Origin of the sequence: Legionella steelei, assembly GCF_001468005.1 — a bacterium.
Classification (GTDB): Bacteria; Pseudomonadota; Gammaproteobacteria; order Legionellales; family Legionellaceae; genus Legionella; species Legionella steelei.
Genome location: NZ_LNYY01000019.1, coordinates 746,144 through 839,109 on the forward strand (window position 1 = coordinate 746,144; position 92,966 = coordinate 839,109).

Sequence of the window (92,966 nt, forward strand, 5' to 3'; positions counted from 1 at the left end):
TTATTTAATACATAATCTGCTATATCAATCATAACCTGATCGTAATCAGGTTTAATATTATCTTCTACATAACTGTGCATAATAACCTCTTGTGTGCGTTGTTTATTAGACGATATTTTCTTATCGATTAAAAATCCCTGCGCTCACTCATTTGAGGGCGGGCTTATTAATTCTAATCAACACCTCATCCATCTAAGCTCCTGCTCCCACTGAAGGAGAAGGACTATAGATTAAGTATTACCCTCTCGTTTCAATAGCTGGGAATTTTTGAGGCTCAGGTCCAGTATATTCAGAAGTAGGTCTTATCAACTTATTATTTGCTCTTTGCTCAAACACATGAGCTGACCATCCTGTAATACGCGACATAACAAAAATCGGAGTGAATAAAAACGTAGGGATGCCACAATAGTGGTATGCTGAAGCACTATAAAAGTCCAGATTTGGGAATAGTTTTTTCTCATTCCACATCACTTCTTCAATACGTTCTGAAATGTGATATAACTGAAGGTCTCCTTTCTCCTCGCCTAAGCGAAATGACCATTTTTTTATAATGTCAGAACGGGGATCACTCGTTGTATACACACGATGGCCAAAACCCATGATGAGTGCTTTATTACTCAACATTTTTTTCAACTCAGTTTCTGCTTGGTCAGGGCTATTAAAACGTTCTATAAGCTCCATTGCTGCTTCATTAGCCCCTCCGTGTAAAGGACCACGTAATGTGCCGATTGCACTTGTAATTGCAGAATAGAAATCAGCAAGTGTTGCCGCAGTGACACGCGCAGCAAAGGTGGATGCATTGAACTCATGCTCCGCATATAAAATTAAGGATACATTCATCATCTGCGCTTCTAATTTACTAGGCTTACGGCCATGTAATAAAGCAAGAAAATGCGCGCCAGTGGTTTCTTCATCACTTAAACCAGATATCTCTTTATTATGGAAATGCCATGCATACCAGTAACACATCATTCCTGGAAATATAGCCAGCAAACGATCTGCAACATGCTTTTCCTGAGAAAAATTATCTTCAGGCTCAATGGTTCCCAAGAAAGAACACCCTGTTCGCAACACATCCATAGGATGAGTGTTTTTAGGAATTAGTTTAAGAACAGTCTTTAAACTTTCTGGTAATGCTCTCAAACCAGTCAATTTTTTTGTATATGCATCTAGTTCTTTTTGAGTGGGTAGTTTCCCATAGAGCAGTAAATAAGCTACTTCTTCAAACGTGGCATACTCTGCTAAATCATCAATTGAATAGCCTCTATAATTTAAACCCTTACCTGCTAGCCCAACTGTACAAATTGCGGACTGTCCCGCAACAACACCGGCTAAACCGCCGCTTTTAACACTCATTGTCTTCCTCCATCAATTGGTCTAGTTTTTGTTCGTATTGATAATAACCAAGTACCTCATATAATTCTTCGCGGGATTGCATTGTATCCAACAAGGATTTTTGTGTTCCATCCTGAAGAATTGTCCTATATGTATTTAAAGCAGCTTGTGACATTGCTCTGAATGCACTTAATGGGTATAAAATTAGTGATACGCCAACGTGTTTCAGCTCATCCCGGCTAAACAAAGGGGTTTTACCAAATTCAGTGATGTTCGCCAACACCGGCACCTTCACTGCTTGTGTAAACGTTTGATACTCATCAAGACGAGTCATCGCCTCAGGAAATATCATATCAGCCCCCAATTCAACACAAAGCAATGCTCTTTCGATCGCAGCGTCCATACCCTCAACAGCATAAGCATCTGTTCTCGCCATAATGACAAAATCAGGATCTCGGCGTGCATCCACTGCGGATTTAATTCGATCCCCCATTTCTTTCATAGAAACAATAGCTTTATTAGGCCTGTGCCCACAGCGTTTTGCCAATACTTGATCTTCAATATGTATGGCTGCAACCCCTGTTTTCTCCATGAGTTCCACTGTTCGGGCTATATTAAATGCATGGCCCCATCCAGTGTCCACATCAACAAGTAGTGGTAGAGAACAGGCTTCTGTAATTCTGCGTGCATCTTCAAGCACCTGCGATAGATTAGTCATTCCCAAATCAGGTAGGCCATAAGAGGCATTTGCAACCCCTGCTCCAGAAAGATATATTGCTTTAGCACCCGCAAATTGCGCAAGCATAGCGGAATAAGCGTTGATAGTACCCAATATGGGCAATGGTTTATTTTCTTTGATTATCTGTTTGAAGACTTTGCCCATGGAACTTGCCATTAGCTCTCACTCCTTGATCTTAATATGATAAGTAAACCAACGTAACTGGATCAGCGGAAACGCAACCCGAGTTTCTCATATGAACTCATGTCCTCTGCTTCGTCCCAGCCACAGGTTTAGTATTATGCTCCAATGAGAATTTCATCTCAATCGATTTTAATAGCACCACGAATTATATTTTTACGCAAGAAGCGCGCAGGTGATAAAGCCTGTTGTAAATTTCTTGGTAAGCAGCCTATTTCATTATTAATCATCGATGCGAGCCACTCTGCACATAAAGGAATGGTCGTAAGGCCTCGAGAACCAAAACCAGCACAAGCATAAAGCCCAGGATAATAAGGCCCTGCCTGGGCAATCCAACGTTTTGCATTCGTTTCCAATGATGCAAATTGCTGCATAAATTGTTCAGCCATAGCAATTTTACCTACTAAAGGAAGATAATCAGGTGTTGAAGCTCTCACTCCAGCCCAATGATTTTTTACCTCCTCAGACCATAGAATCTCAGGCGCTAGTTGCCTAAGCTTTGCTAAATTAATTTGATCATCATGTGATTTAATTTGTGACTCTGCTGTTTTTAACTCATATGTGGCACCTAATTGATGCATTCCGTTAAGAGACGGAAGAACATGACCATCACCACATAGGGGTAATTTTAAGCGAACACTTTGCTCTGTTGATAAAATCGCTGTCATTTGACCACGAATAGGCTTAACAGGTAGATGCTCCGTTTCTTTAAATGAATTAATTTTATAGCCATTAGCCAAAATGAGTACTTCAGCTTCTAAATTATTCACTATCCAGCGCTTATCAAAAACCAGGTGGTTTACTGAACTATTTGTTACTAAAGAAATACTTTCTCTATTTACTAAAAACTGACATAATTCTGGAGAATTAATCCATCCTGATAAAGGAATATATAATCCAGGCTTGTCTAGCAAAAATCCAGCCAAATCAGAGGCTTGTTGTGTATCGACGAGAGAGCCCAGCTCTGGATAATGGGCTAACCAGGAATGTAAACTAGACTGCGCTAACTTTTCCTTGTCAGAGTATGCAAGTAATAGAGAACCACACAACTCACCAATCTTTGTTTGCTTTAAAATGCGTTGATAAACTTGCGTGGCATACAAGAATGCTGCGAGCATAAATTGGGTTAATGGTGAATGATATGCAGAAAGCTTGGGGAATAAAACTGCTTGCTGATTTGCTGATCCACTCTTACCTACCTGCCCCAGTTCATCAATAAGAGTAACATTCCAGCCTCGTTTATTAAGTGCATATGCAGTAAAACAACCCGCCAAGCCAGCGCCTAAAATAACAGCAGACTTGCTGGAGTGTTTTTCAGGTATACTCACATGCCAAGGTGTATGTCGTTTTGCTGTTTTTTGTTTTGAGCCTTGTACAAAATACGCACAAATCATGTGGCGTTTTTGTCCAAACCCTTTTCTTTTTTCGACGGCAAATCCATTTTGGTTTAAGTTGGTTTTAACAGAACCAGCAGCTGTATAGGTTGCTAGAGTGGTATGCTCTTTAGACAGCATAGCAATTATTTTAATTAAAGCATCTGACCACATACTTTTATTTTTAGAAGGAGCAAAGCCATCTAGAAACCATGCATCGACAAAAGTTGTTCTGAGCTGCTTTTCAAGTGAGGGTTCACCACAAATTAATAGCTGTTCGTAGCACTCCAGCGCATCTCCTAACATTAATGTTAAAGTTACCCTGCCCTCGCAAAATGACAAGTGATGATATCCTGGAGTCAATACAGGGTAACTTGCTATAAGTTGCTGAGCTTGTATTGCTAATTGTGGCCAGAATGCAAGCCCTTTTGTTAAATCAGTAAGAGATAAAGGATGCTTTTCACATGAAATGAAATGTAATTGGCAGGATTTAGGAGCATATTGTTCCCATAAACTCCAACTTACAAGAAAATTTAAACCGATTCCAAAACCTGTCTCTGCAATAGTAAATGTTTGTGGTTTGTCATTAGAAAACAATTGCCAACGCTTAATAAGATCATTGCCATCAATAAACACATGAAGTGCTTGATTTATTCCTCCATCAGAAGAATGGTACACATCATCATATCGCTTAGAGAAAGGCAGAGCCCCATGCCAATCCAGCTCGGCCTTATTAATAGGTACAAAAAAATTACTCACATACAACCACTCGATTCGTAGCCATCCCTTTAGCCTGTTGTAATTCAGTTAGCTTTTTTTCCCGAATTAGCTCTCGTAACTTAGGCACTAGAATAAAAAGTACAATTGAAGAAGCAATTGCAAATAATCCTAGCATTAAAAACACATGGCTATAGCCACTATTAGTTACTAACGGTGAAACACTGTCTTGCCCTTCTATCATCAAGTTCGAGCTATAGCTCGACAAAGTTGCTCCAACACCTGAGTTGAGCATCCACATTCCCATCATCACACCCTGCAATGATGAAGGAGCCAAAAATCCTATCATAGCATAACCAATTGGAGATATTAAAAGCTCACCAATACTCTGTAGAATATAACTAATAATAATCCAGCTGGGATTCACTAATCCTTCATAATTAGCGTACGTTATGCCAATGGGCAGTATCACAAAAGCAATTCCAATAAAGAGTAATGCCAGTGCAAACTGAGTAGGAATATTAATTTGTACTCCATTTCTGCGCATTCTTTGCAACAGTATCCCTAATAATGGACCACCAATGACTATGGCTACCGTATTAATATTTTGGAACCATTGTGGTGGAATAATCCAACTCGCATACTCTCGTTGCACATTATGATCAATAAAGAAAGTAAGTCCCATAGGCGCTATTTGGTAGAGCATCCAAAAAACAGTCCCTACAATCATAAGCACGGCAAAAGCAACCATTTTATCTCTGGCTTCTTTAGCTGATTGTTGTTTTGCCAAATACAATATTAGTCCGAGCATGGCCACACCGGTCACTAGGACGAGTTTTTTAGCCCACTCAGCATATTGCAACAGTTCACTTAACAAGAAAGGGAGTACTATAATCAGCACACACCCTAAAAGAACAGCTCTTTTTTGAGAAGGCTTATCTTTTTTAGAAAAAAATGTTTCTTTATCTGCTAATTGATTCCAGCAATACAAACAAATGATCAAAGCAATTAAATTCCCTAAGCTGCTCAGTAAAAAAAGTCGCTCATAATTCTGGGTGAGTTGAAACACGCCACTCAAGCTAAAGCCAACAAAAAAGCCAATATTCATTCCCGCATAATTCATCAGAAAAGCGGTCTCTCGGCGCGTGTCCTCTGGGGCAAAACGTTGGGTTAGCATACAATTTAAACAGGTTACATTTAAACCCGATCCAGTTAAAAAAGCGGCCAAACCATAATAAAGAAACGAAATATCCCCAAACGATAATAAGACACAGCCTATAATTTGTGCCACCATTCCCGCACAAAATAACGCCCGATTAGAGAGCAAACGCCCACCCCAAAAACCGCCAAGTAAATGTAAGCCATAATTAAATGCAATAAAGACACCCATGATGTTGTTGGCAGTGCTAATTTGCAGTCCCAGCTTTCCTTTCATATACAAAACAAGCGTAGAATAAAGAACACTAAAACTTAAAGTAGAAACAATCTGAATAAAAAAAAGAGGAACAATTCCTTGTGGCATTGATTTAATGAATTCCTTTTTATTTGTCATTACCGACATCATATGACTTCCTTGTTAATTCAAGACCGTCTTTGAATATGACATGTGAAAAAATTACTGTCTAGTACCTTTAAATATTTATTTTTTTACCGTTTTATACGCCATAATTGTAGTTTAGATCGCATGACTGTAGCCTTGACGCAGCGCAGCGGATCGCAGTTTTTTGGGCTCTAAATTGCCACCTTAATATCGGTTTCCGCTATACTGTAGCCAGGCTACGAAATGCTCAGTCTATCCTTGTTCTTTTTTCAATTGTCTCAGAACTTCCTCTGCAGCGATTTGAGTTTTAGCAATTTCATTTGCCCCATGTGCGCTGGAAACAAATCCTGCCTCATACATAGAAGGAGCGAAATAAACGCCTTTTTCTAACATCCCATGATAGAATTTTTTAAATAAAACCTCATCGGATGCAGCAATATCAGCATAATCTGCAATGTGGGTTTTCTCTGTAAAACAAAAACCAAACATGCCACCTAATGAAGCGGTAAAAAATGGAATATTTAATGTTTCAGCAACAGAAGCTAAGGCTTGCGTTAACGCTTGTGTCGTTTGGCTTAGCTTGTCAAAAAATCCAGTTTTTTCAATTTCAGATAACGTTGCAAGACCAGCAGCCATAGCTAGAGGGTTTCCAGAAAGTGTTCCTGCTTGATAAACAGGGCCTTCAGGCGCTAAAAAGGACATTACGTCTGCTCTGCCACCTAAGGCACCTACAGGCATACCACCACCAATAACTTTACCAAGAGTCGTAATATCAGGAGTGATTCCGAATATACCTTGAGCTCCAGTTAATCCAACTCTAAAACCAGTCATTACTTCGTCAAAAATCAATAAGGCATTATATTGATCACATAATTGTCGTAACCCTTGCAAAAACTTTAGATCTGGCAAAACAAACCCCATATTCCCTGCAACTGGCTCTAATATTACCGCAGCAATATCATCAGGGAATTTTGCAAATAGTTGTGCAGTTTGCTCTAAATCATTGAAATTTGCAGTTAGAGTATGCTCTGTAATACTTTGTGGAATTCCTGGGGTTGAAGGGATACCTAAGGTAAGAAGACCTGAACCTGCCTTAACAAGTAAGCTATCACTATGTCCATGATAACAGCCATTAAATTTTATAAATTTATTTTTCTTAGTGACGCCACGGGCCAAACGAATAGCAGTCATTGTTGCTTCGGTCCCAGAATTCACCATTCGTACTTTTTCAATTGAAGGGATTAACGAGATAATTTTTTCGGCCAATTGCACCTCAAGCTCCGTAGGTGCACCAAAACTCATACCACTGTGAAGCACTTTATTTACAGCTTCAATCACAACAGGATGACAATGTCCAAGGATTAATGGCCCCCAAGACCCAACATAATCAATGTACTCTTTATCATCTACATCCAGAAGATAAGCACCCTTACCTTGCTTGAAAAAGATAGGATCACCACCAACACCTTTAAAAGCTCTAACGGGCGAATTAACCCCTCCAGGAATGAGTGTCTGGGCTTGATGAAATAAATCTGTTGAACGCGTCATAAAAATCTCCGTAATTTTGCGATATAATATCACAGACATTCCTAAAAATTGGCAAAATAAAGCGGTTTATCTTTACATCGAAGCTTACAATAGCTAAATTACGCCATTTTTATAACGAGTATTATTATGCAAGAATATAAAAAATTTATTTGTGTCATTTGTGGCTTTATTTATGATGAAGCTGAAGGATGGCCTGAGGATGGAATTGAACCAGGTACACGTTGGGAAGATGTCCCAGAGAATTGGTTTTGTCCAGATTGTGGTGCCGGTAAAGAAGATTTTGACATGGTAGAAATGGAATAAGATTCTACCTATTATCATGCATTGAGCATCGTAGCCTGGGTGCAACGCAGGCTACGCTTCTACAAAACCATCTACGGTTTTGCCACAACTAAGATCACAATCCCTATCAACAACACAGTGGGGATTTCATTATAAATGCGGAAAAAACGAGAGCTTTTTTGATTTTTATTCCGCGCAAACGCTTTTAAATACTGTCCGCACAATAAGTGATAAAACCATAAAACAACAACCAGACTCAATTTAGCGTGCATCCACCCAGCCTTGAGATAATAGGTTGGATTATAACTAAGAAGCCATAATCCCAATAAGGTTGTCAGTATTGCAGCAGGCCAGGTAATTCCATAGTACAATCTTTTTTCCATTATTTTAAAACGAATGATACTCGTCTCATCATGGGTATCCGCATGATAAACAAATAATCTCGGTAAATAAAATAATCCCGCAAACCATGCAACCATTGCAATAATGTGAAACGCTTTGACATATAACATAATTAATTTCCTGATTTACGCTTATTTTTTTTTCGTGAATGCTTCAATAAATTAAGTGATTCGACTGATAATGAAAAACCCATGGCGAAATAGATGTATCCTCGAGGAATATGAAAAGAAAGTCCATCGGCAACCAATACCATACCAATTAGAATTAAATAGCTCAGGGCAAGCATTTTTATCGTCGGATGTTCTTTAATAAATGCACTCACCACTTCACTAGCAAAAATCATAATTAAAATGGCACATGTAATTGCCAAAGCCATAACCCAAAATCGAGAGGTCAAGCCTACAGCAGTTAAAACACTGTCGAGCGAAAAAATAATATCCATTATCACAATTTGAAAAATAACCATCCCAAATGTTGCTTTAAATGATATTTTTTTCTTGTCATCCTCTAATATGCTTTCTGCAACATCCTGGTGAATTTCATCTGTAGCTTTCCAAATTAAAAATGCACCACCTAATATGAGAAAAAAATCACGTGCAGAAAACGACATTTGATTTATTGTAAGTAATGGCTTGGTTAATTTAATCAAATCCACCGCAACTGCAAGTAAAAGCAAGCGCATCACCCAAGAGAGAGTGAGTCCTAAACGTCGTGCTTTTTTTCTCTGCTCTAGCGGTAGTTTTTCAGATAAAATGGACAGAATAACCAGATTATCAATTCCTAAAACAATTTCTAGTATAAGTAAAACGACTAAGCTCGCAGTAATATCAATAAAATCCATCAAATCCTCAGATGTCAGACATTGAAAAAAATATATGATATACTCTTAATCTAATTTTTACCTAAGTTTTTCTGTAACATTTACAATCTAAATTTTACATTAAATTGAGGTTTATCAAGGCAAATATTCACTTTATCCTTTTACTTCGATATAATATTCGCGTTTCGTTAATCTTGTGAGATATAGAGATCATCAAATTTATCAAAAAGCTGTTAAAAAGAAACAGGGCTCATGTAGCGCCTGTTGCTTCAGCTTATATAATCCCAAGGAATAAACATTCCATATCTAAAGCGGACATTAGTAGCAATGCGCTCAAAGTACTGAACCGCCTAATTGGTGCTGGCTTTCAGGCATATATAGTTGGAGGAAGCGTCAGAGATTTATTAGTGCATAAAGCGCCTAAAGACTTTGATGTTGCAACTGACGCCACCCCGAATCAAGTCAAAAACTTGTTCAGAAATGGACGCATTATTGGTCGACGATTTAAACTGGTACATATACTTTTTCACCGAGAAATTATTGAAGTTGCTACATTCCGAGGACACGTGGCTGTTGATGAGAGTCAACAAACAAATGAACGCGGCATGCTGGTTCGTGATAATGCCTATGGCTCACTTGATGAAGATGCCTGGAGGCGCGATTTTACAATTAATTCGCTGTATTACAATATTAATGACTCTACCATCATTGATTTTACTGGTGGCGTAAAAGACGTTGAAGAGAAGCTTATTCGGATGATTGGTGACCCAGTCAAGCGTTACCAAGAAGATCCCGTGAGAATGTTACGCGCAATTCGATTTAGTGCGAAATTAAATTTTAAGCTTGCACCAGAAACAGAAGCCCCTTTTCCTGAAATTAGCCATCTTATCACTCATGTTTCCAATTCACGTTTGTTCGATGAAATAACCAAATTATACCAATGTGGGAATGCGGAAATGGTTCAAAAATTGCTTATGCAATATGGTTTATTTCAATATTTATGCCCACAAACCAATGCCTTATTAAACAGTACCTATCCAGTAAACGCATTATTAGCCATAGCACTAGAAAATACTGATACGCGTATACGTGAAGACAAACCAGTCACCCCAGCGTTTTTATTTGCAGTTCTTTTATGGTTCCCTATGATTGAATGTGCAAAGGAGTTACAACAAACTGGAATTGATCCATTGCCATCTATAGAAAAGGCGATGTCACTTGTCATTGCTGAACAAAACAAAATCATTTCTATTCCTAAACGCTATACGCAGATTATTCGTGAAATTTGGCTATTACAATATCGTTTTTCAAAAAGATTAGGTGGAAGAGCCTTTAATCTCTTACAACATCCACGCTTTAGAGCAGCATATGACTTTATGGCATTGCGTGCCCTTGCAAGTGATGAATCCATGGAGTTAGCACAATGGTGGACTGCTTTCCAGGATGCTGATGAAGCAGAGCAAGCTGATATGATTACACAATTGACACCTGATGCTCCAAAACGTAAACGTCGTCGCAAGCCTAAAAGTAAAAAAACAAGTGATGCACAATGAATGTTTGTTATTTAGGCTTGGGCTCAAATCAGCAAGTGCCCGAACGCCAACTCCGAAGAGCAATTAAATCAATAAAAAACTTACGTCATACAGTCGTTACTAAAGTGTCCTCATTTTATTGGACTAAAGCGTGGGGACTACACGGTCAACAAGATTTTTGTAATGCAGTGATTGCACTCTCTACGCTCTTATCCCCTTTACAGCTACTGGATGCATGTCAAAAAATTGAAAAAAAACAGGGACGAATTCGAAAAAAACGCTGGGGCCCTAGAATTATTGATATTGATCTTCTGTTTTATGAAAATCGAGTTATTCAATCGAAGAAACTCATAGTGCCCCATCCACATATAGAGTCTCGAGATTTTGTTTTGAATCCACTCGTAGAAATAAACCCTGACTACAAAAAAGCAAAGCATCACGTAGATGCTGTAGTAGTGTAATGTTGCAATCTGGGTACAAGGTTCGAAATATGAATACAACCTCTTAATCCCTGCTTACCGCTTAAGTCTTCGAGACTAGGTTTATTGAGCTATTTTTATCAATGAATTACCTAAAACATACAATCCCAAGCTCCAACAGAATTATTTTATATTTTGTGATGTGAAATAGGTACTTATATCAAAGAATCTACTATTATTTACAATAACAAACTCAATTGTGAGGCTACTATGTATAATAATATTTTATTTGCTACGGATTTGCTCAAAGAACATAATCATCTCACAGAAAAAGCCATCTCCATTGCACAACAATTTCATGCTAAATTATTTTTACTACATGTCATAGAACTTCCCGCGAGTTTTCAGCTTGCACAAGGTTTAGGATTTACTGAAATAGCAAATCCGGCCAAAGATGATGCACAAACCGTTTTAGCCTTGTTGGGTGATAACTTTAATATCCCACAAGAGCAACAATTTGTTGAAGTAGGCTCAGTTAAAGAACATATTTTTACTAAAGTCAAAGAGTTAAATTGTCAGCTTATTATCATTGGTAGCCACTCATCCGTTGGCTTGCATACATTTTTAGGAAGTACGGCGCATGCTACGGTTAATCATGCCCCATGTGATGTTTTAACGTTACGACTATAATAAGCCGAAACGTAGGCTGGGCTGATAAGTCCAGCATGTAATTAAGCTAATATATTCTTAACAAACACTGTAACTGAACATACGGTGCAGGGCTTCATGATAAACATTTTGGAGAGTACGAATTAATTCAGCAGATGCTGGCTTAACAGCCCAGCCTACACTTTATACGAAAAAAATTACTATTTTTTACTTCGTACTTTCTTTTTAACATGCTTCATTAATCTTCTTTTCTTATTCACTTGTCGCTGTGATAACTTAACTTTTTTATCTGCAAAAGGATTTGTACCGCCTTTAAACTCCAGTTTTAAAGGAGTACCAACCAATCCCAAATGCTTAATAAATTCATTACTAAGATAACGCCTATAGCTATCCGGTAAATCAGCCAATTGATTTCCATGAATTACAATCACGGGAGGATTGTGACCACCAATATGAGCATACCTCAATTTTATCCTGCGTCCGTTCACGCACGGAGGGGTATGTTTCGTGCTAATATCTTGAAGTAAACGCGTTAATCTCGGGGTTGAAAAAGATTGGGTAGCTGAAGCATACGCCTCATTAATGTCTTTAAATAAACTGCCTACCCCACTACCATGTAGCGCGGATATAAAACGAATTTTTGCAAAATTTGCAAAATGTAATCTACGGGATAATTCACTTTTTACTTTTTCTTTATGCTCTTCATCCTTGCCGTCCCATTTATTCACTGCAATAACTAAAGCTTTGCCTGATTCAATAATAAAACCAAGCAAATTCATATCTTGATCAGTAATTCCTTCATCCGCATCAAGAAGTTGTAAACAGACATTAGATTCTTCAATAGCCTGTAATGTCTTAATTACAGAAAATTTTTCTATCTTTTCACCAATCCGAGATTTTCTTCGCACACCGGCTGTATCTATCAGAATATATTTCTGCTCATCTCGAACAAACGGAATCGCGATACTGTCTCTAGTCGTACCAGGCATATCATATACAACGACCCTTTCTTCGCCTAAGATTCGGTTAATTAAAGTTGATTTTCCAACATTAGGACGACCAGCAAAGGCAATTTTAATCGCATTGTCTTCTTCGACTTCATCAACATGAGGCACAAATGGTGATAAAATCTCATCAAGCAACGTTCTAATACCAGTACCATGCGATGAAGAAATGGAATGAATATCAACAATACCTAAAGCATGGAAATCAGCACAAGCCACATCATCATCAAGTTCTTCTGTTTTATTAACAACAAGATGTACTTTTTTACTTAATTTGCGCAAATTATTGGCAATTTTCTCATCGATTCCAGTTAGTCCAGAACGGCCATCAACTATGAAAAGAACTATATCCGCTTCATTCAGTGCTATTTCTGATTGTTTAGACATTAAATTATCAACAGCCACATCATCGACACCGATACCTCCAGTATCAACAACGATATACTGTTTATCATTATGCTGAGCTTGGCCATACTGTCTATCTCGAGTTAAGCCAGGGAAATCAGCAACAAGAGCATCTTGTGTCTTGGTAAGTCTATTGAATAAAGTAGACTTACCCACATTAGGACGTCCAACAAGTGCAATCACAGGGATCATTTATTAACTCACAGATAATTGATTAAGCATTCCATTGTCTGTTAATACATATAACTTTCTTCCTACTACACTTGGAGAAATACTAACGCCACCTGAAACTTTTGAACGAGCTATAATTTCGCCTGTTTGAGCATCAACAAAATGTAGATAACCGGTTTTATCACCTACAACCAAATCATTTTTTATCAGTGCCGGTTCAGTTAATCCTCTTGCTTTCAAACCAGTTTGCTTCCAATTAACCTGGCCATTGCGCTTATCAATAGACCATAAAACATCATGGCTATCAGTTATATACAAAGTATTACCGCTTAATACCATATTTTTATAAACAGAGCCTGGTTTTCTCCAAATGAATTGTCCATCTGCTAAAGAAAGAGCACCAATATATCCTTGATAACTTGCAAGATAAACCACATTATTCTCTACAATTGGATCAGCATCGATATCAACTAATCGCTCTACATCACTGGATCCGGACGCATATGCGATGCTTCGCTGCCACATTACACGTCCCGTTTCTCGATCCAATGCATCCAATTTGCCATCTGAAAAACCGATCAATATCAAATGTCCCAAAGCAACGGGCGATGAACTTGCTTTCAGAACTAAACTAGGTGAACCATGCTCTGCCATCCATAGCTGTTTGCCATCTGCTGCATTAAATGCATAAACCCTACCATCGATTGTCTTTACGATTACTTTTTTAGCCATAATAGTTGGTGGCGACAAAATTTCTCCAGTAACCTTTTTTTGCCACAATTTTTTACCATTACTTTGATTCAGCACAACTAATGAAGAATTATTAGTGCCGACAGCAACATACCCACTAGCTACAGCCGGACCGCTAACTAAACCATGCTTTACTTCTGTAGTCCATTTCGCTTCACCATTGTGTTTATTAATTGCTTGGACCAAACCACTGGCATCAGCAGTATAAATAACCCCACGCTGAACCACAGGCTTCAATCTTAAATATTCTTTATTTTTAGAAGACTTGCCTGCAGCAGCGGTCCAGTTTTGTTCCACTTTAATTTTGTCTTTAACCTGCTTAAGCTCTTTAGGTTTTGGGGTGTTATCTTTACCTAACATGTAGTCATCAAGCTTTGAACATCCTTGACTCAAGGCACAGAGAATTAAAATAAATAATTTCATTTTCATGAAAGTTAAACCTCAATTTTTGCTATACAAATATATCAATAGTTTCATTATGTCTGCATTAGTTTGAAGCCTAGGAAAGCCTTAAGGTACAGGCTCTATACGGCTCCCAGGCTTATATTAAAATAGTTATGCAGACGCTACTTTTTTATTCTCGGAAATCATCGAATGCGATTTGCTTGCTATTGCATTAGTTTTCATTTCTAAAAATAAATTTCCCATACCATTATTTTTTACTTCATCTAAAGCTTGCTTGTAGGAGTTCATGGCTTCCTGGTATTGTCCCGTGGCGCCGTAAATGTCACCTTTCAACTCATTAATGACTGGCAAATAAGTATTATCATGAACACTGCTCAATTCTTTAAGAGCATTTGTGTAAGACTTTTCTGCAGCAAAAATTCGTGCGATGCGAATCTTAGCAATTTGCTTTAAAGTCGACATCTTACTGTCCGTAGCAACAGCTTGCAGCTCCTCTCTAGCTTGCTCTAGCTTGTTTTTTGACACGTAAATTTTCGCAAGAGTCATATGCGCTGCATCAGCATAGACGGTACGGTTATGTTCATGAATTAATTCATTCGCATAAGCTCGCACTGCTTTAATATTTTGGTTAGAAAGAGCAACCATCATTTGTTCATAGGCAACGGATGCTTGTTGTGTCAGCTTGTCCTGATGCCAGTTTAAATATCGATATCCAGCAATACCAAAGAGTATAAGCGATAATACTACGGTGACTAGATTACCGTATTGCTTCCACCATTTTTTTATCGATTCTAATTGTTCCTCTTCAGTCATATACACTGACATAATACTCTCCTGCACTCACTCAAAATAATCTTTTAAAACTTGATTAATCATATTTTGATCTACTGTAATTTGTTCCGCTTCATTACGTAAATCCTTAATACTAATTTGCTGATTCGCTAATTCATCTTCGCCCAAAATCAAAGCCAGGCGTGCATCACTTTTATCTGCTTTTTTAAATTGACTTTTAAAACTGCCCCCAGCAGTATTTACGGATACTTCAATTTCCGGATAAGTACTACGTATCATTTCAGAAATTATGAGTCCTCGTACCACCGCCTGCTCATTGACAGCAATAATATATAACGCATTTTTCTTTTTCTCTTTTTTCAAAAGATTCAGCGTTTCCATCAGCAAGTATATTCTCTCTATACCCAATGCAAAACCTACCGCAGGCGTTGGGTTACCACCTAATTGCTCTACCAATATATCATATCGGCCACCAGCGCAAACTGTTGCCTGACTGCCTAATTTATCGGTCACCCATTCAAAAACAGTATGCCCATAATAATCAAGCCCTCTAACCAAAACAGGATTGACTACATAAGGCACCTGTAATGCATCCAGACCATCACAGAAAGACTGAAAATGCGCACGACTTTTTTCATCAAGAACATCAATTAATTTTGGTGCATTAGCTAGTAGCTGCTGCATCTCAGGATTTTTACTGTCCAAAATGCGTAATGGATTGCGAGTTAATCTACGTTTGCTGTCCTCATCCAACTGATTTTCATGATCAGTTAAATACTCTACCAGAATTTCTTTATAACGTTGACGCTCAGCTAACTCACCTAAAGTATTTACTTGTAATTGTACAAAATCCGCAAAGCCTAAGTGCTCCCAAAACTTGCGAGACATGGAAATCAACTCTAATTCAGCCATGGCGCCAGGCATTCCAAATACCTCAACACCTAATTGATTGAATTGTCGATATCTTCCTTTTTGGGGTCTTTCATGACGAAACATCTGCCCTATATACCAGAGTTTTTGCTGTTGATTATGTAAGAGGCCATTTTGTAAACAAGCACGCACACAACCGGCAGTACCTTCTGGTCTTAAAGTAATACTGTCTCCATTTAAGTCATTGAAAGTATACATTTCTTTTTCAACTATATCAGTTACTTCACCTATAGTTCGTTTAAATAGTTGGGTACTTTCAATAAGTGGAAAACGTATTTCCTGATAACCATAACTGGACAGAACGCTTATAAAAACTTGTTCGATAGAACGCCATAATGCCGTCACCTCAGGCAAAACATCATTCATTCCTCGTATTGCTTGAATTCGTTCAGCCACCTATCTTCTCCAGAGGTGACATTTCTTGCTTAGGATTTAATAATGACTGCATTTTTGATATATCAGTGAGCTTTAGCTCTGTTGTTTCCGTTGTTGGTGTTTGATTCAACGATAAATCGGCAGGAGCACTTTTGGCAGGAAATACTTGTTGTGTATCACTGTTTTTTTGCCACCAAATACCTACAGCAACAATCACGCCTAAAGCAAACAAAATAGTAAACCAGCGAATAATATGTTCTGCCTTATGAGATTCACGTTTACTTTGCTGCCATAAAAGCGCGCGATCAGATTTTTTCTCAACGACAAACTGCTCATTAAATATTGCTAAATAAGGTTCAGGCGAAGTACCAAGTAATTTAGCATACGCACGTAAATATCCTTTAACGAAGACAGGCTCTGGCAACAAATGGAACTCATTGTTTTCAATTAGCTCAATAATACGTGCCCGCAAGTGCAATTTATTAGCAACATATTCAATTGTATATCCTTTTTGCTGGCGTATGCTGGCAAGTTGCTCGCCTGGATTTTTATCATGTTCTATTATATTTTCATCCAGTGTGGTTATTGTATTCATTATTTACTCCACTATTATCGATATTGGAATTCAAATTATTTATGCTTTGTTCATATTCTGCAGCTATAGCATGTTGCCCAACTTTATCAGAAGCCTCTTTGGCTAAAGATAATAAAACTCTATCATTCAAAACTAATTCTGGATGCTTCTGTACTAGAGCGTATGCCTCTGAGTCATGGCCAGCTTTAATTTCGATTTTCAGTAATTCATAAAAAGATACCTTTCGAGAAGGGTCTTGGTTTAATGCTTTTGCGAAATAAACCTTAGCCTTATCTTCATTAGGAACTGATAGCGCACAAAGACCTGCATTCTCATAAGCTCCCGCAGTATTTACATACTTTAAATCATTAACCGCTTTTAAAAAGTAAGCCTCGGCTTTTTTATAATCGCCTTGTCGACACAAAAATGCACCATAATTATTGGACTGGGCGCCGCCATTCCCTGCTAATGACAAGGCCTTGACATAATATTTCTCTGCTTGGTCTAATTCTTTTGTCTGCTCAAAATAATAAGCCATTGCCGAATTGACATCAGGGGATCTCGGCTCTTGTTCCAATGCGGTGATAAGCTTTTTTTTCGCTCTTGGTCTATCACCTTGTTTTAAATAACCTAAACCTAACTGAACATTATATGATGCAGCCCTACTGAGATTCGGTTTTTTTAAATTTTGTTTTTCACTTTCTTCATCATGTGCGCATGCCTGCAAAAACAAGCTGGCCACAATAAATAAGAGATAAAACTTTTTTAACACAATATTTCACACTAAGGTTAGAAATGATTGCGCATTATAACCGCTTACAAATAAATTAAAAATGATTTGTCACAAATAATGACTTTATTGTGGCACAAAAGTTTAGGCCAGGCGTAATCATTGCTCTGCTGGATGCTGCTCTTGATTTTTTTTAGGCATAAAATGTAATTTTTGCCACCTCTCAGAGCGGCTTGTTCTGTCCTTAACTTCGCCAGCCAACTGCCCACATGCAGCATCGATGTCATCGCCACGTGTTTTTCGGGTAATTGTGTTAATACCATGGGCAATTAATTTATCTCTAAATGCATCAATTGCTTCCTGAGATGAACGCTGATATTGCGTCATTGGAAAAGGATTAAATGGAATTAAATTGACCTTAGATGGAACATTGCGTAACAACTTTATTAATTGACTTGCATGTTCAGGTTGATCGTTAACGCCTTTGAGCATGACATACTCAAAAGTCACTTTTCTTCGTGGTTCATCTTTAAAATAATCTTTACATAAAGCCATTAACTGAGCCAGAGGATATTTTTTATTTATAGGCACCAGCTCATTTCTTAATTCATCATTGGGAGCATGCAAGGAAACAGCAAGGGCTACAGGACTAACTTCTCTTAAACGTTGCAGATCAGGTAATACCCCTGAGGTACTTAAAGTAACACGACGTTTTGATAATCCATAAGCAAAATCATCCATCATAATGTTCATTGCTGACACAACATTATCGAAATTAAGCAAGGGTTCCCCCATACCCATCATCACCACATTAGTGACTTTTTTGTCATGCGCTCCCTGCTGTTGCGATAGCTCACGGACAGCCAACCACACTTGTCCGATAATTTCACCTGTAGATAAATTACGATTAAAACCTTGCTTTGCAGTAGAACAAAACGAGCAGTTTAACGCACATCCTACTTGGGAAGAAACACAGAGAGTCCCACGATTTGCTTCTGGAATGTATACCGTCTCAATGCAATTACCACAATCAAGCTTTAAAAGCCATTTATGAGTGCCATCATTAGACTTCTGACAAGCAACTATTTCAGGTAACTTAATATTCGATAGTTCAGCCAGCTTTTCTCTTAATGACTTGCTTAAATTAGTCATTTTTGTGAAATCAGATAAACCTGCTTGATGAATCCATTGAATTATTTGTTGCGCACGATAAGATTGTTCGCCCCAACTATCCAATAGCTCACGCATTTGTTGGTAATTGTAATCCAGCAGATTTACTTTTTGTGCAGTCATTTTTGCTCCAAATTTAATGACTCAATGAATAGAGTTGCAGCCTGGGTGCAACGTAGCGGAACTCGGGAGTAGGATATGAAATGACTCATAAACCCCAGATTCCGCTACGCTGCACTCAGCCTACAATACAACACTACTCGTGCCATTAAATATCAAAAACTATTTCTTATCTTTCGCAAACTTCATGAGGTTCAAAGAAGAAAGCAATTTCACGAGCCGCATTTTCAAGACTATCAGAACCATGTACTGCATTCGCATCAATACTATCAGCAAAATCAGCGCGGATAGTTCCTGGAGCAGCTTCTTTAGGGTTTGTTGCACCCATAATGTCTCTGTTTTTCATGACCGCGTTTTCACCGTGTAATACTTGAATCATCACTGGACCAGAAATCATGAACTCAACCAAATCATTAAAGAAAGGGCGTGCACGGTGAATATCATAAAAATTTTCTGCTTGTTCGCGAGAAAGTTGCATCATTTTTGCAGCGATTATGTTTAAACCAGCACTTTCAAAACGAGTATAGATTTGGCCAATAACAGATTTAGCTACTGCATCAGGTTTAATAATTGACAATGTTGTTTCTTTTGCCATCGTGGACTCCATAGGGGTTTAGTTAAAGTGCAATATTATACACGAAATGCCGGCTATATGGCTAATATAAATTCATTTTTATATGAATATGCTCTTGATGGCAAAAGCAAAACTAATGTGCTACAACCTTGTTTTGCTTTTTTATATTGATTATTACTCAATTGCCCCAATACTTTTATCAAAATATAAAGGCTCACGATTAATCTCATCTTGCGCAGGATCAATTTTGTATTCAGGTAAGGATTTCATTAAATCAACAACACGAATAATCGTATCGAAAAATTGATTTCTGTACGCATTGGCTGTCCGATTTAACTCATCCGCTTGGTCCACATATTCCATTACCTGATCATCAAAATCTATGTCCAGTTGCAAAATTTCTGCTAACGCGGCTTGTATTTTTCTTTTTAAGTCTTCTGTCAATGAAATTTTAAGCATTTCATTCATTTTCTCTATAAAAAGAGATTCATTAGCTTGAACTTCTGCCATATTGCAATAAATCAAAGCGTGATTAACTGCCTTTCGTATTTGGCTCTTTTTCACTGAGAGAGCAGCAGTTTTAAATATACTATTAATTGACTTAATTGCTTTTTCCAATTCCGTGTTAAACATTTGAGTAATTTGAATCAAAATACGTTGGCTGGTCGCAATCAAGTAATCATGATTCCCCTGTACCTTTTGAAACTCCTCACCAAGCGCAACTAATTGTTGTCGCTCGTTTTCTATCACTTCACGTGTTGCAGCACCTTGTGCCTCCTCACCTTTGGAGTTTTCACCAGAAAGCAGATAATCAATGTATAATTTTTGCACATAAACATGATAATCGTTTGCTTGCTGTAAGACGATACCATTGAGAACACTTTTTAATGGAACTAGTAATATGCGATGATAAAAACTAAATGGACTTTTAATCGCTGCAACCAATTCTGTTTGCACCAAATTGATTTTGTATCTACCTAATATACGCTCAGCGGTTATTACTCCATAAGTTGAAAACCATTGGCTTAACTCAGTATCAATTTCTTGCTCGTTCATTTTTCATCCAATTTAATTTCTTTAAGGTATATGATATAAGACAGTTTATTTTAATTAAGTATAGTGTGTATCCCGCAGATGTTAAAACGATTAGATAATGATTTACAATTATTAAATAACTTTCTTCAGGTAAAAACACCCCAAGCATGGTTAGATTACGCAGCAAATCATATTCCTTTACTATTAATTGACCATGCCCATTGTGAGCGCAAAGCTGCAGCGACTGCAATTAACTTTATGAGCAAATATCCAGAAAAAAGAGAACTTGTTGACGTAATGTCTCCTTTAGCTCGTGAAGAGTTACTGCATTTTGAAAAAGTCATTCATTTTATGACCCAAAAAGGGATCGAATTTTGTCCGCTACAACCCTCAGGCTATGCGACACAAATGCATAAACTGGTTACGAATAAGGATGTACCTCAGCGTCTAAGTGATCAACTGATCATTGGTGCCATTATTGAAGCCCGTTCCTGTGAGCGTTTTTACGCAATCATTCCTTATCTAGAGGATCAAGATTTAATCAAATTTTACAGAACTTTAATTAAATCCGAGGCGCGTCATTTTGAGAATTATTTGAGACTTGCAAAATTATACGGTGGTGATATAGAACAGCGTTTAAAATTGTTTTTATCTTTAGAAAATGATTTTATTTTAGCAACTGACTCGGTATTTCGCTTTCATAGCGGAATACCGCAGCTTCAATGAGTCATTATGTAGGTGTGGGCGTACTATTTTGCTCTGGCTCTTGTTGCTCACCATATTTCAATTTGGCGTTTGCTTTTAAGAATGAAGAAAAGCTAGTATTAGGATCGTTGTTTAAATCATTAAACACATCTTCATCTAATAATGCACCAGTTGTCTTATTTTTATATGCTACTGGAGTCCCACGAGGAGTCCCTGGAGGATTGAGGATAGGTTCATAACCATTTTCTTCTAACCAAAGGTCAACAAATACCTTAAATGCTTTATTTGCTTCATTTTGTTCTTTTACAAGCCTTCCATCTGCAGTTTTCTTATCACCTAAGGAAGCCCCAGTATCAGCACGAGTTAAGTCAGCGATATGAACTTTTCCATCTTTAAACGTAACCTTATGATCTAAAACAGGGGAAGCAATATCACCGACACCTTTAATAAGCTTATGCATTATCGCTGCTTTAATCGACTGATAGATCCTTTCGTTAGGATGAAATATAGCGCCAATATAAGGAACATTTTTAGTTTTTGTTTTCACATAGTCCACTAGCTCGCCGCCAACTTGATCAACAGATATGTTTATTGCTTTATTAAGCTTTGTTAACATGTTCAGCAAGGACATCATGTTAGAACGCCAATCGTTGAAGGCATTTTGCTCTGAGTTAATCATACTGTCAGCCAATTGATCGACTTCTTGCCAATAAGTTTCTGGCCCGCCCTCTCTTCGATTTTTGAGTTTATGCTTGTTTCTCAAGTCGTCCATAAACTTGGCCCACTTTTGTCGCTGCGCCATTTGCGCAGTCTCAAGACCTGATTGCCAATCTTTATCGCGTTGATCTTTACGGAGTTTCTCCACTCCCTCTACGGAGCTTTTATTCGCTTCATCCCTTCGTTTATCAAATTCAGTCGACATATCAGATCACTCCAAAATCAAGGGCGGGCAAAATAGAACCCTTTTGTATTATGATAACACAACAGCTGGGGTTTGTCATCCCAGTCACTGAGGACATACCGTTTTAATTCTTGCGAATTATTTTGATAAGAAATTATGCCAGGTTTATGGGTATGGCCATGAATTAATTGGGTCACTTGATAATGCAACATGTGCTTAATTACCTCAGTTGCAACCACATCCATTTCATCCAAAGGTTTGTTTTGATTCATCTGGCTACGGTAACGTATTTGCTTCACTAAGCGCTCACGATATTTTCTTGTTAAACTTAAAAATAAGACAGGAAATATTCTGTTTCGAGTTATCAGTCGAAAACGTTGATGCGCCAAGTCTTTAGTACAATATCGATCCCCATGTACTAAGAGTATTTTTTCCTGGCCTAATTGGATTACAGTCGGTTCAGGCAAAATTGTCCATCCAGCTAGTTTTGCAAAAGCTTTCCCCAATAAAAAATCACGGTTTCCATGCATATAAAATATATTAATTCCTTGTTTTTTTAAAGAAAATAGCTGCTGTGCAATACCTCGGCTCCATTCATCAGTGGTATCATCTCCCGCCCAAGCATGAAAAAAGTCACCGAGAATATAAACATTTTTAACTGAAATCTTTGCCCATTCAAGAAATTGATTAAAACGTTCCTGAATGGCCTGCTCTTCTGGATGCAAATGAAGATCAGAAATAAAAACAGCTTCTATCATAAAGGCTCAATATGTATGTGATCATCCATTAAATAAATTTGGCACGGTCCATTATAAGGTTCAATGGCATCGCTTAAGCGATAATATCCAGCAATTGATACTAACTCAGCCTCAAGTGATTGACAAAAAATTCTCGCCTCTTTATCACCTGAGATCCCCGCTAAAGCTCTGCCTCTTAAAGCACCATAAACATGAATGCAACCATCAGCTAACAATTCAGCACCATGGCTGACTGAAGAGGCAATCACCAGATCGGAACCCTTTGCGACTACTTGCTGTCCTGAACGAACTGGCGTGGTAATTAATTTTGTTATTGTTTTTGTTGATTCATGATGATTATTTTCAATTGGTCGCTCAATAATAGGCTTATCTTGAGTCGACGATGCATGTAAGACTGCTAACCCATGGCATTGAGCTAATGTATTATGTACGACACTTCCTCCTTGAATGGCAACAGGAATCATCCCATGTGTGCGCGCGGTTTGGAGCAAAGACGGTAAATCAAATTCCAATTGTTGTACCGAAGACAAATCAAAAACAACAGGGGTATGTTCAAATAATTTGGGGGCTTTGGCAACAGTGTCAACCAGCTGCTGCGAAAAAATATTAGGGTCTGTATTTAATACATGCAATACAGTAAACGTATAAAGACGGCCCTTCAGTTTAAATGCTTGAGTTTGTGTTGTATGTTCACTCATGAGTATGATATCCATAACGAATATTTTTGTTTATACTAACATGTGAAAACCAATAACAGAAGGATATTAAGGTGGATAAACGGTGGTTTGAACAATATCAGAAAGGAGTTCCGCACGAAATTGACTCGAGTCAATATTCTTCCCTCGTAGATTTGTTTAAAGAATCATGCACGCGTTATGCTAAAAAAACCTCATATATCAATTTGGGGAGCGGTATTACTTTTAGTGAACTGGATGAGTTAAGCAGGGATTTGGCTGCGTACCTTCAACAACTTAAATTGGATAAAGGCGCACGCGTAGCAATCATGCTCCCTAACGTTCTTCAATATCCAGTAGCTTTGTTTGCTATCTTACGTGCAGGTTATGTAGTTGTTAATACCAACCCACTGTACACTACAGACGAACTGATTCACCAGATGAATGACTCAGGCGCTGAAGTAATCATTGTTCTTGCAAATTTTGCAAAAACCGTTGAAAAGGCACTAAGCGCCATTCCAGCATTAAAACATGTCATTGTCACTGAAATAGCCGATTTGTTTCCAACGCCGAAGCGTATTATTGTCAATGCAGTAGTTAAATACATTAAAAAAATGATACCTGCTTATGAGATTCCTCACGCAGTAGCATTTAATTATGCATTGCTTGAAGGAAAACAGGCGCCATTACATCACGTAGAGTTAGGTCATAATGACATTGCATTTTTGCAATATACCGGAGGAACAACCGGTGTGGCAAAAGGTGCGATTTTAACTCATGGCAATATGGTCTCTAATGTCCTGCAAGCCGAAGCATGGATTACACCTATAGGTTTAGATGGTGATGAAATCATTGTTACAGCGATTCCGCTGTATCACGTTTTCTCCCTTACGGCCAATTGTTTAACTTTTTTAAAACTGGGTGCAAAGAACATTCTTATTACAAATCCCCGTGATGTAGGACACTTTATTAAAGAAATCAAAAATGGGCATTTTTCAGCAATTACCGGTGTTAATACCTTATTTAATGCTTTATTAAACCATCCTAAATTTAAAGAAGTCGATTTCAGTAAACTAAAAATTTCACTTGCTGGCGGGATGGCATTACAAAAAAGTGTAGCACTTAAGTGGCTGGAAACAACCAAGACGCCTGTATTAGAAGCTTATGGTTTAACAGAAACCAGTCCTGCTGCCATTATGAATCCTATGAATCTTACTGAATATAATGGAAGCGTAGGATTACCAGTTCCTTCCACCGATGTGATTATCCTCGATGATGATGAGCATGAAGTGCCGGTAGGAACAAGCGGGGAAATATGTATTAAAGGTCCTCAGGTAACTCCGGGATATTGGAAACGACCCGATGAAACCGCTATGGTGTTTACTAAAAATGGCTATTTAAAAACAGGTGACATTGGCAAAATGGATGAAGAAGGTTTTATTTATTTGGTCGATCGCAAAAAAGATATGCTACTTGTCTCTGGTTTTAATGTTTATCCAAATGAAGTAGAACAAGTTATCTCAATGCATCCTGGTGTTTTAGAGGTTGGGGTTGTTGGTGTTGTTGATAAGGAGTCCGGTGAGCGTGTTAAAGCCTGTATCGTGAAAAAAGATCCTGATTTAACTGCAGAACAAATCATTGCTTATTGTCGAGAGCATTTAACTGCTTATAAAGTTCCCAAAATAGTTGAGTTTTACTCTGAGCTCCCCAAAACAAACGTAGGGAAGATTCTGCGTCGAGCCCTTAAAGATACTCATGCGGCCTCTCCGAGCCTCCCTGAGAAAAAACCTGCTGTTACCATATAAAATCTTTAGTGTAGCCCGGATTAGCACAGTGTAATCCAGGCTACTTTAATACTAACTGCTTCATTATGTGAGCCGTTGCCCCCCAAACCCAATCTTCATTTGCAGTAAATTCACAGGTGACATAACGACGTCCTTCTCGATCAAATATATAATCTTTATAATTTTTTGCATCTTGAACTAATGTCATTGGAATGGATATGAGGCGAACTACTTCCTGCTGATTTAACTGATAAGGTTGAACAGACTCAACACTCGCATACCAAGGATGAATAATACTTCCTAACAACGTTCTTTGTGCGTTTAATTCTTTGATCAACGTAACGCGGTCTGAGTCAATCCCTAACTCTTCTTGTAGCTCTCGGAGCGCAGTCGCATAATAATTCTCGTCCCCCTCTTCCCATGAACCACCTGGGAAACAAATTTCACCAGGATGCGCCCGCAATTGGTCACTGCGTTTTGTCAAAATTAACGAGTCAGATAATTGCTCATACAGAACAACCACTGCAGAATGCACAATTCTTTTCCCTTTAAGTTCATTTAAGTCCATTAATAACCGCTGCTATTTTGATGAAACATTCACGATATTCATCTTCACTGTCTGAGTCAATAACTATTCCACCACCAGCAGCTAAATGTAAAATATTTTCTTTGGCGGTGATTGTACGAATGGCAATATTAGTATCAAAACGGCCATGTCGTGAAAAATAGCCTATGGACCCGCAATAAATCCCTCGGGCGTAAGACTCTTGCTCTTGAATAATTCGCATGGCTTCAATTTTTGGCGCGCCTGTAATAGACCCCCCAGGAAAGCAAGATACAAATGCTTCAAAAGGCGAAATTTGGGGCATGCATTGCGCTTCAATCGTACTTACTAAATGATGTACTGAATTATAACTTTGTACTTCACATAAATTAGTAACATGCACCGAGCCGGGCTGAGCAATTTTACCTAGATCATTTCTTAATAAATCAACGATCATGACATTCTCGGCGCGATTTTTTTCACAAGAAATTAATTTATTTTTTAAATGACCATCTTCAACAAGATCATGAGATCGTCCTATTGTTCCTTTAATAGGAGACGTCACTACTTTACCCATTTCATGAAGCAGAAATCGTTCTGGTGAGAAACTTAAAATATCAGCATGTTCTGTTCTCAAAAAAGCAGCAAATGGAACAGGGTTTTTCAAACAAATTCTTTCATAAAAAGCCCAGCTGTCTCCCTCATAGGCGGCATGAAATGCTTGTGTCAGATTAACTTGATAGCTTCTTCCGTCTTTCAACGATTGATAAACAGAGGAGAATGCCTCAAGGTAATCCTCTTTAGTCATCAAAGGAGTAAAATTGCTTCTAATTGTTGCTACACCAGGTTGACGAATGGGGTTATTCCATAATTCAAGTACTTCATCAACTATTCTAGGCGTTGATTGATGTGTATTGGCAGCAAATAATGTGATGGCCTTTTTATAGTGGTCAACAATAATGGCCCAATCATATAAACCCAAATTTAATAAAGGCATATTCTCTAATGTGGGTTGTATATTAGCATTAATACCGAGCAACTTTGCTCCAAGATCATAGGCTACATATCCCAGGGCTCCTCCCTGAAAAGGGAGATCCGTCACCGAGGGTATAGGAGATAAAATTTGACTTATTTTTTTCAATGATTGTGATAAATCAGAAGCATTTTGATCGATTTGGATAAAATCATAAGGATAAGCACTAAGAATATCGTAGCGCCCATGAGTTCGGTCAGTACTTTCTAAAAGAGCAAAACCAGGTAAATGCCTTAATTTTTGGTAATAATCGTGTAGCGCATAATGATAGTCCAATGAATGTAGTACAAACTGACTCAAAATAAACCTCATAGGTAATTAATTATTAAGAACTTACTTTTATGTAACCTGATGCAACACTGCGAACCCAGGATATCAATATTTAATAATTTCCAGATTCGCAGTGTTGCATCCAGGCTAACTCTGATAACACGAAATCAACACTAATACTCTGGTTTTTGAATTAATTTGTGAGTATGCTATGCAAACGCTTTATTGACAAGGAGCCACATATGGCAACAGTTGCTCAATTTGATATTACTTATATTCAATTTTTAAATGAACATGGAAAATTAGTTGGCCAACTGCCCACTTTTGCCCATGATCATTCGGCGCTAAAAGAACTTTATAAAACCATGGTTCTGACCCGTACCTTTGATAAAAAAGCTATTGCTTTGCAAAGAACTGGTAAAATGGGAACTTATGCTCCTATTAACGGACAAGAAGCAATTTCTACGGCTATTGGACATGCGATGCGTACCGAAGATGTACTGATTCCTTATTACCGTGATTATGCAGCTCAGTTTCAACGCGGCGTGAAAATGTCTGAAATTTTAGCTTTCTGGGGTGGTGATGAACGTGGCAGTCAGTTCTCCTCTAATGCAGAAGACTTACCCATATGTGTTCCTATTGCCTCTCAATGTTTGCATGCAACAGGTATTGCATTTGCTTTCCAATATCGTAAACAACCACGTGTTGCCGTAGTTTGTCTTGGTGAGGGAGGAACCTCTGAAGGCGACTTCTATGAAGCAATGAATGTCGCAGGTACTTGGAATTTACCTGTTGTTTTTGTAGTGAATAATAATCAATGGGCAATTTCAGTACCTAGAAACCAACAGACGGGCTCAAAAACGATTGCACAAAAAGCAATAGCTGCTGGTTTTGAGGGCATACAAATCGATGGCAATGACATATTGGCAACAAGACAAGTTATCGGCGATGCGATTGAAAAAGCGCGACGTGGTGAAGGCCCTACTTTAATTGAGGCTTTATCTTATCGTTTATCTGATCACACAACGGCTGATGATGCCACTCGTTATCAACCTGGTTCGGAAGTTGAACAAGCCAAACCTAAGGAACCCATATCACGTTTTAAAGAGTTTCTCGTAGAACAAAAAATCTGGAGTGCACAAGACGAAGAACATTTAGTAATCCACTGTGCTGAGGAAGTAGAAAAAGCAGTCGATGAATACTTAAGTATGAAAACACAGCCTATCAGCAGTATTTTTGATTATCATTACGCTGAATTACCTGAGTATTTAGTAGAACAACGCGCAATAGCTATGGAGGAAGCATCTAATGCCTGATATTACGTTGATTGAGGCAGTAACTCAGGCTTTGGCTTATGAGTTAGCTCATGATGAAAATGTTGTTGTTTTTGGAGAAGATGTTGGCAAAAACGGCGGTGTATTCCGTGCCACAGTAGGATTGCAAGAGCGCTTTGGTGAAAAAAGAGTATTTGATACTCCTCTAGCAGAATCCATGATTGCTGGATTGGCGATTGGAATGTCAATTCAGGGGCTAAAACCTGTCGCTGAATTTCAGTTTATGGGATTTATTTATCCTGCTATGAACCAAATTATTTCTCATGCTGCTCGTATGCGCAATAGAACGCGTGGACGGTTACATTGTCCTCTCGTTTTTCGAGCTCCTTTTGGCGGAGGTATCCGCGCTCCTGAACATCATTCAGAAAGTACAGAAGCATTATTTGCTCATATTCCTGGATTACAAGTAGTAATCCCCTCTTCACCCAAACGAGCCTATGGCTTGCTTTTAGCCGCTATGCGTAATCCTGATCCCGTGATTTTTCTTGAACCCAAACGAATTTATCGTTTGGTCAAGCAACCCGTAGAGGATAATGGTGAAGCACTTCCTATCGGTAAATGCTTTACTTTACAGCAAGGTGATGACGTCACTTTAATAAGCTGGGGCGCTAGCATGCATGAGACCCAACAGGCAGCAAAACAATTAAGCAGCGAAGGAATTTCTTGTGAAATCATTGATGTTGCAACCATCAAACCACTGGATATAGAAACAATTCTAGCTTCGGTAGAAAAAACTGGACGTTGTGTTATCGTTCATGAGGGAGCAAAAACTTGTGGGGTTGGCGCTGAAATTTCAGCACAGATTATGGAACATTCTATGGCTGATTTAATGGCTCCGGTCCAACGAGTAACTGGATATGACACTGTAATGCCCTATTTCCAACTGGAAAAGCAATACATCCCCAGTGTTACACGTATTAAAAACAGCGTTATGAGCATAATGGAGTAATAATGAATATTTTCAATCTACCTGATTTGGGTGAAGGCCTACCAGATGCTGAGATACATGAATGGTTCGTCAAAGAAGGCGATACTGTGGTGGCAGATCAACCGTTAGCTTCTATGGAAACTGCAAAAGCTGTAGTGGATGTACCTTGTCCTCAGTCTGGAACGATTAGCAAATTATATGGGAAACCTGGTGATGTAATTAAAACAGGAGAACCTTTGGTAGCTTTTGAATCAACCAGTGCTAAACCAGCAGATAAAGGAACAGTAGTTGGTAACTTAGAAGAAAGTAACGAAATCTTTGAAGATAATTTTACTGTTGGTGTCCAACACTCTAAAAATCGAATTAAAGCAACTCCCGCAGTGAAAATGCTTGCTAAAAAGTTAGGCATTGATTTATCTACAGTTAAAGGAACTGGAGAGTTTGGTGTTATTACGCGGGATGATGTTCAGACACAAGCAGATAAAAACGCTGAAGTTCCTGCTGGTTTTGAGCCGCTACGCGGAGTTAGACGAGCAATGCTCAATAGTATGATTCAATCTCATACAGAAGTAGTTCCTGTAAGTATTTTTGATGAAGCAGATATTAGTGCGTGGAAACCAGGTACTGATATTACAGTTCGCTTAATTAGAGCAATCACCTATGCTGCTAAAAAAGAACCAGCACTCAATGCATGGTTCGATACCAAACATAGTGCACGTCAATGTTTTGAGCAGGTACATCTTGGATTGGCTATGGATAATGAAGAAGGATTGTTTGTGCCTGTAATTCATAATGCAGGAACACTTTCCGATGCTGATCTGCGGAAAATGATTAATGACTTTAAAAAATCGGTGAGCAATCGAGAGATTACTGCAGATAAATTGAAAGGTGCAACGATAACTCTTTCCAATTTTGGAAAATTCGCTGGCCGTTTTGCAAGCCCAATTATTGTTCCACCGATGGTTGCCATTCTAGCTGTAGGCCGACTCTATCAAGGTGCTGTTGTGAATAACTCAGGAGCCATAGAAGCGCATAATATGCTGCCTTTGTCATTGAGTTTTGATCATAGAGCAGTTACTGGAGGCGAGGCAACTCGTTTCTTAGGTGCAGTAATGGAGTCCCTGCAGAAGGAATAGTAAATTCTTTCTCTTGATGGATGCAACCTGGGTGACGTGTAGAGGACCAGGGATCCAAGCTTAAATCATAGTTCAATCCCGGGTTACGGCTATGCCTCACCCGGGCTACAATTAACAATGTCTATCAAAGAAAAAGCATATTATTGTTGCATTTTTTGTTGTATTTTACCTTTTACTTTTTCAGCCATTTTCATTTTACACTGTTGCAATTGCTCTGGACTAAAATTGGTATTAGGTAATTTTTTTTGTCCCATTGCTACAGGTAAAACACAGTCTTTGACTAATTCCTTACCCGCACCTTGTCCACCTTTAAAGTATCCGTTTTGCATACAGGAGATTGCAATAGCTTTACATGGTCCTGTCCAGCCAAATAACGAAACACTCATTAATAAGCTAAATATACCAATCTTTGCAAATAATTTGTTCATATTAATAATTCCTTTTAGATTGAGGATAAAAAAATCCTATTTTTGAGAACTGCCTCTAAAATATAGCACAATATTTACACATTGCTTTTATTGTAAATAAAGAAGAAAAAACGAATACTTTCATATCTTTTCAAGAGCTCTTAGCGGGAACAAGCCACTTACTATTGAGTCAAATAGCCTATCAGAAGCATCGTAAACCAGGTATGAGCTCCCTTTCTTGATTATGAAACAGAGCATTCAATTTTTCAGCGGAGTTAGCCCAAAATAGTGGCTGTTGGTTGATACTATAGCCACTATTATAACGTCCTCTTGCAGAGGTATGACAGTGCATAAAAAAAATCAGTCGTTCAAGACGCTGATTAATCCTTTTTAAATCCATTTTAGTGTAGATACCTTTTCTTTTTTCAACATTTTCTAATGCCGTAGTTAAGGGGGGCTTTTGTTCATAATTCTCTTTGAGTGTTTTTAACAACTCATTATAGCGTTGCTGTTCGCAAGGAGCTGTCAATAATTCGGATTTATCAGCAAATAATTTTTTTACACTATGATACCGACGCCCTGAAGGCTGAACTGCGGCTAAAACACCTATCTCCGATGATTCACATATTAGTTTATTAAATAAACGCACACTTCCTTTAGAGTGAGCAATACACATAAGCATGTTATATCGCTTGCTATATGGAAGACGCTCATAATTTGCAATCAGATCAGGAATTTTTTTATATAACTCAACACAGGAGCTTATAGGATGTTTTTCAACATCTTGATTCAATAAACCACATTCTTTCATTGTACATAGTAAAGAAGCCAACTGCTTGTTATTGATTATGTATTGCCCAATGGCTCGTTTACACAATAGCAAGAGTTCTGATAGAGTTTTTTTGTGGCGTGACATATCAAAAACTGCAAAGTGACATCTTCTTTGTCTAAGATCAGAGAGCAGATAAGTGCTTTGCTTTTGATTATTCCATGGATTGATTAGAGTAACTTCAAAATCGCCTTGTTGCAAAGGGATAATTTTTTCGACTCGCAATGCATGACGTCCATGCCTCTTACCAAACTCATCAATGCGCCCAAAATCCATTCCTATAAATATAGGAACATTGGGGTTTATTGTTTTTAACTTTACAAGCTTATCTGGATCACGAAAACCCGTTACATAAATCCCTAAAAGCTTACCTAAAAATTCGGTGTCTCTGTGTGTAACAGCGGGATTATTATGAAATTTATTGTGAATGTTATGCGCACGAATGCTTTCTCCTTCCCAGTCTATCTGGTAAAAATAAGCGCTGATGCGTTCTAAAATTTTGACTGCGAGAGAATTGGAAGAGACACCGATTTTACTCTCATCGATTTCTTTTAATTTTTTATTATCAATAAAAATAACATCTTCGTCAGTGACTGGATCGTAAATGCAAGTATATTTCCCACTCATTTTTTCCGAATGCAACTTCATACTGTCATCAGTACGTTTAATGTGGAGAGTAATACCAGCCTCTGTTTGTTTGAATTTCGTACGAACAGCATCTACCCCGTCTGTTTCATTATTAAAAATGCAATCTAAGCTACTTAAGAGAAAGCAATCTCCAGTCTTGCCCTGCTTGATGGTAATGGGTTGACCTTTTTTCGGAAATAATGGTGTCATTGATTACAAATAATCAGTTAGTGAGTACAAATTATTAGACATAATATATTAAAGGATAAATATTAGTACATAATTTATATGATGACACACGATATCTGTGTAATTTAATAGCAAATTAACGCTTTATCAATCTGATTGTTTGCAACGGCCATGTATCAAATACAGCTGTGGTGAATGCTTGTCAATCTATGTCCGTGCAATTTTATTCAGTAAAACAGCGAGTCGACATCCTGCATATGTAGCTTGTTTTTGCACTAATAGCTGGGCATTTTCTTGATATTTAGCACTGGGTGTTTCATTAGGGTTCATTTGATAAACATTTTTTAAAGCCAATTTATAGGACATATTTGCCCATTTAGCAGGCCTTGTTTGTTCTTCAATATGCGAACAAGGTAACTTTTGCTCCAATTGCTGGGCAGTATTCTTCACTCGTGCTACATCATATCGCCCAAGAAAGAAACCAGCCCCATTATCCCAATATTGGTGCAAATTTTTACCTACTGGATTTGTTCCTAAAAAGAATAAATTACCACCTAAATCTCCCTTAGGATGTTGAGCACTCACTCTAGTGATTGCATGTAATGGTTGATGGATATCACCTGTTATATGAATCAACATACGTAACGCAAGTTTTTTGTCCGATGCAGATGTCTTTTTAGAAGAAAGTACAGAAGTCGCCTGCTTAATTGTCCGTATCGCATTGGTACTTTCAACAGGAGGCACAGCGGTTCCGTCGCTGGAAAAAGGTTTATCAATATAATGCATTACATCATACCAATACACTTCCCTCCACCTGATTTCATCCATCCAAGTGGATGCACTAACAAAGCTTGAATTAGGCGTATTATGTGTGCGTGAACGTAGATATTTAAAGCACATTTCCTTGGCTTTTGGTGATAAGTTATCATAGGCAATTTGTGCCACTACCCTGTGGCCTGCAGCATTCCATGCATAGCTGTTTAAGGCGCCTAAGCAAAAAATAAGTCCATATATAATTCGTGACATAATTAACCTAAATAGGGAGACCACGCAGGCTCTTGTACATCTCCATCACGTGCAGGCAGTCTCATTCTTATTCTACCGTCAAGGGAAACGATACCTAATACACCTTTATCTTGATTGTGAGTCGCATAAAGAATTAAACGACCATTTGGTGCAACAGATGGAGACTCATCACGACCTGAGGAGGTTAGGCTGACAACAGGACCACCGCTTGCACTTTGTAATCCTATGTTAAATTGCCTGTCATCTCGATGCAACATAATAATATTTTTCATGTCTGGAGTATAAGATGCACGCGCATTGTAGTTGCCTTCAAAAGTTAGACGCGATACTTGGCCATTGGCTAAAGACAAACGATATATTTGTGGCGATCCACCTCTACCCGAAGTAAATAATATACTTTTACCATCTGGAGCATAACGTGGCTCCGTATCAATAGCATCACCAAAGGTTAATTGCTTCATAGTACCTGTATTGATGTCTATATTATAGATTTTAGGTGTTCCACTTTTAGATAATACTACAGCAAGTTCCCTTCCATCAGGCGACCATGCCGGAGCACCGTTGATTCCTGGGAAACTAGTAATTAAACGTCTTTGGCCCGTTTCAACTGAAACAGTAAATATTTGTGCTCTTTTTTTCTCAAATGAAACATAAGAAATGCTTTTACCATTTGGTGCCCAAGCTGGAGACATAATAGGCTCAGAAGAGACTAATAAACTTTGAGGATTATGTCCATCAGCATCAGCAACTTCCAGTGAGTAATGAGTACTGCTTGTAGTTCTTTGCACAGAAATATAAGCGATGCGCGTAGAGAATATCCCCTTCTCTCCAGTTAATTTTTGATATACCTCATCACTAATATGATGCGCCAAGGGCCTTATTTGATTCGCGCTAATTTGAAACGTTTTGGTTAATAAAGTTGCCCCATTAGCAACCGCATCAGATAGGGTAAAACTTACTTCGTAATGATTTCCTACCTGACTTACGCGACCAGTGACAACACTGTCTGCACCCAATTGTTTCAGCGTACTTACCGCCGATTGCGAATTAGCGCCTTGAGGACCTGAAACGATGCGAAACTGTCCTGATAAATTTAAATCGTTCTCAATAACTTGTCCGATTTCTTGTGCAGCACTATCTGAACCAAAAGAATTAATTGCAATCGGTAATGCTGAATTAATCCCTTGAGTTAATTCCAAATCTAGAGCAAAAACTTGCTGCGTCAAAAGTAATAAACATAGTGTAATAATTCGGTTAATCACGAGTTTTACCCCCTCACTTGTTCTGGTCGAACGGTTAAACTTATATCGCGAAACAGATTAAATGTTTCTGCATTCGCAGGTACAGGTAGCGGAGACGCCTTACGAATTGCTGTTTGTGCTGATCGGTCAAGTAATGGATCGCCACTACTACGGGTTAAAGTAACCTCCATTACCGTCCCATCAGGCGCAAGACGTATTCTGAATTGGCTCGATAAGCTGCTGTCAACGTTTTCAGGCAATATCCAATTTCTACCTATGGCATTTACAATAAGTGCTTTATATTTGTCGACTTCACCAGCTATACGTGCTTGTCTTTCAGCATTTTGCGCTGCTTGTGCTTGTTTGGCAGCTGCATCAGCCGCTGCTTGTTTTTTCTTTTCCATTTCTGCTTTTTTTGCCAGTTCGGCATTTTCCTTTTCAGCTTTTTCCTTCTCAGCTTGAGCTTTTTCTGCCATTTTTTTCTTATTCAAATCGGCAAGTTTTTGAGCTTCTAATTTCTGTTCTTTTACCAATTCTTCTTTTTGCTTTTTTAATTCCTCAACACGCTTCGCTTCTAATGCTTTTTGCTCAGCAAGTTTCTTGAGTCGCTTCTTTTCTTCCTCTGCTTGCTTTTTACGTGCAATCGCTATTTTATTGGCTTCTTCTTTAAGTCGTGCAATTTGTTGTTGTTCCTTTATTCTTTGTTGTTTAGCTGCTTCAGCTTGTCGCTTAAGTTCATTTTGTCGATTGATTTCGGCTCGTTTTTGTTGCTCACGTTCTTGCTTTAAGCGATTAACTGTTTCCATTACCTGCTTATTATCAACACTAACTGCCTTCACTACTTCAGGTTGTGGCGTTACAGCAATGGGCTGATCGACTCCTGGAGTATTCTTAGTTTCTGCTGTTAAAACAGGTCGTTGGCTTGAGTTGTCAGTTAATAACATCACGATTAAAAAAAGGTGTAAACCGAGCGCGGCAAAAAAGGCCTTACGATAACTAGGATTGCTTATCATGCTTGCCCCTCTGTTTTTTCTGCCCCTGAATCATCAGTCAACAATCCGACTTGCTCTGCGCCCGCTTGTTTAAGTAAGGCCATAGCCTGAACGACTTTTCCGTATGCTACCCCCTGATCTCCCTTTACTAGTACATTAAGCTTTTGATTTGATTGCTTTGCTAATTCCAATTCTGCAGCAACACGAACCACTAAAGCTTGAGACTCTATAGGTTCAGCAGGTGTACTACTGATGTTAAGGAAATAAGTGCCTTGCTGATTTACTGAAACAATAATAGGCTCTCTATCTGTAGGTGCCAAAGTCTGGCTTGCAGCTTTGGGCAGATCCACCGTAACTCCCTGACTCAGCATAGGTGCCGTGATCATAAAAATAACAAGTAAAACCAACATCACATCGATATATGGCACAACATTAATTTCTGATATGGGACGTTCGCGCTTGGTTTTTGCTCTGATCATTTCAAATTCTACCCTCTTACAGTATCACTGTTTTGTTGTTCTATAAGCGATATTAATTCTTCCTGAAATAAATCAAACCGATTTAATAAATCATTAGCACGTGTTGTATAGCGGTTGTATGCAATAACCGCTGGTATTGCTGTAAATAAGCCTAAAGCTGTAGCTACTAGTGCTTCTGAAATACCCGGAGCCACCATCGCAATAGTCGCTTGTTGTGCATGGCCTAATGCCTGAAAAGAGGTCATTATACCCCAAACCGTGCCAAATAATCCTACATAAGGTGCGATAGAACCTACTGAAGCGAAAAAGGGTAAATGCTTTTCTAGTTTTTCTGCTTCTTTTGCATGAGTAATTTGCATCACTCGCTGTATCGGCTCAATAATGACATTACCTTGTTTTCTGGTCCGTACAAATTCTTTAAAACCTGAATGGAAAATGGCTGCCATGCCATGACGCTCATTTAAATTACTATCAATATCAGCATAAAGTCTGCTTAAATCGCCACTATCCCAAAATCTTCGACTAAACGCTTCGGTAAGCTGTTTTTTTCGGTTAAAAAACCAGGCTCGTTGAAATATTAATGTCCAAGAAGTAATGGATGCAGCAGCTAGTAAAATCATGACTGATTTAACAACCAAACCTGCTTGCATAAAGTACATTAATACATTTGCTTGATTACTCATCTATATTATCTCCAGTACCAAGATCTTATCTATTTTTTCGTAGCCAATATTTGTAGCCTAGGTAAAGGCGTAAGCCGTAACCCAGAATTCTGGACTTGAATAAGGCTCATTTCCCGAGTTCCGCATCGCTGCACCGAAGCGACTCACCTATGCCACGATAATTTTTTTATTTAGTGTGGAAATCGTTTTGGTTTTAAATCACTATCCACACATACCACTTGAATTTTAGCCTCACAAATTATTTTGCCGTGTTGATTGCGCATGCTTTGTTCAAATAAAAAACTACAAGCCCCTAATTGCTGTAGTTGGGTGCTCACTGTCAATAAATCATCCAATCGAGCAGGTGCTTTATAACGAATATGTACATCGTATATTGCAAAAAGGGTATCTTCTTTCGTCAAATCAGAGAGAATTAAATTATTTTCTCTTAATATTTCAGTCCTTGCTCGTTCGAAATAACAAAGATAATTCGCATGATACACAATTCCCATATAATCTACGTCTTCAGCATACACTCGAAAAGAATGTTGATATGTGGTTTTGGCATCCATTAAATTAGTCCTGCTCTACTGTGTTTAAACCAAAATGCTGATAGGCCCTTTGAGTGGCTATTCTACCTCTTGGCGTGCGCATAAGGAATCCTTGTTGTATTAAAAATGGCTCTAAAACATCTTCAATTGTACCTTTTTCTTCTCCAATTGCTGCCGCGATGCTATCAATACCTACAGGACCACCATTAAATTGTTCAATCACGGCTAACAATAACTTTCTATCCATGAGATCAAAACCATGCTTATCCACCTCCAACATTTCCAAGGCCTTTTGTGCAATATCAACACTAATGATACCGTTTCCCTTAACCTCTGCATAATCTCTAACACGTCGTAGTAAACGATTCGCAATACGTGGGGTGCCTCTGGAGCGTAAGGCGATTTCTCTTGCTCCCTCAGGTTTTGTTGTTACATTAAGTAATTGTGCTGAACGCGTAACAATTTGTGTTAATGAGTCTACAGAATAATATTCAAGACGTTGTACGATACCAAACCGATCTCTAAGAGGAGAGGTGAGTAACCCTGCTCGTGTTGTTGCTCCGATTAGGGTAAAAGGAGGTAATTCGAGTTTAATAGATCGTGCTGCCGGGCCCTCACCGATCATGATATCCAGTTTATAGTCTTCCATTGCTGGATAGAGTATTTCCTCGATTACAGGACTGAGTCTATGAATTTCGTCAATAAATAAAACATCATTTGTCTGTAAATTGGTGAGTATTGCAGCAATATCACCTGCACGCTCAATTACCGGTCCGGAGGTTTGACGCAAATTAACACCCATTTCATGAGCAATAATATTTGCTAAAGTCGTTTTACCAAGGCCAGGAGGACCAAATATTAAGACATGATCCAACGCGTCTTTTCGCTTTTTCGCCGCATCAATAAAAATCTGCATCTGCGAACTTACAGCATCCTGCCCTATATATTCACTAAGACTCAAAGGTCTTATAGCACGATCAATAGCCTCTTCTGAGGCAATACTTTGAGTACTGATTAAGCGGTCACTTTCCAGCATAAAGTTCTTATTAGGAGTTCGGGCGAATGAGGTATTTTATCATATGTTTTTTGAATCGCAGCTTATTTGTTGAATTAATGAAGCGAAAAACAAAAAAATTAATCGTTTTCTTAGGCTCACTCTAATAACCTGAAAACCTGGTTGCCCCGGATAAGGTCTTTGCCTGCTTTCGAGACTACTTTAACCAGGTATTTTCGAATTAGTTTGTCATGCCTACTATTTGAGGATAAAGCCCGCCTTGTTGCTGGGTGTCCTCCTCAAATACTTTAGATGGTTTCTCAGAAGAAGCGGCAACCGGTTTAAAAAACATGATTAAACTTTTTTCTCGGTTAAATTCTTCCTCGACGGGAGCACTCGATTTAAATTCATCAACACACTCAAAAAAGTTACTCACTGAGAATATAGCGGCTAAACCAGCGATTGATAATATACCAAGCGCAAAAAATGGATTAACAGCTGCTAGTGGTGCGGCCATTAGAACACAATAGGAGAAAAAAGCACATGCAAGCCCGGCCCAGAATAATAGCTCTAATGAAGTGAAAATATTCTCAAGAACGATTCCTGTTTTTTTTAGAGATTTGATGTCCGCCATTTCTTTTAATACGTCACCAGGTATTACCGTTCCACTCTTTATCTCTTCGAGCCCATGAACCAAAAGTTCGTAAGTTTGTATGCATGCTTCTTCATTTTCTTTATAGTTTGCTTCAATATATAAGTTGTAGTAATACGCTTTAACTGCTTCTAACTCTCTTTTAATTTGTGCATTTAATTCCACTCCATGAAATAATGCATCAATTTTTTCATTGCATTTTTGTAAACGCTTTGTTCGATTAGACATAATTCATCCCTTAATTGCGCATAAGAAAAATAACATTTAGATTGATCAGTAACTAAACACGTGTTTTATATCATAATTGCTTAAACTATAAAAGATAAGGTATTTTTATCTTCTAAAGTTCTCAATACTAGAGAAATGATGCGCTCATAGTGCTATCTGAAATTTCTATTTTTGAAGCAGGTATGGTTATATCAGGCTGAAAAAAAGCTATTAAATATCGCTTTCTCATCCTCCCTATGCAAGAGTGAGTTGATGCCATAAAGTCGTAAAAACTTGTTACGATATTATTAACTAACCGTTCTTTCAAAGCATTAGGCATGAATGAGCTCTTTTACTCTATTTAAATAGATAAGTGACTATAAAATAATCAAAAAATATTTTATACCATAATTGTTAGAAGAAAAAAATGATCACAATTGATCTATGGATGCCATGACTAATTTTCGAGCCCTAAAAATACGAGATCGTACCGTTCCAATAGGGCAATCCATTTTTTTTGCAATGTCTTCATATGATTGCCCATCCAGAATATGCATTCCATAACATAAACGTAGCTCATCAGACAAAGTAGAAAGGATTGATTCCAATTGTTCACCAAACTCGATATTAATTAATAAATATTCAGGCGATAATTCAACCGAGGGATAATAGTTATCGGCATACTCAGCCTCCATATCCATACGTAAATTGGCTGTACGATAATGATTTTTGATTGTATTTTGGGTAATACGATACAACCAGGTAGAAAATTGACTTTTCTCTTTAAAATAATGTAGATAGCGATAGACTTTAATTAATACTTCTTGTGCCAAATCACTAACATTTGCACGATCTTGAATATGTAAGTGAATAATTTGCTGTATCTTATTATTATACCGTGACAGTAACAGATTATAAGCCTCCATGCTCCCCTGTCTCGCCAAATTAATTAAGTCTTCATCGCTATAAGAAGCTTCTTTATTCATCACTTCCTCATAATTCCATTATATGAATGACTGTATTTTATTTATATCATATGTATAATTATATACCATTAATTTGTTTTAAGATGTAGGAAGCGCAATTGATTGTTTGTAATCTGGTCAAGGAATAAAACAATTCGCTTTTTTTGTCGGTAGCTTTGAAATTCAATGAGTAGAAAAAAAGAATTGTGAATAAGAATAGTAGCTTGGGTATACGTTTTTTTATTCCCGCGATAGAGCTCTAAAATCCATCCATTACCTGTAGATTCTATTTTTTTAATTGATGAGCACGGACTTTGCTTAGACCAATCCATTTTGAGTAACATGATAATACAGCCAAGCAAGAATACTTTAATCAAGAGATATACTGATGAATAGAGGATTAAAGCAACTGTAATGGAATAAACTACTAAAATTAAACGCAAATAAGTCTTTGACTTTTCGGGTTCAATTGTTATTTCGGATAATAGTGACAATTTTTTTAAGCTCTTTATCTTGAGGGTCCTCGTGTCCCATCAACCAGGCAAATAGCTCTGGATCAGTACAACTTAATAACGAATTCAACGCATCGAGCTCTTGTGGAGTCAATTGCTCAAGTTTGTGTTCGAGAAACTGGTGTAAAATAAGATCCAACTCCAGCATACCTCGGCGGCAGTGCCATTCAATTCTTGCTTTTTCTTTGGGATCCAACATGGCATATCTCTTTTACGAATGAAGCTACGAGTAAATGATACACTACTGACTTTATAAACGGAAATCATTAACCTTGATATTTACAACGCTACTATGGCGAGTTCAAAAAATCAGATACACTCTGCAAAATTTCAATTGGACAGTTATTCGCTTCTGGGCGTAACTTTTATTTTCAGGCTGACAATAATGAGTAAAATTTTTACATACCCAATTAATAATAGAACATTAACAACCTTTCAAAACTTGGAAAACGAGTTAATATTACTGCCCCAAAAAAATTATTTATTTGATTTGTCTTATCTGGATGTTATTGATGTCGTGGGGGATAAAGCCATTGAGTTTCTTCAAGGCCAATTAACTTGCGACTTAAATACCATATCCGACATCCAAATGATTCAAGGTGCCCAATGTAATCTTAAAGGACGAATTCTTGCATTAATGGATGTTATTAATTGGCAAGGCGTTAAGTTAATTCTCCCTAAAGATTTACAAGAGGCGACTATTAATTCATTAAATAAATACGCTTTACTTTCTCGCGTTTCGCTTAAAACGAACTCCCACTTCCATCTCTTTGGATTTTATTTACAAAATCAAAAAGACATTATTCCTGACACCGAGTTTTTCCCAAATACACTTTATTCTCAAACCTATAATGCGCGTTCTTGTTGCTATCATTTAGGGAATGGATTCTATGTTTTTCTAGTTTTAGCCGAAGACGCACAAGAGATACAACAACGCTTTATGGACAAAGAACAGTTTCTTGGTTCTTTGACCTGGCACACCTTAAGACTATCTCACAAACAGATAGAAATTTATCCTGAATCTCGAGGTCTATTTTTACCACATAGACTTGATCTACAACAAACACCATACGTTAGTTTCAATAAAGGTTGCTATAAGGGACAAGAAATTATTGCACGAATGCATTATAAAGCGACTTTAAAACACCAAATGAACATTTATAAAATTAAAACAGAACAAAAAATTTATTCCGGACAAAAAATACTAAATCAATCTGAAGGAGCAGAACTCGGTGAGCTGATTGATTTTTCAATTCTTGGACCTGAACAGTATTTAATTGCGGTAAGTATACTAAAAGAAACCAATCGCACCGTTTTTCTTGAAGGGCATAATCAATCAGTAGAATTGACAGACATAAATGCTAAATAAGATGTAGGTTGAGTCTTGGCCCAACCTACATAAACTCAGGAGTGATAACAAATAGTGTTCCTGGCTGGCAGCCAGGCTACAGATATATTAGGCTTCTTGCTCCGCTAATGCATAGGATTGCAAAGTAGTTTGCGTGAGATCCAGTAACTCTCTGATTGCGACAAAGAACATGGTGTAGTTCAGCACCGTACTCGCTTTCAGATCAGCCAAAATATAGCGCCAGCGCTGAATTAACGCACGATGAGCCTCTCCCCAAGAAACAAGACGTGCTTGGAAATCGGGGTTATCTCCATCATAGTTAATCAGTCCAGCAGTGAGTTGACGTTGTTGCCAATCCAAATCATCTCGTAAAGCTTCTCTAGATAAAGACTCCCAATGATTCTCGCTTGGATGTATAATAATTTGTTTTCTTATCCAGGCCAGATCTAAGAACTCGCCAATTCCGAAATAAATTTCAGCAACCTGAGCTACTTTCATATTTTTCTTGTGAGCGATTTCTATAATATCCGTTGCAGCAAACAAACCACGAGTTACGGTTAACTCATGAGCTAAAGCTGGAGGAATATCCTCGTCAATAAGCTCTTGATAATGCTCTGCATATTTTGCTCGTCGTTCTTCATTTAAAATAGCTGGGACTGACATCTTCAGCTCAGTAACGCCTTGTGCATAAAGTTTTACAACTTCAGAAATATCCACAGATCGGCGTTGACTACGCAAGAACCAGCGTGTAATGCGTCGTGCTAATCTGGAATAAAGCATCATCATTTCTATTTGTTTTTTGGCGCTAACCTTAGTACCCAGTTCTTCGATTTGCCTCCAAACAGATTCCAAATTAAGCACTGAACGAGTGATTATGTATGCTCTTACAATGGCTGAAACTGGAGCTCCAGTTTCATCTTGCAATCTGAAGACATAAGTAAACCCCATTTCGTTTACTATGATATTGCTTAAGCGGGTTGCGATAATTTCTCTTCTTAGTGGATGAGATTGCATTTGCTTGCTAAATCGCTCTTGTAAAGGCTTAGGAAACGAACTAATTAAAAATTGCGTCATGTAGCTTTCTTCAGGAACACCTGAAGCCAGAATTTGCTCCTTCAGAATTGTTTTGCTGTAACACATCAATACAGCAATACTCGGACGCATCAAACCTTTACCCATCAACTTACGTTCTAAAATGACTTTATCATCTGGCAAATACTCCAGATTACGATCAATTTTTCCTGATCGCTCTAATTCACTGATATAACGACTTTGCAAATCCAAAGCTTGCAGCGGCTGTGATGCAGACAAGCTAATTGCTCGTGTTTGTAAGAAATTGTCACGAAGTACCAATTTACTTACTTCATCAGTCATTTCAATTAACAATTCATTGCGTTGTTTTGGAGTCAAATCACCAACTGCAACAATACCATTAAGTAGAATCTTAATATTTACTTCTTTATCAGAGCAATTAACACCGCCAGAGTTATCAATGAAATCGGTAAATACCAGCCCACCATTTAGTGAGTATTCAACACGCGCCAACTGTGTTAGTCCTAAGTTACCGCCCTCACCCACAACCTTGCAACGTAATTGTTTTGCGTTAACTCTCGTTGCATCGTTGGTTCGATCACCAACATTCGCATTTGATTCCGTGCTGGCCTTAACATAAGTACCTATTCCTGCACTCCAAAGTAAGTCAACCTTAGCTTTCAAAATTGCTTTAATTAACTCATTTGGCTCAATTTCAGTCTGTTTAATTCCGAAAGCTGCTTGCATTTCTTTACTGACTGGAATTGATTTGGCATTACGGTTAAAGACCCCGCCGCCCTTGGAAATAAGTTTTTTATCATAATCGGTCCAATTGGAACGAGGTAAATGAAATAAACGCTCACGTTCTGTATAGCTGGCTTCTGCATCTGGAGTTGGGTCAATAAAAATATGGACATGGTTAAAGGCACCAATTAACTTGATGTGTTTTGACAACAACATGCCATTACCGAAAACATCACCGGCCATATCTCCAATACCAACCACAGTGAAATCATTATTGGCTATATCCATATCCATTTCATAGAAATGACGCTTCACTGATTCCCATGCACCTTTAGCAGTAATTCCCATTTTCTTATGGTCATAACCGATTGAACCACCTGATGCAAACGCATCACCTAACCAAAAACCATATTCTAATGAAATGGCATTGGCAAGATCAGAAAACGTTGCGGTACCTTTATCGGCAGCAACCACAAGATAAGGATCATCTTCATCAAAACAGATAACATTCTCAGGTTTGACAACCTTACCTTCAACATAGTTATCAGTAATATCCAGAAGCCCACGAATAAATAATTGATAACAGCCTATTCCTTCAGCCATTATTTCTTCACGTGTGCCATTTACTGGCAGCAACTTAGGAACAAATCCACCTTTAGCACCACTAGGTACAATTACTGAATTTTTTACTTGTTGTGCTTTCATCAAACCAAGTATTTCTGTACGAAAATCTTCTCTGCGGTCAGACCAACGCAAACCACCGCGAGCTACCTTGCCACAACGTAAATGAACTCCTTCGAAGCGTGGAGAGTAAACAAAGATTTCAAACATCGGATGTGGCTTTGGCACACCAGGAATAATCTTACTGTTTAGCTTAAGAGAAATATAGGGCTTATGATGTCCATCAGCGTTTAATTGGTAAAAATTGGTACGCAATGTGGCGCTGATAGCATGAATGTACTGTCTAATTATCTTATCTTCGTCAAGATTTGATACGGTATCAAGATCGGCCAATATTTCGATGGATAAATCGGTAAAACGATCTTCTCGATTGGGATCATCAACAGGATTGCAACGAATTTCAAACAATCGCACTAACTTTTTAGCAATGGCAACATTATTATTGAGCGCCATTTCCATATAATCTTGGCTAAAGGTAATTCCAATTTGTTTAAAATACTTAGCATAAGTACGTAAAACAGCTACCTCACGCCAATTAAGACCCGCTGCCAAAACAAGTTGATTAAATCCATCATTTTCAGCTTGTCCAAACCAAACTTTGGCAAATGCATTCTGGAATAATTCTTTAATTTCATCCAAATCAAATTCAATTGGCTTATTATATTGCATGGCAAATTCATTAATCCAAGCAACTTTACCATCCTCAAATTTTAATGGGTATGGACGTTCACTAATCGCACGTAAACCTAATTTTTCCAATATTGGCAAAACATCAGATAGAGGTATGGTTGTATCATGTTGATACACTTTTAATCTAAAACTATTTTCTGATTCATCTAAAGGCTTATAAAAATTAATGCCTAATGTATGTTCTGGGGTAAGTAATTCTATATGTTTAATGTCATAGACCGCTGTTCTTGCAGAAAAAACATCACTATAAGCAATAGGAAATGCATTTTTATAACGAGCGTAGAGGCTATTTGCTTGTTCCTCTCCATACGCCTCATTTAGATGGGTTTGTAAATCATCTGTCCAAGAGCGCCCTGCATCAATCAATTTTTTTTCAATTTCTTTTAAATCATACTCAAATGGCAAATTCGGATTAATTTTAATAATAAAATGAACACGTGCTAGTACCGATTCGGTAAATTGAGTTGAATAAGTGGTCTCAATTGAATTAAAACTCTCATCGAGAATTTTCTTCATCGCCATTCTTAATTCAGTATTAATTCGGTCTTTAGGAACATATACCAAGCATGAGACAAAGCGTCGATAAACATCAACGCGTGCGAATAAACGAATACGCTTTCTGTCTTGCATGTAAAAAATACCCATTGCAATTTCCAGAACTTCGTCTTCTGTTCCTTGAATCAAATCATCTCGTGGTAATGTTTCAAGAATATTTAACAACACTTTACCCGCATGACTGCGTGGATTTAATTTAGAATTTTCCATAATGAGCGCTACCTTACGTCTCAAGAATGGAATTTGTTTGGGGTTAGTATGATAAGCCGCAGAAGTATAAAGACCAATGATTCTTCGTTCACCAATCACTTTCCCTTGAGCATTAAATCGCTTAATTCCGATATAATCTGTGTAAGCATCACGATGAACGCTTGCTAATGTATTAGTTTTTGAAGTAACTAAGATGCGGGGAGACATGGTAAATTCACGTGCTTCAGGTGACATTGCAGAAATGCTACGCGTCATTGATTTAGTCACACTCTCACGTAGAAGCCCTAAACCAGTATTAGGAACAGCTTGTAGCACTGTTTCTTTACCCTTTTCTACTAATTCATAATCCCTCATTCCTAAAAAAGTGAAATGATGGTCTTCAATCCAATGTAAAAATGCCTTGGTCTCTTCTACCTCATCCAAATCAAGCACAGAAGATACTTTATCAATTTCTGTAATTGCTTCTCGAACTTCAGCACGCATTTTCTCCCAATCTTCAAAAACAACGCGATTATCTTCAAGAGCACGTTCACATCCTTTGTGTAATTCTTCAAGCACCTTAGGATCTGTTTGTCGATCAATTTCAAGGAATATAGGCGCTTCATGAATCACGCCTTTTTCATCTAACATTTGAGTCCGAGGCAAAATTTCACAAATTCGATTTTCTTTATCTCTTTTAACGCGAATTCCACCCATATGGATAGTAAGATGAGAGGATAATCCCATTCTATGGATTACCAAACGAATTGAATCGACCAAAAATGGCATATCATCACAAATCACTTCGATTACTGTATGTGTTGTTTGCCATCCATGACGTTCATAATCTGGATTATAGATTCTAATTTTTGTTTCATGAGGTGCGCGCTCATGAATCAATGACCAAAAATTTACTACAGCACCGTATAGATCATCTGTAGTCCATGCACTCAGATCTTCCATAGCTACAGTGCCATACAACTGTTTGGCAAATTCGGCGCAAAACTCGGTTTGCTCACCTACCATAGAACTTCTAATTCTATCCACAATGGCTTCAATTAATACGTCTTTACCCTCTTCAAATTTATAAGACATTGTTGCTTTACCTCGTCGATTTTGCCTCAGCCCTACAGCGAGAATTATTGTTTAAAAAATAAATAACCAAGCCACTCTCACCAAAACAGTAAATATACTATTAGGTGGGAGTGGCTCAAAAAATTATGCTGTATTAAGTACATGATGCCTCCTACTTCAAAAGTAGGAAACAACAAACCTTAATATCATGAATCACTAATCGCTATGGTTTTAGTATTTACAAATTCCAATATACCTTCCCTTGATAATTCACGACCATAGCCTGATTCTTTTATTCCGCCAAATGGTAATCTGGGATCAGAAGCCACAAAAGCATTAACGAAACACGCCCCTGCCTCTATTTCATGAGTAGCTATATGCTCCCCCCTGTCCAAATCACGAGTAAACACAGCGGCTCCTAAGCCATATTGGCTTTGATTTGCATAAGCAATACCTTCTTTCTCATCATTGGCTGTGATAATCGCAATAACAGGGCCAAATAACTCTTCATCAAAAGCAGGCATACCTGGTGTCACTTGAGTTAGCAGTGTTGGCGGATAATAAAAACCTTTTCCTTCCGGAATTATACCACCTAGCAATAATTTAGCACCTTGTTTCAGTGATTTTTCTACTTGAATTTGTAAGTTTTCACGCAAATCTAAACGGGCTAATGGACCAAGCTTAGTTTCCGAATCAAGTGGATCACCCATTTTAAACGCGGATACATGTTCCGTTATTTTTTGTACCAATTCTTTTTCAGCTGATTTTAAAACGATGATGCGCTTAGCTGCAATACAGACTTGTCCAGAATTATTAAGTCTTGAATTGACAATACACTCTGCTGCCAAATCAAGATCGGCGTCCTCAAGAACAAGATATGGATCGCTTCCGCCAAGCTCTAGCACCGATTTTTTTAAAAATTTTCCTGCATGACTCGCAACAGCACTGCCTGCACGTCCACTACCCGTCAAGGTAACTGCAATAACATGAGGATGTTCTATAATTTTAGCCGCCCCATCATTATCAACAACTAAATGTTGAAAGAGGTGCTTCGGAAAACCTGCTTCTAAAAATAATTCCTCTATTTTGTTTCCTGTTCCAGTTGAAATAGGTGCGTGTTTTAAAACTGCTGCATTTCCAGCCATAATAGTAGGGACGGCAAAACGGAAAACCTGCCAAAATGGAAAATTCCATGGCATGATTGCAAAAACGATTCCGAGTGGTAGATGGCATACTTTTGCCTTCTTCATCTCAGTTTGAACTATTTTGGGCGCAAGGTATTCTTCTGCGTGTTCTGCATAATACTCACATAACCAAGCGCATTTATTAATTTCTGCTCTACTCGCAGTAATAGGTTTACCCATTTCGGTCGACATTAAACGCGCCAACTCATCTACTTTTGATTTTAAAAGTTGTGCAAGTTGCAACATTAAAGTTTTTCTTTTACTAAAAGGAGTTTTTCTCCACGTCAAATACACCTCATGCCCTTTGTTAATTAACTCATGGGCTTCCTGCTCATTGAGACAATCATAGCTTTGTAGAATTTGTTCCGTTGCAGGATTTACAGTTTGAATTTTCATTATTTCTCCATACAGAATAAAGTATATTTAACTAAAGTTATCAACTCTCCTTGCACACTACTTTTGATTATTGATACTATTTTTATGTTTTTTAACTTTTTTATAAAAAAACAACAATAGTTTAGCTCAATATATTAATACAATTATTAAATATTTTTAGAAAACTGTATTTTAAATGAGAATGCGTTTAAACAATGTTTTTTTATTAACACTAGGATAATTAATGAATTCAAGCAAACTGCAATTCCATCCATTACAATACGTAGCGGCTTGGTCAGTGCATGTCTTTACTGCAAGCGCAGCCTGTATTGGTATTTTTTCTTTGGTAAAAATGTATCAGCACGAATACATTTTTGCATTATGGCTCATGCTGATTACGGTTGTTATTGATGCTGTTGATGGAAGTCTTGCTCGTTTGTTCAATATTAAGAAAATTTTACCAAAAATAGACGGCGCGTTGCTTGATAACATTGTTGATTATTTAAATTATGTAATAACGCCTTGTTTTTTCTTACTCGTCAGACCCGGCATGCTTCCGCCTACGTACTCTGTCTTTCTAATTGCTGCGGTTTCAATTACTTCTGCTTATCAATTTTGTCAATCTGATGCAAAAACACCAGATCACTTTTTTAAAGGATTTCCATGTTACTGGAATATTACCATTTTATACATGTTTATATTTAATACATCAGCGACAACTAATGCTATTATATTAACCATTCTCTCTATTCTGATTTTTGTACCTGTAAAATACGTATACCCTTCGCGACTCGATTATTTAACAGAATCAAGAATATTGAAGGTCCTGATGCATGTTTGCTCCATAATTTATGCAATTAGCTCAGTATTTTTACTTATAAGCTACCCTAATACAAATGTTATTTGTCTTAGCCTCTCTTTGGCATATGTTGGAATGTATTTATTTTTAAGTTTTTATAGAACCTACTATCCTATGATTAAGGCAAAAATTTCCGCTCATAAGGAGTAGTGCTTCTATTTTTTTATTGTGGGATAGACTTTGCATTTTTTATGATTAAAATAACCCCCAAAGTTTACTTATTGAGGTATTTATGTCTGTATTTCGCCAAATTAATAAATCGATTATTTTTTCCGCTATTCTTATTAGCTCAGCGCAAGCTGCGGGTACATTTCCAAGAGGATGTGAAGTCACAGGATTTGCTTATGCTCAAAACCATCTAATTTTAAATGAGACAGGAAATCAATCTTATTATTTAATACAAAATCATTCAGATGCTCGAGTTGAATTAGAGCGTGTAAATACTGAAGAATCATTTATGACTCCTCCACTACATGCTACATTAGATCCAATGACTTGGGGCGCATTTGCTTCTGATGTCAAAAATTTAAACTTTAAATGTTATAAACGTATCGATGAAAAAACCACCCTTATTGACTGTCGTAATGTATTAGAAGTATGCCAATACCCACGAGTTAAGTTTGCACTAAGCAACATGGGCAATTATTGGATTTCATTTAATAAACCTCAAGGTACAATTATACAAGAATCTGTAGCAAAAGGGATTTACTTAAAATGGTGATTTGTGGCTAAAAAAATATTTATACTCATAGGATGTTTTGGCTCACTTATTATAGTGTGTGGTCTTTTAAAGCATTTTGGCACGACTCCACCCAAACTTCACTCGCAGCTTTACTATTTTATTGGCGGTATTGCATTACTTATAACCGCCATTTACTTTAGAATGCTTTACTTCATAGCCCTCCAATTAATACTTCTTGCAGGGCATGCAGCAATTTTGCTAGGTAGTGGACCCTATACTCAGTTGTTCTTGCCACTATTACTATGCTGCCAACTACTCACATTCTATTTAATGCTTGGCAAAGAAAATAGAGCTTTTTTAATTTTGGGAATTTTTGGCATTGCCTTGCTTTCCATGGGCTTCGCCTACAATGATAAATGGATATTTTTTTCGGGAAGCACTTTTGTTGCTATATATGCTTACTACAGTGGGTATAAAGGATTACCCGCCGCTTATATTTGGGGTATTTTAAACACCGCAATTGCATTACTTGCGCTTTATAGAATACTTTTAATGTAGCATTGTCTTGGCAAAGGGATAATTGTTAGTTATATGCTTGAAGAGATTATTTGTTTAAAGAACCTGGGCTACGCTACCACTTCGCCCAGGTAACAACATGAGACTTACTTAGCTGGAACAATTTCAACATGTAAGTTAGCAATAACATCGCTGTGAACATGTATCTCAACTACGAAACTACCAATCGAATGAAGAGGACCTTCAGGCATTACGATTTCGCGCTTAACAATTTCAACACCTTTATCTGTTAAAGCATCTTTAATTTCATTAACGCCAACAGAACCGTATAATTTGCCTTCGTCGCTCGCCATAGCGCTAATAACTAGACTTATATCATTCAATTTAGCAGCACGTTGCTCGGCAGTAGACAATGACTGTTGTGCTTTTTTCTCCAGCTCTGACCGACGCTGTTCAAACAACTCAATATTTTTGGGTGTTGCAAAAACCGCTTTATTTTGTGGTATCAAGAAATTACGGCCATAACCTGATTTTACATTTACCTTATCACCCAGGTTACCTAAATTTCTCACTTTTTCTAATAAGATAACTTCCATCTTAATAACCCCTTAAATTGATTCGCCAACCCTTGAAGGGAAATACGATCTAAAATTAACTAAACTATCTAATGAACCAAGGACAATGTAGGCGCATAATACAAAAGTCGGTTTCACTAACATTAATAACATTAATAAAATGAACACCTTAACTTGTCTCTTACGAGAGAAAATAAAATAAACCAGACCAAATCCAGAAGCTAAAAAATAACACAGCACTATTGGAAGAACATTCATAGCCAGAGGAATTTCATAGAAAGTAGCTAACAAAACCCCAAAAAAAACTAAAAATGAAACTCTGCCACTTCGAAATGCCATTAGTTCATTCCTGAAACCACCAGGTAAAAATAATTTGGCCTGCATCGAACGAGCAAACATTAAGGAGATTGTCGAAGAAACAATAATACTCAATATCTGAATGCCGAAGAATAATTGCGCCAAAATTACTGAATTTATGCCATTTAGAGTAGAATCAACCAGTTCCTGGTATTGTGTCAAAATCATTTTAAACTGATTAAATTGTTCCACAATAAAACCGGGAGCTAAGAGTTGAAGAAACAGACATCCCAAAAATGCCAATATAAAAAATACCCCAGCTACTGCTTGCCATCGTTCAGCCTTCCGCAAACTTAATGCTGCGAAATAACATGGAAGATAAGCAATAAGAGTATTAATTATTGCTCCGGATAATGGTATTAACATTATCAGTGGAACAGAATGAATCACAAGTGCAGGCAACAAAACATCAAAACCGGACTTTGCACCCTTTCTTAATGTCACCAAACAAACTAAAGCAACTGAAATCCAAGATGCAAAGGGTAGCACTGAAAAAATAACAGCATATAGAATCGCTTGCTGCTTGCTTTCAAGTATTACCTTACATTGTCTTGTTATAAAATTGCCTGCTCGCATCATTATTATTTATTTATGGCTATCACAATAAGGCAACAGACCAAGAAATCTGGCTTGCATAATTGCTCTTGCTAATTGTCTTTGAAAACGAGTTTGTGTACCAGTAATACGACTTGGTACAATTTTACCGGTTTCTGAAATGTAGTTTTTCAGCAAATTGATATCTTTATAATCAATTTCATTGCCGCCTTCCGCACTAAAACGGCACATTTTTTTTCTTCGAAAATAAGCTGACATGAATAAGGCTCCTCTTAAGCAGATCTGGTTTCTTTCTCTTTCTTCATCAAAACAGACTCAGTAGTAATCGCTTGTTTTTGACGAGTAATCAAGTTTCTGATAATTGCATCATTGAATTTGAATGCATTTTTAATTTCATCCAGAGCTTCAAGACTACATTCAATATTCATAAGAATGTAATGCGCTTTATGAACATCACTTATTGGATAAGCTAATTGACGACGACCTAAGTCTTCTTTGCGGTGGATTGCACCACTGTGTTTGCTTATGATCCCTTCATAGCGCTCTACCATTGCTGGCACTTGTTCGCTTTGATCCGGGTGCACAAGAAACATAATTTCATAATGTCTCATGATTTCTCCTTATGGATGAAGCCTCCTGTTATCAAAACAACAACAGTAAGGCAAGGTTTATAAAAAAGCTGCCAATTATAACCATTTTAGATACATCATACAATTATTAATCAATTAAAAATCAAGAAATATCTAAGTTAAACTGAAGAAAGTAGGTATAAATTTATTTTTTATCAATTTGCACTAATTTTTTAGTGACAAGTATCTATGAATTAGGTTACCGTGCATTAAGTAAATGTTATTGATTTTACAACCAACTTATTTAAAAGTTACAGAGGTTTTTAATGGATATAATTTCTCTTCAGTTTGAAGAACCTTTAATAATTCATATTGGTGATGCGGCTGTTAAAATATTAGCTTTTAAAACGCAAGAGCATGGAAATATTAAGTTTGGTGTTGACGCTCCCAGATCAGTTAATGTGCATCGAGAAGAGATTTTTCATGCAATCAGGCAAAAGCAACAGCTTTTAGAAACGGCCGAGTAAATCTTTAAGTGAGTCAGCGATAATCATGCTCGATATCATTTTGCCGGATCAATTCTGGCATTATCTTCTATGGCTCATTCATAAACGATTTTCATTGATATAAGTACTTACCTGAGCAAATAAATGCTGCACGAGTTCGGACAAATTCTTATTATCTGATGATAAATGAGAAAAAATCTAAATTTTTCGTATCAAACCCGTAGGATATGCCAGCTCATTTTGAATCACTTTACTATTGCTGAAGTTGGAAAGATTGTTAATTCTTAATTGATTTTGCAACATTGCTTGCAGTGTTGCACTACGTTGTTCACTCAAAAGTGGATGCACTTGTATTACCCACGCACCATCCTGTTTGCCAATTTTTACTGGTTCATTGATTACACGGACTGGGGTTCCTGTGGGAACTATGCGAAACAAATATTCAATATCATCCGGAAACATACGGATACATCCGGCGCTTACACGCATACCAATTCCGTCAAGCTTGTTGGTACCATGAATGAGGAACGTTGGCCATCCCAACCGCAAAGCATGTTGACCTAAAGGATTATAAGGCCCCGAAGGAAACTCATCTGGAAGAAAATCACCATTTTTCTCTGCCTCCGCGCGCAGATTTTCTGTCGGACGCCATTTAGGATTCGCTTCTTTGGCGATGATCTTAGTTACTCCCAAAGGAGTACTCCATCCTTTTCGACCAATACCCACAGGAAAAGTAATCACCACATTTTCATTTTCAGGAAAATAATACAGTCGATATTCAGCTAAATTAATGACAATTCCTTTTCTAGGAACATTAGGTAAAATGTACTGTGCAGGAATAACAAGTCGTGAATTAACGATTAAACGCGTTGGATCGATTTGAGGATTGGCCCTGGTAATTTCATAATAACCAACATCAAAATGTTTCCCTATCTCATCAATTGTTACATTTGCTTCAGAGAGTGCGTATTGAATTTCGCCAACAACATCACCTGTTGCTGGTAAAACCAAAGTGGTTGCATTAGCGATAAATACATAAGAGAATTGTAAAATAAACAAAAAAAATAAGTTTTGTTTGGTTAAGAGCACTGGCAATGAATTACCCTTAATTTACGTTGGTATAAGGCCGCTAGCCTGACTTTTTTGCAATTTTGTAGCCTGGGTGAACCCAGCAGAGCCGGGAGTAGTAAAACTCGGGTTCCGCTGCGCCTCACACAGGTTACGATATATGCTTCATAAAAACAACATAATCAAATCACAAACTTTCATCTACTTTAAAACGCTCACCATACTTAGATTCAAGAGTTTTAAATAAATTTTCTAAATTATTTGTCCCAAAATCTTTAGCATAGTTCATAGGCCCACCACGAAATGGAGCAAATCCTGTACCGAAAATCATACCTGCATCCAGCAAATCCGCATCAGCAACAACACCTTCTCGTAAACAAGCAGCTGATTCATTAACCATCCTAAGGATTAGTCTGTCTGCAATATGAGGATCGATTGGTGTATTAGGCTGTTTTTTAATTGGCTTACCATTTTTATATTGATAAAGACCTTGGCCTGTTTTACGCCCTAGTTTGCCTTCCTTAACCATATCACGAAGTTTTTGTGGAACAGTTCCACCAAAATGGCCTGTTAAGTTTTCAGCAACAGCTAATCCGACATCCAGTCCTACAGTATCAGCCAATTCCACAGGCCCCATAAACATGCCAAATGACAAGGCAGCTTCGTCAATAGTCTCAGCGCTATAACCTTCATCCAATAATTGGACACATTCCATAAGATAAGGCATCAGTACTCGATTTACTAAAAATCCTGGGCTGGATTTAACCGGTAGTGGAAGCTTGCCAATTTGATTCACAAAAGCGCACGAATTAAGCTCAACTTTCTTAGATGTTTTTGAACTACTTACTACCTCAACCAAATCCATCTTAGCTACCGGATTAAAGAAGTGAATTCCAACCAAGCGATTGGCATTGCTCATGACACTACTCATTTCATCCAGAGGAATACTGGAGGTATTAGTCGCAATGATGGCATCTTTTTTAGCAAGTTTCTCAACTTTTTTCATAATTTCTTGTTTTACTGCAAGATTTTCAAAAACCGCCTCAATAATGACATCTGCTCTTGCAATACCATGTCCTTCTGGATCGGGTATTAAATTGTCCATTGCAGCTTGTATCAAACGTGGCTTACGTAGTTTTTTCTTATATAAAGCATGAGCACGACCAACTGCAGGAGCAATTTGAGCATAAGATTGATCCTGTAACGTCACTCGTATGCCTCGTAGTGCACACCAAGCAGCAATATCACCACCCATTACACCAGCACCTATAACATGAACATGGCTCGCTTTAAAATCACTACCTTTTGCAAAACCTTTCAAACGCTCTCGTAAATAAAAAGCTCGGATTAAATTTTTTGAAGTAATTCCACTTGAGACTAGATGCTCTACAGAGTCTATTTCCTTCAAATAAGCCCTATCTCCCTGCCCTCCCTCTTTTTCCCACAGATCAATAATGGCATAAGGAGCCGGGTAATGTTCTTTTCGTACCCGTTTAGCAACATTACGACGCATTAAAGCAGCGATTGGCTTTCTCATCCATGCGCTATTCGTCAATCCCTGTACAAATGAAGGTTTATGTTTCGCAGGCTTGTTTTTAATAAAATAAATCGCAGCTCGTTTTAACTGTCGTACAGGTACTACATCATCAACCATGCCTAAACTCTTAGCTTTGGCAGCAGGTACGGCACTTCCAGTTAAAATAAATTGTGATAAAGCATTAAAGCCGCCAATTAATTGAGGTAACCGTACGGAACCACCCCAGCCTGGGTGTATGCCCAACATCACTTCAGGTAAACCAATACGGGTATCTTTTTCATCGCTTGCAACTCGATAGGTACAAGCTAAAGCCAACTCACATCCACCGCCCATACAAAAACCGTCTATCATAGCAACACTAGGAATTGTTAATGCCTGTAAGCGAGCAAATACTGCTTGTCCTTTTCGTAAAAAGTCTACCGCTTGTGCTGGGGTTTCAAACGTTGAAAAGACATTCACATCTGCACCCGCAATAAATCCTTTATCCTTAGCAGAATAAACAATCAGACCTATAGCGTTTTTATCCTGAGAAATTTCATGCAAAAGGCTATTTAATTCATCCAAAACTTCTTCATTAATACTGTTTACAGAAGTATCTTTTCTGTCTATACCTAACCACAGAATATTGTCACTGTCTCGTTGTAAGTCCCAATGTTTGTAATTATTCATGTCCTTTCACCTCAGTCACTCGTTCAAGATACATAGCCCCGCCCTGTCCTCCACCAATACAAATAGAAGCCATACCTCGCGACTCATTTCTTTGTTCCAATGATTTCAAAACGTGCAATACAATACGCGCACCACTTGCACCTATTGGATGGCCAGCTGCAATTGCACCTCCATCACGATTAAGTTTTTCAAGTGAAGGTCCACCCATGGCCTTTTCTAAGCCTAATTGGGTGCGGCAGTACTCTTCATCATTCCAAGCTGCGACACAACCTAGAACTTGCGCAGCAAACGCTTCATTGATTTCCCAACAATCCATGTCTTCGGGTTTTAATTTTTGTCTTTGCAGGATAGGTGTTGCTGCATGAACCGGACCAAGCCCCATTTGTGAGGGATCAAGTGCAGACCATTGTGAATCAACAATTCGACCAATTACTTTTAATCCATATTTTTTTACTGCATCAGCACTAGCCAATAATAATAAGCATGCGCCATCAGTTATTTGCGAGCTATTACCAGCAGTGACCATTCCATATTTTTTATCAAAAAACGGTTTTAATTTAGCTAATTTTTCTACAGTTGAATCAGCTCTTATGCCATCATCTTGTGGATAAACTTTTCCTTTATAGTCAATAATCGGTGAAACTTCTGTCATTCTATTTTCAGCATAGGCTTTGGCCAGTCTTAAATGACTTTCAGTGGCAAATTGATCCATTTGCTCACGAGTAAGATGAAAGCGATAAGCGACTTTTTCTGCCGTTTGCCCCATATTCATACCAACAATAGGGTCAGTCAGACCGCGCAATAAAGCAATAACGGGCGCGAGATAAGCAGGCCTAAATTGTGTTATTAGGCCTAATTTTTGTCCCATGTTCTTAGCGCCATACCAATTGGCCAACCAGGATGTCATTTTTTGATTGAACAATAATGGAGCATGACTCATTGCATCAGTACCGCCTGCAAGAACCAAATCACTGCGACCACTCGCAATTTGCATGGCTGCATTATCTAGTGCCTGCATCCCAGAAGCGCAATTCCGCATCACAGTAAACGCGGGTACTTTATCACCGCATCCTAAACGCAAGGAAACCACTCGAGCGATATTGGCTTCATCTGGGCTAGGCATAGCACAACCAATAATCACTTCATCCAACTCAGTTGGAGCAAAAGGCTGACGATTTAATAAAGTCGTCCCGGCAGCTACCGCTAAATCAGATCCAGAAAAAGGACCTATTCCCTTGGCTTTGAGAAATGGCGTACGATTTCCATCAACAACATACACCTCTCGACCATGTAAATTCGACTTCTGTTTCATCGATCCTCCTTATTTTAAATTGCGGTCACGTCACTGCAACGATGTTTCATTAAAAGATAACACTCTCAACTAGTCCCGTAGCAATCGAGAAGCGATTGTCTTAATAAAGGACCAAATCTTTTAACTAAAACGCCATTACTCTTCACTGACATTAGCTCCGATTTATGAATGATAAAGAGTAGCAGTAATCATGAAAATTTGGAATTTTTTATAAGGTATTAAATATAAAATTAATTTAACTAACTTCTTGAAAAAATGAGTACAATAAGATTGGCATAAATAATTATCCTCACACTGATTAATTATAGATCATTTTATGTGTCTAAATTTTTATATTGTCAGCTTCGCTTCAATTTCTAAATAATTCATATTGACGACAAGAAAATACCTGATATACTGCCGAACCATTGATTGGAGAGATGGCCGAGTGGTCGAAGGCGCTCCCCTGCTAAGGGAGTATGGGAGAAATCCCATCGAGGGTTCGAATCCCTCTCTCTCCGCCAGTCAACGCGCCCGTAGCTCAGTTGGATAGAGTATCTGGCTACGAACCAGGGGGTCGGAGGTTCGAATCCTTCCGGGCGCGCCATTTTCAATAAAAAACACAAAAGTAAAATCACTCCGAAATAGCAGCCAAAACATCCAATGTCTTTGGCCCGGAAGTGTTCGAACCGAACGAGGTTCGACAAAATGTGAAGCGAAGAGCGCAAAGCGCGGCGAACATTTTGGACGCGCTTTAGCGCGCCGCAAAGCGGTGAGGAAGGAACAAAGTGACTGACGAATCTATCCTTCCCCTGAATCTTGGAAGCATTTAATTTTAATAGCATAATCTAAATATTAAATAATATTTATCCTTCCGGGCGCGCCATTTTTAATAAAAATCACAAAAAGCAAAAATCACTCCGAAATAAAAGCCAAAACATCTAATGTCTTTGGCCCGGAAGTGTTCGAACCGACCGAGGTTCGACAAAGTGCGCAGCGAAAAGCACGACGTGCGGCGCAGCATTTTGGACGCGCTTCAGCGCGCCGCAAAGCGGTGAGAAGCGAACAAAGTAAGCGACGATTCTATCCTTCCCCTGAATCTTGGGATCAATTAAATTTAATGATGCAATTTCTTTTTACGCAATAAATCCTTCCGGGCGCGCCATTTTTAATCTTGTAATATCCCGATATGCAACGAATTTCCGAGTATTTTTTGTAACGATCAACACAGGTTTCAGCAAATGTAGCCCATATTAGTGCAGCGTATGGGATTAAAAAAACTACAGCAAGGGTATTCTGCTTAAGACCTAGTGTGTATGTAAAAGTTGTTTTCGGACACCTTTCTAAGGCATTAGAAAAACAATCTACTATGCTGCTTGATGAAGTGATGCATAAATGCCGCTAATTAGCGGCTATTTTTATTTTCAAAACTATCCTTAGCTGTGTGCACTTGTTATAAGACACTAAAGTACACTGTCTTCATGCTGTAAAAGTAGTTTTTTGCACAGGCTCGCTCACTACCGGAGTTTGATGAGGATGGTAAAAAAAATGACTAGGGGATACTTTCGCTGTATTAGAAGGTTCTTTCAATAACTTTTCTAATGATTCATTTGCAATCATTCGTTGTTCAAAATAGGCCGGTGTATCGACAAGGCATTTCTCTTTGATCTCATCCCCCCCTTCATCAGAAGGGTTATTCAGAAATTGTATGCTTTCTGTATGGTTGTTTGGTATGAACGTAAATTCAGGGTAACGGTCTGACTTTTTATATCGTTGAAAATAGTCGTTGGCAAGCTCAACCTGAAATAAATTGGAGGAGGTACTGTAAATTTCAAGTTTTTTCTTAATGTTAACTGGAGCATCAGCAGCAACAGCGTGAAAATACTGCTTATTAAAACTGGTATTGATTTCTCCAGATGCAACATAGCCATCCAATTCAGTCAGAAACTGCATAAACTCCTCATGGGTAAAATGCTGTTTAATGGTTCCTTGCTCTGCATTTTTCAAAAAATCGGCAAGGGAATAGTTTTTAGCATAGGCTTGTAAAAATGTGTAACAAGGCTGGTTGTCTTTATCTTTATATTGAATAACAAGAAATTTATGCCCATCCAGCTCCTCAACAGGATCTGTATCACGGTTTTCAACCTTTATTCCAAACTCATAAATAAAAAATGATTCTTTAGTGTATAACCTGTAATTATTTGTCAAATATTGATCTTTATTTTTTATTTTTGACCACTTCGCTGCTGAACCAGCAAGGGCGGCAGCAATTCCCATAGCCGTGATACCGCAGCTCTGCTCAACAAACTCCTTTATGGTAAGTACCCTTTTAATATCATACTCTGGATTTTGCTCCAAAAAGTCCCAGATATGACGTGGATAGATTTCATCTAAAGGGTTTTCTGCCATAAGACGAATAAAATTAAAGAGATCTTGCATGGTTTTCATGGATTGTTTCCTTATATTAAAGACTGCTGTTTTTCCTGAAACTCAAGTTTAAGTTAAGTAGCAGCTAAGCAGGGTTCAGCCCCAAAATAGCACATTATAAATACATAATTAATTGAATTAGATCTTTAAGAGCAAATTTTGTACTTTTTATTTTATTATTTAAAGATTAAAAAAAAATTTATTGGGCTACGCATTTTGTGAAATTAACCCCTGCTCACAAACAAGTGAATTCTCTGGAACATTGATGAATGGTAAGTAGAATTGCTTAAGCGTTGTCTTTTATATTGCATATATTGCATTGCAAAAGAACTGGTGAGAGATTTGCTGTGAAATTATATTACTAACGAGGAACCTTGGGTAATGCAGATTTATTAGCCCAACACCCAAAAGCCATTCGCCAATTGTTAGAAAGCGATTATCAGAGTGGTAATTAAGAAAACTTCGTGGCCATGGTATTTATAGCTTTCGCCTAAGTGATAGCCCCCGCTTATTGTTCACAGTGCAAGAATTTGGCAATTAACGCTGTTTACTTGTATTAGAGCATCTGCCTACCCATGATTATGAAAAGAGTCGCTTTTTAAAGTCGGGAGTATTAACGCGGTATATTAATAAGCATATCACTAGGGCTCCATCCCCCTACCCCAGCAATTAGCCTTTGAGCCAGTTCCTTCAAGTCTTAATCAAGACATTGTTTCTCACTTTGAGCAATATAATCCTAAACAGCCATATATGATTGAACAATCCTTCGCTGAACTATCACGACATCCCGAAACAAGCTCCAATGCACTTTAAAGAACATGCTGCTAGCGCTTCATCCAAAGTATTCGATAAAATATGAACTATTTATTTCTTAGATAGATTTAATCCTTCTTCAGGAACATCAATTTGCTTTGTGATGGCGCTAATTCTATCCCTATAATTTTGTGTGCCTTGACCTACACTGCGTTGATAATCAAACTCAAATTCCCATTCTTTACAGAACTCTGCTATGATTTCCATGACCCTATTATAAATTTTATCAATATCATCAAGGCCTGCTTCATTAAGCTGATTATAATGTTCTTCATCAAAACATCTAGAGACAGTAGTAGGCAAACTCGTCAGAAAATCTGATGCCTCAGTGATTGCTGCGCATATTTCCTCACTACCTAGAGAACTGTTTTCGAGATCGTTAAATATTCTTTGTCCATTTCGCCATAGATTAACCATATTTCCATTTATAGCCCGCAATAAAGCTTTTTGCTCTTTAGTCATATCTTTGCTGTAAGTATGGATAATTGTAGCATTTAATTCACCCAGTACTTCTATAGCTACTAGCAATTTTTTAGGTAATTCGCCGACTTCCTTTTTGCGAAGGTCTTTTAACGTTTTATAGCTCTCACGCCCTGCATTCAAAATGAGTTTATTATCTTGTAACGTTGTTAAGAAATTTTTATAATCCACCCCGACCTCAAAACCATGCTCCTTAATTTTTTCCAATTGAGCACGATTAGATCGATATTGTATTAAGTTTTGTTTTACTGTTTCGCTGTTGAGAACCCCAATGATTTGACCCCATTCATCCGCTTGTTGTGTTCCATGGAAACGAGGATTATAAGTCCTTGATTCACTGGGGTAAGCTTTTAATACGCTATCAATCATCTGCATCCATTTTTTCTGAATTCCAGATAATCGTTCAACTTGTGCTGAAAGCTCATTTAATCTGCCCACTAGTTTAAAACAGTGCTCTGCGTCTTGGGGCTCAGTTAAAATAATGCTTTTTATTTCTTCGTTTAAGTCCTTCAACCAAGAAGGTTGAGAGACCTCTTGAAGGAATTCTTTATCCTCATTTGAAAGAAATGGATCCTCCATTTTTCCCAACGATTCTTGCAAAAATTCAGTCCACTTTAAAAAATCCTTATTTTTTTCAATTAAAGAATAAAAATCTTGTGGAAATCCTAATTTTTTCAAAGAAACCGACGTTTGCCCTAAAGGATGTCTCTGGACGTTTGCTTTAATTTTTTCTTGTAGTCGACTAAGCTTTTCTGACGAATCTATTGTCGTGTCATCCTCTAAGTCTTGAGATAGAGAGTGTCCCAGTGCACCCATTTGTATTTCATAGAGTGTATTAAAACTATTATAAATTTGCTCGTTTTTTAGTTTTTGTAATCTGTTCTCTATAGATTCTTTATCCTCAGAGCGTCGTCTATTCTCTATTACACCTGATAAGTTATTAGAAAGAAAAGCATGGATAGGATTAGATGCAACAGAATTCTTTAAGTTGAGTAAATCGTCCATTATTTTCGATTTGGGAGCGATGGCTTGTTCAATTTCAATTTGCTTTTGAATTGCAGTTAGGTAATGTGCTTTGAGAATGGTCGCAATGACATCCCTGCTGGTTCGTAAGGCCAATAAATCTAAGTGATTAGAATGCTCAACCTGCTCGCCACCAGGAAGCTCCATGCCTCGCTGTAAGTAATGATAAGTCTGCAGCTCTTGACGCAAAAATGCTTCAAGATCACCTTGATTATTGACATCAATCAATATCTGAGTAAGTCTTTCATCGCTAATTTGCTTAACAATTTCTTCTGAAAATTCCAGTTCCGTAAGAAAGGTTGGCATAGCCTCTATGTCGACACTGGGATATTGTTTTTTAAAATCCCTTTTTAAATCTGAGTAACTTGAATAGATTGATTTAATCAACCTGTCAAGCTCATCTGTATTATCAGCCGCAACCGAAATAAATGCAGACATTTGACGGAATAGAGTAAGTGGATTCACTTGGGAAGGTGAAGCGAATGCCATTGCATCTTCAAATGCTGCAATTACTTCTGGATTATATTGCCGCGAATAGGCCTCGATACCTCCTATGAGTGCGATCTCAGCAAATTCGACAAGCTGTTTGCAATAGGCGACTAATTCTTCTCGTGGCCAAAGAGTTAGATCATTAGTCCATTCTTCAAAGTCATAGTTTTCAGTTGCAATAATAAAATCTTCTCTATGAAGCGCCCCTTTGAATCGTTTATCTTCGTTAAGATCGATTGTTACGCGGATATCTCGGCAATGTGGCGCATCTCGTAACTGTTCCATAGTGTTTAATAGAGGATCTCCGCTATAACGATATTTGTTACATAAAATTTTAAAGTGTTGCTGAGCCACTGTTGGAGTTACTTTTGCCCTGAGGAGAGATACACCTAATTGCTCGAGTGTTGAATTAATGGCCTCTAACTCCTCTTCAACTTGATTGATAGGTGCCTGTTTCACCTTTTTTTCAAAGCGGGGTATTTGGGTATCCAGGAACTTGATTATCTCGAGTTGTACTTCTTGAACTTTAAATTCAGTATCAGGTAATCGCAAAGTTTCATTAATTTCCAGAAGAATATCTCTTTTCATTGAGAATTCCTCTCTTATTTGATTTTCTCTTTTTTGTTCGGGAATTTTGTCTTCAATTTTTTTGAAAATATTTCTGGCTCGTTCATTAGCTTTTTCTAATTTAAAAACGTGGTTTAATAGATTACTGTAATTCGCAAGATTGGGTTTATTGGATTCCTGGATATTTTCCTCTGCTTTGAGGGTCTGTTGCACTAGATCTTCCAATTCTTGTTTTAGTTCCTCAATTTCAGAACCATTTTTATTCTTTAATCTTAAAAACAGTTCATTTTTAAAATCAGCTACTTCGTTTAAAAATGGCTCGTAGCGCTCATAAAACGCTGCTTTTTTTGTAGAAAATAATTCTTCCTGTTGAGCAGATTCATCGAAGTCTATTAATATTTTATCGATTGCCAAGATGTTATTGATTATAGGGTTTATCTTTTCTAATCTTTCTTTCAATAATTTATTTTGTTCTTCTAATAATTTATTCGCGGCTCGCAGATATTGCTCTCTATTCAATTTCATCGCTTGGAGTTTCTCAGCTTCCTGAGAAAAGTTATCCATGTCTTTTTCGAGTTGCAGTAATTGAGCTTCTGCTTCTTTCTTTAACTGTTCTGCCTCTACACTTTCCTCACCAAACATTTCGTTTTTTAATTCGCAAATTTTAACAGTGAATTGAGAAAAACGTTCCAGAATAGTTATGGGAGAGCTACCTAAGGCCTTTTGGTAAAAATCTTCAAGCTTTCTAATCGCTTCATTTTGAGGGAAGGATTTAAGCTTAAGCTCCTTCCATTGTGTCGTTTCTAACATGTGAAGAACTTCTAAATTGCTGATAATTGTAGAAATTAATGAGGCGTTTAATTCTGAAAGCGACCGAGTCTGATCCTCAACACCATCTACAATTTTCCCAACTTTACTTTTTTTCTTTCTAGCTACTTTCTCAATTTTTTGTGCATTAGGCACCCGGTTCCGAGGTATTTTTTCAATATCTTCTAATTGGTGAAGTGCGTTTAAAAGATTCACATAATCGCTGGTTATGGGTAGCTCTTGCTGAAACTCCTTATTGATAATTTGTTCGACTTCCTTCCATTTTTGTTTTAAAGGGTCAACACTAAGTTCACTTTCTAATTGTTTCTTAATGAATGCCATCTTTTTTTGTGCAAGGGATTGCATCTCAGCATATGAGATCTTCTCACTGTACTCAAAGGATTTTATATCGGTATCGATCTCAATTGCTCTTGCGAATTTGGGACCTATTTGTTTTAAGGCTTCTGTAAAAATTGCTTTTTGCTGGGGAAGACGCTCTTTTTCTGGAAGTGAGGCAATTGAGTTAATGTCTAGTTCTAGTTGAGAAAAAATCCCCCAAAGCTCTCTCCAAAGTTCATTTACCTCATCCACTTCTAAATCTGATTTTTGCTCAGGCCGTTCAGTCGGTATTAATGAAGTGAAAAGTTTATTGGCAGTTGCGAAGGGAGAAAACTTTTTAACAATTCCATTAAATACCATTTGCCCAAACTCAGGTTGCTTGAGTCTATGAAATTGAGTATTTTTTAAGCTACGTAATTCGTTGAGAAGAAGTTGAACCTCATCAACTATTTTGAGTTGCTCTTCCTTAGACTGTGACATACTTCTCGCCCTCAAATGGATTATCTATAATCATATAGTGCAAATATTAACTATTTATTAAGGGCTCTACGTTTTATTGTCTTTTTTTCAAGGCAAGGTCCTTATATTTAAAGCAAACCCATATTTTATTCAGTGCTTAAAGTATGTATAAAAATCAAAATTGAATTAGAATTTTTCTAAATTAATAGCTAAGCTTAGTCAAGCTCTATGACAAATTAGCATCACCAGAAAATCTTAATCTTTTAAGTGAGAAAGGTAAGATCGGTAGTAAAGAGGATTTTTCTCAAAAAGATTTTATTGAACATAAAAAAGGTAAACCGTTTGGCTAGGAAGGTTTTTATTTTGTGTTTTGCACTCTATATACTAACTCTTCATTAGTATCAAGCGGACACATGTCTCCAGAGTAAGTTAAATCAGTCACGTTAGCATCAGAATCAAATTTATACGGTGTTTGCTCTACAGCAAAGGTCACGGTCTTTTTTTTACCATCAACGGCGATGTATTGATATTGATTAACAGGAATAATATGAATATCTTGGCAGTTTGCATTATTACTAATGTCCATAGCAAACTTTTCCACTACATCTTCATTATGTCTATCTTTTTTGAAAACCCAAATTGTATCAGCGTTATCTTTTATCTGGCTGATAAACTTATTATATGGTGGTGAACTCGTTGAAGAGCTTCTTGCATGATACAAAACAAACTGACCATTTTTAAGCATGGCTAATAGGCCAATACATGATTGGAAATCGCCAGAAAACAATACCATCCCTGTTTTACTTTGACCAGGTTCCATATAGCTCGCTCTAGCTATTTGTCCTTCAACCGTACTACAAATCATGAACTTCACCGTATCAGTCTGCTTCTCTGGCTTGAAAAACATAATCAGATCCTTTGAGACTTTTTACTTTTATAATTTTATTATAGCCACCAATTATCTGTATTTAAAATTTGTTGGCAGTTTGTCTTAATAACTGTTTTTTGCATCGCATAACCTCAATGTTATTTGCCCTAGCTTTGGTTTGGTGTTGGTCGAGCGGTTCACTCAAGGCGAAACCCAGCATATGCTGTCAAGCTCAAAATAGGGGCAAAACTTTTTTTAGGTGTGTTTTGTCTTACTACAATAGATTAAAAATAGTTCTCTTTATCTCTTGAAATTTAATCGGTTACCCCTATCTACAGAGTATTCCAAACAAAATTATAGGAGAATGTGATGACTAAGTTAGTTCGAAGAAATTATTTTCCTGCAAATAACGTTGTAGGAAGTTTATTAGAACAATTTTTTAATACGGTACAAAGTCAGGATGAAAGCGATACCTCATTTATTGAGACCAGCTCATGGGCACCATCTGTTGATCTTAAAGAGGAAAGTGAGCGTTTTCTTGTGATTGCAGATCTTCCTGGAGTAAAAAAAGAAGATATGAATATTTCGTTAGAAAACCATGTACTCACCATAAAAGGTGAACGAAATATTGAAAAAACAGAAAATCAAAAGACTTATACCCGGAGAGAAAGAGTTTATGGTCAATTTTATCGGCGCTTTTACTTGCCTGAAACGGCTGACGATAACCAAATTAGTGCTCGTTATACTAATGGCGTTTTAGAAATAATTATTCCTAAGAAAGAAAAAGCGGCTCCGAAAAAAATTGATATTTCAGTAACTGAATAAGCTGGGATCTCTTATTGGGGATTTTCATTGAGTTTTACAGGAACATTAGTTAGAGCATTTATATAATCCTCGCTTACTTCATGTAAAAGCACTATCTTTCAGGGTGTATTATTTTGATACACCCTAATGTAGGAATTGAGTTAGAACAAGCCCAAATTCCTTCACCTTAAACCAGTTCAAGCTCGTCATGTGATGGCATTAAAACAAACTTGATAACATGATGCCAACGGCTCTGATGCAAGCACTCATGTTTTTCATAAGGTAAATAGCTAATTGGCTTTTACTTACTAAATAATCAATTAGCTTATATTTCACTCCCTATGCACATATAAATTGGCAAAATAAACCTTTATAAAAAACAAATCCTAGCTAAGACACAAGAAGTATTGGCTTATTTCAGGTCGCCCCTAGGTCTTTGTATTGAGAATCCATATCATCCCATTAAGATAGCCAGCAAAAATAAGCCATACGAAATAAGGAGTTAATAGTAATGCAATCCCTTTATCCATATTTTTAATTTTTAGGATAATGAGTGCATTTAAACTAATCATGACTACTATCCATAAAAAACTAAATCCAATCCAATGTAGTTGAAAAAAAAGTGGTGTCCAGACCCAATTCATAATGAGTTGTACTAGATACAGATTAAATACCATTTTAATTTGGGGTCTGCTGCGATTTTGCCATAACCTAAACCCAATAATCGCAAGAAATGCATATAATATGGACCAAACCACAGAAAAAACCCAACCTGGAGGAGTTAGAGTTGATTTATGAAGCCCTTCATACCAAGAATAAATATTCGCTTGGGTTAATAAACCTAAGAAGAAACCTATTAGTTCAAAAGATAAAATCCAACCAATCAATTTAATTCCGTTCATTTTGTTCAAAATCATCGCTCCAAATTTTCGATAGCCCCTCACGAAATGAAGGATAGCGAAAAACAATATTTAACTCCCTTTTTATTTTTTCATTAGACACACGACGATTGCTTAAATAAAACTCTTGTTCCTTTGGTGATAATGATGCCTCTTCAAACAAAATTAAAGGCAATGGAACCTGCTTAAGTAACGAAGCCGCATATGCATCAACCACATGAGATGCAGCTGGTTCATCATCAGCTACATTATAAATGGACAAAGGATTGGTTTTTTTTATTGAGGCAAGGAGTATTGACACAATATCATCAACATGAACACGTGAAAACATCTGTCCTTCTTTATAAATACTGTATTTTTTCCCAGATTGAATCCGTTCAAGAGGATTTCTTTCCGGTCCATAAATTCCCGCTAATCTGAAAATATGTAATGGAAGTTTGTTGTATCTTGCATAAGAAAGCCATGCATTTTCTGCTTCCAAACGTAAAATTCCTGATGAGCTCTGTGGTCTGCAGATACTTGATTCATCAACCCAATTTCCTTGATAGTTTCCATAAACCCCTGTAGAAGATAAATAGCCTATCCACTCAATATGTGCAGCATACTGCTTAATCAAGTCCGAATAATTAGATAATATGAGATCACCAATACCTGGTATAGGTGGGACACTAATCAAAATGTGGGTAGATTGACTGAGGTAATATTTAATATCTGAAGCCTCAAAATCAATAAGTGTGATTACAGGAGAATGATTCGTTGTTTTCTTTCTTTCTTGACGTGTTGTACCAACAACCGCAAAACCTAACTGAATCAGTTTCTCAGCAAGCCGATTGGCAGTGTAGCCAAAGCCAAAAATAAAAAAAGCAGTGGTCATTTGAATTACTTCCTTTTTAACTGATTGTAATAATTTAAAACCCTCCTACTCGCCTCATGATGATTAATAATCAGCTTTGGATAATTTGTCTTAGGGAGTCGAATAAAGAAGTAATCTATAATGTTCTAATTTATCATAATAAACTCATAGAATTGAATAGAGTAACGCCACAAACAAAAACTGGCGTTACTCTAAATAGTTTGCACTTATATTTTCTTAAAGTACTGGAGATGTCGCTATTGATTTTTTGAAAGTAACAATCAAATTTGAATCTTTCGTTTTTGTGGTCATTGAATTCGGATCATAACCCTTTGGTAATTCAAATGCTTGACTGTAATTACTTTGAGAGTAGCTTACACTTTTGTTATTATCTTGTTCACGCGTAATTTTTTGTGTTACGTTCGAGCTCACTATCAATTGCCCCCCTTTCACGGAGACATCGACTTTACTGTCAGCACCTTTTGGTAATTTTACTTTATATATGATCTCATTTTTACTTTCTTTAATTTCAATATTATTTGTACTACCAAAAGGCATTTGATTGGGTTGACTCACTAAGTTATGTTGCATTTGTGAAAATTGACTTTTCATAAATTGATCCATAGCTCGTTGCATTTGATCCATTTGCTTCAAAATATCGTTAGGTGATTTAAAGAAAGGATCATTATCAAAGGGATCCACGTTTACTTGCTGATTACTCTTTTGCACTTGATTATTTTGTTTCGCCTCAAATGCTATGGCTCCTACTGATATCATAGTGATAAGCGGAACAGCGATTAAAATAGAAAGTAGTTTCTTATTCATCTAAATCTCCTTTCGGAATTGGAATATCAAAAATTCAAGTTATTTGGATAAGTAGTTATGAGCTAATAGTCATAACCCGACTCTATTTTACTCATCAAAAAATAGGACTTCACCGGAGGAAACATCGTACAAACCACCAATAATTTTAATGGTTTCTTGATTCTTTAGTTCCTTTATAATACTGCTTTTATTTAAAATAATTTGAATGCTATTTTTGATATTAATTTTGGCAACTTCATTGACATAAGCGAGATTATTCCCGTTTCGATTGTCTTTAAATGATTTTTCCAGATTGATTGCTGGTTTTATTTTTTCTAAAAGCTGGGTCAAATACCCTAACTGAGCCTCATCACATGCTCCTTTTATTGCGCCACAGTTGGTATGACCTAGCACTACAATTAATTTAGATCCGGCTGCTTTACATGCGAATTCCAAACTGCCAATAATATCATCATTCACAATATTACCAGCAATTCTAATACTAAAAATATCGCCAAGACCTTGGTCAAATATTAATTCTGCAGGGGTTCGTGAATCAATACAACTTAGAATTGTAGCAAATGGGTATTGCCCATCAGCTGTTTCATTGACTTGTTGCAGTAGATTTCGATTAAATCGCAAGTTTTGAATAAACCGTTGATTTCCGTTTCGCAGCAAATCAAGTGCTTGGTCTGGGGTGATATTATGTTGATCTTTTTTGCTAATCGTTTTCATAAATGCTCCAATCTAATAATTTAACTATTTAACTTGTTTTTTTTAATTTCCATGACGTTATTCTCTATGGTGCTGCAAATATCATTCAGAGGTAAATGGCTCAAATTATCAATTGAAAAAGGATTCTGTAGCTCTACTCCTATTTGGTCTAATGAAAAAAGAGCATAGGCGACCAAAGTCACGATAATAGGATTAATATATAGAGAGTAATTAACTAGAGCTACAGGAAGTATAATTAAAAATAAAAGGATAAATCGACGTGATTTAATTGCCATAACAAAAGGCATGGGCGTTTTTAATATCCGTTCGCACGCACCTTGACAGTCCAGAATTGTTCCTCGAAGCTCTTCTGCTTTCAAAAAAGAAAACTGATTTAATTTGCCACTATCTTGCATCTGCGACAACATAAAGGCTAGCTTTGACGAAATTAAATTAGGTTTATGTTGCCACTGCTGTAATTCAGCATAGGTATCCTCACATAATAAGTGTTTTACTTCCTCTATAGAAGAAGCCCCTCTAAGGCTATTCTTCATAAGATAAGGCATTGCTGCAATTAAACCGAGAATTTTACCTATCTCGCCTCTATTTGAAGTGTCAACATAACTTATTATAAAAATTGCCAAGTTTCTACTGCAATTAACCACATTGCCCCATAGTTTTCTTGCTTCCCACCAGCGGTCGTATCCCGCATTGACACGAAAAACTAAAATTAATCCCATGATTACCCCAGCGTACTCAAAGGGGCTTATAGGAAGAGACAACCAGGGAACAAAAATACTTAGTAAAGAAACAAAACACGCGTAAATACATACCGCCAAAACTTTCTTCCATACTCGAGGAGTAACTGAACCATGAATGGCAAGCGCACATTCCATGAAATTTGGATATTCATATTGATTTATAGTTTTTTTATTTTCTTTCATAGCATTTCGCCTAATTTATGTCTACAACTCCTAGTTGCTTCGCATAATAGTTAATACTGAGCATTGATTTGCATTCTAGAATTCTTTATTTTTCAATAAATGTATTTGCTATTTTTGAATAGCTTATCTAGGTTGCATTTAATTGCTGATGAGTATGAAGCAGAACGAAATGTTATTTGAGCTGATGACATGGCTTAAATCCTCTTAATTTTAAATTTTAAAAATAAAACAAAAAAAAATTTCAATTTAATGGTAAGAGATGAAATGTATATTTACTTTTTAAATAGTTATTATTAATCCTCTTCATAAAATGCATAGAGATTCTTAATAGGGATTATCGGTTCTAATTTCAAGATAATTATTAAAATAATTTTAGAAAAAATTTAGCATTCAATCGTACCGGAACAACGAAGCCTTTGCCAAACCTGCGCTGCATAAACAATCACTCTTCTGACTTTTCAAAATAACGCTTTCCTTTTAAAGCCAACACATGTTGCTCCAAAGAAATATCGATGTCTTCTTTTTTTACACCGGGAATATCAGCAAGCACAACAAATCGGTTTTTTCTTCTTTAATATCCACAAGACCAGGTACTTGTTTCAATAAATGAGGCATCCTCTTGTTGTGGATTAAAAAAGTTTTCCAGTAGATTCATTTCTTGATACATAGGTAATCTTCTTCGTAAAGTATTCATAGTATCTTCTTGTTTAGTGTTTTTGGATAATCTAAAAATAGGGTCGTGATGGGTTCATTTCAAGGGTCCAAAAAATTTTTTCTTGCCCTCTTAGAAATAAATCGATTATCCTTGCGCGCCATATTTTAGACCCCATATAGGGTGTACATTGTTATTGCTAAGAGGAATGAATACATCATGAATCACTTGCTCGAAGTTGCAATTAAATTGTTATCAGAGCGCCACCATACAGAACATGAATTAAGGCAACAGTTAGAAAAAAGTTTTTCAAACCATCTAGAGATTGACAAAGTGATAGAGTCAACAATAAATCGACTTAAGGAGCTTCATTTACTCAATGACGACCATACAGCTGAAACTTTAGCCGCTAGTTATGTACATAAAGGTAACCGATTTATTACACAAGTACTGCGCCAAAAAGGAATCAGTAATGAAGCCATTCATCAAGCACTTCAAAGGGTTGGCGATGAATACTCTAGAGCACTGGATGAAGCGCGTCGAAAAATGAGAGGCATGAGTAGCGAATCATCTGAGCAAAAGAAAACACGACTGTATCGCTTTTTAAGTGGCCGGAGCTTTTCTTTTGATACGATAAAGCAAGTATGTAATACATTAATAGAACAAGGTCTCCTTGATTCATCTGGTGAATCAAAGGAAACGCTTGAATTTTAAGGATTTTACCACCTTAAGTTTTGACTTCGGACTAAGTTTAATTGTGTTCCAATTGAATCTGAGCATAGCCATTTTAAGGAGCAAGGGACCACGGAAAACCGACGCTTTCTCGCCAGTTTAGGAGCGGTGTTGAACAGCCTGTAAATAGAGGTGTTTACAGCCTAAACTCCAGCGATATCTATAGTATTCACTTGTATATCCATTTGCTTATTAGCACGCACAATCGAAACAGTGACTTGGTCCCCTACTTTTATTTCCGTAAGCATATTATATAACGCATCATAGTTACGAACTGCGTGACCATTTAGCGCAACGATAATATCACCTAATACGATTCGTCCCCAATCATCTCGATGAGTACCTCTTAAATGTGCTTGAGCAGCTGGAGTATTAGGTAAGACATCTGCAATCAAGATCCCTTTATGTATACCCAATTGACGTGCAATAGTAGATGGAACACTTTGAATACCTATCCCAGACAATATCACTCGCCCATTTTTGATAATTTGCGTTACGATACGTTCAATATCATCAGCAGGAACTGCAAAACCAATCCCAGCAGATGAACCTGAATGAGAGTAAATCATGGTGTTCATTCCAATTAACTGTCCAGCACTGTTCAATAATGGTCCGCCAGAGTTACCGGGATTAATTGGAGTATCTGTTTGAATCATATTCCGAATCGTAACTCCACCGATCCCAGGAACTTTTCTACCCAAAGCCGAAATAACTCCTTTAGATAAGCTATGATCCAAACCATAAGGATTACCTATTGCAATCGCTTTTTGGCCCACTATGAGATCATTAAGATGTACTATTTGAAAAGGCGTAAATTGCTTTAATAAATCCAGAGCTTGTGGTGCTTCAATTTTTAAAACTGCAATGTCTTTACGAGGCTCTGCTCCAACTATTTTTGCAGGGACTGTCATTTTGCCCAGAGTAATTGCCAGCTTATCCGCTCCCTTAATAACATGATAATTTGTAACAATATGCCCGCTGTTATCCCAGATAATTCCAGAACCAGCTCCATTTTTAATTTCCATTCTTTCAAGTGAAGAGTTAGTAACTGTCGCCAATCTGTGAACATAAACTACTTTAGGTGATGCATCATGAAAAACTTGTACCGTATTTTGTTCATCAGGAAGAAGAGAATTTAGATTTAAACTGTAACCAGGGAAAACCACAGTAAAGTGTAAAACAAATGAAATAAAATATATAACTCGTTGTTTTGCCATCGATATATCTCCACTAATTAGCTTGACCTGGGATCTTGCATAACCAGCATTGAAAAGACCATATTGAAGTAAAAACACCTAAAAAGTAAACTGTCCCAGGACTTCGAAAATATTTTGCAACCTATTGGATAAACTGTCAATTACTCAAAAATAATGACATTTTTTTACTAATTGGTGCAATTGATAATTTGCTTTAGGGCTCACTATCAAAGCATGACTGCTATTTTCGTGTCCATATTGCCTGCTTGAAATTGCTTTATCAATTGTAGAAAAATCCAATACAAGATCGTTTGAAATGAAATGTCAATTAACCGGTATAATATAGGTAAGTCAATTTGGTGATGTACTTGCTCCACTGTGGTTTGTTCAGGGCTTACAGAGAGCTCGGATTTAATACATCCATTCCCTCCTTATTCAATATTTCTACTTTTTTTGTTGCGCACAACACCAAGCTCTTTAAAGAGGGATATGAACAAAAACTCCCTAGTGAACTCAATGAACGAATCGCGAGGTTTGGGAGCTAATCCAGGAGGTACTTATTTTGTAACCTGTTTAGTTTTGTAGTCCGGGGGAAGCAAAGTGGAACTCTCGTCATCCCGAGTGCAACGAGGGTTCTCCCATCCTAACACAGGCTACAATTTGGAGATCCCCCGCACTCGGGACGTGGGCTTTCTGCCCCCTCTTTTGCCTCACCAGCCCCAAGCCTAAACTATCTTTAACCCCGCCAATGATTTTCTTAAGTTTTCCTTAAGGATTGAATCGTAAGATACACAGATTAATTGAACTATTCATACAAGCAATAGACCAAGAGCTCTTGTTGACTCTTATCCCAAAATGTCTGTATGAGCGGAGGACTGATACAACTTAGGCAATCTGAATCAATACATGGAATTCATGTTGAGATAGATTTTTTAAGTGTATCAGTGTCTTTTAATTAATAAGCCCAGGGCATCTTATGGCGTTGAGAAAGGCTAAAGAACAACACATGTTCCCCTTTCCACTTATTATTGACTGCCACACTTCTTCTTATCCAATCGTTCTCCTCATGTTTCCAGCTTTTATACGGATTTAACACCGCATCATTCAATGCATCTAAAAAACCTATAAACGTTTTTTAAATTTTTCATGAGGATAAAGAGGAATGAGATATAAATTAAGACTTGATAATAACGATCAAGAAGAACAAATATTCACTAAAATTCAAGAGTTAAAAAAATCATTTGGCGAGGTATATCTTGATTTGAGCACCGATTATCTTGGAAAAGAGTCTGGCACCAAACTGGCTATTCTATTAAAGATTCTCAAAGATCCCGCGATGACACAGCTTGATTTGCAAGGGAGTTTCTTGGGGCAAAAACAGACATAATGGGTACCGTATTAGGTGCTCTGAAAGACTTTAGAGTAACCCATCTTAATTTAGGTGCGGATGAACTTTGGAAAAAATCAGCCACCGATCTAGCCACCATGTTAGCGGCTCTAAACAACTCTCGGGTAACCCATCTTAATTTGAGCGGGAATTGCAGTTCTATTTAAGATAGATGAGGAATCAAAACAACTTGGGCATGATGAAGAGCAGCGTCTAGTCTACCACCAGAAGCACAGCCTGCCCGTTATGCTTGAGGCTAAAGCCTACTTGGAGAATCTTCTATCATCTAAACAAGTCGAACCCAATGAGTCCTTAGGCAAAGCTATAAAATACATGCTGAAGCATTGGGAGAGACTCACCCGTTTTTTACAAACTCCCGGTGCGCCTATCCACAATAACGACATGGAACGAGGGTTGAAAATCCCCATCAGAGGCCGTAATACTTGGTTGTTTTATAAATCTGAATACGGTGGCTATGGTAGGCGGCGTACTCACGAGTATTATTTATACCTGTGAGTTATCCGGTATTAACCCCTTTGAATACCTAATTGCACTTCAGGTTTACAAAGACCATATTGTTAAAGAGCCTAAAGCCTAGCTTCCCTGGAATTACGAAAACACATTAGCTTCATTAGAATCATCACTGGCCGCATAAGCCTTAGAACGCCAATCGTCTGGAAGACTTGCTTTTATAGGATGGCCTTGGGCAAGCAGTATCAATAACTCACTGGAACGTAATTGGACTGAAGGACTCAATCCACTAGGCCACCACGCTAATTTGCCTCGACTAAACCGTTTCTGACTAAGCCAAAATCCACTCGCATCATACACGAATAGTTTCACTGAGGTTCGCATGCGATTGGTAAAAACAAATACGGTACCGCTGTATGGGTCATCAAGCAATTTTTGTCGGCATAATGCTTTTAATCCATCGATACCTTTTCTAAAATCAACGAGCTCTACTGCCAATAACAACCGATGTTGTGGGGTAATCTGCAGCATCGTTACCCCAGAAAGTCCAGCATGAGCTTTGATACCCTACTCATCGGTACTGCATTGATTTTCAGTATACTGCCACAGGGACGATGAAGCTCAACACTACAAAGCTCATCATTACTCGATAGACACTCTAAATCAAGCCTCGTAGGTTTTCCTTTTACCTCAATAAACTGCAGACTCGTATTCTGGACAGGTAATAATTTTTTCCTGATTTGGATTGGACGAATCCCTAAATGACTGCCGATTTTCGAAGGCGTATAATTACCCAATAGTCCCTTGACCTGCTCCCATAACTCATCTGGGATTTGACTGCGCTTTGTTCGTGTGGTTCGCCATTGTCTAAAGGCTTGTTTAACAGTTTCTAGTTTATTGGTGCCTTTTATCATTAAGTCGCCTCCTAAAATCATTGAGGCTATAGACTAAACAACCGCTCTGTCTCTAGTCACGCACGCTTCCCGAAAACTCAGATGAAATGTTCATTCGGATATTACTAAAAATTCTAAATAATTCACTCCAAACATCATGGAAACTCTCTTATCCACTAAGCTATAGATACATTGAAGAATTAATGGAAGAACGTAGAGCGGATGAATGAAACGTACATCAAAGTTAATGGCAAATAGGTTTTCTTGTATCGTGCTGTAGATAAAGAGGAAAAATCCAACCATTGTTGGAATTGAGTTGCATCGAATGCTTAAAAGAGACAGATGGAAAATGCAGAAGACATGCTTGTTTGAAAACAATTTTATGAACTTGCGACATAACTACACACTAAATCAGACCTTCCACAACTTCGTATAAACTTTTCGACAGAACCCGTAAAACCGACAATAGGAATAAACTTTCAATGCGAATTACCCCCTTAAATAGCCTATGATTTAACCCACCTTCTGAATTAGATAATAAAAATAATATTTTTTACCCCACGCTGTTTCCTTACGAGAATACTTCGCCAAGTAACGCAGTGTGGGGTTTTTAAATCTAATTTTCCACCAAGGCAGAAAGGTTGCGCCCTTAGAGCCTGCTAGCGCAAGAAGTTCGGTAAGCGGCATCGGATTATTATCATCGCCGAATATCCTTTGAGCCCTTTTACAAAGTCCAGCTTCATCTACAATGAGACGTTTGTAAATAGATGCTTGAACCATCCGGGTAATATTTTTCTTTTTGATGATTTTTAAATGCTTACTTGTCTTAATATATGCTTCTAATTTGTCTGATTGCTGTTTATTTTTAAAATAAATATCGGCATAACAAAAGAATCCGCCAGGAGCTAGGACGCGCTCCACTTCAGCAAAAAAAAGCTCAATTCTTGGATAAAGATGAGAGCTTTCAAGGTTTGTTATCACATCAAAACTTTCATCTTTTAACGCTAAGCTTTCCGCATCAGATTGTAGGTAATTTACTTTTTCATTTTTATAAAAATTACTCTTTGCACGTCTTATCAAAGGAGTTATTAAATCAACACCTAAAGCATATTGAGTTTTCAGTAGTTCAGAACCCAATCGTAAGCCGAGCCCATTGCCACAACCAACCTCTAACAATCTCTTATCGAAAAATTCCATTTTTACTAATGGCCTGATCAGGTTATAAAGGAGTAGTGGTGAGTAAATATCTTGATATGGAGATAAGGTAGAAATATCAACATTTAACGCCATGTATTCCTTATATATTTTCTTATTCCACAGCCCCCAGTTCATAAAAACATTTTCTTCAATAAAATGAGCAAAACATTCATAGCTCGATTCGACATCCTGTTTCATTAATGTAGCTTCTGAGGAATGATAGCATTTTTGTTTTAGTATTTTATTTGTTTTTCTAAGAGCTTGACTGTACGTTTTGATTTCTTCTTTCATTTTAATCCCTTATTAAATCAGCAATCTTAGCGTCATCATTTTTTACTAATTTTTTAATAACCTTAATTAATTCGCGGGCTATTTGATCGTTACACTGTTCCGTTAGAGGGCCATTAATAGACACTAGATATTCGCCATCCTGATTCTTGGTGAAGATAATCCATAAGTATTGATTGCCTATAGGACGGTCTAAACTGGCAAAATGACTGGCATAATTATAATCAAGATCTGCAAACTTCATATGCAGAGGCTCTTTGGTGAAAAAACCCGCAGTAATATTAATACATACTTTCACCGGACTTGGTTTTAGTAAAGGGATATTCAAGTGAAACATCTTATTGAGCTTTGATTTGATTAAGATATTTTTTCTTCTCGATATGAGCTGAGCTAAGTAGTTCAGATAGTAGTCTATTACTATTGAGTTTAGTTTACTTTTTTTAAAATGTTTCGTTAGAGAAGCTTTATTAAATACATATATCAAATACTGAGACAAGGAAAAACCTTTTAGCCTCTGGTTTTTGATGAGTTGAGAACATTTTTGATAAGGGGCTGTTTTTAACAGTTGCTCTTCAATTGAATGAATAGAGTCAATATAGCTGCCCTCCACATTTAAGGTAATATTTATCAATTTAGGTTCCGAGAACAGACCCAGGGCTGATTTGTATTGACTTCCTTCTTTACCTTGATGAATTAGTGCAACAGGTATTTTATTTTGCTGACTTATCTTGTAACAAACGATTTGGCATGCAGCAATTAATCCAGAGCTGATACTAATATTTTTTTCTTTATGCCAGTCGATAAATTGTTCAATCACTTGTGATTCAATAGGATAATGAAACAAATGCTTGGAGCGCTCAAGCCCTGAATCAGGTAAATGGTTTCCTGGACCAAAATTTACGCCTTTAACTCCTTTATTATAACGCCACCAAAAATCAATTTTATCTTTCAGGTTTTTTACATAATCAATATTACTCTGTCTCACATAGTCAAAAAAAGATGCTTTTTCGGGTATCGGGGTGAGTGTTTCTCCACGGGTAAGTGCAGTGTAATATTTCTTAAACTGTGCAAGTACAATATTACACGTATCATCATCAGATATAATGTGAGGAATCACGATATGTAATTCATGCAAATCATTATTCAGCTTATACAGATATACTTTAATCAGTGGCTGTCTGTTTAATGGAATAATACTCATTACATTACTATAGAATTCATCCTCCAACACATCCATCTCATTATCTGAGGAAATGTCTTCGTAGTTTAGCTTAAATTTGCCAGCTTTCTTCACCATTTGGGTCGGCGTATCTTCGTTAAAGTTTGTCCAGAAAATACTGTTTTGCTTCACAACAAAATCAAATGCTTCGAACAAATATTCTTTGTTGAGTTTTCCATGAAGTTGTATGTGTATACCGCAATTCTGAGCATAACCCATTTTATTTGAAACCCAATATACGTATTGATAATCAGATAAAGCCATTTCCTCTAAAACTGGATTTTTCGTGACATGAACACTGGTTTCTTTTTCAAAAATACTTTGTAATTCATCAGCAAGATTCCTGGCAATTTTATCAATGCTTGGGTGATTAAGAAAATATTCGATGGGGATACTAAGCGATGGGCATTGCAATTTATCATGTATTCGGTTTCTAATTTCTAAATACATCAATGAATCCATGCCCATTGAGTACAAATCATCTTTTGCTGCAGTTTGATCGAGCTCCGGCATCCCCAGAACATCTGCAGTAATTTTACATAAAGCCAAACTCAACATAGCCACACGCTCTTCATGAGCATGCTCTCGAAGAGCGTTTAAAAATTGCTGATTGGGTTCAGAAACCTCTTTACTCTGGGCATAATTACTGGTTTCTTTTTCAAAAATATTTTGTAATTCTTCGGCAAGATTCCTGGCAATTTTATCAATGCTTGGGTGATTAAGAAAATATTCGATGGGGATACTAAGCGATGGGCATTGCAACTTATCATGTATTCGGTTTCTAATTTCTAAATACATCAATGAATCCATCCCCATTGAGTACAAATCATCTTTTGCTGCAGTTTGATCCAGCTCCGGCATCCCCATAACATCCGCAGTAATTTTACATAAAGCCGAACTCAACATAGCCACACGCTCTTCATGAGCATGCTCTCGAAGAGCGTTTAAAAAGTGTTGAGCTGGTGCAGGAGCCTCCCTGCTCTGAGCGAAAAACTCCATTTGTTTCGGTGCGTTTTTGAAATAAATATCTCTATCAATAGGGCATACTGAAATTTGCGTCACCTGATGTGTCAATAAAACATCAAGAATATCCACACTGTCTTTATCTAAAGGAATTAAACCTTGTTGTTTCATTGCTTGCGTAAGATTTGCTGCCATCCCCACCGTATGAAAAGGACCCCAGTTAATCGCAATTGCGGGTAAACCCAACTGATGTCGTAAATGCGCTAGCCCATCTAAAAATCCATTAGCAGCAACATAGTTTGACTGCCCTTTTGATCCTAGCACCGACGATATAGAAGAAAATAAAACAAACACGTCCAACTGAATATTTTTAGTTAATTGATGCAGAATCTGGGCGCTTTCCATTTTCGCATGTAACACAGTTTGAATATCTTCATCGCGTAAATTGACAATCAAGCCATCTTTAATGACGCCTGCGAGATGAAACACGCCTCTTAGAGGTTTGGAGTCTTGCTCAGCATGCTCAAATATCTGCTTCATTTGCTGATAATTACTTGCATCAGCAGCATAATGCCTAATGTAGACTTGTTTTTTTCTTGCCCTTGAAATCAAGTCCTTTGTATCCATTGAACATTCAGAGCGACTAGTAATAATAATATGTCTAGCACCTCTAAGAATAAGATATTCAATTAATGCCTTTCCTAAACCTCCAGTGCCTCCCGTAATGAGGTAACTTGCCTCTCTATCAAATAATGTCTTTTGTTGCTCAGGAGGAGGAGACAATTGTCTTTTTTCTAGCCTGGGGACATAAATTGAATCTCTTACTGCAAATTGAGTTTCCAAATTTTTAGCAGAGAATAGATAGTTTAAAAGCTTGTTCAAATTGCCGTTTGAACCTAAGTCAATCGCATAATTTCTACTGAGTCCGAGCTCATTTCTAAAGCTTTTCCAAAAAGCACTCGCCATGGTATGCTCGGGATTTACTTTTTCATCATTAATGCTATAGGCATTTTCTGTAACTAATATAAAACTGCTCGGGCATGATTTAAACATTTTTTGACAGCAATGAAACAACGCCGTAAATTGCCCTTCTTCATAAAAGAAGATTATATTTTTATTTTCTATATTCTCTAATGTATTCACATCATCTGTACGCTGGTAAACAAGATGGCCAAATACTTGTTTCGCTTTCATTTCATCTTTCGCTATAACCCAAAAATCAGGTATATCTGATGTGCTTAGCAAGTTTACATTAAGTTTATTCCAGCTTATTTCATAGAGATGATTCAAATTAGATTCATTGCCAGAGATTGGGCTCGCCTGTCCTAAATCGATACTTAATAAAGAGTTCCTTTTTTCAAACCAAAATTCTCTCCGGTCAAACGCATAGTTAGGCAGCGTTACTTTTATAAATCGATAACCACAATTTTTATAGTATAAATTCCAGTCTACATTGTTGCCTTGCAAATAATCGGCAAGCAGTGACATTAGTACCGCATCGTCGTGTAAATCAAACGGATTATTTTTTCCCTGCGATGAGGCAAATTGGCCCATATCTAACAATCGCCCCGCCTCAGCAGCGCTTTTAGCAACCACAGCCAACCGATAAGGATGATGTTCTCGGCAAGTGGCAGCGGTAAAACATACATCACTAAAACTATCTTTTGTTGTTTCTAAATACTGTTGATATCGTTTTGCCAAATGGTCTAATGAGGCTTGGGTTTTTGCCGATATAACCAGTAAATTTAATCTGGCTGGTTGAGGTGGACTTTGATCTGCCGTTACAGCAAATTCTTGCAAAATAAGATGGGCATTCGTACCGCTGAAGCCAAAAGAATTGACCCCTGCGCAGTTGGGTTTTGAACCCATGTTCCAATCCATATTTTGCAGAGCGATATGTGTATCATCTAGTTTTATATTGGGATTTAATTTCTTAAAATTTAAATTCTTATAAATTTTCTTCTTTTGTAGGCTAATGATCGTTTTAATAACACCTGCTATACCAGAGGCACTTTCAAGATGACCTATATTTGTTTTAACCGCACCGAGATATAATGGGTTATCTTTACTACGCTGGTATCCATAGACGTTATTAATAGAATGAACCTCGGTAGGATCACCTATAGGAGTACCTGTTCCATGCGTTTCAACATAGCTGATGTCACTGCTCGATAACTCGGTTTGTTTCAGCGCTTGCAACATCACTTCTTCTTGGCTTTTACCGTTAGGAGCAGTAAAGCCCATAGATTTTCCATCATTATTAACTGCTGAGGCTTTAATAACCGCTAAAACCCTATCCTTATCGCGAACCGCGTCCGCCAGTCTTTTAAGAAAAATGACCCCACAACCTTCGGAGCGCACATAACCATCTGCACCTGCGTCAAAGGTTTTACATTGACCATCGGGCGATAATGCCTTAGCGTTGCATAGAGCTATATTTATCTCTGGCATTAATATGACATTCACGCCACCAGCCAAGGCAAAATCGATTTCTTTATTTTTTAAGGCCTGACACGCATAGTGAATTGCAACTAAAGATGAAGAACACGTAGTATTAAAACTTATTGATGGTCCTTTAAAATCAAAAACATATGCCACTCGACCCGGAATATAACTTACTCCATTGCCGGTAACATAATAAAAATTTAATGTTTCATTTTGGTGTGGGTAATATCCCGTACCAATGGGACCCACGCCAGCAAATACACCAGTTAAACTATCACGCAAAGAACTGGGAGTGTAGTTTGCATTTTCCATAGCCAGATAACAACATTCTAAAAAAATTCGATGTTGAGGCTCCATCAATTTCGCTTCACGGGGACTAATACCAAAAAAATTTGCATCAAAATCTTTAATATTCTCCATTAATCCAAGTTTATTAACGTAGGATTTTCCTGGGACGTCCATATTTGGATTATAGTATTTTGCATTGTCCCATCGATCGATTGGAATATCCTTAATGCCACTCAGCCCTTCTTCAAGCAAGCGTTCAAATGCAGTAATATCAGGTGCATTAGGCAGTGAGCAGCTCATTCCTATAATGGCGATTGCATCGTCTGCCACCTTCTGAGGCGCATTAATTGATGATTGCTCACTACTGTTTCTAGGTTCATGCCAATAGAGTTTTCTATCAAAGTAATACGGTGGTAAATCAACTTTATTGTATTGATTATCACGCTCATCTAATCTTATGTTGGCCCCGGATAGATAAAGCTTGAAAATTTGATTGACATCATTTCCCGTTATTTTGATGTCTTCTTTTATAGTGACTCTTTTCAGCTCATAATCTTTAGACTCTATTGTCTTAATTAACTCCATTTTATCTTTTGCAATGATGGCGCAGCGAAATTTATAATGGTCTCGGCAATTGAGCAAGGTATAGCACACATCACGCAAACTGCTGGAGGATTCCTTGAAATAGTGTAAGTAGCTTGCCATCATGTGTTGCAATGAGTATTCACTGTTTGCTGAAATGACAAAGCATAGCGGTTCACCGTTATCCGCAATAGGTTCCTTTGCTGTGAAACTTGGAGGCTCTTCAATAATGGCGCTCACATTGGTACCCGTAAAACCAAAATTGGATACTTGTGCATACCTCTTTTTATTTTGTTGTTGCGTAAAGGGTATCGCCTTAACAGGTATCAGTGCGGGTATGCTTTTTGGATCAATTGAGCTGTTTGGTGTTGCGTAATGTAGGTTTGCTGGTATGGTTTCATGCTTGAATGCCTCAATTACTTTAATCAGTGAGGCAATACCCGATGATGAAATTGTATGACCCAAATTACTTTTTAATGCACCGATAATTAGCGGTTTGTCATTGTCATGCTGGCCTTGGTGTATGTGTTGAATCGCATTAAACTCAACCGAATCACCAACAACAGTACCTGTTCCGTGTGTTTCAATATAATCAATGTCGCTTGCTGCTAAATGAGCTTGCTTTAACACGGATTGATGCATCGCAATCTGCGCCTCTATATTCGGGGCAGCCATGCCCATTCCACCACCATCCTGATTCATGACAATGCTTTTGATCACCGCATGGATCTGGTTATTGTCTTTAATCGCATCACGTAACCGTTTAACTACCACTACGCCACAGCCTTCGCTACGTGCATAGCCATCGGCTTTAGCATCAAAACTACTGCATTGGCCAAGAGCTGATAGCATATTGGCCTTGGTTACGCCGATAAAAATTTCAGGACAAAGACTAAGATGGACTCCGCCAACAATTGCCATATCGCATTGCTGATTTCTTAATGCCGTGGTTGCCAGATAAAGTGCTGATAAAGAGGAAGAGCATGCTGTATCCACCGTGATGCATGGTCCCTTTAAATTTAAAAAATAAGAAAGCCTGCCTGCTGCAGCACTGTCAGCAGAACCAATATAGGTATATGCATTAAATTTAATATTGTCTTTATAATTCAGCTGGTTGTAGTCGTTAGTAGAGATGCCACAGTACACCGCAGTATTTGAATTCTTTAATGAATCAAGGGGGATATTGGCATGGTTTAATGCGCGAATGGATACTTCTAAAAACAGGCGGTGTTGTGGATCAATTTGTTTTGCTTCAATGGGAGCTATTTCAAAAAAAGCAGCATCGAATAACTGAGGATCATTTAAAAACCCTCCTTTACGACTCACTATTTTATCGTCTTTCTGCCTATCAGCATCATAATACTTGTCAATATCCCAGCGATTTGCAGGCACTTCTTTGATTGAAGTCTGTTCTTTAATTAACATCTCATAAAATGCATCAACATCTTCGATATCCGCATTAACTCCGGGAAACTGACAATTTATTCCCACAATAGCGATCGGCTCATGCATTATATCGGAAAGATTATCTTCCGAGTTGTTCTTTATCAATTTAGAAATCCCCCATAAACTACACTATTCAGTATAGCTTTTTTCTTCGTTTTCGTCGCGTTCATCGTGTTCGGAGATGCATTTCCATATAATCTCGCACCTCACTGAATGTGCTTGAGTTGCCGACTCGGAATGAGTTACCCATCATCCCAACCTTTATCTTTATAACATGTTCAGGCTTTTTAGGAATAAACTCTGGAATATCATCAGGAAACACAATGAACACGATACAATGCAGCCAAATGCTCGCTCTGATTTATTCCCCGAAAAGTTCACAGGGCGAACAAATAATTTCTATTGATTATTATTTTAAAATCAAGTACTTATTGCACGTCACAGACACTAACTTTTAAGGAGAGCAACATGTTTGGTTTTTTTCATCCAAAAACACAAGCAAAAATCTATATGACAACTTCAATAACGTTTTTTATATGTGCTGGTTTATTAGACGCTGTTCTCAGTTCTGGATTGCGTAATGATGATGGCGATATACCTTCCGGATTAAATAATGAGGCCGATAGATGCGAAGCACTTATTGATCAAGCTTATCTTCATGAGCATAAAATTAAAGCTACCTGCATAAGTTTAGTAGGAAATTTGCTATCCAGTTGGGCCTGTATGGAGCCTCATTCAAGAAGTGAAATCGCAAGAGACATAAGCAGGCACGGAACCTGTCGGGACTATATTGAGAATAAATATCCGCCGGAGCCTCCAGAATGGCAACCAACCCAAAGTTGGGGTCTCCGATAATTATGAACCACTACATCTGAGTGAGAATCAATAATGAAGTTTGGTTGAATTACAGCAAGCCTAGGTCGGGCTCTGAGGGATCGACCTACATTTGCTAATGAGCATTTTATTTTTGCGGCACAATAAACTACTGGGCCAATTTAATGACCTCTTTTAACCCATAAGATTAAATGATAAAAGGTGGTGGTTTTTCTGGTTCTGTCGAAAATAGAAAATACAGATTATGCCATCGACTAAGATACAAAAAGCATAACTGATGAGATTAGGAAATCCAGAGTTATATCATGTAATGGGAAGGAAGCTCTTATTTTCTAACAGTCTAGTTAGCAAACGTATGCTATGGGGAACGATTACGCAAAGAAGCTAAAGCACTTGCGACTATATCATTATCGTCTTCTGCTTGAAGCGTATCTTTTTTAGCATGAATGTTTCTCGTTGTATACTCAATGGAAATTTCTTTATTCTCATTGAGCCGGACAATTACATCCGTATTTTCACCCTGACTATTTACCTCAAGCTTAGCTTGTTGAATAATTTTTCTTTTTACTAAGGAATCAATTTCATTCGTCATGTCAGAAAAATCTTTTTGGCCGCCGATAGCAAAACATTGCATCTCAGATGTTACGCCTCCTTGAGACTTTAGGGCTTTTTTCATACTTTTAATTGTATCTTCTGCAGATAGTTCATCGCCAACCCAGTGATTAAGTGATGCTATAGGAGTCCCATTTGCAGTTTTACCGACAACAATTAGTGCATAGCAAGATGCAAGAGCTTCAGTGCAAACCATCTTATTTTTATTATTTAAGTAACCAGTACTAGCCATTGGAACTTGATTTTTTTTATCCATTTCCATAAGGTCAATCGTTTCTTGCTGTATCATTTTTATTGGCGCCATTGCATCTTTTGTTTTTCCGCCACTTTTTCTTTTGGAACAAGCACAGGAAAATAATTTTTCCATAAGACTGGTTGAGGATTCAGCTAAGTCAGTAGAATCTTCATCAGCTTGTTCTTGTCTTATTTTGTTACTAATCTCATCTTTATTTCTAGAGTCCATGGTCATCTCGTTAGATATTGTTAGATAACAAGCCCCCCCTCTTTCTTTAATTAATTATAGCAATTAACTAGTCATCCTTAGCGACACACCATTTAAATCAATAAAAATTGCTAACAACATTGGTTAAATATAGGTTGCGGCATTTAAACTCTCAACTTCTGTATTTAATTCCTGAGCCTGATATTGCATATTTTTTATATAGCATATTCGGCGTGCTAGAGAACCAGTAGGGTTAAAATTTTCTTGCATTTCTATCCTGTTTAATCTTTTTAATAGATCATCTAGATTGTTACTTTTTTGAAGTATTTCATTAACCTTATCAGCATAATGCCGATTCCAGTGAAAAGTAGCAAAAAGAGCAAATCCCGGGCTCCAAGAGTCATTTTTTGTATAATCCTTTAAAAGATTTTTTGCCTTCTCAAATAAATCTTCTGAAGGCGAATGAGTCAGTTCATTATAGCTATCAGGGAAGTATTCTTTTTTCCTGTATTCAATCAAATCTATTGTTCTTTCTGATGTAAGAGAGAAAAGACTCATATCTTTTGGAACGGTAAGCGTTTTAACAGAAACAGGTAATCTAATAATCAAATCACGCAATACTTTATCATCGATAGCCTGTTTTTTTTGTGGGTTCCCTCCTAAAAGAGAAATTTCTTTTATATTATTTGGAAAACTACTAAAAAAAGGAATCAGTTCTTCATAAGTACAATTTTCAATCACTTCCGCATTGATGGTGAAATGAGTTATGTGCTTTGGAATAGCCTTTATCACATCCTCTGGATTTTTCAATTTTTTTTGGAGATTAAAATTAACCTTATTTATAAAATTTGGTAGCTGTTTTAAATACTCAATACAATCCCTTTTAGATTGCTCAGAAGCGATTACCGAAGGAGGATAGTTAAACACCCGAAATCCATAAACAATAGAAGTCGTGAATTTATTGGGGAAAAGATCAATATTTTCGGCCGCTTCCCGGCTCTCGATAATAATATCATCGTTTTTGCGCGGCAGCCCCTCCATCATATTAAAAGCTTCTTCCAAAAGCTCTTTTGTGATTGGCATTTCTTTTTTTCGATAACAATAAACCTCGTCTGAACAAAATTCATCCGGCTTTATCCTTATATCTCCTGATTTTTTGCTAGGCGTTTTTTTAGTACCATTAAATGTAAATAATATCAAACCACCCATAAGCCATACCTCAAAACTATTTATATCCCTTTAGATTAAAGAAGTTATATTTTGGTATGCTTAACTCCTATACGTAAAAATCGCAAATATAGCGGGGACGGTCCGGGACGGCCCCTGTAAAAAAGAAGCAAATTGCCATTAATTACTACAATAAGGAGATTGGGCAATCCTATCGAGAGATTGACTATTTCTGGGCATGCCATCACTGTAATAAATTGAAAATCCCTCATCGCACTTTTTCTAACTGTAATAATTTAACTCTTTCACCCGATTTCTCTAAAAATCATTACAGGAAACTCCTTGAAGCTTGATTGCAATGCACCTTAACACGACGTTATTTGAAAAGGTCAAAAATAAATCTTTTTGATCTCAACCCACTTGGTATGATTTCATTATTATTTGACCATTTTTTAGGCTTCTAGATGGGTATTTATGCAGCATTTGCGATATTTCCTTAATCATCTGGTAAGAAACTGAATGTTACTCTTTAACATGAATTGCAAATTTAATTCGCATTTTGTCCAATATTCGCGACCAGGAGCTGTCATGCAATCAAAAGAGACTTATTTCGTGCCTATAGATGTGAAAACATTTACACCGTTTATTGAAGAACAAGTAGACACAGGCAGCCACTGGACGCGTCGAGGAACCTTACCTGACAGCCAACAAACCTGGTTTTGTAAGACAATGAGAGATCCTATGGCAGCAAAGATAGAACTTCTGGCCCAGGAATTTTTTAGGTTCCTCATCCCTCACCAACCAGAAACACGTCTGGCGGCAGATAAGAACCACACCCTTCACGTTCTGTCTCAAGAAGTACCCGGTTATAAAAGTTTGCCCTTAAACCAACAAAACAATTTTAGCAATGGCGTCTTCACCGGCTTGGGGCAAGCTTTGGTTTGCTCCGTATTCTTAGAGGAGGTTGATTTAAAAAACGGAAATATATGTCTTGATGAGGAGAACAGGGTCATCAAAATTGATGGCGATTGGTGTTTTGCAGAATTAAAAACTGATTATACTGAGGACCGCTCATTTAACCTGTCTCCAAAGACAATAGCATCTCTGCCATACCCAATGGATTTCCCAGCCTTTGAATGGTTGGACTATACGGTAAAATGGGTCAAAAATAGAGAGAGCAAGATAGTAAATCCGACTCTGTCTAACTCAAAACAGTTTCGGACTGAGGTGAATGAAGCAATACTGAAAATTTGTTTACTGCCAGACAGCTTTATTGAAGCCTTTACAGAGTTCTATCTTCCTTCCGAAGGAAAGCGCTTTAGTGACTTAATGAAAGCTCGCCGTGATATCTTAAAGCAAAGCGCCTTGCAAAATAATTCTTTTAAGGACTATTTAAAAACACAGGAAGCTAAAAATGCTGTGAATGCTGTTCTGGAACAAATTAAAACTTTCAAATCAGCAGGTGTATTTGTATTCAACCCTGATCTTCAAGCCAAATTGACAAAAGAAATTTCTCAATTAGATTGGCTCTCTGTGATTTGGCCGGAATACAAAAAATGTTATCAATTAATTCTATCCCTCGAAGGTCAGTTGAATCCTAAAGATACACAATTAGCACAATTTATTTTAGATACAATTGAATCTATTGAAGAAAAAAAGAATAATCCTAAGAACCTTCAACAAAATATAATAAATTTAAACGATGCATTCGCCGCTATGGACTCCGCTGAATTTAAAGCAGTGATAAATGCTATTGCGTCATTTAATGCAAATATTGGTTTTTTTATGGAGTCAAAAGCAGAAAATATAACAAAAGCATTATACAATACGCCCCTTAGTGAACGCGATAAAGTTATTTCAAATCCCACTGCCAATGATGTTCAACGAGCTTTAGCTTCCCATAGGCATCCATTAAGGGATAACCCCATATTGTCTGGGGGAAAGATTGATTATGACAAAGCAGCTAATGCTTATAAAAACCTGAAGGACAGATTTACTCCCATCGAAGAATTATCTGATGAACAAGAAATAAAGCTAAATTTAAACTGAGCACTAAAAAAGGACAATATTATGTCAGAAAATAAGTTTAATATATTCAATCACTTACAAAAAACCAAGGGTAATTCAATACCTAATCGGATTAAAGAACTTCGATTACTTGTAAAAGAATTAAACAAAGAAAATAACGAACTCGTGGAAAAAATATGGGATATCAATCTCAAACTCGATGAGTTTAGGAATGAGGAAGAGACTAGAGAATTACTAAATAAAAAATCTAACCTAGAACAGCAACTTGATAATGAGGATTATGCCTCAAGGATTGCTGAACTGACTAAAACGATTCATGATCTCGAAATACAAGAATATGGCAGCTCTGATTATGGCAGTAGATCAGTCTTTAAACTCTAAAGAATGCAGAAATTATAATGATCCTGACGCGTCATTTTTTAATAAGAAACACTAAAAAAATAGCAGCTCAAATATTCAAAGTTGAATGAAACGGATGCCCATGAAATTTTGGGATTTGATGCTGCTACATTAATCGTCTTATTGATTATTATCCTATTACTTTATCTTAAATAAGCAATTTCAAACTGTACAACATTGAGATAAAGATTGCCGCTATTCAACTGATCTCCATCTATATTCAGATGGGTTTGCCCAATATATTTAAATTGATAACCTACACTTAACAACCAATGGGTATTCAGCGCCTCATGCAACCCAGCACCAACCTGATACATAAACGAATTTGAACTCTGATTTTCGACAAAAGGATTGTAAACTTCATTATTATCAAGAGAAGAAATACCTAGTCCCAGAGCTTGGTTAAAGTTCATTCCAATACCGGCACTAACGTAAGGATTCATAGCGAATGTTGAATCATAAATCAACTTTCCTTTGACCCCAACATCTATATGACTTAGCCTGAATTTATAATTGAAATTATGAAAATTAGAATTAATCCCATTCCATATACTGCCATTTAAAGCAATGGTACTGGTTTCAGCAGCAACCAAGCCTACCTGTCCCATTAGGTTTGATGTAACTGCTTTTTGAACTCCAAGAAATTGTTCACCATTAAATACAGGAGAATTGCTGCTTTTATTATGAAGAAACGTTATTTCTAAGTCTGTATGTCGCTTGAATGTCTGTGGATTTTGCTTTGATCCACTTATCCAAGCAGGTCCAAAGCTTAAATCAAGCAAGTAGTGAGAATCCAAAGGCATTGCGTGCTCTGTAGCAGCTAAGGCAAATGCAGAAAATACACATAAAGAGGCGTAAGAAGTAACTTTGACCCCTGAGATCCAGACTCTTAAAATAAGTTGGTATAGTTTTTTTAAGGTCAATGATACAATTTTATTCATCGTAAAAATATCCTTTTTGTATTTACGTTTCATGATTATTCCTGGCAAATCATATAGAAAAAATTATAAATATCAAAGAGTCAACTCATTCTGCTAAGCAATATCCCTAAAATTTTTCTAGAGTATAAAGTTCGTCATTATTAAATGAGCTAATCCCCATTTTCAAGACGGCACAAATAGTCAAGAGCACAAAGCGCTAACTTTTAACCCGTAATTTCGATTTTCTAAATTGCCTATTATTTATCACAGCGAATCAATTACAATATATATTAATGTTTAATTAACAAATAAATGGTAAAATAATGAACAATTACTTAATTTGTTCTTGTATTTGGCTATTAGTTAAAACTAGTGCGCAAAGATTATTAGAGGTTATAGTCTATGAAAATCGATATCAGTAGTGACTTACTCATACGTAAAAATCTTAACGGTGTTCAACTAATTAGACCTGATATGGTAAGTAGAAATGAAAGAGAACGGTTGTATACTGTTTCTCATCTCTTGAATATGCCCTTTTGCGTTTACTTTATGGATACACAAAGTATCCTTAAAAACGTAAATGAGTATTCTGCTAGTAGCTGTGGTTTTACATCTTCTCATGATGCAGTTGGCAGATCAGCTCGTGATATTGCAACAAAAGAATCCGCCGAAATGATCATCAAACACGATCAAATAGTATTACAACAAAAAAAAATGATAGTTCAAGATGAACCTTTTGAACAATTAGAACATCATATTAAACGTCCCAGTGTGGCATTCAAATTTCCTTTACTAAATAAGGAAAATAATATCATTGGACTATTTGGCTGCTCTATTGTTCTTAATGACCAACAAAATTCTTTTGCCAATGCTTTAAGCTTATTTATTCAGTCAGGGCTCTTAATACACCCTGATGAAATAACTTCGGCTGGGCAAGATAACACAAATTCAGCTCGCTTAAAGCAACAGTGTACTCCAAAAGAACTGGAAATATTAACCCATATTGTTTCCACAAAATCGGCTAAAGAAATTGGGAAAGCACTTAATATGTCTTACCGTACTGTTGAAGATTATACAGAGAAATTAAAGCTCAAAATGCATGCAAAAAATAAAATTGAATTAATTAAAATAGCTAGGGAATTTTTACCAAGATCTTAATAGCATCTCCTGATTGGGTTGGCTCTGGATACCCTCCCTACCTATGAGTCCTTTTCGCTATTGGCACTACTGTCATCCCCGCAAAATTAAGCACGCTTTGCTCCTGAGTCAGGTCCAAGCCATAAGGATTATCCTCTTCCTTGCCTACCACATCACGCATCGGTGTTGCAGCAGCCGCAAAAAAGCGCACGCCTTGGGTTACGGGCATAGGCGGATTAAGCAAGGTCTCCAAATGTAAATGGCCAAAGTTTAAGAGATGGGCATCTGGTGTCTTCTTAAAGGCAAACATCTGCTCCATCAGGCGCTGAAA

General features: G+C 37.4%; 85 protein-coding genes, 2 tRNA genes and 1 pseudogene (1 of these 88 cut by a window edge). 26 read left to right on the forward strand and 62 right to left on the reverse strand.

All coding sequences use genetic code 11. The annotated features are described in order from the left end of the window. From Lste_RS07445 to hemL, 6 genes are all read right to left on the reverse strand, one after another. On the reverse strand, positions 1-80 hold the 5' end (the start) of the coding sequence (locus Lste_RS07445; protein WP_058510415.1) for a bifunctional 2-methylcitrate dehydratase/aconitate hydratase. 1,369 nt of this gene lie to the left of the window's left edge; 80 of the gene's 1,449 nt are visible here — the first part of the coding sequence; it begins with the start codon at positions 78-80; the stop codon falls past the left edge of the window. A 157-nt stretch (positions 81-237) separates the two neighbouring features. Next, positions 238-1,356: a bifunctional 2-methylcitrate synthase/citrate synthase gene (gene prpC, locus Lste_RS07450; protein WP_058510416.1), complete on the reverse strand. Its 1,119-nt coding sequence runs from the start codon at positions 1,354-1,356 to the stop codon at positions 238-240. Then, positions 1,346-2,230: a methylisocitrate lyase gene (gene prpB, locus Lste_RS07455; protein ID WP_058510417.1), complete on the reverse strand. Its 885-nt coding sequence runs from the start codon at positions 2,228-2,230 to the stop codon at positions 1,346-1,348. The genes prpC and prpB overlap by 11 nt, the downstream gene beginning before the upstream one ends. Before the next feature lie 146 nt (positions 2,231-2,376). Then, positions 2,377-4,386 (reverse strand): bifunctional tRNA (5-methylaminomethyl-2-thiouridine)(34)-methyltransferase MnmC2/FAD-dependent 5-carboxymethylaminomethyl-2-thiouridine(34) oxidoreductase MnmC1, encoded by a 2,010-nt coding sequence (mnmC, locus tag Lste_RS07460; RefSeq protein ID WP_058510418.1) that lies wholly within the window; start codon positions 4,384-4,386, stop codon positions 2,377-2,379. After that, positions 4,379-5,905: a peptide MFS transporter gene (locus Lste_RS07465; protein ID WP_058511681.1), complete on the reverse strand. Its 1,527-nt coding sequence runs from the start codon at positions 5,903-5,905 to the stop codon at positions 4,379-4,381. Before Lste_RS07465 ends, mnmC begins: the two co-directional genes overlap by 8 nt. Positions 5,906-6,136: 231 nt before the next feature. Beyond that, complete coding sequence (hemL, locus tag Lste_RS07470) at positions 6,137-7,432, reverse strand: glutamate-1-semialdehyde 2,1-aminomutase (protein ID WP_058510419.1); 1,296 nt, start codon at positions 7,430-7,432, stop codon at positions 6,137-6,139. A gap of 126 nt (positions 7,433-7,558) precedes the next feature. Between hemL and Lste_RS07475 the strand changes: the two genes are divergently transcribed. Next, positions 7,559-7,735 carry a rubredoxin gene (locus Lste_RS07475; RefSeq protein ID WP_058510420.1) on the forward strand — a complete coding sequence of 59 codons (177 nt, stop codon included), beginning with the start codon at positions 7,559-7,561 and terminating at the stop codon, positions 7,733-7,735. 71 nt (positions 7,736-7,806) lie between these two features. Here the strand turns inward: Lste_RS07475 and hemJ are convergent, their stop codons facing one another. Both hemJ and Lste_RS07485 read right to left on the reverse strand, forming a co-directional pair. After that, entirely contained in the window at positions 7,807-8,226 is a 420-nt protein-coding gene (hemJ, locus tag Lste_RS07480; protein WP_058510421.1) for a protoporphyrinogen oxidase HemJ, read from the reverse strand. A gap of 2 nt (positions 8,227-8,228) precedes the next feature. Then, entirely contained in the window at positions 8,229-8,957 is a 729-nt protein-coding gene (locus Lste_RS07485) for a TerC family protein (protein ID WP_058510422.1), read from the reverse strand. A gap of 209 nt (positions 8,958-9,166) precedes the next feature. Between Lste_RS07485 and pcnB the strand changes: the two genes are divergently transcribed. The 3 genes from pcnB (at position 9,167) to Lste_RS07500 (ending at position 11,577) form a co-directional block, all read left to right on the forward strand. Then, the gene (pcnB, locus tag Lste_RS07490; protein ID WP_058510423.1) at positions 9,167-10,489 is read left to right on the forward strand and encodes a polynucleotide adenylyltransferase PcnB; all 1,323 of its coding nucleotides are present in this window, start codon (positions 9,167-9,169) and stop codon (positions 10,487-10,489) included. Further along, on the forward strand, positions 10,486-10,929 hold the full coding sequence (gene folK / locus Lste_RS07495; protein ID WP_058510424.1) for a 2-amino-4-hydroxy-6-hydroxymethyldihydropteridine diphosphokinase: 444 nt from the start codon (positions 10,486-10,488) through the stop codon (positions 10,927-10,929). The genes pcnB and folK overlap by 4 nt, the downstream gene beginning before the upstream one ends. A 228-nt stretch (positions 10,930-11,157) precedes the next feature. After that, positions 11,158-11,577: a universal stress protein gene (locus Lste_RS07500; protein ID WP_058510425.1), complete on the forward strand. Its 420-nt coding sequence runs from the start codon at positions 11,158-11,160 to the stop codon at positions 11,575-11,577. A 179-nt stretch (positions 11,578-11,756) separates the two neighbouring features. On the opposite strand, the gene der is transcribed toward Lste_RS07500, so the two are convergent. The 9 genes from der to Lste_RS07545 all read right to left on the reverse strand — a co-directional run bounded on the left by der (position 11,757) and on the right by Lste_RS07545 (position 20,612). After that, positions 11,757-13,157: a ribosome biogenesis GTPase Der gene (gene der, locus Lste_RS07505; protein WP_058510426.1), complete on the reverse strand. Its 1,401-nt coding sequence runs from the start codon at positions 13,155-13,157 to the stop codon at positions 11,757-11,759. 3 nt (positions 13,158-13,160) lie between these two features. Beyond that, on the reverse strand, positions 13,161-14,315 hold the full coding sequence (gene bamB / locus Lste_RS07510) for an outer membrane protein assembly factor BamB (protein ID WP_058510427.1): 1,155 nt from the start codon (positions 14,313-14,315) through the stop codon (positions 13,161-13,163). A 126-nt stretch (positions 14,316-14,441) separates the two neighbouring features. Further along, positions 14,442-15,116 carry a YfgM family protein gene (locus Lste_RS07515; RefSeq protein ID WP_058510428.1) on the reverse strand — a complete coding sequence of 225 codons (675 nt, stop codon included), beginning with the start codon at positions 15,114-15,116 and terminating at the stop codon, positions 14,442-14,444. A 15-nt stretch (positions 15,117-15,131) separates the two neighbouring features. Further along, a complete protein-coding gene (hisS, locus tag Lste_RS07520; protein WP_237760493.1) occupies positions 15,132-16,379 on the reverse strand; it encodes a histidine--tRNA ligase in 1,248 nt (415 codons plus the stop codon). A 22-nt stretch (positions 16,380-16,401) separates the two neighbouring features. Continuing rightward, entirely contained in the window at positions 16,402-16,983 is a 582-nt protein-coding gene (locus Lste_RS07525; protein ID WP_058510430.1) for a helix-turn-helix domain-containing protein, read from the reverse strand. Beyond that, entirely contained in the window at positions 16,958-17,734 is a 777-nt protein-coding gene (gene pilW, locus Lste_RS07530; protein WP_058510431.1) for a type IV pilus biogenesis/stability protein PilW, read from the reverse strand. Before pilW ends, Lste_RS07525 begins: the two co-directional genes overlap by 26 nt. Positions 17,735-17,851: 117 nt before the next feature. Continuing rightward, positions 17,852-18,985: a dual-specificity RNA methyltransferase RlmN gene (gene rlmN / locus Lste_RS07535; protein ID WP_058510432.1), complete on the reverse strand. Its 1,134-nt coding sequence runs from the start codon at positions 18,983-18,985 to the stop codon at positions 17,852-17,854. Positions 18,986-19,151: 166 nt separating this feature from the next. Beyond that, positions 19,152-19,577: a nucleoside-diphosphate kinase gene (gene ndk, locus Lste_RS07540; protein WP_058510433.1), complete on the reverse strand. Its 426-nt coding sequence runs from the start codon at positions 19,575-19,577 to the stop codon at positions 19,152-19,154. 153 nt (positions 19,578-19,730) lie between these two features. After that, the gene (locus Lste_RS07545; protein WP_058510434.1) at positions 19,731-20,612 is read right to left on the reverse strand and encodes a hypothetical protein; all 882 of its coding nucleotides are present in this window, start codon (positions 20,610-20,612) and stop codon (positions 19,731-19,733) included. Between the two features lie 78 nt (positions 20,613-20,690). Here Lste_RS07545 and Lste_RS07550 point away from each other — a divergent pair, with 78 nt between their 5' ends. After that, positions 20,691-21,317: a MiaE family protein gene (locus Lste_RS07550; protein ID WP_058510435.1), complete on the forward strand. Its 627-nt coding sequence runs from the start codon at positions 20,691-20,693 to the stop codon at positions 21,315-21,317. A 4-nt stretch (positions 21,318-21,321) separates the two neighbouring features. On the opposite strand, the gene Lste_RS07555 is transcribed toward Lste_RS07550, so the two are convergent. Genes Lste_RS07555 through minC form a run of 3 tightly spaced genes read right to left on the reverse strand, consistent with a single transcriptional unit; the run spans position 21,322 to position 23,653 of the window. Beyond that, complete coding sequence (locus Lste_RS07555; RefSeq protein ID WP_058510436.1) at positions 21,322-22,218, reverse strand: hypothetical protein; 897 nt, start codon at positions 22,216-22,218, stop codon at positions 21,322-21,324. Between the two features lie 17 nt (positions 22,219-22,235). Next, positions 22,236-22,955 (reverse strand): UDP-2,3-diacylglucosamine diphosphatase, encoded by a 720-nt coding sequence (locus Lste_RS07560; protein WP_058510437.1) that lies wholly within the window; start codon positions 22,953-22,955, stop codon positions 22,236-22,238. After that, positions 22,952-23,653, reverse strand: a complete 702-nt coding sequence (minC, locus tag Lste_RS07565; RefSeq protein ID WP_058510438.1) for a septum site-determining protein MinC — start codon at positions 23,651-23,653, stop codon at positions 22,952-22,954. Before minC ends, Lste_RS07560 begins: the two co-directional genes overlap by 4 nt. A 71-nt stretch (positions 23,654-23,724) precedes the next feature. On the opposite strand from minC, the gene Lste_RS07570 reads away from it, so the two are divergent. Further along, positions 23,725-25,434, forward strand: coding sequence for an AMP-binding protein (locus Lste_RS07570; RefSeq protein WP_058510439.1), 1,710 nt, complete (start codon positions 23,725-23,727; stop codon positions 25,432-25,434). A gap of 40 nt (positions 25,435-25,474) precedes the next feature. Here the strand turns inward: Lste_RS07570 and Lste_RS07575 are convergent, their stop codons facing one another. Together Lste_RS07575 and pabB are read right to left on the reverse strand one after the other, a co-directional pair. Beyond that, positions 25,475-25,981: an NUDIX hydrolase gene (locus tag Lste_RS07575; protein WP_058510440.1), complete on the reverse strand. Its 507-nt coding sequence runs from the start codon at positions 25,979-25,981 to the stop codon at positions 25,475-25,477. Then, positions 25,968-27,290, reverse strand: a complete 1,323-nt coding sequence (gene pabB, locus Lste_RS07580) for an aminodeoxychorismate synthase component I (RefSeq protein ID WP_058510441.1) — start codon at positions 27,288-27,290, stop codon at positions 25,968-25,970. Before pabB ends, Lste_RS07575 begins: the two co-directional genes overlap by 14 nt. 212 nt (positions 27,291-27,502) lie before the next feature. Between pabB and pdhA the strand changes: the two genes are divergently transcribed. Genes pdhA through Lste_RS07595 form a run of 3 tightly spaced genes read left to right on the forward strand, consistent with a single transcriptional unit; the run spans position 27,503 to position 30,658 of the window. Continuing rightward, positions 27,503-28,576, forward strand: a complete 1,074-nt coding sequence (gene pdhA, locus Lste_RS07585) for a pyruvate dehydrogenase (acetyl-transferring) E1 component subunit alpha (protein ID WP_058510442.1) — start codon at positions 27,503-27,505, stop codon at positions 28,574-28,576. Next, entirely contained in the window at positions 28,569-29,543 is a 975-nt protein-coding gene (locus Lste_RS07590; RefSeq protein ID WP_058510443.1) for an alpha-ketoacid dehydrogenase subunit beta, read from the forward strand. Before pdhA ends, Lste_RS07590 begins: the two co-directional genes overlap by 8 nt. A gap of 2 nt (positions 29,544-29,545) precedes the next feature. Then, positions 29,546-30,658 (forward strand): dihydrolipoamide acetyltransferase family protein, encoded by a 1,113-nt coding sequence (locus Lste_RS07595; protein ID WP_058510444.1) that lies wholly within the window; start codon positions 29,546-29,548, stop codon positions 30,656-30,658. 140 nt (positions 30,659-30,798) lie between these two features. On the opposite strand, the gene Lste_RS07600 is transcribed toward Lste_RS07595, so the two are convergent. From Lste_RS07600 to Lste_RS07665, 12 genes are all read right to left on the reverse strand, one after another. Continuing rightward, entirely contained in the window at positions 30,799-31,086 is a 288-nt protein-coding gene (locus Lste_RS07600; protein WP_058510445.1) for a hypothetical protein, read from the reverse strand. Positions 31,087-31,267: 181 nt separating this feature from the next. Next, positions 31,268-32,731 (reverse strand): hypothetical protein, encoded by a 1,464-nt coding sequence (locus tag Lste_RS07605; protein WP_058510446.1) that lies wholly within the window; start codon positions 32,729-32,731, stop codon positions 31,268-31,270. Positions 32,732-32,917: 186 nt separating this feature from the next. Then, entirely contained in the window at positions 32,918-33,736 is an 819-nt protein-coding gene (locus Lste_RS07610; protein ID WP_058510447.1) for a S1/P1 nuclease, read from the reverse strand. 2 nt (positions 33,737-33,738) lie between these two features. Beyond that, positions 33,739-34,998: a Tol-Pal system beta propeller repeat protein TolB gene (gene tolB / locus Lste_RS07615; RefSeq protein WP_058510448.1), complete on the reverse strand. Its 1,260-nt coding sequence runs from the start codon at positions 34,996-34,998 to the stop codon at positions 33,739-33,741. A gap of 5 nt (positions 34,999-35,003) precedes the next feature. Continuing rightward, positions 35,004-35,990, reverse strand: a complete 987-nt coding sequence (tolA, locus tag Lste_RS07620; RefSeq protein WP_058510449.1) for a cell envelope integrity protein TolA — start codon at positions 35,988-35,990, stop codon at positions 35,004-35,006. Beyond that, complete coding sequence (gene tolR, locus Lste_RS07625; protein WP_058510450.1) at positions 35,987-36,448, reverse strand: protein TolR; 462 nt, start codon at positions 36,446-36,448, stop codon at positions 35,987-35,989. Before tolR ends, tolA begins: the two co-directional genes overlap by 4 nt. An 8-nt stretch (positions 36,449-36,456) precedes the next feature. Then, complete coding sequence (gene tolQ, locus Lste_RS07630) at positions 36,457-37,131, reverse strand: protein TolQ (protein WP_058510451.1); 675 nt, start codon at positions 37,129-37,131, stop codon at positions 36,457-36,459. A gap of 170 nt (positions 37,132-37,301) precedes the next feature. Then, on the reverse strand, positions 37,302-37,682 hold the full coding sequence (locus Lste_RS07635; RefSeq protein ID WP_058510452.1) for a YbgC/FadM family acyl-CoA thioesterase: 381 nt from the start codon (positions 37,680-37,682) through the stop codon (positions 37,302-37,304). A 4-nt stretch (positions 37,683-37,686) separates the two neighbouring features. Next, a complete protein-coding gene (ruvB, locus tag Lste_RS07640) occupies positions 37,687-38,697 on the reverse strand; it encodes a Holliday junction branch migration DNA helicase RuvB (RefSeq protein ID WP_058510453.1) in 1,011 nt (336 codons plus the stop codon). Between the two features lie 199 nt (positions 38,698-38,896). Then, a complete protein-coding gene (locus tag Lste_RS07645; RefSeq protein ID WP_058510454.1) occupies positions 38,897-39,535 on the reverse strand; it encodes a DUF5638 domain-containing protein in 639 nt (212 codons plus the stop codon). 410 nt (positions 39,536-39,945) lie between these two features. Next, positions 39,946-40,500 (reverse strand): sigma-70 family RNA polymerase sigma factor, encoded by a 555-nt coding sequence (locus tag Lste_RS07655; RefSeq protein ID WP_058510456.1) that lies wholly within the window; start codon positions 40,498-40,500, stop codon positions 39,946-39,948. Between the two features lie 444 nt (positions 40,501-40,944). Further along, positions 40,945-41,190: an FAD assembly factor SdhE gene (locus Lste_RS07665; RefSeq protein WP_058510457.1), complete on the reverse strand. Its 246-nt coding sequence runs from the start codon at positions 41,188-41,190 to the stop codon at positions 40,945-40,947. A 186-nt stretch (positions 41,191-41,376) separates the two neighbouring features. Between Lste_RS07665 and ygfZ the strand changes: the two genes are divergently transcribed. Beyond that, the gene (gene ygfZ, locus Lste_RS07670) at positions 41,377-42,360 is read left to right on the forward strand and encodes a CAF17-like 4Fe-4S cluster assembly/insertion protein YgfZ (protein ID WP_058510458.1); all 984 of its coding nucleotides are present in this window, start codon (positions 41,377-41,379) and stop codon (positions 42,358-42,360) included. Between the two features lie 87 nt (positions 42,361-42,447). Here ygfZ and Lste_RS07675 read toward each other — a convergent pair whose 3' ends face one another. Both Lste_RS07675 and Lste_RS07680 read right to left on the reverse strand, forming a co-directional pair. After that, entirely contained in the window at positions 42,448-47,325 is a 4,878-nt protein-coding gene (locus tag Lste_RS07675) for an NAD-glutamate dehydrogenase (RefSeq protein WP_058510459.1), read from the reverse strand. 185 nt (positions 47,326-47,510) lie between these two features. Further along, positions 47,511-48,884: an NAD-dependent succinate-semialdehyde dehydrogenase gene (locus Lste_RS07680; RefSeq protein ID WP_058510460.1), complete on the reverse strand. Its 1,374-nt coding sequence runs from the start codon at positions 48,882-48,884 to the stop codon at positions 47,511-47,513. Positions 48,885-49,107: 223 nt separating this feature from the next. On the opposite strand from Lste_RS07680, the gene pcsA reads away from it, so the two are divergent. The 3 genes from pcsA to Lste_RS07695 all read left to right on the forward strand — a co-directional run bounded on the left by pcsA (position 49,108) and on the right by Lste_RS07695 (position 50,962). Continuing rightward, positions 49,108-49,872, forward strand: a complete 765-nt coding sequence (gene pcsA / locus Lste_RS07685) for a phosphatidylcholine synthase (RefSeq protein WP_058510461.1) — start codon at positions 49,108-49,110, stop codon at positions 49,870-49,872. Positions 49,873-49,954: 82 nt separating this feature from the next. After that, on the forward strand, positions 49,955-50,443 hold the full coding sequence (locus Lste_RS07690) for a hypothetical protein (RefSeq protein ID WP_058510462.1): 489 nt from the start codon (positions 49,955-49,957) through the stop codon (positions 50,441-50,443). Positions 50,444-50,446: 3 nt separating this feature from the next. After that, positions 50,447-50,962, forward strand: a complete 516-nt coding sequence (locus Lste_RS07695; protein WP_058510463.1) for a hypothetical protein — start codon at positions 50,447-50,449, stop codon at positions 50,960-50,962. A 104-nt stretch (positions 50,963-51,066) separates the two neighbouring features. On the opposite strand, the gene rplI is transcribed toward Lste_RS07695, so the two are convergent. The 4 genes from rplI to rpsF are packed head-to-tail and all read right to left on the reverse strand — an operon-like array spanning position 51,067 to position 53,018. Then, positions 51,067-51,516 carry a 50S ribosomal protein L9 gene (gene rplI / locus Lste_RS07700; protein WP_058510464.1) on the reverse strand — a complete coding sequence of 150 codons (450 nt, stop codon included), beginning with the start codon at positions 51,514-51,516 and terminating at the stop codon, positions 51,067-51,069. Positions 51,517-51,528: 12 nt separating this feature from the next. Then, on the reverse strand, positions 51,529-52,431 hold the full coding sequence (locus Lste_RS07705; RefSeq protein ID WP_193393392.1) for a hypothetical protein: 903 nt from the start codon (positions 52,429-52,431) through the stop codon (positions 51,529-51,531). Positions 52,432-52,437: 6 nt separating this feature from the next. After that, positions 52,438-52,665: a 30S ribosomal protein S18 gene (gene rpsR / locus Lste_RS07710; RefSeq protein ID WP_010653600.1), complete on the reverse strand. Its 228-nt coding sequence runs from the start codon at positions 52,663-52,665 to the stop codon at positions 52,438-52,440. A 14-nt stretch (positions 52,666-52,679) separates the two neighbouring features. Next, positions 52,680-53,018 (reverse strand): 30S ribosomal protein S6, encoded by a 339-nt coding sequence (rpsF, locus tag Lste_RS07715; protein WP_058510465.1) that lies wholly within the window; start codon positions 53,016-53,018, stop codon positions 52,680-52,682. A 284-nt stretch (positions 53,019-53,302) separates the two neighbouring features. Here rpsF and Lste_RS07720 point away from each other — a divergent pair, with 284 nt between their 5' ends. Beyond that, positions 53,303-53,503 carry a carbon storage regulator gene (locus Lste_RS07720; RefSeq protein ID WP_058510466.1) on the forward strand — a complete coding sequence of 67 codons (201 nt, stop codon included), beginning with the start codon at positions 53,303-53,305 and terminating at the stop codon, positions 53,501-53,503. A 177-nt stretch (positions 53,504-53,680) separates the two neighbouring features. Here the strand turns inward: Lste_RS07720 and Lste_RS07725 are convergent, their stop codons facing one another. From Lste_RS07725 to Lste_RS07735, 3 genes are all read right to left on the reverse strand, one after another. Further along, positions 53,681-54,571: a L,D-transpeptidase family protein gene (locus Lste_RS07725; RefSeq protein ID WP_058511683.1), complete on the reverse strand. Its 891-nt coding sequence runs from the start codon at positions 54,569-54,571 to the stop codon at positions 53,681-53,683. Positions 54,572-54,737: 166 nt separating this feature from the next. Further along, positions 54,738-56,756: a 3-hydroxyacyl-CoA dehydrogenase NAD-binding domain-containing protein gene (locus tag Lste_RS07730; RefSeq protein WP_058510467.1), complete on the reverse strand. Its 2,019-nt coding sequence runs from the start codon at positions 56,754-56,756 to the stop codon at positions 54,738-54,740. Beyond that, on the reverse strand, positions 56,749-58,068 hold the full coding sequence (locus tag Lste_RS07735; protein ID WP_058510468.1) for an acetyl-CoA C-acetyltransferase: 1,320 nt from the start codon (positions 58,066-58,068) through the stop codon (positions 56,749-56,751). The genes Lste_RS07730 and Lste_RS07735 overlap by 8 nt, the downstream gene beginning before the upstream one ends. 413 nt (positions 58,069-58,481) lie before the next feature. Here Lste_RS07735 and Lste_RS07740 point away from each other — a divergent pair. The 3 genes from Lste_RS07740 to Lste_RS07750 all read left to right on the forward strand — a co-directional run bounded on the left by Lste_RS07740 (position 58,482) and on the right by Lste_RS07750 (position 59,194). Continuing rightward, positions 58,482-58,571: transfer RNA gene (locus tag Lste_RS07740), tRNA-Ser, on the forward strand. A 6-nt stretch (positions 58,572-58,577) separates the two neighbouring features. Further along, positions 58,578-58,654 (forward strand) — tRNA-Arg (locus Lste_RS07745). A 354-nt stretch (positions 58,655-59,008) separates the two neighbouring features. Beyond that, positions 59,009-59,194 carry a hypothetical protein gene (locus tag Lste_RS07750; protein WP_058510469.1) on the forward strand — a complete coding sequence of 62 codons (186 nt, stop codon included), beginning with the start codon at positions 59,009-59,011 and terminating at the stop codon, positions 59,192-59,194. A 332-nt stretch (positions 59,195-59,526) separates the two neighbouring features. Here Lste_RS07750 and Lste_RS07755 read toward each other — a convergent pair whose 3' ends face one another. From Lste_RS07755 to Lste_RS07765, 3 genes are all read right to left on the reverse strand, one after another. Further along, on the reverse strand, positions 59,527-60,495 hold the full coding sequence (locus tag Lste_RS07755; RefSeq protein WP_058510470.1) for a hypothetical protein: 969 nt from the start codon (positions 60,493-60,495) through the stop codon (positions 59,527-59,529). Positions 60,496-61,338: 843 nt separating this feature from the next. Further along, positions 61,339-65,472, reverse strand: coding sequence for a hypothetical protein (locus tag Lste_RS07760; RefSeq protein ID WP_058510471.1), 4,134 nt, complete (start codon positions 65,470-65,472; stop codon positions 61,339-61,341). A gap of 337 nt (positions 65,473-65,809) precedes the next feature. After that, complete coding sequence (locus Lste_RS07765) at positions 65,810-66,358, reverse strand: hypothetical protein (protein WP_058510472.1); 549 nt, start codon at positions 66,356-66,358, stop codon at positions 65,810-65,812. Positions 66,359-66,688: 330 nt separating this feature from the next. Here Lste_RS07765 and Lste_RS07770 point away from each other — a divergent pair, with 330 nt between their 5' ends. Beyond that, on the forward strand, positions 66,689-67,144 hold the full coding sequence (locus tag Lste_RS07770) for an Hsp20/alpha crystallin family protein (RefSeq protein WP_058510473.1): 456 nt from the start codon (positions 66,689-66,691) through the stop codon (positions 67,142-67,144). A gap of 407 nt (positions 67,145-67,551) precedes the next feature. Here the strand turns inward: Lste_RS07770 and Lste_RS07775 are convergent, their stop codons facing one another. The 7 genes and pseudogenes from Lste_RS07775 to Lste_RS19715 form a co-directional block, all read right to left on the reverse strand. Beyond that, the gene (locus tag Lste_RS07775; protein ID WP_058511684.1) at positions 67,552-68,034 is read right to left on the reverse strand and encodes a TspO/MBR family protein; all 483 of its coding nucleotides are present in this window, start codon (positions 68,032-68,034) and stop codon (positions 67,552-67,554) included. Next, on the reverse strand, positions 68,012-68,896 hold the full coding sequence (locus Lste_RS07780) for an SDR family oxidoreductase (protein WP_058510474.1): 885 nt from the start codon (positions 68,894-68,896) through the stop codon (positions 68,012-68,014). Before Lste_RS07780 ends, Lste_RS07775 begins: the two co-directional genes overlap by 23 nt. A gap of 216 nt (positions 68,897-69,112) precedes the next feature. Then, positions 69,113-69,700, reverse strand: a complete 588-nt coding sequence (locus tag Lste_RS07785; RefSeq protein WP_058510475.1) for an Hsp20/alpha crystallin family protein — start codon at positions 69,698-69,700, stop codon at positions 69,113-69,115. Between the two features lie 87 nt (positions 69,701-69,787). Then, a complete protein-coding gene (locus Lste_RS07790; protein ID WP_058510476.1) occupies positions 69,788-70,414 on the reverse strand; it encodes a carbonic anhydrase family protein in 627 nt (208 codons plus the stop codon). Positions 70,415-70,434: 20 nt separating this feature from the next. After that, positions 70,435-71,337, reverse strand: coding sequence for a bestrophin family protein (locus Lste_RS07795; protein ID WP_058510477.1), 903 nt, complete (start codon positions 71,335-71,337; stop codon positions 70,435-70,437). Between the two features lie 442 nt (positions 71,338-71,779). Then, positions 71,780-71,893 (reverse strand): annotated as a pseudogene (locus tag Lste_RS19575) (Hsp20 family protein); the annotation flags it as partial. Positions 71,894-71,908: 15 nt separating this feature from the next. Next, entirely contained in the window at positions 71,909-72,031 is a 123-nt protein-coding gene (locus tag Lste_RS19715) for a hypothetical protein (protein ID WP_272947117.1), read from the reverse strand. A gap of 177 nt (positions 72,032-72,208) precedes the next feature. Between Lste_RS19715 and Lste_RS07800 the strand changes: the two genes are divergently transcribed. Next, positions 72,209-72,703 carry a regulatory protein RecX gene (locus Lste_RS07800; protein ID WP_058510478.1) on the forward strand — a complete coding sequence of 165 codons (495 nt, stop codon included), beginning with the start codon at positions 72,209-72,211 and terminating at the stop codon, positions 72,701-72,703. Positions 72,704-72,864: 161 nt separating this feature from the next. On the opposite strand, the gene Lste_RS07805 is transcribed toward Lste_RS07800, so the two are convergent. Next, entirely contained in the window at positions 72,865-73,938 is a 1,074-nt protein-coding gene (locus Lste_RS07805; RefSeq protein ID WP_058510479.1) for a S1C family serine protease, read from the reverse strand. 1,141 nt (positions 73,939-75,079) lie between these two features. Here Lste_RS07805 and Lste_RS07810 point away from each other — a divergent pair. From Lste_RS07810 to Lste_RS18740, 3 genes are read left to right on the forward strand one after another with little or no spacing between them, the layout of a single operon-like run. Then, positions 75,080-75,304, forward strand: a complete 225-nt coding sequence (locus Lste_RS07810) for a hypothetical protein (RefSeq protein ID WP_058510480.1) — start codon at positions 75,080-75,082, stop codon at positions 75,302-75,304. Beyond that, positions 75,304-75,471, forward strand: coding sequence for a hypothetical protein (locus tag Lste_RS19130; RefSeq protein ID WP_157070714.1), 168 nt, complete (start codon positions 75,304-75,306; stop codon positions 75,469-75,471). Before Lste_RS07810 ends, Lste_RS19130 begins: the two co-directional genes overlap by 1 nt. Position 75,472: 1 nt before the next feature. Beyond that, positions 75,473-75,820: an IS66 family transposase gene (locus tag Lste_RS18740; protein WP_237760495.1), complete on the forward strand. Its 348-nt coding sequence runs from the start codon at positions 75,473-75,475 to the stop codon at positions 75,818-75,820. 93 nt (positions 75,821-75,913) lie between these two features. Here the strand turns inward: Lste_RS18740 and tnpB are convergent, their stop codons facing one another. The 4 genes from tnpB to Lste_RS07830 all read right to left on the reverse strand — a co-directional run bounded on the left by tnpB (position 75,914) and on the right by Lste_RS07830 (position 85,201). Next, positions 75,914-76,306, reverse strand: a complete 393-nt coding sequence (tnpB, locus tag Lste_RS07815) for an IS66 family insertion sequence element accessory protein TnpB (RefSeq protein ID WP_058510481.1) — start codon at positions 76,304-76,306, stop codon at positions 75,914-75,916. Between the two features lie 2 nt (positions 76,307-76,308). After that, complete coding sequence (locus Lste_RS19580; RefSeq protein ID WP_237760447.1) at positions 76,309-76,689, reverse strand: hypothetical protein; 381 nt, start codon at positions 76,687-76,689, stop codon at positions 76,309-76,311. A 492-nt stretch (positions 76,690-77,181) separates the two neighbouring features. Next, positions 77,182-78,156: a class I SAM-dependent methyltransferase gene (locus Lste_RS07825; RefSeq protein WP_058510482.1), complete on the reverse strand. Its 975-nt coding sequence runs from the start codon at positions 78,154-78,156 to the stop codon at positions 77,182-77,184. A 1-nt stretch (position 78,157) separates the two neighbouring features. After that, positions 78,158-85,201 carry an SDR family NAD(P)-dependent oxidoreductase gene (locus Lste_RS07830; protein ID WP_237760448.1) on the reverse strand — a complete coding sequence of 2,348 codons (7,044 nt, stop codon included), beginning with the start codon at positions 85,199-85,201 and terminating at the stop codon, positions 78,158-78,160. 363 nt (positions 85,202-85,564) lie between these two features. Between Lste_RS07830 and Lste_RS07835 the strand changes: the two genes are divergently transcribed. After that, on the forward strand, positions 85,565-85,951 hold the full coding sequence (locus tag Lste_RS07835) for a hypothetical protein (RefSeq protein ID WP_058510484.1): 387 nt from the start codon (positions 85,565-85,567) through the stop codon (positions 85,949-85,951). Positions 85,952-86,288: 337 nt separating this feature from the next. Here the strand turns inward: Lste_RS07835 and Lste_RS07840 are convergent, their stop codons facing one another. Together Lste_RS07840 and Lste_RS07845 are read right to left on the reverse strand one after the other, a co-directional pair. Next, the gene (locus Lste_RS07840; protein WP_157070715.1) at positions 86,289-87,005 is read right to left on the reverse strand and encodes a hypothetical protein; all 717 of its coding nucleotides are present in this window, start codon (positions 87,003-87,005) and stop codon (positions 86,289-86,291) included. A gap of 123 nt (positions 87,006-87,128) precedes the next feature. Then, on the reverse strand, positions 87,129-88,193 hold the full coding sequence (locus tag Lste_RS07845) for a DUF5617 domain-containing protein (RefSeq protein WP_058510486.1): 1,065 nt from the start codon (positions 88,191-88,193) through the stop codon (positions 87,129-87,131). A gap of 546 nt (positions 88,194-88,739) precedes the next feature. On the opposite strand from Lste_RS07845, the gene Lste_RS07850 reads away from it, so the two are divergent. Continuing rightward, positions 88,740-90,200, forward strand: coding sequence for a hypothetical protein (locus Lste_RS07850; protein ID WP_058510487.1), 1,461 nt, complete (start codon positions 88,740-88,742; stop codon positions 90,198-90,200). A 21-nt stretch (positions 90,201-90,221) separates the two neighbouring features. After that, positions 90,222-90,560 (forward strand): hypothetical protein, encoded by a 339-nt coding sequence (locus Lste_RS07855; protein ID WP_058510488.1) that lies wholly within the window; start codon positions 90,222-90,224, stop codon positions 90,558-90,560. A gap of 161 nt (positions 90,561-90,721) precedes the next feature. Here Lste_RS07855 and Lste_RS07860 read toward each other — a convergent pair whose 3' ends face one another. Continuing rightward, on the reverse strand, positions 90,722-91,552 hold the full coding sequence (locus Lste_RS07860; protein WP_058510489.1) for an outer membrane protein: 831 nt from the start codon (positions 91,550-91,552) through the stop codon (positions 90,722-90,724). Between the two features lie 348 nt (positions 91,553-91,900). Here Lste_RS07860 and Lste_RS07865 point away from each other — a divergent pair, with 348 nt between their 5' ends. Next, entirely contained in the window at positions 91,901-92,656 is a 756-nt protein-coding gene (locus Lste_RS07865) for a helix-turn-helix transcriptional regulator (RefSeq protein ID WP_058510490.1), read from the forward strand. A gap of 37 nt (positions 92,657-92,693) precedes the next feature. Here the strand turns inward: Lste_RS07865 and Lste_RS07870 are convergent. Beyond that, the coding region (locus Lste_RS07870) for a hypothetical protein (protein ID WP_237760449.1) at positions 92,694-92,966 on the reverse strand (273 nt) is incomplete at its 5' end.

What these genes read in the sequence shown, in the direction of transcription:
- rplI (WP_058510464.1), bottom strand. Translation starts at nt 51,516, where the DNA reads ATGGAAGTTATCTTATTAGAAAAAGTGAGAAATTTAGGTAACCTGGGT.
- prpB (WP_058510417.1), bottom strand. Translation starts at nt 2,230, where the DNA reads ATGGCAAGTTCCATGGGCAAAGTCTTCAAACAGATAATCAAAGAAAAT.
- Lste_RS07865 (WP_058510490.1), top strand. Translation starts at nt 91,901, where the DNA reads ATGAAAATCGATATCAGTAGTGACTTACTCATACGTAAAAATCTTAAC.
- Lste_RS07800 (WP_058510478.1), top strand. Translation starts at nt 72,209, where the DNA reads ATGAATCACTTGCTCGAAGTTGCAATTAAATTGTTATCAGAGCGCCAC.
- Lste_RS07795 (WP_058510477.1), bottom strand. Translation starts at nt 71,337, where the DNA reads ATGAAAGAAAATAAAAAAACTATAAATCAATATGAATATCCAAATTTC.
- pcsA (WP_058510461.1), top strand. Translation starts at nt 49,108, where the DNA reads ATGAATTCAAGCAAACTGCAATTCCATCCATTACAATACGTAGCGGCT.
- hemL (WP_058510419.1), bottom strand. Translation starts at nt 7,432, where the DNA reads ATGACGCGTTCAACAGATTTATTTCATCAAGCCCAGACACTCATTCCT.
- hemJ (WP_058510421.1), bottom strand. Translation starts at nt 8,226, where the DNA reads ATGTTATATGTCAAAGCGTTTCACATTATTGCAATGGTTGCATGGTTT.
- ygfZ (WP_058510458.1), top strand. Translation starts at nt 41,377, where the DNA reads ATGAGTAAAATTTTTACATACCCAATTAATAATAGAACATTAACAACC.
- Lste_RS07465 (WP_058511681.1), bottom strand. Translation starts at nt 5,905, where the DNA reads ATGTCGGTAATGACAAATAAAAAGGAATTCATTAAATCAATGCCACAA.
- Lste_RS07545 (WP_058510434.1), bottom strand. Translation starts at nt 20,612, where the DNA reads ATGAACGAGCAAGAAATTGATACTGAGTTAAGCCAATGGTTTTCAACT.
- Lste_RS07790 (WP_058510476.1), bottom strand. Translation starts at nt 70,414, where the DNA reads ATGAAAACGATTAGCAAAAAAGATCAACATAATATCACCCCAGACCAA.
- Lste_RS07810 (WP_058510480.1), top strand. Translation starts at nt 75,080, where the DNA reads ATGAGATATAAATTAAGACTTGATAATAACGATCAAGAAGAACAAATA.
- hisS (WP_237760493.1), bottom strand. Translation starts at nt 16,379, where the DNA reads ATGAATGATGTTTTGCCTGAGGTGACGGCATTATGGCGTTCTATCGAA.
- Lste_RS07550 (WP_058510435.1), top strand. Translation starts at nt 20,691, where the DNA reads ATGTTAAAACGATTAGATAATGATTTACAATTATTAAATAACTTTCTT.
- ndk (WP_058510433.1), bottom strand. Translation starts at nt 19,577, where the DNA reads ATGGCAAAAGAAACAACATTGTCAATTATTAAACCTGATGCAGTAGCT.
- tnpB (WP_058510481.1), bottom strand. Translation starts at nt 76,306, where the DNA reads ATGCTGCAGATTACCCCACAACATCGGTTGTTATTGGCAGTAGAGCTC.
- Lste_RS07595 (WP_058510444.1), top strand. Translation starts at nt 29,546, where the DNA reads ATGAATATTTTCAATCTACCTGATTTGGGTGAAGGCCTACCAGATGCT.
- Lste_RS07735 (WP_058510468.1), bottom strand. Translation starts at nt 58,068, where the DNA reads ATGAAACAGAAGTCGAATTTACATGGTCGAGAGGTGTATGTTGTTGAT.
- Lste_RS07560 (WP_058510437.1), bottom strand. Translation starts at nt 22,955, where the DNA reads ATGATAGAAGCTGTTTTTATTTCTGATCTTCATTTGCATCCAGAAGAG.
- minC (WP_058510438.1), bottom strand. Translation starts at nt 23,653, where the DNA reads ATGAGTGAACATACAACACAAACTCAAGCATTTAAACTGAAGGGCCGT.
- rpsR (WP_010653600.1), bottom strand. Translation starts at nt 52,665, where the DNA reads ATGTCAGCTTATTTTCGAAGAAAAAAAATGTGCCGTTTTAGTGCGGAA.
- Lste_RS07730 (WP_058510467.1), bottom strand. Translation starts at nt 56,756, where the DNA reads ATGAATAATTACAAACATTGGGACTTACAACGAGACAGTGACAATATT.
- Lste_RS07525 (WP_058510430.1), bottom strand. Translation starts at nt 16,983, where the DNA reads ATGAATACAATAACCACACTGGATGAAAATATAATAGAACATGATAAA.
- Lste_RS07590 (WP_058510443.1), top strand. Translation starts at nt 28,569, where the DNA reads ATGCCTGATATTACGTTGATTGAGGCAGTAACTCAGGCTTTGGCTTAT.
- Lste_RS07720 (WP_058510466.1), top strand. Translation starts at nt 53,303, where the DNA reads ATGGATATAATTTCTCTTCAGTTTGAAGAACCTTTAATAATTCATATT.
- Lste_RS07680 (WP_058510460.1), bottom strand. Translation starts at nt 48,884, where the DNA reads ATGAAAATTCAAACTGTAAATCCTGCAACGGAACAAATTCTACAAAGC.
- Lste_RS07825 (WP_058510482.1), bottom strand. Translation starts at nt 78,156, where the DNA reads ATGAAAGAAGAAATCAAAACGTACAGTCAAGCTCTTAGAAAAACAAAT.
- ruvB (WP_058510453.1), bottom strand. Translation starts at nt 38,697, where the DNA reads ATGCTGGAAAGTGACCGCTTAATCAGTACTCAAAGTATTGCCTCAGAA.
- Lste_RS07835 (WP_058510484.1), top strand. Translation starts at nt 85,565, where the DNA reads ATGTTTGGTTTTTTTCATCCAAAAACACAAGCAAAAATCTATATGACA.
- Lste_RS07500 (WP_058510425.1), top strand. Translation starts at nt 11,158, where the DNA reads ATGTATAATAATATTTTATTTGCTACGGATTTGCTCAAAGAACATAAT.
- Lste_RS07475 (WP_058510420.1), top strand. Translation starts at nt 7,559, where the DNA reads ATGCAAGAATATAAAAAATTTATTTGTGTCATTTGTGGCTTTATTTAT.
- Lste_RS07665 (WP_058510457.1), bottom strand. Translation starts at nt 41,190, where the DNA reads ATGTTGGATCCCAAAGAAAAAGCAAGAATTGAATGGCACTGCCGCCGA.
- Lste_RS07655 (WP_058510456.1), bottom strand. Translation starts at nt 40,500, where the DNA reads ATGAATAAAGAAGCTTCTTATAGCGATGAAGACTTAATTAATTTGGCG.
- folK (WP_058510424.1), top strand. Translation starts at nt 10,486, where the DNA reads ATGAATGTTTGTTATTTAGGCTTGGGCTCAAATCAGCAAGTGCCCGAA.
- der (WP_058510426.1), bottom strand. Translation starts at nt 13,157, where the DNA reads ATGATCCCTGTGATTGCACTTGTTGGACGTCCTAATGTGGGTAAGTCT.
- Lste_RS07605 (WP_058510446.1), bottom strand. Translation starts at nt 32,731, where the DNA reads ATGACACCATTATTTCCGAAAAAAGGTCAACCCATTACCATCAAGCAG.
- Lste_RS07515 (WP_058510428.1), bottom strand. Translation starts at nt 15,116, where the DNA reads ATGTCAGTGTATATGACTGAAGAGGAACAATTAGAATCGATAAAAAAA.
- Lste_RS07690 (WP_058510462.1), top strand. Translation starts at nt 49,955, where the DNA reads ATGTCTGTATTTCGCCAAATTAATAAATCGATTATTTTTTCCGCTATT.
- Lste_RS07575 (WP_058510440.1), bottom strand. Translation starts at nt 25,981, where the DNA reads ATGGACTTAAATGAACTTAAAGGGAAAAGAATTGTGCATTCTGCAGTG.
- Lste_RS07485 (WP_058510422.1), bottom strand. Translation starts at nt 8,957, where the DNA reads ATGGATTTTATTGATATTACTGCGAGCTTAGTCGTTTTACTTATACTA.
- Lste_RS07850 (WP_058510487.1), top strand. Translation starts at nt 88,740, where the DNA reads ATGCAATCAAAAGAGACTTATTTCGTGCCTATAGATGTGAAAACATTT.
- rlmN (WP_058510432.1), bottom strand. Translation starts at nt 18,985, where the DNA reads ATGACTGCACAAAAAGTAAATCTGCTGGATTACAATTACCAACAAATG.
- Lste_RS07635 (WP_058510452.1), bottom strand. Translation starts at nt 37,682, where the DNA reads ATGGATGCCAAAACCACATATCAACATTCTTTTCGAGTGTATGCTGAA.
- Lste_RS07845 (WP_058510486.1), bottom strand. Translation starts at nt 88,193, where the DNA reads ATGGGTGGTTTGATATTATTTACATTTAATGGTACTAAAAAAACGCCT.
- Lste_RS19130 (WP_157070714.1), top strand. Translation starts at nt 75,304, where the DNA reads ATGGGTACCGTATTAGGTGCTCTGAAAGACTTTAGAGTAACCCATCTT.
- pdhA (WP_058510442.1), top strand. Translation starts at nt 27,503, where the DNA reads ATGGCAACAGTTGCTCAATTTGATATTACTTATATTCAATTTTTAAAT.
- Lste_RS07675 (WP_058510459.1), bottom strand. Translation starts at nt 47,325, where the DNA reads ATGTCTTATAAATTTGAAGAGGGTAAAGACGTATTAATTGAAGCCATT.
- bamB (WP_058510427.1), bottom strand. Translation starts at nt 14,315, where the DNA reads ATGAAAATGAAATTATTTATTTTAATTCTCTGTGCCTTGAGTCAAGGA.
- tolR (WP_058510450.1), bottom strand. Translation starts at nt 36,448, where the DNA reads ATGATCAGAGCAAAAACCAAGCGCGAACGTCCCATATCAGAAATTAAT.
- Lste_RS19715 (WP_272947117.1), bottom strand. Translation starts at nt 72,031, where the DNA reads ATGAATACTTTACGAAGAAGATTACCTATGTATCAAGAAATGAATCTA.
- Lste_RS07555 (WP_058510436.1), bottom strand. Translation starts at nt 22,218, where the DNA reads ATGTCGACTGAATTTGATAAACGAAGGGATGAAGCGAATAAAAGCTCC.
- rpsF (WP_058510465.1), bottom strand. Translation starts at nt 53,018, where the DNA reads ATGAGACATTATGAAATTATGTTTCTTGTGCACCCGGATCAAAGCGAA.
- Lste_RS07705 (WP_193393392.1), bottom strand. Translation starts at nt 52,431, where the DNA reads ATGATGCGAGCAGGCAATTTTATAACAAGACAATGTAAGGTAATACTT.
- Lste_RS07755 (WP_058510470.1), bottom strand. Translation starts at nt 60,495, where the DNA reads ATGAAAACCATGCAAGATCTCTTTAATTTTATTCGTCTTATGGCAGAA.
- Lste_RS07765 (WP_058510472.1), bottom strand. Translation starts at nt 66,358, where the DNA reads ATGTTTTTCAAGCCAGAGAAGCAGACTGATACGGTGAAGTTCATGATT.
- Lste_RS07770 (WP_058510473.1), top strand. Translation starts at nt 66,689, where the DNA reads ATGACTAAGTTAGTTCGAAGAAATTATTTTCCTGCAAATAACGTTGTA.
- Lste_RS19580 (WP_237760447.1), bottom strand. Translation starts at nt 76,689, where the DNA reads ATGATAAAAGGCACCAATAAACTAGAAACTGTTAAACAAGCCTTTAGA.
- Lste_RS07760 (WP_058510471.1), bottom strand. Translation starts at nt 65,472, where the DNA reads ATGTCACAGTCTAAGGAAGAGCAACTCAAAATAGTTGATGAGGTTCAA.
- Lste_RS07600 (WP_058510445.1), bottom strand. Translation starts at nt 31,086, where the DNA reads ATGAACAAATTATTTGCAAAGATTGGTATATTTAGCTTATTAATGAGT.
- tolQ (WP_058510451.1), bottom strand. Translation starts at nt 37,131, where the DNA reads ATGAGTAATCAAGCAAATGTATTAATGTACTTTATGCAAGCAGGTTTG.
- Lste_RS07805 (WP_058510479.1), bottom strand. Translation starts at nt 73,938, where the DNA reads ATGGCAAAACAACGAGTTATATATTTTATTTCATTTGTTTTACACTTT.
- Lste_RS07840 (WP_157070715.1), bottom strand. Translation starts at nt 87,005, where the DNA reads ATGGACTCTAGAAATAAAGATGAGATTAGTAACAAAATAAGACAAGAA.
- tolA (WP_058510449.1), bottom strand. Translation starts at nt 35,990, where the DNA reads ATGATAAGCAATCCTAGTTATCGTAAGGCCTTTTTTGCCGCGCTCGGT.
- Lste_RS07645 (WP_058510454.1), bottom strand. Translation starts at nt 39,535, where the DNA reads ATGTCTAATCGAACAAAGCGTTTACAAAAATGCAATGAAAAAATTGAT.
- Lste_RS07780 (WP_058510474.1), bottom strand. Translation starts at nt 68,896, where the DNA reads ATGACCACTGCTTTTTTTATTTTTGGCTTTGGCTACACTGCCAATCGG.
- Lste_RS07855 (WP_058510488.1), top strand. Translation starts at nt 90,222, where the DNA reads ATGTCAGAAAATAAGTTTAATATATTCAATCACTTACAAAAAACCAAG.
- Lste_RS07860 (WP_058510489.1), bottom strand. Translation starts at nt 91,552, where the DNA reads ATGAAACGTAAATACAAAAAGGATATTTTTACGATGAATAAAATTGTA.
- Lste_RS07610 (WP_058510447.1), bottom strand. Translation starts at nt 33,736, where the DNA reads ATGTCACGAATTATATATGGACTTATTTTTTGCTTAGGCGCCTTAAAC.
- Lste_RS07785 (WP_058510475.1), bottom strand. Translation starts at nt 69,700, where the DNA reads ATGAATAAGAAACTACTTTCTATTTTAATCGCTGTTCCGCTTATCACT.
- prpC (WP_058510416.1), bottom strand. Translation starts at nt 1,356, where the DNA reads ATGAGTGTTAAAAGCGGCGGTTTAGCCGGTGTTGTTGCGGGACAGTCC.